Origin of the sequence: Burkholderia sp. 9775_39, from assembly GCF_015712225.1 — a bacterium.
In the GTDB taxonomy this organism is placed as follows: domain Bacteria; phylum Pseudomonadota; class Gammaproteobacteria; order Burkholderiales; family Burkholderiaceae; genus Burkholderia; species Burkholderia cenocepacia.
The window spans coordinates 1-112,766 of record NZ_JACCQC010000010.1 but is presented as its reverse complement, the minus strand read 5'-3'; the positions used below and the strand labels follow the sequence as shown (position 1 = coordinate 112,766).

Sequence of the window (112,766 nt, the reverse complement as noted above, 5' to 3'; positions counted from 1 at the left end):
CGCGACGTCACGCTGCTGATCAACAACGCCGGCATCGCGCGGCTCGGCAGCCTGACGGACGACGGCGCGCCCGACGCGCTGCGCGATCACTTCGAAACCAACGTGTTCGGGATGCTCGCGATGTCGCGGGCGTTTGCGGGAACCCTGGCGGCCCACGGCGGCGGCGCGATCCTCAATATCCTGTCGGTCGCGAGCTGGGTGAACCGGCCGATCCTGTCGGGCTACGGCGTATCGAAATCGGCCGCATGGGCGTTGACCAACGGGCTGCGCCACTCGCTGCGCGAGCAGCGCACACAGGTCGTCGGGCTGCACGCCGGTTTCATCGATACCGACCTGACGGCCGGCCTCGACGTGCCGAAGGCCACGCCGGCCGACGTCGTGCGCCAGGCGTACGACGCCATCGAGGCGGGAGCGGAGGAAGTGTCGACCGACGAGTTCACGCGGCAGGTGAAGGCCACGTTGTCGTCGGGCGTCTATCTGGAAGAGCCGGCGCCGCGTTGACGGCGCCGGTCATGCGCATCCGCCGCCTGCGCGGTGAGCGCGGCGGCGGCGGTCGACGCGTCAGACCGTCGTGTCGATGATGCCCGGGATCTTCACGTCCGGGTTCACGTCCGCGTCGTAGTCGACGCCGGCGATCTCGAAGCCGAACAGGCGCAGGAACTCGGTCTTGTAGCCCGCGAAGTCCGTCATCTCGTACAGGTTCTCGTTCGTGACCTTGTCCCACATCGCGACGACCTGGTTCTGCACTTGCGGATCGAGTTCCTTGTAGTCCGCGCGCAGGCGGCCTTCTTCGTCGACGTGCGGCGTCGCGCCGTACAGGCTGTCCTTCAGGAGCCCGTACACCTGCTCGATGCAGCCTTCGTGCGTGCCCTTTTCCTTCATCACCTTGAACAGCAGCGACAGGTACAGCGGCATCATCGGGATCGCCGAGCTGGCCTGCGTGACGACGGCCTTCAGCACCGACACGCGCGCATCGCCGCCGTGCGCGGCCAGCTTGTCGCGGATCGACAGCACCTTCTTGTCGAGATCCTTCTTCGCTTCGCCGATCGAGCCGTTCCAGTAGATGTCGTGCGTGATCTGCTCGCCGAGGTACGTGAACGCGGTGGTCTTCGCGCCGTCGGCCAGCACGCCGGCGTCGGCCAGCGCGTCGATCCACATCTGCCAGTCCTCGCCGCCCATCACCGCGACGGTGCCGTCGATCTCTTCCTGCGTCGCCGGTTCGAGCGAGACTTCGCGGATCACTTCCTTGTCGGTGTCGAGGCCGCGGAACGTGACGGCCTTGCCGACCGGCTTGAGCGTCGAGCTGATGGTTTCGCCCGTCTTCGGATGCGTGCGGCGCGGCGCCGCGAGGCTGTAGACGACCAGATCGACCTTGCCGAGATCCTGCTTGATGGTGTCGATCGTGACCTGCTTGACCTTGTCGGAGAACGCGTCGCCGTTGATGCTGCGCGCATACAGCCCCTTTTCCGTGGCGAATTTCTCGAACGCGGCGCTGTTGTACCAGCCGGCCGTGCCCGGCTTCGTCTCGCTGCCGGCACGCTCGAAGAACACGCCGAGCGTGTCCGCGCCCGAGCCGAATGCGGCCGAGATCCGGGCGGCGAGGCCGTAGCCGGTCGACGCGCCGATCACGAGCACCTTTTTCGGGCCATTGGCGATCGGGCCGTGCGAAGTCACGTAGTCGATCTGTTCCTTGACGTTGGCTTCGCAGCCGACGGGATGAGTCGTCACGCAGATGAAGCCACGCACGCGCGGTTTGATGATCATGGAAACCTCTGTCTATCTATCGGAAAGGCGGGGACGGCCTGAAATCGGAAAAATCCCGCGCATTGTAAAGGAAGCGGCTGATCGCGGGCGGGCGCGGCCGGAAGGTGCCGGACCGCCCGGATATTTCTCTCTTGACAGAAATAACTGAAAAAACTAAATTCCCCACCATGGAACTCACACCGATTGCCGAACGATTCATTCTCCACTGGGGCGAAATGGGCTCGCGGTGGGGCGTCAACCGCACCGTCTCGCAGATTCACGCGCTGCTCTACCTGGCCGGAAGGCCGGTGGCCGCCGACGAGATCGCCGAGACGCTCAACGTCGCGCGCTCCAACGTCAGCACGAGCCTGAAGGAGCTGCAGGCGTGGCGGCTCGCGAAGGTCGTGCACGTGCTGGGCGATCGCCGCGACCACTTCGAGACGTCGACCGACATCTGGGAACTGTTCAAGCTGATCGTCGAAGGGCGGCGGCAGCGCGAGATCGAGCCGACGCTCACGGTGCTGCGCGATTGCCTGACGAATCCGGAGATCGCGAACGAGAGCCGCGAGACCGAACAGCGCATTCGCGACACGCTGCAGTTCGTCGAGACGCTCACGACCTGGTCGGACGAGATGTTGCGGCTCAAGCCCGATACGCTGATGAAGGCGCTGGGCATCGGCGCGAAGATCAGCCAGACGGTCAGGCGCAAGCCGTCGAAGTAAGCGGTAACGGGAGAGCGGGCACGCAGCCCGCTTTTTTCGGGGTTGTTATTTCTGTCTGTACAGAAATAACTGTAAATAAAGGATGGATATGAACGCAGCCTTGCCGTCGACCTGTCAGCCCGAGCGCACCGGCGCACCGGGCATGACCGTGCTCGTCTGCGGCGCGAACGGCTTCGTCGGGCGGGCTCTGTGCGCGCAGCTCGAAGCCGGCGGGCATCGCGTGCTGCGCGGCGTGCGTCACGCCGCCGGCCCGTACGACGTCGCGATCGACTTCGCGCGGGACGTCGATCCGCAAGCGTGGCTCGCGCGGCTGAACGGCGTCGACGTGGTGATCAACGCGGTCGGCATGCTGGCCGATCGACGCGGCGCGACGCTCGACGCCGTGCATCGCGCCGCGCCGTGCGCGCTCTTTACCGCGTGTTGCCGTGCGGGCGTGCGGCGCGTGATCCAGATTTCGGCGCTCGGCGTCGAGCGCGGCGATACGCGGTACTTCGCGAGCAAGCACGCGGCCGACCGTTTCCTGCAGACGCTGCCGATCGACTTCCGCATCGTGCGCCCCGCGCTCGTCTACGGGGCGGCCGGTGCGTCCGCGCGGTTTTTCCGGATACTCGCGAGCCTGCCCGTGCACGGGTTGCCGGCGGGCGGCCATCAGCGGTTGCGCCCCGTGCATGTCGACGATCTTGCCGAAGTCGTCGCGCGGCTCGTCGCGCTGGCGGGCGATTCGCCGGCGACGGGCAGCCGCGTGATCGACGTGGTCGGCGGTGACGAAGTCGAATACCGCGAGATGCTGGCCGGCTACCGTGCCGCGCTCGGATTTCCGCCGGCGGCGTGCGTGACGCTGCCCGGCGCGCTGGTCGGCGCGGCGGCCGCACTGTTCGGCGCGTGGCCGGGGGCGATGCTGACGCGCGACACGTGGACGATGCTGCGCGCCGGCAACACCGGCGATCCGGCGGCCACCGCGGCGGTGCTGGGCCGGCCGCCGCGCGGCATCGGCAGTTTCATCGGCGCGGATGCCGCCACGCTGCGCCGCGACGCGCTCGCGATGTGGCGACGCCCGTTGCTGCTCGGCGCGCTCGCGATCGTGTGGATCTGGACGGCGATCGCCAGCGCATTCATCCATCCACTGCACGCGAGCCTCGCGCTGCTGGCGCCCGCGCACGTCACGGGGCTGCCCGCGCTGATCGCGCTCTACGCGGCCAGCACGCTGGACTTCGCGTTCGGCATCGCGACCGTCGTCGCGCCGTCGCGGCGCCTGTGGGTCGCGCAAGCGGCGCTGATCGTCGCGTATTCGGCGGTCATCGCGGTCACGATGCCCGGCCTGCTGGCCGAACCGTTCGGCCCCGTGCTGAAGAACGTGCCGATTCTCGCGATCCTGTTGATCCTGTTTTCAGAAGAAGAACACGCATGAATACCTATCTCGTCGTCAAGGCGCTTCACATCCTGTCGTCGGTGCTGCTGGTCGGTACGGGCTTCGGCACCGCGTTCTACCTGTTCTTCGCGAACCGCACGCGATCGGTGCCCGCGATCGCGGCCGTGTCGCGGCTCGTGGTGCGCGCGGACTGGTGGTTCACGACGCCGGCCGTGATCTTCCAGCCGGCGTCCGGGCTGTGGCTCGCGCACACGGCCGGCTGGCCGTGGCATGCGCCGTGGCTGCTCGCGTCGATCGTGCTGTACGCGGTCGCCGGGGCGTGCTGGCTGCCGGTCGTGTGGCTGCAGCTCGAACTCGCATCGATGGCGAAGCTCGCGCACGCGAACGGCGACGCCGCGTTGCCGGAGCGCTACTGGCGCTACGCGAAGCGCTGGGAACGGCTCGGTTATCCGGCCTTTTTCGCGATGCTGACCGTCTACTTCCTGATGGTGGTCAAGCCGATGTAAGTCCGTGGCCGTCGCGCGGTGTGGCGGCGTATGCGGGAAAGCAGGCCATCGATCGATTCATGATGCTGGCGATAACGAGAAGGAGTGCAAAGCATGGGTTCGAGTGAATTGGTTCTGTACTTCGACGGACGATGTCCGCTATGTGTCGCTGAAATCCGGCGTCTCGGCGCTCGCGACACGCGACACCGGCTGGCGTTCGTCGATATCGCCGGGCCGGGTTTCGATCCGGCGCCGCTCGGCGTCGACCTGCCCGCGTTGAATCGCGAACTGCATGCGCGCCTGCCCGACGGACGCATGCTGACCGGCATCGACAGCATCGTCGCGGCGTATGCGCTGGTCGGGCGCCGCGGGCGAGTCTGGCTGCTTCGCATGCCGGCGATGCGTGCCGGGTTCGCGTTGCTGTATCGCCGCCTGGCGCGCAATCGGCATGCCGTGTCGCACTGGCTCGGATATCGCTCGCAAGCCTGCAGCGAAGGCGGCGCGTGCAGCATCGGCCGGGATTCCGATAGTGCAGCAGCGAATCGCCCGCCGCGCGATACCCCGCGCCGTATCGTCGTGAGCTGGATGTACGCAGCGGCGCTCGTTCACCTGCTCGTCGGCGTGGTGATGCCGTGGATTGCCGGCGCATCGTGGCTCGACGCGTATCACCGGGAGATCGAGCGGCATTTCTGGACGGGAACCGCACCCGAGGCCGCGCGTGTCCAGCAGGTGTGGTGGTTGTCGCTGATCGCCGCGACGGTGCAATGCGCGGCGGTCTGGATGCTCGCGCTCGTCCATCTCGGCAACCGCTTGCGGAAGCGGGAAGCGTGGGGCTGGTTGCTGGCCGGCCTGTTGATCTGGGCGCCGCAGGACATGCTGTTGTCGTGGCAGGCGCAGGTGTGGGGTCACGTGGCGATCGACGTTGCCGCGCTCGTCGCGATGGTGCCGCCGCTGGCCTGGCTGTGGAGGAGGGATACCGCATGAACACGTTGCCGGCTTTCGACTGGGCGCTCAACCTGCTGATCGTGCAGGGCGCGATGGGCGCATTCGATACGCTTTATCACCACGAACTCACGCAGGACCTGCCGCACCGCCCGCGTGCGCGGCTCGAGCTGGCGATTCATGCGGTGCGGTCCGTGCTGTACGGGCTCGTGTTCGCATCGATCGCGAACGTCGCGTTTCACGGCGCGTGGGTCGCGGCCGTCGCGGCGGTCGTGCTCGTCGAAGTGGGGCTGACGTTGTGGGATTTCGTCGTCGAGGACCGGAGCCGCAAGCTGCCGGCGACCGAGCGCGTGCTGCACACGCTGCTGGCCGTCAACGGCGGCGCGTTGTTCGGGATGGTCGCGATGCAGCTGTCCGCGTGGGCGCACGAGCCGACCGCGCTGCAGCCGATCGATCCCGGCTGGCGCGGCTGGCTGCTCAGCCTGTTTGCCGTCGGCGTGACGGTGTCGGGCGTGCGCGACGGGATCGTCGCGTGCCGCGTCGCGCCGCGCGCGCCGGCCGCCAACCCGTTCGCCGGGCAGCGGCCCGGCAACGTGCTGGTCACCGGCGGGACCGGCTTCATCGGCGAAACGCTGGTGAACCAGTTGCTCGACGCAGGCCATACGGTCACGTTGCTGGCGCGCGATCCGCTGCGCGCCGCCTACCTGTTTCAGGGGCGCGTGCGCAGCGTGACGTCCGTCGAACAGTTGCAGCCGCACGCGCGCTTCGACACGGTGATCAATCTCGCCGGCGCGCCGGTGCTGGGTGCACGCTGGAGCAAGCGCCGGCAGGCGCTGCTGCTCGCCAGCCGCGTCGGCGTCACGCAGGCGCTGATGCGCTGGGTCGAAACCGCCGAGGCCAAGCCGCGCACGTGGATCCAGGCGTCCGCGATCGGCTACTACGGCGTGCGGCCGGGCGACGAACGGCTCGACGAGCGTAGCGGCGCCGGCACCGGCTTCATGTCGGCGCTGTGCCGGCAGTGGGAGGCGGCCGCCGCGCCGCTCGCACGCCACGGCGTGCGTGCGGTGGTGCTGCGACTGGGCGTCGTGTTCGGTCCGGGCGGCGCGTTGCGCCCGATGCTGCTGCCGCATTACTTCGGGCTGGGCGGCCGATTCGGCGACGGCGCGCAAGTGCTGAGCTGGATTCACCGCGACGACGTGCTGCGGATCGTGGCGCGCGCGATGTCGCAGGCGGGCATGCACGGCGTCTACAACGCGGTCGCACCGGTGCCGCTGACCCAGCGCGCGTTCGTGCAGGTCGTGTCGAAGGTGCTGCGCCGCCGCGCGTGGCTGCACGTGCCGGCCGCGCCGCTGCGTGCCGCGATGGGCGAGATGGCCGAGCTGCTGCTGGACGGGCAGCGCGTAGTGCCCGCACGGCTGCATCAGGACGGATTCATGTTCCGCTTCCCGACGGCCGAGCATGCGCTGCGCGACCTGACGAATCGGCCGCACACCGATTTCGCGCACGCGGCCTGCCGTTTTCCGCGAGGTCGTGTATAAATTCGGCGTGAATGCGTTCGGCGCGTGTCGCGCGCCCCGAATGCTCCGCACCCGACCTCACAAGGAGACTGCATGCTGCGCATCCTCGGCAAGATTCCGTCCATCAACGTCCGCAAGGTGCTGTGGCTGTGCACCGAACTGAACCTGCCGTTCGAACAGGAAGACTGGGGCGCGGGCTTTCGCACGACCCACGATCCGGCCTATCTCGCGCTGAATCCGAACGCGCTCGTGCCCGTCATCAAGGATGACGACTTCGTGCTCTGGGAATCGAACACGATCATCCGCTACCTCGCGAACCGCTACGGCGGCGATGCGCTGTATCCGGCCGAGCCGCAGGCGCGTGCGCGGGTCGACCAGTGGATCGACTGGCAGGGCGCGGATCTGAACCGCTCGTGGGTCGGCGCTTTCCTCGGCCTCGTGCGCAAATCGCCCGATCACCAGGATCCGGACGGCATCGCGCAGTCGATCGCGGGCTGGACGAAGCACATGCACGTGCTGAATGCGCAACTCGACAAGACCGGCGCGTACGTGGCCGGCAACACCTTCACGCTCGCGGATATCCCGATCGGCCTGTCGGTGAACCGCTGGTTCGGCACGCCGTTCGAGCATCCCGAATTGCCGGCGGTGTCGCGCTATATCGAACGTCTCGCGACGCGCGAAGGTTTCAAGCAATACGGCGGCAGCGCGAATCCGTAATGCTGTGCCCGTAGCGCGTGATGCGGCGGCGCCGTCGCGGGCGGCGCTTCATCGCATCCGGCGGGCACCGGCCCGTCGTCACGCACCGGGCGCCGGCACCGCGTCGAGCACGCGCGCGAGAAACGCCTCGTGATTCCACGCGGCTTCCGGCCGCGACAGCCCGAGCCGCACGACCACCAACTGACGGCTCGGCACCACGCTCACGAACTGGCCTTCGTGGCCGACCGCATGAAACGCGTCGGCCGGCATCGCGCGTGCGTGCGGATCGCGATCGTTGAACGGCTCCGGCACCTTGACCCACAGCTGCGCGCCGAATTCCTGCCGCGACGATTGCGGCGTCGCGCGCGTCAGGTAGCGCACCCACCCTTCCGGCAGCAGCCGCTGCCCGTTCCACACGCCGTCCTGCAGCAGCAGCTGGCCGAAGCGCGCCCAGTCGCGTGCGCTCGCATACATGTACGACGCGCTGACGAGCGTGCCGGACGCGTCGGGCTCGAACACCGCGCTGCGCATCCCGAGCGGCGCGAACAGCGCGCGGCGCGGCAACGCGAGGTAGTCGCCGGCGTTGCCGCCCAGCGCCTCGCGCATCACGCGCGCGACGATCGCGCTCGTGCCGCTCGAGTACGACCATTGCGTGCCGGGCGTCGCGACCAGCGGCTTCGCCGACGCGAACCGCGCGGTATCGGGCTGCGTGAACAGCATCACCGCGACGTCGGACAGCGGGTCGTCGTAGTCCTCGTTGAATTGCAGGCCGCTCGTCATCCGCAGCAGCTCGTCGAGCGTGATGGCCGCGCGCGGATCGCCGCTGCCGCGCCATTCGGGCAGCAGCGCCGACGCGTCCGGCGACAGCTTGTGCTGCGCGACCAGCGTGCCGACCAGCGCGGCCGTGACGGTCTTCGTCATCGACCAGCCGGGCAGCGGCGTGTCGGCCGTGAAGCCGGGCGCATAGCGTTCGGCGATCACCTGGCCGCGCCACATCACGACGACCGCGCGCGTGCGGCGCGGCCGCGCCGGATCGGGTTCGTCGAACGCGCGGTCGATGGCGGTCTGCAACAGGTGTGCGTCGATGCCGGCGGGCGGTGTGGCCGGTGCGGGCGGATCGGGTTGCGCGGGCGCTGGATCGGGGAGGGGCGGCAACCCGGCGGGCAAGGTGGCCGCCGCCGCGCCGGTCGGGGACCCGACCGCGAGCGTGCAGCCGAGCCCGGGCCGGAAGTCGGCTTCGCGTTCGGCGAAGCCGGCGAAGGTCGCCACCGCGCGATGACGGTCGGGATCGAGCGACGGGCGCACCAGTTTCAGCAGCGGATGGACGCCGGCCATGATGTCGACGTCGATCACGGGCGCGGCCGGGCGGCCCGACACGAACACGCCGGAACACAGCGCCTTCGCCGCATAGCCGGTCGCGATCGGCGCGAGCCGGTACAGCATGTAGGCCGCGTAGCCGATCGCGGCAACGAGCGCGAGCGCGACACCGCGCAGCATCAGTTTCTTGAGGGGGATCGTCATGCGCGAACGTCCTCGGTGGCGTGCCGGCCGGCAACGATCCGGCAGTGTCGCAGGTTCGGGCGACGCGTTGCAATCGCCGCCGCGTGACGCGCGATGACGGCCGCATGCGTGCGCGCTGCCGCATGCCGACGGGGCGGCCGGCGGCGCGCGTCGGGGCGAGTTGATATCGGGCCGGCCATCGGCCGATAATCGTCCGGCATTGCTCTCCCAGTCCCATTGTCCAACCGAGATCGGAAAACGCCATGTCCTACGACAACAACAACCCGTTCGCCAAAATCCTGCGCGGCGAACTGCCGTGCGTGAAGGTCGCCGAAGACGACGCGACGCTTGCGATCATGGACCTGATGCCGCAGGCCGACGGCCACGTGCTCGTGATCCCGAAGGAGCCGGCCGCGCAGATCTTCGAGCTGTCCGGCGACGCGGCCGCGGCCGGCATCCGCATGACGCAGCGCGTCGCGGCGGCGGTGCGCGCGGCGCTCGAGCCGGACGGCGTGTTCATCGGCCAGTTCAACGGCGCGGCAGCCGGGCAGACGGTCCCGCATGTCCATTTCCACGTGATTCCGCGCTGGGAGGGCGCCGAGCTGCGGATGCATGCGCGCGACGTCGCCGACGCGGCGACGCTCGAAGCGCTCGCGCAGCGCATCCGGGCCCGCTTCGTGTAACAGCGTGATCGCCCTCGGCGCGGCGGCCGCCCACTGGCGGGCCGCTGCGCCGACCGGGCCTGTTTCAGCGGTCACACGAGGTAACACGTGTAACCGCCCGGGAAACTCGGCCGGCCAGGCGCGGCGCTAGACTCCGCGCATTGTTTCATCGAGCGACAGGAAGGGCGGATCGCCTCTTCGTGCCGGCCGCCGCGTGGTGCGGCGGCGCGGCCTTCGCGAGGTGCCATGCGTCTTTCGCGCCGGGAATCGAGCCATGTCCAGACTTCTCATCACGCTTGCCCTGATCGGCGGCCTGTCCGGCTGCTACGTCGCGCCGCCGTACGGCTACGCGCCCGCGCCGGCCTACTACGGTTACGGCTATGCGCCCGCGTATTACGCGCCGCCGGTGAGCGTCGGCATCGGCGGCAACTTCCGCATCCGCTGATCCGGCTTCGGGCCCCGGCTCGGGGCCCCGGTCGCACCGGCCCGGTCGGCTGCCGTTAGCCGGACGATGCGCGCGAATTCGCGCGCCGCATGAAGGGGGCGCACGGCGCCCGGGGTGCGCGGTTCCTATACTTCACAGGAAAGCGCATCCTCGCGAGGCCGTCATGACAGTTACCCCCAAGGTCGTCGTCCTGTCGGGCGTCGCCACGCTCGTCTATCTCGGGCTCGCCGTGCTCGGCAGCGGCGGGTTCGCTGCGTTCTTCTCGCATCCTCAGTCAACCGTTGTGGCGATCGCGACACTCGCGATGGCCGTCGCCGCCCTGTTCACCGAAGGCAACCTGAGCAGCGGCGAACGCGAGAACCGCGACAACCGCTGGGTGCTCGCGGCGTTCGCGGTGAGCGGCTTCCTGTTCGCATACCTGCCGGCGCTGACCGACCGCCTCGACATCTGGACCTTCGGTGGCGACACGGTGCGCTGGATCGGCGTCGGGCTGTACCTCGTGGGCGGCGTGCTGCGCATATGGCCCGTATTCGTGCTCGGCAAGCGCTTCAGTGGGCTCGTCGCGATCCAGCCGGGCCATACGCTCGTGACCGGCGGCATCTACAGCCGCATCCGCAATCCGAGCTATCTCGGCCTGGTCGTCAATTCGCTCGGCTGGGCACTGGTGTTCCGCTCGAGCGTCGGCGTGCTGCTGGTCGTGCTGACGCTCGTGCCGCTCGTCGCGCGAATCCGTTCGGAGGAGGCACTGCTGCGTTCGCAATTCGGCGCCGAATACGACGCGTATTGCGCGCGGACGTGGCGGTTGCTGCCCGGCGTGTACTGACCCCGTCATCTTTTCCCCGACCGTCGTCCGGATGCCCGTTACCGGCGTGTGCAGATGTGTTGCCACGTGTGTCTCGAACGTGCGATCGCGTGCATGACCGGCGTGCCGCAACGTGGGGTCGGACCGATGCGGGAGCCAATGCCGGCAAGGGTTTCAGCCGGATTCGACGGCCCCGTTGAATGTCTGTGATTCGTAAACAACTTGTTACCACAATGTCCGCGGCAAGGATGCGGGACCGGTGCTATTCTTCGCCGCAAGCTCATTGAAATGAATTGGTCCGCGGTTCGGCACAATGCCTGGCCCGACGTCGATCGATTCAGATCGTCGTACCGAGCGGACCTCGATAACCAGAATTGCGAACAAGGAAGAATACGGGAATGTGGAAGAAAATCGCCCCCGCTCTCGTCGTCGCCGCGTTGACCGGCGCGACTGCACTGCCGGCAATGGCCGGTGACTTGAACAACGCGCTCGGCGGCGCGCTCGGCGGGGTTGCCGGCGCAGCGGTCGGCGGCGCGGTCGGCGGCAGCACCGGTTCCGTCATCGGCGGCGCGATCGGCGGCGGCGCCGGCGGTGCGGTGACGTCGAACCGTCGCGAGCGCACCGGCGCGATCATCGGCGGCGCCCTCGGCGGCGGCGCGGGTACCGCGGCGGGCAACGCGATGGGCGGCCGCACGGGCGGCCTGCTGGGCGCGGCGGTCGGCGGCGGCGCCGGCGCGGCGCTCGGCGGCAACATGTCGCGCAGCTCGTACGATCGCGATCACGGCGATCGCGGCTACCGTCACCGCAAGCACCGTCACCACCGCGACTGGGACTGATCGCCGCTGGCGCGGCACGGTGCGCGATCCGCGCACCGGCGCGCCGACGGCGTCGGGACTTCGACGCGAACCTCAGCCCGGCAGCCTGCCGGGCCGCTTCGCCGGCCAGACCGGCGATGCGCCTCCGGCTTCAATCAGCCACTGCCATGGGCCCGATCGACGGGCCGGCCATCCTCCTCCCGCCGTTTCCCCATTTCGTTTGTCGACGACATCGCGTCCCGCGCATGAATGTGCCCGGACGGGATGGGCCGAATGTCCTCTGCTTTCCGTTCGCCGCGTCGGCTCGTTCCAGCCTGACGTGAGCGTATCCCGCGACCCTGCTGCAGCGATCCGCTGTCGCGCGCTTGTCGATCGCCCTCGATCCGCTTAACGGGACGTGTTGAATTGCGCATGGGTACGCCGTATTGCCGGGTACGGACGCATCGCGCGCACCGCGCAACCGTCAGGATTTCCCTGATGGTCGGCATGCCCCGCAACGCCTCCCGACCGCGCGTCGCGGGCGGCGGCGGGTAGTGGGAAATCGAATGAATGTCATCGCAACATTTAATTGGTCGATCGAGATCGACTTCGCTATCGTCGGCGATGCTCGCGTACGGAGTCGAACCGTGCCGCTGTCCGCGCCTCGCCGCATGATCGCGAGCGCCGCGGCCCGGCCGCCGGCCCGCCGCGTCCGATGAACCGGACGGACCCGACGCGAAGCCTGGCCGACCGACCGAAGGCGCATGCGCCTTCAAGCCACCCCGGCAACGATGTCCCGCCCCGCATGCGTGCCCCACGCGCATGCGGACCGCCCGATGCCGTTTGCGCCCGGGGCCGGACCAACCCATTGCCTGGATGCAATATGTCTAAGACAACGTATTACGCGCCGCATGGCGGCCACCCGCCGCAGACGGACCTGCTGACCGATCGCGCGATGTTCACCGAGGCGTACGCGGTGATCCCGAAGGGTGTGATGCGCGACATCGTCACGAGCTGGCTGCCGTTCTGGACCCACACGCGCCTGTGGGTGATCGCGCGCCCGCTGTCGGGTTTCGCGGAAACCTTCTCGCAGTACATCGTCGAAGTGAATCCGGGCGGCGGCAGCGACAAGCCCGAGCAGGACAAGAACGCCGAAGCCGTGCTGTTCGTCGTCGAAGGCGAAGCCGAGCTGACGCTGCAGGGCCAGAAGCACACGCTGAAGCCGGGCGGCTATGCGTTCATCCCGCCGGGCGCGGACTGGACGCTGCACAACGTCAGCGATGCCGCGGTGCGTTTCCACTGGGTGCGCAAGCACTATCAGGCGGTCGACGGCATTCCGTTGCCGGAAGCGTTCGTGACCAACGAGCAGGACGTCGAGCCGATCCCGATGCCGGGCACCAACGGCGCATGGGTGACGACGCGCTTCGTCGACATGAGCGACATGCGTCACGACATGCACGTGAACATCGTGACGTTCGAGCCGGGCGGCGTGATTCCGTTCGCTGAAACGCATGTGATGGAGCATGGCCTGTACGTGCTGGAAGGCAAGGCTGTTTATCGGCTGAATCAGGACTGGGTCGAGGTGGAAGCCGGCGACTTCATGTGGCTGCGCGCGTTCTGCCCGCAGGCTTGCTATTCGGGTGGGCCTGGCCGGTTCCGTTATCTGCTGTACAAGGATGTGAACCGTCACATGAACCTGACGCTGAACCCGGCGCGCTGAAGCGTCGCGCAAGTCGATATGAAAACCCGCTGGTGTGAGCCGGCGGGTTTTTTTTCGGGTGCGTCGTGGGTTTTCCTGGATGTCCGGTGTCGACCGACGCGCGTGAAAAGCTAGCGGCTCCGCGCAAACTTGAGTTCGATAATGGCTTCGGCCGAGGCCAAAAGAGCATTGACCTGTTCAGTTGCGCCTGGATCGAGGCCGGGATGCTCGCCGTCGAGGTACTCGATCATCTCTTGAGGCGGCCAAGGCCCAAGTGAGGCCATGTAATCTGCTATCTCATCCTGAATCTGTCGCCACGATTCGTACCGTCGTCGCGACACGAGAATTCGATCGCTTCGCGTATAGATCACATGGAGGTCCACGAGCATTCCCGGCAATGAGTTTGATTCTTCATTCTCTCATTTGATCGCCTGGGCTTCCGTGTTCAACGCCTGCGTCTATCGGTGCGGTCCCGTCCGTGACATGCATCGAACGATGCGCGTGCGCGCGAAGTCGCCGGCGGGTATTGGCCCAAAAAGGACGGTCGACCCATACGAAAGCGGACGTTCACCACCACTCAACCAGCGGCATCTGGTCGAAGCGCTAACCTATGCGAGTACCTCTACGACGGAATCAGGCGGCACGAAGATTTTTCCGAGAAGATGAGATAATTTGTAGGTAAGCACAACACTCATCGCAAAACAACGGCATGAACATGAGTCATTCGCATCAGCGTGGCATGGTCCGAGACTACGTCGTACCGGTAATCACGGTAGTCCGTGAGCCGAACGGTTTTCGCAGCACCGGATTTCTGGGGACAGCGTTTAACATCGGCTCTCGCGGTGTGCTGCTGACTGCGCGACACGTCATCGAGGGTCACCAAGACGAGACGCTCGCGGTGTTGTACGTCGATACTAATAACGAGTGGGCGGCCCATGTCGTCCAGGAAAGAGAGCTTTGCGATAACGTTGACGTTGCTGTTTTGAAGATCGAAGGTCAATGGTCTAGCATCCTCGAGTGCGATGGTGAGTGGCAAGGCGCCTCTCTGCACTATGACTGCTGGGGATATCCGGAGGATGCGCAGTTCGATCCCGGCGCAATTTACCGGCCGGATCTCGTCTACACGACAGGATATATTCGGCGTAACTATTCACATGCAATACCGGGCGTCCGGGGCACTCAATTCTTTGAGATAAGCGAAATCGCTGGTGCTGGTTGCTCGGGGGCCCCGCTAATCCACAAAACTAAGCGCCTCCGCGGTGCGGAACAGGCCTGGGCCTTGGTCGGAATTTATTCTGTTGAGCGTCGCACAGAAGTGCATGTTGATGGAATGCCCGTAGTTCGGGAAGTGCCGTATGCCATTCGCGAAGAGGCGTTTCGACATTGGGCTCCGGCGGTACTCGGGCGCACGATCATCGAAGAGTCTCGAACCTAACCGGAAGCAAAGCCACTTCGCCCCGCTCCTTCATTCGACGAACTGCATAAGACCAAGCGTTAGCGGCACGCTGGACCAGCCTACAATAGATGGCCCGACCGTTTACCGAACATCGACCCGACGAGCAAGAACGGCGGGTGTGGCGCTGATTTGAACGTGAGCGTGCCGATATCGAGGGGATTTAAATCGCGATCATAGCCTCGCCGCCATCGTGGGGCGTCACTGTACCGCCAAATGGCTGCTATGCGCACACCGCGTCGAATGTCCGCTTCTGGCCGATAGCAGACCTCGGAAACTCGATATCGGCGCTCACGTCAAAATACTTCGAACGAACACCAGTCGGGCACAAACTGCTCGAAGACAAAAAAGTCGTCGATGTATGTCAGCCCAAGCCGCTCCAATGACTTCGTGCACTCATCGGCCGCATCGCTTCCAAAGAACGGGCCAAGCGATATGAGGCTATCGGATTCGTCAAAAGATTCCCGAAAATTGAATTCGACCATGACCGTGGATAGCTCGACATTCTTGGCTGCTAGCGCAGCCCGCCGGACAACGATTCCGAAATCTCTCGAAACTTTCATTGATATTGACCAAAGGCAAGCGGGTACTGAAGATTGTCGGCGATCTAGCCCTTATGGTCGAGTGCCTAAAACAGGCCGAATACCGGCGGTCTTCGCAGCGTTCCCCAGAAACCCGCGACGGACCTGTTTTCATCGGCGATGCGTATCGCTACAGCCCGAGCGCACCCGCCGCAAGCATCGCAACCTCCAGCCGTGTATCGGGCGACAACTCGTCTTCCATCAACCACACGGCCGACAGTCCCGACCACGCGAGAATCCACTGCAGCAGCCGGCGCCGGTCGAGTTGTGCGGCATCGGCCACGACCGCGACGCGCCGCCCGAAACGCACGGGATCGACCGCGATGTCGCGTGCGGGATTGCAGAACAGATTCGCGTAGTCGAACGTGCGCTCGCCGCGCAGCCCTTTCGGGTCGATCGCGCGCCAGCCGCGATCGCCGAAATGCAGGATGTTGTCGTGATGGATGTCGCCGTGCAACACGACTTCGTCGACGGACGGCTCGGCGAGCAACTGGCGAGCGATCGCCGCGGAGCGGCGCAGCACATCGTTGTCGGCATCGTTCGACAGCAGCGCGTAAAACCAGTCATGCAGCGGCACCACCGGAGGCACCTGCGGCGCACGATGCGCGTGCAGCCGCGTGACGACGTCGCAAGCGATGCGCATCGTGTCGTCGTCGTGGCCGGCTGCCGACAATGCGGCGAGCGACGGCGCCGGCTGCGCGCGTTCGAGCAGGATCGCGTCGCCGTCGTGCCGCCACACCTGCGCGGCGCCTTGCCCGTTCCACCAGGCCATCAGCGCATTGCCGCGGCGTTCCTCGTCGCACGTCGCGACTTTCAGCATCGCGGGCCGCGCGTGCCAGACGACCGGCAACAGGCCGCCGCTCGCGGTCAGGATCGGGCCACCGTCGGGAACGAGGCCCCACAGGTCGAGGTATCGGTCGAACATCACGCGATGGTACAGGCGAACCGGCTCATGCGCCTCGCCTGCCCGGCCGCGACGACATGCCGCAGACCCACATACGCGCCGCGAGCGGGCCCCGGTGCGCTTTCCTAAATAAAATTTAGCCAGCCAAACTTTGGCTAAAGAATGTTCCGGTTTCGCGCCATCCCTTCGACAATGCGCGCCTTTCGTGACCGATCGGCGCCGCTCGCGCGCCGGCCGTCGCGGCACTGAAGAAGGAGCCCCGACATGACCGACCCCACCGCCAACCCATCGCCGCCGCCCGCGCCGCCATCCGCACCGCCGCGCCGCCGCCGCGTCTGGCGCACGCTCGCGGGCGCGCTGCTCGGCCTGACGCTCGCATGCGCGGGCATCGGCGCATGGACGATCGATCGCATCTGGACGCAGTTGCCGTCCGTCGAACACCTGGCCGTCTATCGTCCCGCGCTGCCGCTGCGGATCTTTTCGCGCGACGGCGACCTGCTGGCCGAATATGGCGTCGAGCGGCGCGAGTTCGTGCCGCTCGAACGCATTCCGCCGCTGATGCGGCACGCGCTGCTCGCGGCGGAGGACGCGAAGTTCTACGAGCACGGCCCGGTCGATGTCGGCGGTCTTGCGCGCGCGACGTTCGCGAACGTCGTGACGGGCCAGCCGGGCCAGGGCGGCAGCACGATCACGATGCAGGTCGCGCGCAACTTCTACCTGACGCGCGACAAGGTGCTGAGCCGCAAGCTCGCCGAGATCCTGATGGCGGCGAAGCTCGAACGCGAATACAGCAAGGACAAGCTGCTCGAGCTGTACATGAACGAGATCTATCTGGGCGAGCGCGCATACGGCTTCGCGGCCGCCGCGCACGTGTACTTCGGCAAGCCGCTCGATGCGCTGAGCGCGGGCGAGGCGGCCGTGCTCGCCGGGCTGCCCAAAGCGCCGTCCGCGTTCAACCCGGTCGTCAATCCCGCGCGCGCGACCGCGCGGCGCAACTACGTGCTCGGCCGGATGCACGCGCTCGGGCAACTCGACGATGCGACGTATCGCGCGGCCGTCGACGCGCCGATCGCGCTGGCGACCACGCCGCCGCCCGGCATCGTCGCGGCGCCGTACGTCGCCGAGCGCGCGCGCCGAATGATGGTCGAGCGGTTTCATGACGACGCGTACACGCTCGGCCTCGACGTGACGACGACGATCTCGATGCGCGACCAGCGCGCGGCCGAAGCCGCGCTCGAGCGCACGCTGAGCCGCCAGGCGCGCGCGAAGCGCGAGACGCGCAACGGGCTCGAAGGCGCGCTCGTGTCGCTCGATGCGGCCACCGGCGACATGCTCGCGCTGGTCGGCGGCGCGGATTTCAATCGCAACGTGTTCGACCATGCGCTGCAGGCGTATCGCCAGCCGGGATCGAGCTTCAAGCCGTTCGTCTATTCGGCGGCGCTGGAGAAGGGCTACTTCCCCGGCGTGCTCGTCGACGATACGCAGCGCACGCTCACGCACGCGGAAACCGGCGCGCGGCCGTGGCGTCCGCGCAATTTCGGCAATCGCTACGAAGGCTTCATCCCGGTGCGGCGCGGGCTCGTGCGTTCGAAGAACCTGGTCGCGGTCAGCCTGATGCAGGCCACCGACGCGCGCTACGTGCAGCAGCACGCGGTGCATTTCGGCTTCGACGCGCAGCGCAATCCGGCGTCGCTGCCGCTCGCGCTCGGCGCGGGCGCCGTGACGCCGCTCGAACTCGCGAGCGCCTACAGCGTGTTCGCGAATGGCGGGACGCGGATGGAGCCGCGCCTGATCCTGTCGGTGAAGCAGCGTCACGGCGGCGCGATGTACGAGGCGACCGTGCCGGCGGGCGAGCGGGTCGTATCGGCGCGCAATGCGTTCGTGATGGACAGCATGCTGCGCGACGTCGTGCGGGCCGGCACCGCGCGCGGCGCGCTCGCGCTGCGGCGTGACGACGCGGCCGGCAAGACGGGCACGTCGAACGGGTCGAAGGACGTATGGTTCGCCGGCTATTCGTCGGGCATCGTCGCGGTCGCGTGGCTCGGCTACGACACGCCGCGCCCAATGGGGCGCGCGACCGGCGCGACGCTCGCGCTGCCGGTCTGGCTCGACTACATGAAGACGGCCGTCGACGGGCGCACGCCGGTCGCGGCGATGCCGCCCCAGGACGTCGCGCTCGTCGACGGCGACTTCGTCTACGCGGAATACACGCGCGGCACGTGCACGGCCGACGTGCCGGCGTATATCCGCAGCCGCTTCGCGTGCGGCGGCGCGGCGGCCATCGATGCGCCCGACGCGCCGGCCGACAACGGCAAGCGCGACGAGCCGATGCCTGCCGCCGTCGATGCGGCCGAGCGCGAACGCGTGCTCGACCTGTTCCGGACCGACGACTGACGCGCGCCATGCATACGCTCTATCTGATTGCGATCGTCGCGGAAGCGATGTCGGGGGCGCTGATGGGCATGCGCCGCGGGATGGACCGCTTCGGCCTCGCGCTCGTCGGCGCGGTGACGGCGCTCGGCGGCGGCACCGTGCGCGACGTGCTGCTCGGCCACTATCCGCTCGGCTGGATCGCACATCCCGAATACCTGGTGATCACGCTCGTCGCGGCGACCGTCGCGTCGTGGGCGGCACGGCACGTCGCGCGGATGAAGACGTTGTTCGTCACCGTCGATGCGGTCGGCCTCGCGGCGTTCACGATCATCGGCTGCGACGTCGGTGCGTCGACCGGCACGGCGCCGATCATCGTCGTGCTGGCCGGCGCGATCACGGGCGTGTGCGGCGGGATGCTGCGCGATTTACTCTGCAACGAGATGCCGCTGATCCTGCGCGAGGAGCTGTACGCGAGCGTCGCGTTCGTCACGGGTTCGCTGTATGTCGGGATGCAGCATCTCGGCATCGACACGGGGTTCGCGACGCTCGTCGCGCTGGCGGCCGGCTTCTCGATACGGATGCTCGCCGTACGGCTCGGCTGGAAGATGCGGAGCTTCGGCGCGGCGGATGTCGAGCATTGAGCGCGCGCGCCCATGCTTTTCGCGCCGGCATTCAGTCCGGCTGCATCACCTGAAAGACGTTCCCTTCCGGATCGATGCCGTCGACCATCCGGTACGGGAAGCCGTCGTAGCGCTTCAGATCGCGCACGGTCACGCCGTCGCGGGCGAGCCGGTCGCGATACGCGTCGATATCGGCGTCGATCGTGAAGACGAGCTTCACGTTGCTGGTGGCCGCGTTGGCGTTCGTGCTTGCTGGTGCGGCCGCATGACGGAATGCCGGGCCGGCTCGATGCAGCGCGAGCTCGATCGCGCCCGCGCCGAGCACGGCCCATTCACCGTCGATTTCCTCGATGACGGGCAACGCGAAATGCCGTTGATAGAACGCTTTCAGCAACGCGACGTCGCGGACGTACAGGATGATGCGGGTCATCGGAAGCGGCACGGGGATTTCCTTGGCAGGGGCAATGCGAGAGATCGGGAGAGTGCGCCGCCGCCCAGGGCAACGCACCGCCTAGAGCGATGCAACGATCATGCGATACGTGCCCGCGCTACGCGGGCACCATCACCGGCGGCGTCCCGTCGCCGGTTTCCACCATCTTCACCGCGAAGCCGTAGCACTGCGCGATATGGGCAGGCGTCATCACGTCGCGCGGTGTGCCATGCGCGACGATCGTGCCGTCGGCGAGCATCGCGATCGCATCCGCATGCCGCGCGGCGAGGTTGGGATCGTGGACGATCGCGAGCACGCCGAGCTGCCATTCGCGCGCGACGGCGCGCACGGTATCGAGCAGGCGGTGCTGGTGCGCGAGATCGAGCGCGGCGGTCGGCTCGTCGAGCAGCAGGTAACGCGGGCCGGGTTCCGTCGTGTCGTGATCGGGCCACAGCTGCGCGAGGACGCGGGCGAACTGCACGCGTGCGAGTTCGCCGCCCGACAGCGTCGTGACGTCGCGGCCGACGAGCGCGTCGGCGCCCGCGCGTTCGAGCGCGCGCCATGCGATGTCGCGATCGCGGTGCGACGTCGCACCGCTGCGCCGCGCATGCGGATAGCGGCCGAGCAGCACGATTTCGTCGACGCTGAACGGGAACGCCGGCTGCGCGGCCTGCGGCAGCACCGCGCGCAGGCACGCGAGCCGCGGCGCGTCGATGCGTGCGAGCGGTTCGCCGTTCAGCGTGACGTCGCCCGTCACGCGCACGCCGTGCGGCGCGACGCTGCCGGTGAGTTCGCCGGCGAAGGTTTTCAGCAGCGTGCTCTTGCCCGCGCCGTTGCGGCCGAGCAGCGCGGTCACGCGGCCGGGTTCGATCGACAGCGACAGGTCGCGCAGGATCGTGCCGTGCCGGCGGGCGACGTCGAGGTGGTGGGCAGTCAGCATGGTCGTCGTGAAGAAGGAATTACCCGCCGAGCGCGCCGCGGTTCTTCCACAGCAACGCGAGGAAGAACGGCGCGCCGAGCAGCGCGGTCAGCACGCCGAGCGGAATGTCGGCGGGCGCGGCGACCGTGCGCGCGGCGAGATCGGCCGCGAGCGTCAGCAACGCGCCGAGCAATGCGGCGCCGGGCAGCACGATGCGCTGGTCGGGGCCGCACGCGAGGCGCACGCAATGCGGCGCGACGAGCCCGATGAAACCGATGATGCCCGCGCACGACACGAGCGCGCCGACCGCGAGCGCGACCGCGACGAGCACGCGCCGCTTCAGTCGCTGCACGGGCACGCCGAGATGCAGCGCTTCGGTTTCGCCGAGCTGCAGTGCGTTCAGCGCGTCGCGCTCGCGCACGAGCAGCACGCCGCCGAGCGCGACGCACGGCGCGACGGCCGCCAGCGTCGGCCATTGCGCGCCGCCGAGGCTGCCGAGGCTCCAGAAGGTCAGCGAGCGCAGCTGTGCGTCGTCGGCGACGAACGTGAGCAGCCCGATCGCCGCGCCGACCAGCGCATTGATCGCGATGCCGGCGAGCAGCAGCAGCGGCAGCGCGAGCCGGCCGCGCGACGCGGCCAGCCGGTAGACGAGCGCCGCGACCGCGAGCCCGCCCGCGAACGCGGCCACGGGCAGCGCGGCCGCGCTTGCGTGGGCGGCGAAGAGCGCGGGGCCGAGCACGATCAGCGTGGTCGCGCCGAGCGCGGCGCCGCTCGATACGCCGACGAGCCCGGGATCGGCGAGCGGATTGCGGAACAGCGCCTGCATCGCGGCGCCGGTCGCGCCGAAGCCGCCGCCGACCAGCAGCGCGAGCACGACGCGCGGCGCGCGGATGTCGAGCAGCACCGCGCGCGCCTGCTGCGCGGCCGGGTCGCCGCTCAGCGCGGCCCAGGCTTCCGCCAGCGGAATGCGGTACGCGCCGACGCACAGCGCGACGACGGACATCACGCCCACGAGAATGGCGAGCGCGGCCAGGACGAACGGCGCGAAGCGGCGCGACGTGCCGAGGCGCGCGGCGCCGGCGCGCGAGGCGGACGATGGCGCGTTGAAGGGCGAGGCGTGAGCGGGCATCGGGTCGATCCGGATTCAGGCGAGCGCATCCGACAGGCGTCGGTGCAGGGTCGTGACGGCGAGCGGCAGGCGCGGGCCGAAGCCGAGCAGGAACAGCGCGTCGAGCGACACGACGCGCCGCGCGCGGCCGGCCGGCGTCGCGCCGAAGCCCGGCGTCGCGAGCAGCGCGGCGTGGCCGCCGACGGCCGCCAGCCCTTCGTCGGAGATCAGCACGACGTCGGGCGCGGCCGCCGCGAGCGCCTCGGTCGTCAGCGGCTTGTAGTGATCGAAGCCCTGCATCGCGTTGCGCGCGCCCGCGTAGCGGATCATCGCGTCGGCGGCCGTGCGCTGGCCGGCGACGAGCGCCTGGGTGCCGGTATGGTTCAGCACGAACAGCACGCGCGGCGGCTGCGCGCCGCCGGGCACGCGTGCGGCGACCGCGTCGCGCGCGGCCTGCCAGTCGCGATCGAAACGCTGCAGCAGCGCGGCGCCGGCGTCGCGCACGTCGAGTGCCTGCGCGACGCCGGTGATCTTCGCGCGCACCGATTCGACGTCGTGGCGCTCGTCGAAGGTCGTCACCGTGACGCCGGCGCCTTTCACCTGCGCGATCGCCGTCGGCGGGCCGGCTTCCGCCGAGGCCAGCACGAGATCGGGCCGCAGCGACAGCAGCCCTTCGGCCGACAGCGCCCGCTGGTAGCCGACCTTCGGCAGGCGCTTCGCGGCGTCGGGATACGTGCACGTCGTGTCGGCGCCGACGAGCCGGTAACGCGGCGTCTCGGCGCCGCCGAGCGCGAATGCGGTTTCCGCGAGCGCGCCGCCGATCACGATCACGCGTGTCGGCGCGGCGGCCGCGCCCTGCGCGAACGCGCCGCCGGGCAGGGCGCCCGCGAGCGCGCCGGCCGCCGCGCCGGCCAGCAGCGACCGGCGGCGCGGATCGAACCGCCGCGCGCTCACCGCGCGGCTCCGCGTGCGGCCGCCGGCAGCGTCGCGACGAGCGCGCGCCAGTCGTCGCGCTCGACCTTGCCGGGCTTGCGCTCGCCGAACAGCAGCGCGACGTGGTCGCCCTGCCGGTCGAACAGTTCGAGCGACGTGACGATGCCGTCGCTCGTCGGCTTCTTCACGACCCACGCGGCGGCGATCAGGTCTTCGCGCACATGCAGGTTGAAGCCCGGATCGAGCACGTTGATCCACGCGCCGACCTCGCGCACGTTCGCGACGGGGCCCGTATGGATCTGGATCATCCCCGCGTTGCCGACGAACACCATGATCGGCTGGCCGCTTTTCGCGGCCTGTTCGAGCACGTGGCGCAACGCATGCGCGGTTTCGACCGGATATGCGTAGCGCGGATCGGCGAGGCGCAGCGCCTGCATGCGGCTCACGCCGAAGCGTTGCGTGATGCCGAAGAACTGGTGCGTGTCGGTCATCGCGTCCCACGCGGCGCGAAAACCCGCGACGTCGATCTCGGTGTCGGCGCGCTCGGGCGTTTTCGCTGCGGCGGGCGCGACCTCGAGGCCCGGCTCCTGCGACGGCGCGCGCCAGCGTTCGACGAACGCGTCGTATGCGGCGTGATCGCTGTGCGCGCGCAGGTAGACCTTGTGGATCGCATGACCTTGCGCGTCGAAGAACTGCAGGCTCTTCAGCGGGCCGTGCGCGGTCTCGTCGCGCACCGCGAACGCCGACACCCAGTGACGATAGAAGATGCGCAGGTCGATGTCGCCGAGCGCGAGCCCGACCGGGCCGTCGTGGCTCATCTGCGCGTACTCGCCGTCCTTTTCGTGGACGGCCGTGTCGTTGCGCGTCAGCGCCATCACGCGGCCGAGGCGCGGCATTTCCTCGAACATCGCCGGAAAGCGCGCGTCGAGCCGCACGACGTGCTCGCCGACGAACGCGGCGAGCGCCTCGCCTTCGCTGACGCCGAGCGCCTGCGCGACGTCGCGGTTGCGCAGCTGACGCTCGGTCTTGAGCTTGATGAACGCGTCGCGCAGCGCGGCGGCCGCGCGGGCCGGCGTGGCCGATTGACCGGGAAGGGCGGATTGCATCATGTCGGACTCCTTCGAGTAACGGTTGGGGTAGGCGCGCGGGCAACGCGCATCAGAAATCCACTTTCATGCTGACGGCGACCGTGCGGCCGGGCGACGAATACGCGTCGAGCACCTGCGAATCGGCCGCGATGCCGCGCACGTCCGACCAGTTCCAGTACTTGCGGTCGAACAGGTTGCGGATGCCGATCGTCGCGCTCACGTGCTTGTTGAAGCGGTAGCCGCCGCGCAGGTCGACGACGAACGACGACGGCGGCGTGAAGCACGCCTTGTTCGAACAGTCGGACTTGTCGACGTCCTTGTCGCGTTTGGCGGCCTGGAACAGCAGGTCGGTCTGCACGAACCAGCGTTCGGTCGGCTCGTACCGCACGCCGAACACGGCCGAGAACGGGTTCACGGTGTTCAGCGGCTGGCTGGCCGCGCCGTCGTTCTGCGTCGAGCCCTTCGTGAACGCCATCGCCGTCTTCAGCGTGATGCCGTTCGGCATCACCCATTCGGCGCGGCCTTCGAGGCCATGAATGCGTGCGTCGGCGAAGTTCACGTACTGGAACACGAACGGGTCGACCGGCCGGCCGCTGCCGGCGATCGTCGTGCGCGAGATGAAGTTGCGGTAGCGGCCGGTGAACGCGGCCGCGCTGTAGCGCACGATGCCGTAGCCGGTGCCGGCCTTGCCGCGCAGGCCGGCTTCGAACGTGTCGCTGGTTTCGGGCTTCAGGTTCGGATTGCCGATCGACGTGTAGCCGTACACCGGATTCGAGAAGCTGCTGTTCACCTGGTCGGGCGTCGGCGCGCGGAAGCCGTGCGCGTACTGCACGTACGGAATGACCGCGGGCGTGATCTCGTAGAGCACGGCAACGCGCGGCGACAGTTCGTTCGCGCTCGTCGACACGGCCTTGCCGGTGAACAGCGGATCGTTCTCGGTCGGGCTCAGCCGGTACGTGTCGAAGCGCAGGCCCGGCGTGACGAGCAGGCGGCCGTAGCCGATCTGGTCCTGCACGAACGCGCCGAACAACGTGTAGTCGGTGTCGGGGAACGCCTTGTTCGGGAACGCTTCGCCGACGCCCGGCACCGTGCCGTCGCGCAGGTTGGTCACGCGCGACAGGCTGCCGTCCAGGCCGACCAGCAGCTTGTGCGCGAGCGGGCCGGTCGCGAAGCCGCTCTCGGCGAACGCGGCGCCGCCGAACGTGCGTTCCTTGTACTGGTTGTCGCGCGAACGCGAGGGCAGCTTGCCGCGCGTCTCGAACGCATATTGATCCTGCTTCGCGTCCTGGTAGTAGAACTGCACGTGCGCGGTCTGGAACCAGCGGAGCGCGTCGTCGCGAAAGTCGTAGTCGACGCTGAAGCGGTTGCGTTCGAGCCGGTCGTGGGTCGTGAGGCCGAGCGTGGTCGGCGCATTGATCGCCGACAGCACGTCGGTGCTCACGCGCCGCTGCACCGTTTCGGCGGTGAACTTGATCGTGTCGCGCGTGGTCGGTGTCAGCACGAGCTTGCCGAGCAGCGATTCCGAATACACGTCCTGCGGGTTCGACGTCGTGCGCAGCGTGCTTGCCGTGTTGTTGCCGCCGCGCGTGTCGACCTCGTGGCCGCGCCGGCCGTCGGCGATGATCATCCCCTGGACGCGATCGTTGCCGCCCGCGGCCGACACGGTCGCGCCGATGCTGCGATCGGTCGAGTCGTAGCTCGGCCGGAACGAGAAGTAGTAAGGCTTGTTGTAGACCGACAGCAGGTCGCGCGGGTCCTTCGTGATGAAGTTCACCGCGCCGGTCAGGCCGTCGCTGCCGTAGAGCGCCGACGCCGGCCCGCGCAGGATCTCGATGCGCTTGAGCGTGTCGAGATCCGCGTAGTCGCCGCGGCCCGCTTCGAGCGGCCCGAACGAGAACGCGTTCGGCAGGCGGATGCCGTCTTCCATCAGCAGCACGCGATTGCCTTCGAGGCCGCGGATGTTGATGCTCGAATCGCCGTCGCGGCCGCCGCCGAGCGCGGCGCTGCCGGGACGGTACGCGGTGCGGCGCACCGTGATGCCCGGCTCGTAGCGCAGTGCGTCCTTGATGTTGGTGGCCTGCTGCTCTTCGAGATCCTCGTCGGTGATCACCGACACGGACGCTGCCGTGCGGCTCGCCGCGGTGGCGGTGCGGGTGGCCGTGACGGTGACGGGATCGAGCAGCGCCGCCTCGCCGCGCGTGGAGGCGGCCGCGGTGGTCAGGACGGCGGACGGCGGGGTGGCGCCTTGCGGCGACGAATCGGCGTGAGCCGGGGCGGCGGACAGGCCGAACGCGCCGAACAGCGCGGCACAGATCGGCCGCCGCGCCAGCGTATAGCAATGCACAGGTGGTCTCCCATTGACGATAACAAGCCCGAAGGCTGGCTGGGTGACGCGTTCACCTGGCTGGCTCGTTTGCGCGCGACAGGCGGCAAACGGCGATGTGAAAGGCAACTGACAACTTTAACAGTGTAAATGAGAATTATTATCAATACAAGGACGCCAGACGGCCCGTGCGAGTGAGCGCTCGCCTGCGCGGCTCGGGCGAGCCGGGGGAAGTCTCGAGAAACTCAGGCCAGCGCTTCGATGCGGATCAGCAGGTTGCGCGCATGCGCGATGAACGCGTCATGCGTGGCGCGATCGCCGTGGCTTTCGATACCGGCCTGTTCGGCGAACGCGATCTGGTCGGTGTAGAGCTCGACGAGCGCACGGCGTGCATCAGGGGGAAGCGCGCGGATCATCGACACGATCAGCAGTTCCTGCGCGCGAAGCATGCCGGACAGCGATTGAGCGTTCATGCTGGCCTCCTCGGACGATGCGGCGGCGAGCCGCTCTTTCCATACTAGGCGGTCGGCGCGTGCAGTGGCGGGGAGGGGGTGGCGGCGCGCGGCGGGCGCCGCGCGCTTCAACGCGAACGCCGCGCGAACCGACATTCGCGGCGTGCATTCTGCCCGCGCGAGCCGGCGCGGGCACGAAGGCGAACGGAATCAGCCGGCTGCGGTGGCGGACTGCGCGTCGCGCACGACCTGCGCGACGCGTTCGACGAACTCGGCGTCGACGCTCGACAGCGCTTCGCGCTTGCCGTCGGGCATCTCGACCATCAGCCGATACGTGATGTCCTGCGTGGTCCACGCGAGGTAGCCGACCACGGCGAGCATCACGCCGACCACGAGCGCGGCGCTCGATGCGGCGATGCCGCCTGCGACGGCGATGGCCGCGCCGATCAGCGAGATCAGCGACGGCACGAGACGGTTCTTCGGAATCTTGACGACGTCGACGTGGCGGATGTCACGCAGTGCGAATACCTGCCCGGCGGCCGACAGGCCGTTGCGCGTGACCATGACGCCACGTTCGTTGAATGCGTTTTCCATCGTGTGTTGCGTGGACGAAAACGCGCAGCGTAGCAGGTTTCGTTGCCGCGTCAAACGAGACCGACTGCCGCACGACGCGTGCGGCGCGGCCGAAAGACGGGAAGCGGGTGGCGCGCAGACGCGTTCAGAACTGCAGCCGGCCGTCGCCGTAAAGCCGGCCCGGCACGTGCGACGCGACAACCTCGGCGATCTCTTCGTCGGTCGATTCGGCCGGCACGATCTGGCGCCGCGCGGGGGCGTCGAGATGCATCGTCCATTCGACGAGGCGATACGGGCGGCCCCAGGGGCGCTGCATTTCGACCGAGACGCGGCAGCTCTGGACCGGCAGCGAGTGTTGGCACGTCAGAATCGCGTGCAGATGGCTGAAAACGGTATCTTCGATCATCATGGCCTCCGATCCTGTCTTGTGGGCAATCGATGGCGGCGCCGTCGGCGTTTAAAAAAAAAGCCGCCGATGCTCAGGCGGCCAACAGGGGGGGTGAGAGCATCCTCTCAGCCCAGAATTAAGCGAAACTTAAAAGCCCATAAAAAAGCGCCCCGCGTGGAGCGGGGCGCTTCTTGCCGTCGTGATCCGCAGGTTGAGCGGACAGTTAAGCGGATGCTTTAGAACTTGTGACGGATACCGATACGTGCGGCGATCTGGTTCTTCGAACCCGTGCCCGACGTGTTGAAGTAGCTCGTGCTCGAACCGATCTGCGCTTGCACGCCGCGGCCCGAAGCCTGCTGGTACACGACCAGGCCGTACACGTCCGTACGCTTGCTGAGGGCGTAGTCGGCGATACCGTTGACCTGGTTCCAGTGCCACGAGTTGCCGTTTTGCGTCGCGTTCGTGTACGTGTAGCCGAGGCCGCCCGACAGTGCCGGCGTGAATGCGTACTTCGCGCCCGCTTCGTATGCGTTGTAGAACGTGCCGCCCGAGCCCGACACCGTCGAGAACTGCGTACGCGTCCACAGCAGCCATGCCGTTGCCGGGCCCCAGACGTAGCGGCCACCCACGCCGTACGTGCGCAGGTCGCGGACGTTGCCGGTGCTCAGGTTCGCGATCGACGTCGAGAAGGCCGGCGTCGACTGGCTCGGGAAACGGATGTCCGTGTACGCCGCGCCGACCGAGATCGGGCCGTTCGCGTAGTTCAGGCCGAAGCTGTATGCGCGCGACGAACCGCCGGTGTTGTTGGTGCCCGTGCCCTGGGCGCCTGCGAAGTCGGTCGAGTTCGAGAAGCCGTACAACGCGCCGAACGTGAAGCCCGAATAGTTTGCGCTCTGGAACTTCACGGCGTTGTTGATGCGGCTCGACGTGAGCTGGTCGATGTCGTTCACGTGGTACGCATAGTTACCCGCGACGGTGTTGCCGCCCGTCGAGTAGTTCGAACCGAGGATGTCGGTCGAGAACGAGTATTGGCGACCGAACGTGACCGTGCCGTATTGCGACTGGCTCAGGCCGACGTAAGCCTGACGACCGAAGATCGCGCCGCCCTGGCCGATCGAGCCGTTGCCGCTGTTGAAGCCGTTTTCGAGCACGAAGATCGCCTTCAGGCCGCCACCGAGGTCTTCGGTGCCGCGCAGGCCCCAACGGCTGCCCTGGGCCACGCCGTCGTCGTACTTGAACAGCTTGCCCGTGCCGCCGTTGGCGGTCTTGCTGTGGTTCACGTAGCTGATACCGGCATCGATGACGCCGTACAGGGTCACGCTGCTTTGTGCGTGTGCCGTGCCGGCCGTTGCTGCCAGGGCGGCGATGGTCAACAGTTTCTTGTTCAAAGGATTCTCCGAGCGAATAAATGGCGTGTCCAGTTGCGGTTCCGGCGCTCTCTGCGGGCGCTTTCACGGACCGGCGCAACTTTATCGGCGGGCCACGTAATGAATATGACAGCGACTGTCATATGAAGAATGTGTGGTGCCGATGCGACATTAGGGCCTGCTTGCATAGGGAACGTGCATGCGTTGCCACGAGAACGGCCGCTCGCGAGGCGCGCGAAGCCGCGAATACTCGCGTATTCGCAAGGAGCGCAACGCGGCGAGCGGCCGTTCTCGTGGCAACCCCAAACTAAAAATTCAATCCACGGGAATGCACGTTCCCTATGCAAGCAGGCCCTAAATTCTGCCCGGGATGTACATCCGGGGTTATACCGAATTTGTCTGTCGTTCGACCTCGATCAGGAATATGCACATGAAATAAGCTTGGTTGGTGGCGCTCGGGCCCCGTGCCACGATCCGTGCTCCAACAAACGACACGGGACAAGAGGACACCCCATGCGACATTCGATCCTGACCGGCCTCGGCGTACTCGCCGCCGCGCTGGCATTCGCCGCGCCCGCCGCGCACGCCGACCCGCAAACGCTGAAGATCGGCACGATGAGCGGCCCCGACGCGCAGATCTGGACCGAAGTGACGAAGGTCGCCGCGCGCGAAGGCCTCGCGATCAAGGTCATCGAATTCAACGACTACGTGCAGCCGAACGCGGCGCTCGATTCCGGCGATCTCGATGCGAACGGCTTCCAGCACCAGCCGTTCCTCGACAGCCAGATCAAGCAGCGCGGCTACAAGATCGTCAACGTCGGGCTCACCTATACCGCGCCGATGGGTTTCTATTCGAAGAAGCTCAAGTCGCTGAAGGATTTGCCGGTCGGCGCGAAGGTCGGGATCCAGAACGATCCGTCGAACGGCAACCGCGCGCTGTTGCTGCTGCAGAAATACGGGGTGATCAAGCTGAAGCCGGGCGTCGGCACGAATGGCGTGAACGCGACGCCGCTCGACGTCGCCGAGAACCCGAAGAAGATCAAGATCGTCGAACTCGACGCCGCGCAATTGCCGCGCGCATTGCCCGACGTCGACGCCGCGTCGATCAACACCGACTACGCGGTCAAGGCCGGGCTCACGCCGGTGAAGGATGCGATCGCGATCGAGGATCTGCGCGGGCCGTACGCGAACCTGATCGCGGTGCGCGCGCAGGACAAGGACAAGCCGTGGGTGAAGAAGCTCGTCGCGGCCTATGAATCGGACGACGTGCGCAAGTTCATCGACCAGAAGTTCGGCGGCGCGATCGTGCCGGCGTTCTGAGCGGTCTTCGCGCGTAGCGGCCGGCGACACGGTATCGGCGGCGCGACGCGCGCTTCGGAAAGCAAATCGCCCGCGCAAGCGGGCGATTTCGTTTGACGCAGGCGAGGGCCGGCGAGGCGCGCCGCGGCCCGGCGCGCGGGCCGGGCGTCCAGGCTCAGGCCGACAGCAGCGAACCGGTGCGGATCGCGGTCGCGCCGGCGATGCGCGCGACTTCCATGCCGGCCGTCGCGAAACGGACGATCTGGCGCGCGTACAGCACGCCCGACACGCTGCTCTTCAGCGTGACGACGCGATCGGTCAGCGGATCGACGATGTCGGCCACGGCCTGGCCGGCCTCGATCATCACGCCGACCGGCGTATGGAACACGATCACGCCCGACACGGGCGCGACGAGCGGATCGGTGCCCGCGAGCGGCGTGGCCGGATGCGCGAGCGGCGGCAGCGGCGCCGGCGTGCCTTCGACGACACCGCGCTCGGTCAGGTATTCGATGATCGCCTGGGCATCCTTTTCGGCGAACTCGTACGACACGTCGCGCTCGCTGCGCAGTTCCACCGTGACGGAAATCGCGCCGTTCGGGATCGGGAAGCGGTCGCCGAAGCGGCTGCGCAGATCCGACCAGCAGAAGCTGTGGATTTCGTCGAATGGATTGCCGACCGAATTCAGCGCGAGCAGCGACGCCTGCGCATCGAGGTAGCGCGCCAGCGGTTCGACGTCTTCCCAGAGGTCGGGGTTCGTGTAGAGGTGCATCACCGCATCGCTGTCGCAGTGCAGGTCGAGCACGATGTCGGCGTCGAACGACAGCTTCTGCAGCGCGAGGCGCTGCGAGTCGAGTTCGGTGCGCGGTTTCTGTTCGTCGAGCGCTTCGCGCATCGCGGTGCGTACGACCGCGAGATTGCGCTGCGCGTCGTTCGTGAGGCGGTCTTCGACGCGCGGCAGCACGAGCGCCGCGAGATCGTAGAAGTTACGGTTGAAGTTCTGCATCGAGCCGAGCTCGAAGCGGCCGAGATGATCGCCGAACACGTGTTGCGACAGGCCGATCGGGTTGGGCACGGGCACGATGACGACTTCGCCGCGCAGCTTGCCGGCCGTCTCGAGCGCGGCGATCTTGCGGCGCAGCAGCGTGGCGACCAGCATGCCGGGCAACTCGTCCGCGTGCAGCGACGACTGGATGTAGACCTTCTTGCCGCCGCGCGGGCCGTAGTGGAAGCTGGTGATCTGGCGTTCGGTGCCGACGGCGGGGGAAATCAGCGGATGGGTCTGCGTTTGCATGATGGGGGGAGTGCGGCGCAGCCGCGAATGATCCGTGTGCGTGGAAGAACGATTGTACGTTGCCTTCCTCGCCGCCATCAAACCGGCGCCAGAACAAGCGGTTTTCCGTTGAGAATCATCAGCTTGGCGCGGAAAAAATAACGGCGCCCGCGTCGTGCGTAAAAAAAAACGGGCTCCGTGCGGAGCCCGTTCCCGTCGCGCCGAATCGCGCGTTCGTCGGCCGTATTACTTGCCGTAGACGTCGAAATCGAAGTACTTCTTCGCGATCTTGTCGTACGTGCCGTCCTTGCGCATCGCGGCGATCGCGCCGTCGATCTTCGCCTTCAGGTCGGTGTCTTCCTTGCGCAGGCCGATACCGGCGCCGTTGCCGAGCGTCTTCGGATCGTCGAGATCCTTGCCGGCGAAGTCGAAGTTCGCGCCGCGCGGGGTCTTCAGGAAGCCGATCTCGGCTTGCACCGCGTCCTGCAGCGCGCCGTCCAGACGGCCGGAGATCAGGTCGGCGTAGACCTGGTCCTGGTTCTGGTAAGGCACGACGTTCACGCCCTTCGAGGCCCAGTACGTCTTCGCGTAGGTTTCCTGGATCGTGCCCTGCTCGACGCCGACCGACTTGCCCTTCAGCGATTCGGCCGTCGGCATCAGGCCCGTGCCCTTCTTCGTGACGAGGCGCGTCGGCGTGTTGAACAGCTTCGCGGAGAACGCGATCTGTTCCTGACGCGCCGGCGTCATCGACATCGACGACAGCACGCCGTCGAACTTGCGGGCCTTCAGCGCCGGGATCATCCCGTCGAAGTCGTTTTCGATCCACACGCACTTCGCGTTCATGCGGCGGCAGATTTCATTGCCGAGATCGACGTCGAAGCCGACCACCTTGCCGTCGGCGCCTTTCGATTCGAAAGGCGGGTAGCTTGCGTCGACGCCGAACCGCACGGTCGACCAGTCCTTCGCGTACGCGCTGCCGGCCGATACGGCGAGCAGGGCGACGGTCACAGCCGCAAGAATCTTTTTCACTCGGTGACTCCTCGTTTTGTTCGATGGGTGCGCGGTTGTGCCGCGCCGTAAGCCTTCGGCCCGCCGCGGCTTCGCGTCGGACAGTCCGTTTCGCCCGCCCGATGGGGGCGCGCGACGTGCGCAAGATTATCAAGACAAAATACCGGCGGGGCGCCTAGGACAAGCCCCGATATCGGGCCCGGCGGCGGCGCGCCGGGTGCGCCGCCGTTTCATCCACAGGAACGATTCAGCCGAGCGTTTCGTTGACCGCGCGCTGCAGGCAGGTGACGAAGTGCGACACGGCGGGCGTGGGCAGCAGGTCGCGCCGCGCGATGATCGACAGGTCGAAGCGCGGCATGCTTTCGTCCAGTTCGGCCGTGCGGATGCCGAGCGGCGCGACCATCGCGGCGAGCGGGCGCGTGAAGCAGCCGATCACGTCCGAGCGCGCGACGAGCCCGAGCGTCACCGCGAACGACATCGGCGAGCGCAGCAGACGTTTCGGCAGCGGCAGCCCGTGCGCCTCGAACATCCCGACCATCACGCTGTGCGGAAACTGCTCGGCGCCGACGGTGACGATCCATTCGGCGTCGAGCAGTTCCTCTAACCGGCGCGCGTGCGCGAGCGGGTGGCCGTCGCGCATCACGATCGTGAATTCGGTCGACAGCAGCGGCAATTGCGTGAAATCGCGGTCGAGCGCGGGCACATGGTGCATCGCAGCGATGTCGAGCGTGCCGTTGCGCAACTGCGCGAGCGCGTCGGGCACCGTCACTTCCTCCAGATGCAGGCTGACGTTCGGCATCGACTGGCGGAACGCCGTCACCGCGTGCGGCAGCGCGGTCAGCGCGATCGACGGCATCGTGCCGACCGCGACGCGGCCCGACATCTCGCCTTTCACCTGCTCGACAGCCTCGACCGTGCGGCGGACGTCGCCGAGCAACTGCTCGGCGCGCGGCAGCAGCGCCTCGCCGCAGGCGGTCAGCTCGACGCCGCGCACGCTGCGCGCGAGCAGCTCCGCGTTGAGCGCCGTTTCGAGTTCGCGGATCGTATGCGTGATCGCCGGCTGCGTGACGCCGAGCTCGCGCGCGGCGGCGCGCAGGCTCTTCAGGTGCGCGGCGGAGACGAACGCCTGGAGCTGCGCGATGTTCAGGGGATTGCGGATGCGGGTCATCGGTCGGGTCCGGTTGGCGCGAAAGGGGGCGGCGGGTTCATGCTTCAGGCGGCGATCCGGACGACGTCACGCATCGGCGCGCGCGCGGAACGCCTGCCGATAGCGCTGTGGCGACGTGCCGACGATGCGCGCGAAGCGCTCGCGAAACGCGGTGACCGAACCGAACCCGGCTTCCGTCGCCACATGTTCGATCGACAGCTCGGTCACCTCCAGCAACTGCTGCGCATGCCGCACGCGCGCGGTCTGCAGCCATTGGCCGGGCGACGTGCCGGTCTGCTCCTGGAAGCGCCGCGTCAGCGTGCGCACGCTCGTCGACGCCTTGCGCGCGATCGCGTCGAGCGTCAGCGGCTGGCGCAGGTTCGCGTGCAGCCAGTCCAGCAGGTCGTGCAGCCCGTCGCCGCCGGCCGGCCATTCGGGCGCGATGAACTGCGCCTGCCCGCCTTCGCGCACGCGCGGCGCCACCGCGCTGCGGGCGGCATCGACGGCGACCGCCGCGCCATAGTCGGCCTGGATCATGTGCAGGCACAGATCGAGGCCGGCCGCCGCGCCGGCCGACGTCAGGATCCGCCCGTTGTCGACGAACAGCACGTTCGGATCGACGTCGACGTTCGGATAGCGGCGCGCGAGTTCGGCGGCCGCGAGCCAGTGCGTCGTCGCGCGCAGGCCGTCGAGCAGCCCGGCTTCCGCGAGCACGAACGCGCCGCTGCAGATCGACGCGATCCGGCAGCCGCGCGCGGCCGCTGCGCGCAGCGCGTCGAGCACGCGGCGCGACGTCGGCGCGAGCGGCACGGAGGTGCCGGGAACCATGATCGTGTCGGCGTCGGCCAGCGCATCGAGGCGAAACGGCGGGCGCAGCTCGAACAGGTCGCCGCCGACGCGCGGCTGGTCGCTGCACACGCGGACACGGTACGCCTGCGCGACGTTGGGCGCCCGCACGCGCGCGAACGTGTCGCACGCGACACCCAGATCGAACGGGACGACATCGGGCAAAGCAAGCACGGCGACCGTGTGCATGGCATTCGTGGCCGTGGCCAGAATCCGTTGAAAGATGTCATTCTAGCCAATGGCTCGAACCCGCACTACACGCGACAATCGCCGCGGACCACCTGGAGCCCTGCCGATGACACAAGACGATCGCAACGCGTTGCGGAACCTGCAATACCTGTCGCTGCTGGAGGCGACCACCCTCGTCGCGCTGGTGTGCGTGGCCGTGCCGCTCAAGCATCTGGCCGGTTATCCGGTCGCGGTATCGATCATGGGCCCGGTTCACGGCATCGCGTTCGCGGTGTACGTGTGGGCGGTGGTCGGCACCGCGTCGAGCGGGCTGTGGCGCAAGGGCGAGGTCGCGCGGCTCGTGCTGTCGGCCGTCGTGCCGTTTGCGGGGCTGGCGAGCGCCGGCTGGATCGCGCGCAGGCGGCACGCGCGATGATCTACCTGGTGCTGAAGGCCGTGCATCTGGCCGCCGTCGTCACGTTCGTCGGCGGGCTGCTGTTGTCGTCGGTCGCGGTCCGGATCGCGAACCTCGCCGTGCATCGCGCGGTGCGGCGCTGGGATCGCACGGTGACGGCGCCCGCGCTCGCGATCGTGTGGATCGCCGGCATCGCGCTCGCGCTGAGCGGTCACTGGTTCGGCACCGCGTGGCTGTCGGTGAAGCTCGCGGTCGTCGTCGCGCTGTCGGTGCTGCACGGAATCCTGGCCGGCACGCTGCGGCGCATGGCGCGCGACGATCTCGTCGTCGTGCCGGCGCCGTGGCTCGGGCAGACGGCGGGCGTGGCGCTCGTCGCGATGGCGCTCGTCGTCGGGCTGGCCGTGATCAAGCCGTTCTGACGCGGCGAATCAGGCCAGCGCGAGCTCGACCGCCGCCAGCGTACGACGCCGGATCCAGCCGCTTCCCAGCCGGATCGCGAGCCAGTACGGCGCGAACAGGCAGCGCGTGCGTGCGCTCGGGCAATGGACGAAGGTTTCGGTGCGCAGGATGTGCGCGCCCGAGGCGAGCCCGACCACCTCGAACCGGAGTACCAGCTTGGCGTCGCGCGGGTCGTCGTGCCGGACGAAGGCGTCGGCATCGGCGATGGTGCGCACGTCGGGCGCCGGGCGCCAGAAGCGCCCGATCAAGCCGAGCGACAGCGACGTGTCGTCGCGATGAAGCGGCGTGAAGGCGTCGAAGCCGAAGCGCGCGCGGCCGGGGCCGGCCGGTACGTTGCGCAGCGCGCCGGCGATGGCCGCCGGGAATTCGCGCACCGTCAGCAGCGTGTCGATGACGGGATCGGCGCGCATGTCGAGCGACGCGACGACGTCGATGATGCGCGCGGGCGGCGCGCCGATCGGCTGCGATTCGTGCACTTCGTGGAAGCCGAACGACGGAATGAACGGCGGCTTGCGCGCCGAGGCCCGGGTGCTCGATTCGGAGACGATGCCGAGGGTGTTCATCGCGACTCCTGAAGGCAAAACGCGATCGTAGCACCGGGCGCGAACGGGCGTCGCGCCGTTTTCACGGAGCGCGTCACGCTGCGCCGCACGGACAAAAAAAGCCTGGAAACTCGCGTTCCCAGGCCTGGAGACCATCAACGACGATGGTGGAGGAGACGATGTCGTCCCGATGCGCGCCGCCCTTCTGCAGGCGACGTCGCGCATGTCCCGGGCTCAGATGGCCCAGCCGCCGAGATAGAACGTGACGAGCACGGCCGCGATGAGCACGGTGCCGACGTTGAGCTTGCGGAATTCGCCGCTGGCGAGGCGGCCGATCACGAGCGTCGAGAAGCCGAGCATGATGCCCGTCACGATGTTCGCGGTCAGCACGATGAACACCGCGCACACGAGGCCCGACATCGCGTCGACCATGTCGTCCATGTGCAGCTTGCTCACGCTGCCGAGCATCAGCAGGCCGACGTACATCAGCGCCGGTGCGGTGGCGTACGACGGCACGAGGCCCGCGAGCGGCGAGAAGAACATCACGACGAGGAACAGCAGGCCGACCACGGCCGCCGCGAGGCCCGTCTTCGCGCCGGCGGCCACGCCGACGCTCGACTCGATGTAGGCCGCCGCCGGCGCGCCGCCGAGGAAACCGGAGAAGATCGAGCTGATTGAATCGGCGGTCAGCGCACGGCCGCCGTTGATGATGCGGCCGTTCTCGTCGAGCTGGCCGGCTTGGCCCGCGACCGCGCGGATCGTGCCGGTCGCGTCGAACACGGCGGTCATCACCAGCGCGAGCACGCTCGGCAGCACGGCCATCGACAGCGCGCCCTTGATGTCCATCGCGCCGATCAGCGATGCGTGGCCCGGCGCGCTCAGCGACGGCAGCGCGAAGATGCCGCGGTATTTCACGCCCGGATCGAAGATCAGGCCGAACACCGAGATCGCGATCACGACGAGCAGGATGCCGCCCGGCACGCGACGTTTTTCGAGGCCGAAGATCGCGGCGAGGCCGATGACCGACATGATGACCGGGAACGCGGTGATCTGGCCGAGCGAGACCGGCAGGCCGGCGCCCGGGTTCTTGATCACGAGGCCGACGTCGTTCGACGCGATCAGCAGCAGGAACAGGCCGATGCCGATCCCGGTGCCGTGCGCGACGCCCGCGGGCAGATTGCGCAGGATCCACGAACGCACGCCGGTGATCGAGATGCCGGTGAACACGAGGCCCATCAGGAACACGGCGCCGAGCGCGACCGTCGGAGGCAGCCCCTTGCCGAGCACGAGGCCGAACGCGGTGAACGCGGTCAGCGAGATCGCGCAGCCGATCGCGATCGGCAGCTTCGCCCACAGGCCCATCAGCAGCGAGCCGAATGCGGTGGTGAGACACACCGCGACGAACACGGCGCTCGTGTCGAAGCCGGCCTTGCCGAACATGCCGGGCACGACGAACACGGAATAGACCATCGCGAGGAAGGTGGTCACGCCGGCAATGATCTCGCGGCGCTGCGTGCTGCCGCGCGACGCAATGCCGAAGTAGCGGTCGATGACTCCCTTGGTGCCAAAGTCAGTTTCTTCCGCGCCGACGCCGACCGTCGGCTGCACCGGGGTATCACTCATGAGCTTGCTCCTTTATCAGCATGCTGAAACGGCCCGTAGCGAACCGTCGTCAGGGTGTCTCGTATCTAGTTGGGATTGTTCGGCAACGTCGTGGGGACGCATGACGCGTGATGCGTGTCGTTACGTGCGAATCGAGACGATCGCGAGGGTGTCGCGTCGGACGACGCGTGGTGTGGGCGACCCCGTCACGTGTGCTTTGCCGTAGCGAAGGTTAGGCGAGCCGCCCATCACGTCCCATCGGGCGAAGAGCATGCAGCGCATGTCGCAGCGCTTATATCGGCGTGCAACGGGGCTCCGTCGTGTCGACCCGCGTGTATACGCCTAGTTCGAATCCGTTAAGGCGACTATTTGAATGCAGGGTCGACGGGTGGGGCGCCTGCGGGCGAGGCATTGGATTTTACGAACTGCTTTCAGGATGAACCGGGAAGCCGGTGCGAACCGGGGCGGGTGACGGGGTTCATCGCCGTGCGCAACCTGCATCCGGACGATGCAGCCGGCGCGCGTGCGCGGTTTCCGTGTCGGCACGGGCCTCAAGCGTGCGCGAGATGCGCGAGATACGCACAGAACATGTCGGCCATCGCGGCCGAATAGGCATCGATTTCCGCCGGCGTGCGCGCCGTTTCGGAGAACGCCTTGCCGCCCGTGGTGAGCGTCGTCAGGATCAGCTCGCACGCGAGCGCATGCGTCGCGTCAGGCACGTCGGGCAGCGCTTCGCGCATGAACGCGCTGAACGCGCGGTTGCCCTCGACCTTCACTTCCCGCGCCTCGGGAGCGTCGCGATAGAGCGGGGCGGCATCGTCGAGGGCGATGCGCATCGGCGCCTCGTCGCATTCCGAACGGATGAACGCGTGGACGGCGGTGCGCAGCCGCTCCGGGGGCGTCTTTCGCGTGTCTTGCAGTATCCCGCACAGCATGTCGTACGTCTGCCGCCACTCGTCGTGCTGGAGCCGGAACAGCACGGACGCCTTGTTCGGGAAGTACTGGTACAGCGAGCCGACGCTCACGCCGGCCCGCTCGGCCACGCGCGCCATCGTGAAGCGCTGCGCACCTTCACTCGCCAAAACCTGAATAGCCGCCTGCAGGACGTCCTCGACGAGACGGGTCGAGCGCGCCTGCCGAGGCTGCTTGCGCGTGGCGATCGGGGCGTTTCGGCGGTCGGTCATGAGCGGTTTGCCAATGCGAATAGTAAAACCTGAATAGTTCGTCATATTCTAGTCGGGTGCAACGACGCACTCAACCGCTACCGGAGATATCGCATGACCACCCTGATGCTCGACCCGCTGGCTTCGCTGCTGGCGCGCCTGTTCGACGAAGCCGACGCGTCGTCGCCCGCGACGAGCCCGGCCTTCGCCAACGTGTCGCGCGACGAGCAAGCGCGGCTGATGCGCAGCAAGACGGACTACGCCGATCTGTATGCGCGCCTGAAGGACTACCCGCTTCCCGTGTCGCGCGAGACGGGCATGCTGCTGTACATGCTCGCGCGCAGCGGCGGCGCGACGGCAATCGTCGAATTCGGTACGTCGTTCGGCATTTCGACGCTGCATCTCGCGGCCGCGCTGCGCGACAACGGCGGCGGGCGGCTGATTACGAGCGAGTTTGAACCGTCGAAGGTCGTGCGCGCACAGGCGAACCTGACGGCGGCAGGATTGGCTGATCTCGTGGAGATTCGCGAAGGCGATGCGCTGCGTACGCTGGCTTACGATCTGCCGGATGCGGTCGATCTGCTGCTGCTCGACGGAGCGAAGGCGCTGTATCCGGAGATTCTCGCGCTGGTCGAGCCGCGGCTCAGGGCGGGAGCGTTCGTCGTGGCCGACAACGCGGAATACAGCCCCGACTACCTTGCTTACGTGCGCGCACCGGAAAACGGCTATCTGTCGGTGCCGTTCGGCGGCGACGTCGAATTGTCGATGCGGACACGCTGACCAGATGGAACGAGGGTGTCGGCGATTTCACGCTTCCCCGCATCGAATATAGGATCGCTGATTGAATTGGGACATGGCGAAAGGCGACGGGATGATGCCCGTCGCTTGCGACGCCGTGCGCGTCACTTCAGGAACACGTAGCGCGCGAAGTACGGGAAGCGGCCGACCGCATGCTCGGTCGTGCACGTCGCGGCCGGCGGCGTGCCGCCCGCCGTGTCGAGCCGCTGCACGAAGCGCACGCCGGCGAGCGTGCCGGTTGCGGCCGGCACCGCCGCGAGCAGCAGTTGCGGAACGCTGGCCGCGCTTGCGCTCGGCATTTCCGCGAGCTTCTTGCCGGTAATGCGGCTGCCGTCGAGCGCTTCCCACGACGGCCCCGCGCCGTGCCGCACGACGAGCGCGCCGCTTTCATCGAACAGCATCGCCTCCGGGCGCTTGAAGGCCCACGCGAGCCGGTGGTCGGCATCGTATTCGCACGCATAGATCTGCACGCCGGTCGCGGTGGTCGTCAGCACCGGCGTGGCCGGTGCCGGCGGCGCGAGGCCGGCGGCCTCGTCGGCGTGTGCGGGCGCGGTGAAAGCCGACAGGGAAAGACTGGCCACAAGGGCCAGCAGCATGTCGCGTGTCAGGGAGCGGCTTGGCATGAGGGGGCGTCCTTTCAAGTCGGGTGACGGTCGTACGGCGTCGATCCCGTCAACGTTAGACGCCCATCGCACAGGCTGCAATACGGAAATGACAATCGCGGCGATAGTCGCCGCGATTGCCGCAGGGCGCACGCGATCAGCGGATCGCGACCGGATTGATGTTGACCTGCGTGGAGCCGACGTACAGCGGCTGGCCGAGCACGAACAGGAATTCCCACGCCTTGTCGCGCACCAGCGCGCGGCTGTCGATCAGTTCCAGGTTGTAGATGCCGCGCTTCGCGAGCATGTACTGGTTGATCGGGAATTCGTCCCGCGTGTGCGGATTCGGATAGACCTCCGACGCCCACGTGTCGCCGCCGAACGCGACGATCCCCTGGTCGGCCAGCCATTTCGCGGCTTCCATGCCGATGCCGGGCTCGACCTCGAGGAACTGCTTGTCGTCCTTGCCGACCAGCTCCAGCCAGCCGGTGTTGAACAGCACGACGTCGCCCTTGCGCAGCGTCAGCCCCTGCTTCTTCAGCACGGCCTGGATGTCGGCGACCGTGAATTCGGTGCCGCCCGGCACGATCGGCTTGCCGTAGTAGGCGGTCATGTCGAGCACGACGCCGCGCGTGACGATCGGCGGCACCTTCTCGACGCCGAGCTTCTTCACGCCGTCGACGGTCACGAAATCGGCCGCGCGGTTGCCGTTGTAGTACACGTTGTCGATGCCGATGTGGCCGATGCCGTTGAGCTGCGTGCCGACGCCGGTCCATGCGTTGACGAGTTCGTCGTTGAACGTGAACTTGTTCGGACCGAGGCTCTTGCCGGCCTGCTGGCCGACCTGCACGTTGTACAGCCGGAAGCTGCGGTGACGGAACGCCGGCAGGTTCTTGTCCACCGGCACGGCCAACGGATAGGCCTTGCCGACCTTCACGAGGCCGACCGCCTGCTTGACGACGTCGGGCGTCAGCAGGTTGGCCGCGCCGATTTCGTCGTTCGCGCCATAGACGGACGGATACCAGTCGGCCGCCGGAGCGGACGGGGCGGCGTGGGCCGCTTGCGCGGCCGCGAACGGCAGGATCGCGGCGAGCGCGAGCCGGGCGAGCGTTGTTTTCATTTCAGATTCCTGTAGCGTGTTACGCCGCGGCTTGCGCGAGCGTCGGATAGTCGGTCAGGCCTCGGGCGCCCCCGCCGAACAGCGTGTTGCGATCGTGCGGCGCGAGCGCGGCGCCGGTGCGCAGCCGCTCGGGCAGGTCGGGGTTCGCGACGAACGGGCGGCCGAAGGCGACGAGGTCGGCCCAGCCGGCGGCGATCGCTTCGCGGGCGCGCTCGGCGGTGTATGCGCCGGCATAGATCAGCACGCCCGGGTACGCCGCGCGCAGTTGCTGCTTGAACGCGACCGGCATCAGCGGCGCGTCGTCCCAGTCGGCTTCCGCGATGTGCAGGTAGCCGACGCCGAGTTCGCCGAGCAGCTTCGCGGCGGCGAGATAGGTGGTTTCCGGATCGTCGTCGACGCAGCCGTTCAGCGTGGTCAGCGGCGCGAGGCGGATGCCGACGCGCGACGCGTCGCCGGTGCCGTCGATCAGCGCCTGCGTGACTTCGCGCAGGAACCGCAGCCGGTTTTCCAGCGAGCCGCCGTACGCATCGGTACGCGTGTTCGCGTTCGAGTCGATGAACTGGTTCACGAGGTAGCCGTTCGCGCCGTGCAGCTCGACGCCGTCGAAGCCCGCTTCGATCGCATGGCGGGCGGCGGCGCGGTACTGGCCGACGATCTCGCGGATCTCGTCGATCGACAGTGCGCGCGGCTCGGACGCCTGCACGAAGCCCGGCGTGCTGCCGTCTTCACCGGCGACGAACACGTTCACGCCCTTCGCCTGGAGCGACGACGACGATACCGGTTGCTGGCCGCCGAGCAGGCTCGTGTGACTGAGCCGGCCGACGTGCCACAGCTGCGCGAAGATGCGGCCGTGCGCGGCATGCACGGCGTCCGTCACCTTGCGCCAGCCGGCGACCTGCGACGGCGTGTGAATGCCGGGCGTCCACGCGTAGCCCTTGCCGAGCGGCGCGATGTAGGTGCCTTCGCTGACGATCAGGCCCGCACTCGCGCGCTGCGCGTAGTACGCGGCCATCAGTTCGTTGGCTTCGTCGCCGGGCTGGCTGGCGCGCGAGCGCGTCATCGGCGGCATCACGATGCGGTTCGGCAGCGTCAGCGCGCCGAATTGCAGCGGTTGGAACAGCGGGTCCTGGGTCATGATGGTGTCCTGTCGGTGCCGCGGCCTGCGGGCCGCGGACGGGTCATATCGGATGAAGGCGCGGCGCGCTCAGTCCCACTTCGGCGCGAGGCCGGCCGGGTCGACTTCGCGGCCGTTGCGTTCGAGCGCGGCGATCTGCGCCATGTCTTCGTCGGTCAGGCGCAGCGTCTGCGCGAGCAGGTTGCTGGCGAGGTTCTCGCGCTTGGTCGACGACGGAATCACCGAGTAGCCGAGTTGCAGCGCCCACGCGAGCGCGACTTGCGCCGGCGTTGCGTCGTGACGCTGCGCGATCGCGCCGATCACCGGGTCGCCGAGCACCTTGCCGTACGCGAGCGTCATGTACGACGTCACGTGAATGCCTTCGGCGTTCAGGAACTCGACCAGCTTGCGGTTCTGCAGGTACGGGCTCAGTTCGATCTGGTTCGTCGCGATCGCATCCTTGCCGACGGCCGCGATCGCTTCCTTCGTCAGTGCGATGTTGAAGTTCGAGATGCCGATCTGGCGCGTGAGACCCTTCGCCTTCGCGTCCGCCAGCGCGGTCATGAACGCGTCGATCGACACGCCGTTGCCCGGGGCCGGCCAGTGGATCAGCGTCAGGTCGACGACGTCGGTGCGCAGCTTGCGCAGGCTGTCCTCGAGGCTGGCCGCCAGTTTCTCCGGCGCGTAGTTGTCGACCCAGATCTTCGTCGTGAGGAACAGGTCTTCGCGGTGTACGCCCGATGCGGCGATTGCTTCGCCGACTTCGGCTTCGTTGCCGTAGATCTGCGCGGTGTCGATCGCGCGGTAGCCGACGTCGAGGCCGTTGCGGACCGAGTCGATGACGACCTGGCCTTGCAGGCGGAAGGTACCGAGGCCGAATGCGGGAATCTTGCTCATCATGTGCTCCTGAAAGAGTTGGAACGATTGCGGTATGGAAGTCATTCTGGCGCTTGAGACTGATGAAATAAACGCCTTTAGAGGTCAAAAATATTTGATTTGAAATCAAATATTGATCGGCCATTCGCCTATCTGAAGGTGCTCGCCGGTCTTATGCGGCGAGCGTCCGTGGATTCGTTTTCGGATGGAACGCAGGCAGCACGTCCGATGCGATCTCGGCCATCGTCTCGTCGAGCGGCCGCTGGTTGCGGCGAAAATGCAGGCCGATGTGCTGCACGCCCGCATCGCGCATCGCCGCGAGTTCCTCCGTCAGCGCGATGCGCCCCGCGCGCGCGCCGAAGCGGTGCCGCTGCAGCGGTTCGTGCGGATCTTCCGCGAGGTCGAGATGGATGAAGCTCACGTACGGCTTGTCGCCCGCCACCGCACGCCAGTTCGCGGCGCGTTGCAGGTGGTCGGCCGGCGTGCCCGGATACGCGAGGCAGCCGTCCATGTGCTCGCCGATCCACGCGGGCGTCTGCTGGGCGAGGCCCGCGACGAGCAGCGGCACCGGCGAACGGGCCGCGGGCAGCATTTCCAGGCCGGGCGGCAGATGCCCGCGCGCGCCGTCGCGCAGCAGCGCGATCTGGTCGCGGAAGTTCGCGCCGCGCGACGCGAAGTCGCGGCCGAACAGCGGATATTCGACCGGCCGGTCGCCGCTCGCGACGCCGAGCAGCAGGCGCCCGCCGCTCAGCTCCTGGATCGTCGCGGCCGATTTCAGCGTCAGCAGCGGTTCGCGCAGCGGCAGCACGACGGCCGCGGTGCCGAGCAGGATGTCGTGCGTGATGCCGGCGAGGTAGCCGAGATACGAGAACGTTTCGAACACCTGTGCGGCGTCGCCGAACGACGGGTCGTACACCGGCACGTCGCGCACCCAGAGCGCGCGGAAGCCGAGCGTGTCGGCCAGTTGCGCGAGCTCCGCGTGGATGCCGAGGTCGGGCACGCCGGCGTGGCGGCCGTCATGCCGGCGTTTGGCGTTGCCGGACGGGGTCCAGTCGTTGTCGAGCGGCAGTTCGATGCCGATGCTGAAGCCGCCGGCGGCGAGCTTGTCGAGGGAGGTGGACATGATCGGGTTGCTCCGTTCAGACCGCGCGCAGGCTGCCGTCGAGGCGGTAGAAGTCGAGCGACGCCGCGGTGAAGAACGAGCGCGACGTGCCGGCGGCGAAGTCGTCGATATGCACGACGGTCGCGCGATCGGCTTCCTGCCACGAGATCGCGTAGGTCTCGCCGGCGATGCGTTGCCACGTGTATTCGACTTCGCCCTTCGCGCCCGCGTACGGGCCTTCGGTGATCGCGTAGCGCATGTGGCGGCCGTCCTCGTCGTACGCGTTGAGCGCGGTGAGGCCGTCGTAACGGACTTCGAAGGTCTTGCCGGCGAACGGCGGACGTTGGGTCGATGCGTTCATGCTGGGTAGCTCCTGCAAAAAAGTGACGTTCAATGGGCGAGTTCGACGGGTTCGGCCGTGCGTTCCGGCAGCCCGTGGCGGCGGTCGAGACGGCCGCTCAGCGCGGTGAGCGCAAAGGCGCCGAGCGTGACGACGGCGGCGATCCACGGCGTGTGGCCGAGGCCGACGTTCGCGACGATCAGGCCGCCGAGCGACGAGCCGCCGGCCACGCCGAGGTTGAAGGCGGCGATGTTGAAGCCCGATGCGACGTCGGTGGCGTCCGGCGCGAAGTGGCGCGCCTGCTTGACGACGTACACCTGCAGCCCCGGCACGTTGCCGAACGCCACGGCGCCCCACGCGAGCATCGTCAGCACCGCGAGCCATTTCACGTGGATCGTGAAGGTCAGCGCGAGCAGCACGATCGCGAGCAGCAGGAAGATCCGCTTGAGCGCCTTCACGGGGCCGACGGCGTCCGCGAGCTTGCCGCCCCACACGTTGCCGACCGCGACCGAGACGCCGTAGCCGACGAGCACGAGGCTGACCTGCGACGGCGTGAAGCCGGCGATTTGTTCGAGCAGCGGCGCCATATAGGTGAACGCGATCAGCGAGCCGCCGTAACCGACGGCCGTCATCGCATAGACGAGCAGCAGGCGCGGCTGGGCCAGCACGCGCAGCTGACGGGCGAGCGGCGCCGGCGGCGTCTGCGGCAACCCGCGCGGCACGAAGGCGACCGCACCGAGGAACGCGACCAGCCCGAACAGCGCGACGATCAGGAACGTCGCGCGCCAGCCGAAGTGCTGGCCGATGAAGGTGCCGAGCGGAATGCCGGCGACGAACGCGACGGTCATCCCGCTGAACATCGTCGCGATCGCGCTGGCGGCCTTGTCCTTCGGCACGAGCGTGGTCGCGATGATCGAGCCGACCGAGAAGAACACGCCGTGCGCGAGGCCGGTGAGGATGCGCGCGACGATCAGCGATTCGTAGCCGGGCGCCTGCCACGCGACGAGGTTGCCGACGGTGAAGAGCGCCATCAGCCCGGCGAGCAGCGCCTTGCGCGGCACGCGGCCGGTGAGCGCGGTGAGGAGCGGCGCGCCGATCGCGACGCTCAGCGCATACAGGCTGACGAGCAGGCCGGCGGACGGCAGGCTGACGCCGAGATCGGCGCCGATCGTCGGGATCAGCCCGACGATCACGAATTCGGTGGTGCCGATGGCAAAGGCGCTGATGGTCAGCGCGAGCAACGCGAGTGGCATGACGGGATCCGGGTTTCAGTAGGAATGGATCGCAGTGTGCCGGCTTTACTTTTGCTGAAAAACTGGTCTATAAACCAAATTGTTTTGATTTCAAGTCAACAATGAAAACCACCCTCGACGAACTCCAGGCCTTTACCGCCGTGGTCGACACCGGTTCGATCACGGCGGCCGCCCAGCAACTCGACCTCACCGTGTCGGCGACGAGCCGCACGCTCGCGCGGCTCGAGGAAAAGCTGAAGACCACGCTGCTGCGCCGGACCACGCGCCGGCTCGAACTGACCGAAGAGGGGCGCGCATTCCTGCAGGACGCGCGCGCGATCATCGAATCGGTCGAGAGTGCGGAAGAGCAGATGCTCGCGCGGCGCGAGATGCCGTCCGGACGCCTGCGCGTCGACGCCGCGACGCCGTTCATGCTGCACGTGATCGTGCCGCTCGTGCGCGGCTACCGCGAACGCTTCCCGAAGGTCGAACTGGAACTGAACAGCAACGAGGGCATCACCGACCTGCTGGAGCGGCGCACCGACGTCGCGATCCGGATCGGCCGGTTGAAGGATTCGACGCTGCACAGCCGGCGGATCGGCAACAGCCGGGTACGCATGCTCGCGAGCCCCGCGTACCTCGAAGCGCATGGCCAGCCGCGCAAGGTCGAGGATCTCGCGAAGCACACGCTGCTCGGCTTCACGCAGCCCGAATCGTTGAACGTATGGCCGATCCTCGGCGCGGACGGCGAAGCGTGCCGCATCGAGCCGGACGTGTATTCGTCGAGCGGCGAAACGCTGCGGCAGCTTGCGCTGGAGGGCACGGGCGTCGTCTGCCTGTCCGATTTCGTGACCGCGCGGGATCGCGAGGCGGGGCGGCTCGCGCAGGTACTCGCGCGCCAGACGCTCGACGTCCAGCAGCCGATTCACGCGGTGTACTACCGCAATACCGCGATTTCGTCGCGGATCGCGTCGTTCGTCGACTACCTGATCGAGGTGCTGGGCGGCGGCAGCGGCGGCGATGCGCCGGCGCGGCGCAAGGCCGCGTGGATGGTGCCGCAGTAGCGATACAGGGCAGGTGGGGCTGCCCGTCGGGAACGGGCGTGCCGCGCGGCGGCACGCCGTCGCGTGCGATTACGCCTCTTCGGCCCACGACATCCCGTCGCGCGCGAGCAGCGCCGACGAAGCCGCGGGCCCGAACGTGCCGGCCGTGTACAGGCGCGGCCGGTCGCCGAGCTGCTTCCAGCCGTCGAGGATCGGCTCGACCCACGACCACGCGGCTTCGAGTTCGTCGCGGCGCATGAAGTGCGTGAGGCGGCCGCGGATCACGTCGATCAGCAGCCGCTCGTACGCTTCCGCGCGCCGTTCCGGAATCGCCTGCTGCAGGTCGAGGTTCAGGCTCACCGGCACCATGTTCATCCCGCTGCCCGGCTCCTTCGCGAGCATCTGCAACTGGATCGACTCTTCCGGCTGGAGCCGGATCACGAGGCGGTTGCCGTAATTGCGCGGACCGGTCGGGATGATCGAGAACGGCATGTCCGCGAACTCGATCACGATTTCCGACTGGCGGCGCTGCAGCCGCTTGCCGGTGCGCAGGAAGAACGGCACGTTCGCCCAGCGCCAGTTGTTGATGTGCGCGCGCAGCGCGACGAAGGTTTCCGCGCGGCTGTCCGCCGGCACGTTGTCCTCCTCGAGATAGCCCTTGACCGGCTGGCCGTCGACCGCGCCGGCCGTGTACTGGCCGCGCACCGTGTCGCGCGCGACGTCCGACAGCGACATCGGCCGCAGCGAGCGCAGCACCTTCAGCTTCTCGTCGCGCACCGCATCCGGGTCGAGCGACACGGGCGGCTCCATCGCGACGATGCACAGCAGTTGCAGCAGGTGGTTCTGCACCATGTCGCGCAGCGCGCCGGTATGGTCGTAGAAGCCCGCGCGGCTGCCGACGCCGACCGTCTCCGCCACCGTGATCTGCACGCTGCGGATGTTCGGCGCCTGCCACAGCGGCCCGAAGATCGGGTTGCCGAAGCGCAGCACCATCAGGTTCTGCACGGTTTCCTTGCCGAGATAGTGGTCGATCCGATAGATCTGCGATTCCTCGAAGTGCTTGCCGACCGCGTCGTTGATCGCCTTCGCGGACGCGAGATCGTGGCCCAGCGGCTTTTCGAGGACGACGCGCGAGTGCGCGTCGACGAGGTGCGCGGCCGACAGGTTGTCGCAGATCGTCGTGAACAGCTCCGGCGACGTCGACAGGTAGAACACGCGGACCGCCTCGCTCCGCGCCGCTTCGGCGAGCCGCTGGTAGTCGTCCGGCGCGTTCACGTCGATCAGCACGTACTTGAACAGGTCGAGGAAGCGGCTCCACGCGTCGGCGTCGAACGCCTTCTCGTCGATGAACGGGCGCGACTGCTCGTCCATGAACTTGCGATAACCGTCGATGCCCCAGTCGCGTCGACCGACGGCGATGATGCGCGTCTCGGGCGGAAGATTGCAGTGCAGGTGCGCCATGTACAGCGCGGGCAACAGCTTGCGGGCGGCCAGGTCGCCGCCGCCGCCGAAGATGATCATGTCGACGGGCCGGTCGGCCGCGGTCTGGGAAGGCTGATTCGTCATGGGAGGTTCGCGGTTTGAAACGGTGAACGTGAAACGAACGTCGAGGGCATCGGGCGCCGGATGGCCGGCGCCGGTACGGCAAAACGCTAATAGTGCACCGTTTTGATGGATTGCGTATGCGTTCCCCCCAGATGTAACAAGGCTTGCATTCCTGTCGGCCGCTTGATTATGATTGAGCGCTCACTCATTAAAGGAATCGAACGTGGCCCGACCGCGCAGTCCCGACAAGCACGAAGCCATCCTCGCCGCGGCCGCGCGCGCGCTCGCCGAGGACGGCGCGAGCGCGACGACCGCGCGCATCGCGAAGCTCGCCGGCGTCGCGGAAGGCACGGTGTTCACCTATTTCGAGACCAAGGATGCGTTACTGAACGCGCTGTACCTGAGCCTGAAGGCCGACCTGCGCGACGCGATGATGACCGGTTTTCCGGAACACGCGCCGGCCGAGCAGGCCGTGCGGCATGCGTGGAACGGCTATGTGTCGTGGGGTGTCGCGAATCCGGACGGCCGGCGCGCGCTGCGGCAGTTGGGCGTGAGCGGCCGCATCGACGACGCGCATCGGGCGGCCGGCTCGGAAGGCTTCGGCGGGATCGGTGCACTGCTGCGCGAGCAGGTCGCCGCGTCGGGCGCGCTGCACCGCGACGAAGCGCATGCGTTCTGCGCGGCGTTGTTTACGTCGATCGCGGAAACCGCGATGGAGTCGATCGCGCGCGATCCGGCGCGGGCCGATGCGTACCGGGAAGCCGGGTTTCGCGCATTGTGGGCCGTGTTGCACGCGGTGTGAGTCGAGGTTCGTCGTCGTGGCGGCGCATGGCGCGACGACGGGTAGCGCGTTTCAAGCCGGGCGATGCAAGTCATGGATGATCGACACATCGCCCACATTAATGAGTGAGTAATCATTCATTTTCATCGTTTCATCACGCTCAAGGAGCAAAAAATGTCGAAAGTCTGGTTGGTAACGGGGGCCGCACGCGGCCTCGGGCGAGCGATCTCGGAAGCGGTGCTGGCGGCGGGCGACCGGCTGGTGGCCGGCGCGCGCGATCCGGCGCGACTGGCCGATCTGGCCGAACGGTATGGCGACCGGCTGCTGCCGGTCGAACTCGACGTCACCGACGAAGCGGCGGCCGCGCGGGCCGTCGCGGCGGCACGCGCGGCGTTCGGCCGCATCGACGTGCTGGTGAACAACGCGGGCTACGGCCACACCGCGCCGTTCGAGCAGATGAGCGCCAACGCTTTCCGCGACCAGATCGAAACGAACCTGTTCGGCGTGATCAACCTCACGCGCGCGGTGCTGCCGATGATGCGCGCGCAGCGTGCGGGGCACATCTTCCAGGTGTCGTCGGTCGGCGGGCGCACGTCGACGCCCGGATTGTCCGCGTATCAGGCCGCCAAGTGGGCGGTCGGCGGGTTCAGCGACGTGCTCGCGAAGGAAGTCGCGCCGTTCGGCGTGCGGGTGTGCACGCTCGAACCGGGCGGGATGCGTACCGAATGGGCCGCACGGGCGAAGCGCGGCCTCGACGATCTGCTGCCCGACTATCAGCCGTCGGTCGGCAAGATTCTCGACCTGCTCGGCGCGTATGGCGGCCATGAAATCGGCGACCCCGCACGCATCGCGGCGCTGATCGTCGACCTGTCGCGCCGCGACGACGTGCCGCTGCGCCTGCTGCTCGGCGGCGATGCGCTGTTCGTCTGCGAGCAGGCGGAGCGACAGCGTGCGGAAGAGGCGGCGCGGTGGCGGGACGCCACGTTGTCGACGCAGTTTCCGGACGCGAAGCTGCCGGACGGGCTCGATGCGTTGAAGGCGATCGAGTAACGGCGGTCGGCAGCCCGGCGCGTGGCGTTCAGCGCGCGCCGTGCTGCCGCTGCGCGGCTTTCTCCCATGCCGCGCCGGCGGCGTCGATCGCTTCGAGGATCGGCGACGGGTTCCACGTGCCGGGTTTCCACACCGCGACGATCGAATGGACGAGGCTGCCGTGCCCGACCTCCGTGTCGATGCGCGTGACGGACGGCCAGCGCCCGGCGTCGAAATGCGTCGGCAGGAAGCCCCAGCCATGGCCGTGCTGGAGCAGGTGACGCACGGTTTCGAGTTCGTTCGCGTACACGAGCCGGTCCGAGACCTGCAGCAGTTGCGCGAACTGCGTGCCCAGCGAGCGGTGCATCACGACCTGCGGCTTCGCGGCGAGCGCGGGGACCGTGACCGGCAGCCCGTTGGCCGGAAACAGGTCGGCCGACGCGTAAAAGCCGATCTCGATCGCGCCGACCGCCCGCCATTCGAGCTCGGCCGCGACGAACCGGTTGCGCGCGAGACTGATCGCGACCTGCGCGGCGCCGGACACGAGCGCCGCCTCGGCTTCGTCGCGCGACGCGCTCCAGGTACTGACGTCGATGCCCGACGCGGCGAGATCGTCGATCAGCGCATGCAGCAGCGTGCGCGGCACGAACGGATCGTAGGCGATGCGGATCGCGTCGGCGATGCCGGACGGCACGCCTTTCGCCGCGGCGCCGAACGCCTGCGCCTGCCGCAGCAGCAGGCGCGCCTGGCGTTGCAGGCGCTCGCCCTCCGACGTCAGCGACAGCGACCGGCCACTGCGCGCGAACAGCGCAAAGCCCAGTTCGATTTCGAAGAATTCCAGCAGCTCGCTGACGGTCGAGCGGTCCTTGCCGAGATGCGCGGCGGCCTTCGTGATGCTGCCGTGTTCGGCAATGCACGCGAACGCCTCGATCTGCGCGAGCGAGTAAGTCAGTGCGCCCATGATGTCCCTTCCGGCGGATGCGGGGGATTTTCCCACATGTGCCGTTTTGCCTCGTCGACGCGCGCACTCGATACTGGTTTTGAGGGCGCGATGCGGGAGCCGCCGTGGGCGTGATCGACGCGCGTATGCCGCGCGTCGGACGCCGGTGACGATGGCGCCGCCCTCTGAAACGTTCGGGCCGTGCGGCGGAAACTTTCTTGCGCAGGCGCGACCGGACATCGTCGACAAGGACACCCATGAAACCGAGGTTCGATCGTTCATTCGGCATCGCGCTCGCGGCGGCGGTCGTCGCGGGCAGCGCGGCGACGGCGTCGTTCGCGCAAGTCGCGTCGTCTGCCGCGGCGCCGGCCGCCGCGACGTGCGGCAGCGTCGCGCTCGCCACGTGCCCCGCGCCGTTCGACGCGACGCTGCCCGACCCGAAGCGGATGCTGACGTGGAGCCAGCCGGATCGCGTGATCGGCTTTCGCAACGACTATCGCAACTATCCGGGCGACGTGTTCCACCATCGCGCGGCCACGCCGTTGGTCGATGCCGCCCGCATGCTGACCGACGTGTCGTACGAAGTGCACGGCAAGCGCTACACGCTGAAGGACTACCTGAAGCATCAGGACGTGGCCGCCCTGCTGGTGCTGAAGGACGGCAAGATCGCATACAAGTATCTGGGCGACGGCAACACCGATACGACGTTGTGGACGTCGCGCTCGGTCGGCAAGTCGGTTGTGTCGACGCTCGTCGGTGTCGCGTTGCGGGAAGGGAAGATCAAGTCGCTCGACGATCGCGTGACCGATTACGAGCCGGACCTGAAGGGCACCGCGTGGGACGGCGTGACGCTGAAGCAGTTGATCCAGCACACGTCCGGCGTCGCGTGGAACGAGAGCTACACGAATCCGGACTCCGATTTCGCGAAGCTCACGCAATGCGAGGCGCGGCCCGGCACGTACGCGTGCGTGCGCACGCTGGTCAAGGGGCTCGGTCGCGCGCATCCGCCCGGGCAGACCTGGTCGTACAGTTCCGGCGGTGCGTGGCTGCTCGGCGACGTGCTCGAGCGCGCGACCGGCATGTCGCTCGCCGCTTATCTCGAAAAGACGATCTGGAAGCCGTACGGGATGGCGAGCGACGGTGTGTGGCACGCGTATCGCGCAGGGCGGCACGACGTCGGCGCGCACGGCTTCAATGCGACGCTGGAAGACTGGGGACGCTTCGGCGAATTCGTGCTGGGTGGCGGCAAGCTGCCCGACGGCACGCGGATTTTGCCGGACGGCTGGCTCGACCAGGCGTCGGACTGGACGCAGGCGCGGCAGTCGGTGTCGGCCGGGCATCCCGACGGCATCTACGGCTACCAGTGGTGGAACAACGCGGTGCCGGTCGATGCGAAGGGCACGGACCCGACGCCCGCGGCGTCGTTGCGCGGTTCGCTGTGGGCGCTCGGCATCTTCGGTCAGGTCATCATGGTCAATCGCGCCGAGCATCTCGTGATCGTGCAATGGTCGACGTGGCCGAAGGCGGAGCCGTCGTTCGATACGCTGCCGCTCGAAGCGTCGGTGTTCTACAGCGCGATCGCGCGGGAACTGCGGGATTGAACGCGCGTGTCGCGGCCATCCGGTCGCGGCGCATTTCCTGCCGCAACGCACGGAAGGCCGGACGCGTGTACGCCGGCTTTCCGTAGCGACGAGGTGGCGCTCGCCGCGCTCGAGGCCGTCAGCGGCCCAGCGCGTAAAACTCCGCGTTGGGCCGCATGTTCGTCACGTTCGCGAGGCGGTTGGACATCCCGAAGAAGGCCGAGATCGCCGCGATGTCCCAGATGTCGTCTTCGGTGAAGCCGTGCGTCTTCAGCGCGTCGAAGTCTGGTTCGCCCACTTGATGCGCGGCCTGCGACACCTTCATCGCGAAGTCCAGCATCGCCTTCTGGCGCGCGGTGAGGTCGGCCTTGCGGTAGTTGGTGGCGACCTGGTCGGCGATCAGCGGGTCCTTCGCGCGAATGCGCAGGATCGCGCCGTGCGCGATCACGCAGTACTGACACTGGTTCGCGGCGCTGGTGGCCACGACGATCATCTCGCGTTCGGCCTTGCTGAGGTTGCCCGGCTTGTCCATCAGCGCGTCGTGGTACGCCATGAACGCGCGAAACTCGTCCGGGCGGTGCGCGAGGGTGAGGAACACGTTCGGGACGAAGCCCGATTTTTCCTGGACGGCCGCGATGCGTGCGCGAATGTCGTCGGGCAGGTCTTCGAGCGCCGGCACGGGAAAGCGGCTGACGGGGGCGTTGTCTGGAGCAGTCATGAGGTCTCCTGGATAAAGTGGCACGAAGGGCGATCAGGCATTGACGTCGACGACGATGCGGCCGCGCACCTTGCCGTCGATCAGTTCCGCCGCCAGCGGAATGGCGTCGCTCAGGCCGACCTGATGGCCGATGGCGCCCAGCTTCTCGACGTCGAGATCGGACGCGAGCCGGCGCCAGGCTTCCAGCCGCTCGGCGCGCGGACACATCACGCTGTCGATCCCGACGAGCGTGACGCCGCGCAGGATGAACGGCGCGACGGTCGCGGGGAAGTCCATGCCGGCGGCGAGGCCGCAGGCCGTCACCACGCCGCGGTAGCGCGTGGTCGCGCACACGTTGGCGAGGACGTGGCTGCCGGCCACGTCGACGGCGCCGGCCCAGCGTTCCTTGCCGAGCGGCTTGCCGGGTACGCTGAATGACGCGCGATCCAGGATCTCGGCCGCGCCGAGTTGCCGCAGATAGTCGGCATCGGCCGGGCGGCCCGTCACGGCGACGACCCGGTATCCGAGTCGCGCCAGGAGGGCCGTCGCGACGCTGCCCACGCCGCCGGCCGCGCCGGTCACGACGATCTCGCCGTCGTCCGGCCGCACGCCGTGCCGTTCCAGCGCCATCACGCACAGCATCGCGGTGTAGCCGGCCGTGCCGATGGCCATCGCCTGTTGCGGCGAAAACGCGGACGGCAGCGGCACCAGCCAGTCGCCGTCGACCCGCGCCTTCTGCGCGAGGCCGCCCCAGTGCGTTTCGCCGACGCCCCAGCCGTTGAGCACGACCCGGTCGCCCGGACGGTGATCCGGGTGCGTGCTCGCTTCGACTTCGCCGACCAGGTCGATGCCCGGCACCATCGGGAACTTGCGCACGACCGGGCTCTTGCCGGTGATCGCCAGCCCATCCTTGTAGTTCAGCGTCGAATAGCCCACGCGGATCGTCACGTTGCCGGCCGGCAACTGCGCGTCGTCCAGCGTGTGCAGCCTCACGTGCTGGCCGGTCTCGTCCTTGTCGATCACGATGCCCTGGAACATCCGTCCTCCTTTCTAGACCGATCGTCTAGTTAATGGTAAAAAAATTCAGCGGCGAGGCAATCCATTGAAGAAAAACTGCGCGAACAGCGCGAGCGGCTGGTCGCTGCGTTCGAGCTTCGCGCGCAGCACGGCGCCTTCCCAGCCGATCCAGAAGAATGCGGCCAGCTCGGCGGGGTCGGCGGCATCCGCCAGTTCGCCCGCCTGCTGCGCGGCGGCCAGGCATTCGGCGAGGCGGTGTTGCCAATCTTCGAACGTGGCGCGCAGACGGGCGCGGAAGCTTTCCGGCAGCGTGCCCATTTCCTGGCCGAGGTTGCCGATCAGGCAGCCGCGGTGGTACGCATGGCGGGCCATGCCGTCGCGGGCGTCGTCGACGAACGCGCGCACGCGCGCCAGCGGCGAGCGTTCCAGCTGGCTGAAATGGCGGTCGAGCTTGCGGGCGAAGAACTCGGCGTAGCGGTCGATCAGTTCGAGGCCGAACGCTTCCTTGCTGTCGAAGTAGTGATAGAACGAGCCTTTCGGCACGCCGGCGCGCCCGAGGATCTCGTCGAGCCCGGTGGCCGAAAAGCCCTTTTCGGTGAGGATCTCGAGCCCGGTGCGCAGCAGCATGTCGCGCGTGGCGACGAGGTCGTCGTGCTGCTTGGGTGGCCGGCCGCGGCGGCGCGGCGGAGCGGTGCGCGTGTCCATGGCCGAATAATAGACCGTTCGTCTCAAAAATCAAGCGGAGGGCGAGCCGGCGTCCGGGCGGATCCGCGGACGCCGTAGCGGCGACGGGGTCAGCCCGTGTACCCGAGCTCGGCGCTGATCAGCGTGGCCTCGTGGCGCAGCGCCGTCGCGACCGGCCCGTCGATCGACGCGTCGAAGCCGCCCGTGGCGCCCAGCGCGGTGAGTGCGCCGCACATATGCCCGTTTGCGTCGAATAGCGCTGCCGACACCGCGCTGATGCCCTTCAGGTTCGTGTCGCGGACGCTGGCGAGGCCGGCCGCGCGGATCTCGCGCTGCAATTTGCCGACCGGATCGCGTCGGTCGAGCTGGGCGCGCAATTCGGCCGGCGCCGATGCAAGCTCTTCTTCCGCGAGTTTCCGCACGCGAGGTTCGTCGAGCAGCGCGAGGAACAACCGGCCCGTCGCCGACCACAGCAACGACATGACGGAGCCCGCGCGCACGTTGACCGTCACCGGCAGGCCGGGCTCCTCGAACCGCATGATCGTCGGCCCGCGGTTGCCCATGATCGCGACGAAGCACGTCACTTCGAGGCGCTCGCGCAGGCGCACCAGCGACGGCTCGGCGAGTCGTATCGGGTCGGCCATCCGCATCGCGGCGAGCCCGATCGAGATGCATTGCGGTCCGAGCACGTACTGCTGCGTGCCGCGATCCTGCGTGACGAACGACGCTTCCATCAGGCTCGCCAGATATCTGTGCACTTTCGCGGGATTCTCGTCGAGCCGTGCCGCGAGCGCGGTCAGCGTCGCGCGGCCGCCCGATGCCGCCAGTTCCTTCAGCACGAGAAGGCCGGTCGACGCGGATTGAACGCGTTGCCTGCGGTCCCGCTCGGCGGGTGCGGTCTGTTTCGTTCCGGTGATTTTTTTCATACGGCGGATTCTAGCCCGACGGCCGCCGACGGCGGACCGCCAAGGTTTACCCCAGTCCTGCGATTACGCAATGCGTATTAGATTTACGCTAAATCATCGCACCGGAGTCAATCATGTCCGCCATCGAGCATCACGCGTCGTCGAAATGTCCGTTTCATCCTGCGCCGGCAGCGGCGACCGCGCCGAACGGGTGCCCGGTCAGCGCGGCCGCGGCCGCGTTCGATCCGTTCGACGACGGCTATCAGCAGGATCCGCCCGAATACGTCCGTTGGGCGCGCGAGCGGGAGCCGGTGTTTTACAGCCCGAAGCTCGGGTACTGGATCGTCACGCGCTACGACGACATCAAGGCCATCTTTCGCGACAACCTCACGTTCAGTCCGTCGATCGCGCTGGAGAAGATCACCCCGACCGGCGCCGAGGCGAACGCGGTGCTCGCGTCGTACGGCTTCGCGCTGAACCGCACGCTCGTCAACGAGGACGAGCCCGCGCACATGCCGCGTCGCCGTGCGCTGCTGGACCCGTTCACGCCCGAAGCGCTGAAGCATCACGAACCGATGGTGCGCCGGCTCGCGCGCGAATACGTGGACCGCTTCATCGACGACGGCCGCGCGGATCTGGTCGACCAGATGTTGTGGGAGGTGCCGCTGACCGTCGCGCTGCACTTTCTCGGCGTGCCGGAAGAGGACATGGACACGCTGCGCGAATACTCGATCGCCCATACGATCAACACGTGGGGCCGTCCGAAACCGGAGGAGCAGGTCGCGGTCGCGCATGCGGTCGGCAAGTTCTGGCAGTTCGCGGGCAAGGTGCTCGACAAGATGCGCGAGGATCCGTCCGGGCCGGGCTGGATGCAGTACGGGATCCGCAAGCAGAAGGCGCTGCCCGACGTGATCACCGATTCGTATCTGCACTCGATGATGATGGCGGGGATCGTCGCCGCGCACGAGACGACCGCGAACGCGACGGCCAATGCGATGAAGCTGCTGCTGCAGCATCCCGATGCGTGGCGCGACATCTGCGACGACCCGTCGCTGATCCCGAACGCGGTCGAGGAGTGCCTGCGCCACAACGGCTCGGTCGCCGCGTGGCGACGGCTCGCGACGAAGGACGTCACGATCGGTGGCGTCGCGGTGCCCGCCGGCTCGAAGCTGTTGATCGTCACGTCGTCCGCGAATCATGACGAAGCGCGCTTCGCGGATGCGGACCTGTTCGACATTCGCCGGGAGAATGCGAGCGATCAGCTCACGTTCGGCTACGGGTCGCATCAGTGCATGGGCAAGAATCTCGCGCGCATGGAGATGCAGATCTTCCTCGAGGAGTTCACGCGCCGTCTGCCGCACATGAAGCTGGCGGAACAGCGCTTCACGTATGTGCCGAACACGTCGTTCCGCGGCCCCGAGCACCTGTATGTCGAATGGGATCCGGCGGCGAATCCCGAGCGCCGCGACCCGTCGGCGCTGCGCGCGCGCACGGCGGTGCGCATCGGCGAGCCGTCGTCGCACGCGGTGAGTCGCGTGGTGAAGGTACAGCGCGTGTCGAGGTGCGCGGATCGCGTCGCGCAGGTCCGCCTCGTGTCTGGCGACGGCCGCATGCTGCCGCGCTGGACGCCCGGCGCGCATATCGACGTGATCTGTGGCGATACCGGCATCACGCGCCAGTATTCGCTGTGCGGCGACCCGGCCGAGCGCGACGCGTACGAGATCGCGGTGCTGCACGAAGCGCAGGGCCGCGGCGGATCGGCATGGGTGCATGCGAATCTGCGCGCCGGCGACGTGCTGAAGATCCGCGGGCCGCGCAATCACTTCCGTTTCGCGACCGACGCCGGCAAGGCGATCTTCGTCGCGGGCGGCATCGGCATTACGCCGATCAGCGCGATGGCGCGCGAAGCGAAGGCGCGCGGCATCGACTACGAGATCCACTATAGCGGCTCGCGACGCGCGTCGATGGCGCTGCTCGACACGCTCGCCGCGCTGCATGGGGAGCGTCTGCACGTGTACGTGTCGGAAGAAGGCTCGCGTAACGACTTTCGCGCGCTGTTCGCGCAGCCGGCCGACGACACGCACATCTACGCTTGCGGCCCCGCGCGGATGCTCGATGCGCTCGAAGCGAGCTGCGCGCACTGGTCGCGCGATGCGCTGCGTGTCGAGCATTTCGTGTCGACGCGTGCGGCCCTCGACCCATCGAAGGAGCGCCCGTTCGAAGTCGAACTGAAGGATTCCGGCATCACGCTGACGGTCGCGGCGAACCAGACGGTGCTCGACGCATTGCAGCACGCGAACATCGACGTGCAGAGCGACTGCCGCGAAGGGCTGTGCGGATCCTGCGAAGTGCGGGTGCTGGCCGGCCGCGTCGATCATCGCGACAGCGTGCTGACGCGCGCCGAACGCGACGCGCACGATCGCATGATGACCTGCTGTTCGCGCGCGTGCGGCGGCGAGCGGCTCGTGCTCGAACTCTGAATCCACGGGCGTCGCCGCGGCGTCGCTCGCCCCACGCAAACCACAAAAAAACCGGAGACATGCGCGATGAAGAAGCGTGCCAACCTGATGTTCGCCTGTACCGTCGGCACCACGCTGGAGTGGTACGACTTTTTCGCGTTCGCCGCGTGTGCGGTGCTCGTGTTCGACAAGCAGTTCTTCGTCGTCGGCAATCCGCTCGCCGCCACGCTGCTCGCGCTCGCGACGTTCGCCGTCGGCTTCGTCGCGCGGCCGCTCGGCGGCATCGTGTTCGGGATGATCGGCGACCGCATCGGCCGCCGCAAGACGCTCGTCGTCAGTCTGCTGATGATGGGCATCAGCACGTTCTGCGTCGGCTTGCTGCCGACCTATGCGTCGATCGGCATCGCGGCGCCGCTGCTGCTCGTGCTGCTGCGCATCGTGCAGGGCATCGCGGTCGGCGGCGAAGCGACCGGCGCGATCCTGATGATCGCCGAGTCGATGCCCGGCGCGCAGCGCGGCTTCTGGACCAGCTTCACGATGTTCGCCGGGCCGCTCGCGAACGTGCTGACCGCGTTCGTGATCGGGATGGTGCAGCGATTCTACGGCGATGCCGCATTCGTCGACTGGGCGTGGCGGATTCCGTTCTTCATTTCCGCGCTGCTCGTGATCGTCGGCTTCTGGACGCGCCGGCGCGTCGAGGAATCGGCGGCGTTCGCCGAGCTGTCGGCCGCGCACCAGACGGTCGAGCGCGCGTCGCTGCGCGACACCTGCGCGAGCAACGGGCGGCAAATGGCGCGTGCGTTCTTCGTGAAAGCCGCGGAGAACACGTTCCTGTATCTGTTTTCGACGTTCGCGCTCGGACTCGCGACCGGCTATCTGCACTTCAGCAGACCGCAGGCACTGTCCGCGCTGATGTGGGCGTCGGCGATCGAGGTCGTCGTCATCCTGATTGCCGCGCACGTGTCGGACCGGATCGGACGGCGCCCGGTGCTGATCGCCGGCCTGCTCGGCGCGGCGATCGCCGGTTGTTCGCTGTTCACGCTGTCGCCAGGCAGCGACTACGTTCATCTGCAACTGGCGTTGATCGCGTGCCTGACGTGCCACGGGATCATTCTCGGACCGATGGCCGCGTACATGGCCGAACTGTTTCCGACGCGCGTGCGCTTCACCGCGCTGTCGACCAGCTATCAGCTTGCATCGGTGCTCGGCGGATCGATCGCGCCGATCGTCGGCACGCTGCTGGTCAGCTATACGGGTTCGGCGATCTTTGTCGCCGGCTACGCGATCCTGATGGCGCTGCCGGCGTTCGTCGCGGTGATCGCGTCGCGCGAATCGCGCGGCGAGGACTTCCAGTCACGTTCGATGTCCACCGGCCATGCGGTTGTGCTGACGAACGACCGGCCGCGCTCGACGCATGCGTAAGGAACGCCGCCCGCGTCATGCGGGCGTTCGTACTAACCCTGTTTAAAAACGCTTATCACGGTGAAAAATTCCGCGTAGGAAGCCGCGTCGTTCGGCGTGCGCGTGTGCACGCTCGAGCCGGGCTGGATGCGTACCGAATGGGTCGCGCAGGCGGCGCGCGGCGCTGATCGTCGACCCGTCGCGCCGCGACGACGTGCCGCTGCGCCTGCTGCTCAGCCGTTGCGGAAGCGGCGATCAGATGCCGTAGACGTTCTCGCAGAGCGCGACACTCGCGCCCAGCTTCCGCGATAGATCGGCGGCCGCATCCAGCTGCGGTCGATCCAGTTCACCCGACTCGTGCGCGACGCTGAGGCGCGACGCAGGACCGGACAGCGTCAGCGCCGCCATGAACTTGTCGCCGGCGCCGAAGACCGGCACCGCGAACGCTGCGGTGTGCACATCGCGTGCACCCGCGGTGAAGAGGGGCAGTGCGGGCGGCTTGTCATAGATCGGTTCGCCGAGCCCCCAGAAACGGATCACCTGGCTGATGGCCGTGTCGTCGAGCGGCAGCATCGTGCCCGCGAGCCGCGTTTCACGCAGGCCTTCGGACGGCTCGACCCGAAACAGGCAAAGCCGCTGCCCGTTGTCGTGCACGTAGTACGATGCGCTTTCCTTCGTCAGCGCGGCCAGCGCATGCAGCGCCGGTTCGACCACCGTGGACAGATGGAAGGACTGCTCGTACAGCTTGCCGAGGTACAGCACGCGGTGCCCAAGCGAATAGTTGCCGGACTGCGCGCGCACGACATAGCCCATTCGCTCCAGCGAGTTCATCAGCCGATAGACCGTCGTCTTGTGCATGCCGGAGGCTTGCGACAGTGTCGCGAGCGACTGCGATTCGGCGCCCGGCTTGAAGCAGTCCAGCAGCGAAAGCGCCTTTTCCACGGCAACCACGCCGTCATTTCCCATTCCTTCTCTCCCGTCGACACACAACGGAGATTGTACAGAGTAAAACGCTGGTTTACCGCGTAAAAGGGTAAACGCCAGTGCCCTGGTATGGGTTGTCTCGTTATAGTGATTTCACTATGTACACCAGTGTTGTACACAGTACAACGCACAACCCGAGGTCGAGTCATGAGCAAGCCATCCGTCAGTACTTCTCCGATCAATCGCGACATCGAACGCATCTCGCCGGAACTCGTTCAGGCGGCCGCGCGTTACCAGGCCGCGATCCTCGCCGACGTCGCGGGCCGCCGCGGCACGGTGCATGGCCGCGTGCGGCCGCTGTCGCCGAAGATGAAGGTCGCCGGCCCCGCAGTCACGGTCGAAGTCCGTCCGGGCGACAACCTGGCGATCCATGCGGCGCTCGCCGTCGCGAAGCCGGGCGACGTCGTCGTGGTCGACGGCAAGGGCGACATCTCGTGCGCGCTGCTTGGCGAAATCATGGCGGCGCAGGCGAAGGCGAGCGGCATCGCCGGCATCGTCATCGACGGCGCGGTGCGCGACGCGCACGAACTGGCCAACGGCGACTACCCGATCTTCTCGGCCGGTCTCAATCCGTGCGGCCCGACCAAAAGCATCGCGGGGCGCGTGAATGCGCCGATCTCGCTGGGCGGCGCGACGGTCAATCCGGGCGACCTGGTGGTCGGCGACGCCGACGGCGTCGTCGTCATTGCGCGCGCCGACGTCGCGCGCATCGTCGATCTCGCGCAGAAAAAGCTCGACTTCGAAACCGCGCGTATCGCAGCGATCCACAAGGGCGATCTTCGTCCGGGCTGGATCGAGAAGGAACTGCGCGCGGCCGGCATGCTGGCCGAAGGCGAGGCGCTGTGATGCAGACCGCTTCGCATCAGCCCGTGGTCCTCGTGACCGCCGCCGACCTGGCGCCGCAAGCGCTCGAGATGCTTGCGCAGTTCGACGTCGTGTTCGCCGGCAAGCAACCGACCGAGGACGACATCGTAGCGCTCTGCATCGAGCACAAGCCGGTCGCGATCATCGTCCGGTACGGCAAGATCAACGCCCGCATCATGGACGCCGCCGAGCACCTGCAGGTGATTTCGAAGCACGGCAGCGGCATCGACGTGATCGATCAGGACGCGGCTGCCGCACGCGGTATCGCGGTGCGCGCCGCGGTCGGCGCGAATGCGGCCGCCGTCGCCGAGCACGCATGGGCGCTGCTGCTCGCGTGTGCGAAGTCCGTTCCGCAGCTCGATATCCGCATGCGCGAGGGCCATTGGGACAAGGCGACGCACAAGTCCGTCGAACTCGACGGGCGCACGCTCGGCCTCGTCGGACTCGGCGCGATCGGCCGGCGCGTGGCCGCGATCGGTGCGGCGTTCGGCATGAAGGTACTCGCGTTCGATCCGTTCGCGAAGGAAGCGCCGGCCGGCGTGAAGCGCGTGCCGCTCGACACGCTGTACGCGGAGTCGGACGTCGTGTCGCTGCATTGTCCGTTGACGGCCGACAACCGCCGGATGCTCAACCGCGACACGTTCGCGCGTTTCAAGCGCGGCGCGATTCTCGTCAATACCGCACGCGGTGGCTTGATCGACGAAGCCGCGCTTGCCGACGCGCTGGCGAACGGCCAATTGCGCGCGGCCGGCCTCGACAGCTTCGATGTCGAGCCGATGATGGTGCCGCACCCGTTCCAGCAGATCCCCAACGTGATTCTGTCTCCGCATGTCGGCGGCGTGAGCGATGCCGCGTACGTGAACATGGGCAAGGGCGCGGCCGCCAACGTTCTCGCGGTGCTCGACGAACGCGCATAGCGCGGCTTGAACCCTGGACATCGAGGTACGCATGTTTTATCTGACGAGTCCCGACGTGCGCGAAGCCGACGTGTTCACGCGCATGCCGGAGAAGTTTCGCAAGCCGGACGTCCGCACGGAATGGGCGCGCGCGAATCGCGGCGGCATGGTCACGGACTCCTTTCTCGAAGGGCCGGTCTGGGACCCGGACGGCTATCTGTTCGTCACCGACATTCCGCACGGGCGCATTTTCCGCATTTCGCCGTCGGGCGACTGGGATCTCGTCGTCGAATACGACGGCGAGCCCAACGGGATGAAGCGCTTCGACGCATCGCACCTGATCATCACCGACTACCGGAACGGTCTGATGCTGCTCGATATCGAGCGCGGTGAAGTGCGTCCGTATCTCGAGCGCCGCAACACCGAACGCTTCAAGGGCGTGAACGACCTGACGTTCGACTCGGCCGGCAACCTCTATTTCACCGACCAGGGGCAGACCGGGCTGCACGATCCGACGGGCCGCGTGTATCGGCTCTCGCCCGACGGCAAGCTCGACATGCTGCTCGGCACCTGCCCGAGCCCGAACGGGCTCGTCCTGTCGCGCGACGAGAAGGTGCTGTTCGTCGCGATGACGCGCGGCAATGCCGTGTGGCGCATGCCGCTGCAGGCCGACGGGTCGGTCAGCAAGGTCAGCCAGTTCTTCACGTCGTACGGACCGAGCGGGCCCGACGGCCTCACCATCGATCTCGAAGGCCGCCTGTTCGTCGCGAATCCGGGGCTTGGCCGCGTGTGGGTGCTCAACCACTGCGCGGAGCCCGTCGAGATCCTGACCGGACCGAAAGGGGCGTCGCTCACGAGCGTGTGCTTCGGCGGCCCGGACATGAAGACGCTCTTCATCACCGAATCGACGTCCGGTTCCGTCCTGAAAGTGGACATGCGCATTGCCGGCCCGCTGCCGAAACAGGCAGCGAAACGGGCAGTGAAGCAGGACTGAGACCCACGAGCCGGGAAGCCGCGCGTCGGCTTCCCGCCCGCATGCCGAAAGATCGCGCCGCCAGCCGCGCGACGAAGGAGACAAGCATGACCATTTCGCACGCGCTGCGTGCCGGCGACGACGCACCGCGCGCCGACGCACCGTCCTCGGCCCAGCTTGCCGGCGACGATTACGCGGCCAGCGAGCGCACGCTCGCCAGGGCGTTCCGGCGCATCCTGCCGTTCATCTTCGTCTGCTATGTGATCAGCTATCTCGACAGGACCAACGTCGGTTTCGCGGCGCTCACGATGAACAAGGATCTCGGTCTGACGGCCGAGCAGTTCGGTGTCGGTGCAGGCCTGTTCTTCATCGGCTATTTCCTGTTCGAGATTCCGAGCAACCTGATCATGCAGAAGGTCGGGGCGCGCGTATGGATCGCGAGAATCATGATCACGTGGGGCCTGTTCTCGATGGCGACGGCGTTCGTCGTCGGACCGAAGAGCTTTGCGGCCGCGCGTTTTCTGCTCGGGCTCGCCGAGGCGGGATTCACGCCCGGCATCTACCTGTATTTCACGCACTGGTTTCCCGGCAAGTGGCGTGCGAAGGTGACGGCCGCCTTCCTCGTCGGCATTCCCGTCGCGAACATGATCGGCTCGCCGATTTCGGGCGCGCTACTCGAACTCGGCGGCCTGCATGGGCTGCGCAGCTGGCAATGGCTGCTGCTGATCGAAGGCGTCCCTGCGGTGATGCTCGGCATCGCGTGCCTGTTCGTGCTGGCCGACCGTCCCGAGAAAGCCGCGTGGCTCAATGACGAAGAGAAGGCGTCGCTCGCGAAGCGCCTCGCGTTCGAGCAGCGCGACATCGGCGCGAAGCACGGCAGCACACTGCGCGACGCGATGACGAACTGGCGTGTGTTCGTGCTCGCGTTCGTCAACTTCTGCGGGATCGTCGGCTCGCTCGGCGTCGGCTTGTGGATGCCGCAGATCATCAAGCAGTTCGGCGTCGAACACGCGGTGGTCGGCTGGCTGACGGCCATTCCGTATGCGATCGGCGCCGGCGTGATGCTCTGGTGCGCGCGTCTCGCCAACCGCGCGGCCAACCGGATTCCGTATGTCGCCGGTGCGCTGGCCGTCGCGGCCGTGGCGCTGTGCGCGAGCGCCTTCATTCATGCGCCGGTTTTCAAGCTGATCGCACTGTGCGTCACGGTGAGCGGAATCCTCGCGTTCCAGGCGACTTACTGGGCCATCCCGTCGGGATTCCTCACCGGCCGGGCCGCCGCGGGCGGACTCGCGTTGATCGTGTCGGTCGGCAATCTCGGCGGCTTCGTCGGGCCGTCAATGATCGGTGCGCTCAAGCAATTCTCCGGTGGCTTCACCGCGCCGCTCATCGCCGTGTCGGGTGTGCTGCTGCTCGGCGCGTTGACCATCGCATGGCTCGGCGATCCGGGCTCGGGCGCCGGCGAAGCGCCTGCCGTCCGCGAGGCGTGAATTTGCTTTCGCCAGAACACCCACCCACAAAAAACAGTTTGGAGACTTCATGTCGTCGAATCAGGCCAGCCAGCATTCCCGCCCGAAACCCCGCTTCGTGCTCGGCGCCGTCACCGTCGCGAGCGCGGCCTCGTGGTGCGCTGCCGCGCATGCGCAAAGCAGCGTCACGCTGTACGGCATTGCCGACGTCGGTATCGAGCACATCAACAATACGAATACCGGCGGCGCGCAGACGCGCGAAGCGTCCGGCAATCTGTCCGGTTCGCGCTGGGGACTGAAGGGCGTCGAGGATCTCGGCGGCGGCATGAAGGCCATTTTCCAGCTGGAAAACGGCTTCAACATCAATGACAGCACGACCGCGCAGTCGACGAAAGGCCTCGGTTCGAACGCCGCCACGACGTCGCGGATTTTCGGCCGGCAGGCGTGGGTCGGGCTGGCGTACCGGGGCCAGCAACTGACGTTCGGCCGCCAGAACGCGCTCTTTTACGAACAGGCCGTGGCCTTCGACCCGATGGGCGCGTCGTCGCGATACTCGGTGCTGTCGGTCGACTACGCGGCGGCCGCGCGCATCGATAACTCGGTGAAGTACACCGGCGTGTTCGGTCCGCTGACGGCGCAGGCCATGTATAGCACCCGCTACGACACCGGGTACGGCGCCGAGGTGCCGGGCGCGCAACTCACCGGCCGCTTCTTCAGCGGGGCGCTGACTTTCTCGCAAGGGCCGCTCGCCGCGAGCGTGTCGTACGAGCAGCGCAACAGCAACACCGTCGCGACCAACACGGGCACCGAGCGGCGCGCCACGGCCGCCGCGTCGTATGTGATCGGACCGGTGAAGGGATTCGCCGGTTATCGCTATCTTCGTGCGTCGAATGCGTTCCTGCCGGCGAACCCGATCCGTGTCGCGAACGGCGCCGATGCCAGCGCGGCGAACCTGTACTGGGCCGGCGCGCAATACGCGGTGTCGCCGGCGTTCGTGGTCACGGCGACGGCCTATTACCAGGACGTGCATTCGACGAGTGCCGACCCGTGGCTCGCCGTGCTGTGTGCGGATTATCTGCTGTCGAAGCGCACCGATATCTATGCGACGGCGGGTTTCGCGCGCAACAAGGGCGGCTCCGCGCTCGGCGTGAACGGCTATGGCACGGTCGCGCCCGATCACAACCAGACGGGCGTGGTGATCGGCATGCGCCAGAAGTTCTGAGGCGAGTGCGATGCAGACCGTTCACGCGCCCCATCTGCCGGTCAGGCCCGAGTGGCTCGCATTGCGCGACGAGCCGGTGCTCGAACCCGAACTCGCCATCGTCGATGCCCACCATCACCTGTGGGACCGCCAGACCGGGCGCTATCTCGCGGACGAGTTCGGCGCGGACGTGCGCGGCGGGCATCGGGTCGTGTCGACGGTCTACGTGCAGTGCCGCTCGATGTTGCGCGCAAGCGGGCCGGAGGCGTTCAAGCCGGTGGGCGAAGTGGCATTCGCGAGCGGCATCGCCGCGATGTTCGATAGCGGCGCATACGGCCCCACGCGCTGTTGCGAGGCCATCGTCGGCGGCGCCGATCTGTCGCTCGGCGCGGAACTCGATGCGGTGCTCGACACGATGCTGCAGGTGTCCGGCGGGCGATTGCGCGGCATCCGCAATCCGCTCGCGTGGCATGCGAGCCCCGACGTGCGGTCGAGCCCGGTGACGCCGCCGCGCGACCGGATGTCGGAGCCGGCTTTCAGGCAGGGCGTGACGACGCTCGGCCGCTACGGGCTGTCGCTCGACGCGTGGGTCTATCACACGCAGCTCGATGACCTGTACGAACTCGCGCGCGCGTCCGAGGACGTCATCGTCGTCATCGACCATTTTGGCGGCCCCGTCGGCGTGGGGCCGCATGCCGGCCGGCGTGCCGAAGTGCATGCGCAGTGGAAACGGCAACTCGCGCGTCTCGCCGCGTTGCCGAACACGCGCATGAAGCTCGGCGGCGCGGGCATGACCGTGTTCGGTTTCGACTTCGCCGCGCGCGCGCTGCCGCCGTCGTCGCAGGACCTGGCGGCCGCGTGGCAGCCGTATTTCGATACCTGCGTCGAGCTTTTCGGCGTCGATCGCTGCATGTTCGAAAGCAACTTCCCCGTCGACAAGGGGATGTTCGGCTATCGCGTGCTGTGGAACGCCTTCAAACGACTCGCGTCCGCGATGTCGGTCGACGAAAAGGCCGCGCTGTTCAGCCGGACGGCCGCCTCGACGTATCGCGTCGCGATTCCCGGAGACAACCCATGAAGACGACTGCAACCGTGGCGACGCAGGACATCGATGCCGCCGCCGCGGAAAAAGGGCTCACGCGCGTGACCGGTATCGAGTGGCGTGCGCTGTCGCTCGCGGGGCTCGGCTGGACGTTCGAGAGCTACGACTCATTCCTGCTGTCGCTGCTGCTGCCGACGCTCGCGCTGCAGTTCGGGCTGAACAAGGCGCAGCTCGGCATGTTCACGAGCGTCACGGCGGCCGGACAGATCATCGGCGGCATTCTGTTCGGCTTCGTGTCGGACCGGATCGGGCGCGTGCGCACCGCGCTGCTCTGCGTCGGCATCTACTCGCTGTTTTCCGGCCTGATCGCATTTGCGCCCGATGCGCACGCGTTCGCCACGTTGCGCTTTTTCGGCGCGCTCGGCATGGGCGGGACCTGGACCGCGGGCGCGGCGCTCATCGCGGAGACCTGGCATCCGGGCCGGCGCGGCAAGGGCGGTGCGCTGATGCAGATGGGCTTGCCGATCGGCGCGATTCTCGCGATCGCGATCTCGGGCATCGTCGGCGCCACGCATGGCGGATTGGGCGGCGACGGCTGGCGTCTGCTGTTCCTGATCGGTGCGTCGCCGTTCTTCATCCTGTTCCGGGTCGCGCGCAAGACGCCGGAATCACCGATCTGGCTCGAACGCCGGCACGCGAAGTCGCAGGCTCGCAAGCCCGACACGGCCGGTCACGAGAAGCTGAACGTGCGCGGCCTGCTCACTGCCTTCTGCTTCATCTTCTTCCTGCAGTACCTCTACTGGGGCGTATTCACGTGGACGCCGACGTTCCTGATCACGGTGAAGCACCTCGACTTCGTGCATAGCCTGAAGTTCGTGCTGGCGTTGCAGTTCGGCGCGATCACCGGGTTCCTGCTGTTCTCGGCATGGGTCGACCGGCTCGGCCGGCGGCCGATGTTCCTGGGCTACCTGCTGATCGGCGCGCTGGCCGTCGGCGTGTATATCGTGTCGGCGAATCCGTTGCTGCTGATGACCGCGATCTTTCTGACCGGCTTCAGCGTGAACGGCATCTTCGCGGGTGCCGGCCCGTTCCTCGCGGAGATCATCGGCAACACGGCATCGCGCGGCTTCTTCATGGGTCTCGCATACAACGGCGGCCGGCTCGGCGGCTTCATCGCGCCGTTGATCATCGGTGCGCTGGCGTCGACGTCGGGCGGCTTCGTGCTCGGACTCGCGACGACGATCGTCGCGTTCGTCGCCGCGGCCGCGGTCGTGCTGTTCGCGCCCGAAACGCGCGGAAAGGCGCTGTCATGAACGTGGCGACGCAAGCGGGATGGGTGAACAGGCTGTTTCCCGCGCTGACGGAGGCATCGCTGCGGCGCTACCTGAGCGGGCAGGTCGCGTCGGTGCTCGGCAGCTGGACGCAGAACGTCACGCTGAATCTGCTGATCTATCACCTGTCCGGCTCGGCGGCGATCCTCGCGCTGCTCAACTTCCTGCTGTACGGGCCGCAGTTGATCGTCGCACCGGTGGCGGGCTCCCGCATCGGCTCGGCCAACGCGCGCCGCGTGACGCTCTGCGTGCTGACGACGTCGCTGCTGCTGACGGGCAGCCTCTTCACGTTGTCGCTGCTTGGCCTGCTCGGCGTGAAGCTGATCCTCGCGCATGCGCTGGCGATCGGCGTGTCGAGCGCGGTGGAAACGCCGGCGCGGCAGGTGCTGCTGCTGACGAGCTTGCAGGATCCGACGCACACGTCCAACGCGGTCGCGATGAACACGATGGTCTACAACGTCGGGCGTATGGTCGGCCCGACCATCGCCGGATTCGTCTATCCGACGCTCGGCCCGCGGACGTCGTTCGCGATCTATGCGCTCGCGCTGTGCTTCATGGCGGCGTGCGTGCGGTCGATCCGGACCGCGACGGTGGACGGCCCGTCGCGCACGGAAAGCGGCCTGCGCGATGCGGTCGGCTACGTGCTGTCCGATGCGTTCTCGGCCCGCTATCTGCCGATTCTCGCGTGCATCGGCCTGTTCGCCGGCAGCTACCAGACGCTCGTGCCGCTGCTCGCGGACCAGGGCTTTCACGACGCGGCGCGCTTTACCGGCGTGTTCTTCGCGTGCGCCGGCGCCGGCTCGTTGAGCGCGGCGGTGCTGCTGTCGTCGGCGTTCGGGCCGCGCGCGTCGCGCCGGTTCATCGCCTATGCACCGTGGACGGCAGTCGGCGCGCTGGCCGTACTGGCCGCGACGACCGATGCGGCGGGATCGATTCCCGCGTTCTATGCGCTCGGCTTCAGCCTCACGTTCGCGGCCACGTCGACGAACGCGACGATTCAGCGGCAGTGTCCGGAACACGTGCGCGGCGGGCTCGTCGGGATGTACGGCATGGCCTACAACGGCACGATGCCGTTCGGCTACCTGCTCGTCGGCAGCGCATCGGAGGCGCTCGGCGTGCGACACACCTTCGCCGCCATGGCCGCCGTGCTGGCGTGCGGCGTGGTGGCGGTCATCGCGTGGCAACGGTTCACAGGAACGCGCTCAGGCGCACAATAAACGGAGACAACATGCAAGCCGGTTTCATGGAAGCGTCCGCGATCGAGCGCCGGACCATACGAAAGGTCGTCTGGCGACTCATTCCCTTCTTGATGATCTGCTACCTGCTTGCCTTCATCGACCGGGGCAACGTGGGGATGGCGTCGCTGCAGATGAACCACGACCTCGGGATGTCGGCGCAGGTCTTCGGTTTCGGCAGCAGCCTGTTCTTCATTTCATACTTCTTTTTCGAAGTGCCGAGCAATCTCGCGCTGCAGAAATACGGCGCGCGAATCTGGATCGCGCGGATCATGATCACGTGGGGCATCGTGTCGGCGGCGACCGCGCTCGTGCACAACGCGACGACGTTCTACGTGCTGCGTTTCCTGCTGGGCGCGGCCGAAGCCGGCTTCTTCCCGGGCGTACTGCTGTATTTGTCGTACTGGATTCCCGCGCAGTACCGCGCGCGGATCGTCGCGACGTTCATGGTCGCGATTCCGGCCGCGAGCTTCATCGGCTCGCCGATCTCCGCGCTGCTGTTGCAGATGGACGGTGTCTGGGGCCTGCGTGGCTGGCACTGGCTGTTCATCCTCGAAGGCATTCCCACGGTGCTGCTCGGCATCGCGTGCCTGTTCATGCTGACGAACAAGCCGGAGAACGCGAGGTGGCTCGACGACGACGAGCGCGCGTGGCTCTCGAACGCGCTGGCCGCCGGCCACAAGACGCGCAAGAAGGTGCCGTCGTTGCCGCTTTCGCAACTGTTCCGCAACCGCTATGTGCTGTGCCTCGCGCTCGTCGACACGTGTGCTTCCGCGGCAGGCAGCACGCTGTCCGTGTGGCAGCCGCAGTTGCTGAAGTCGTTCGGCTTGACCGTCATGGAAACCGGCCTGCTGAACTCGGTGCCGTACGCGGTGGCCTCGATCCTGATGGTCTACTGGGGCCGGCGCTCGGACCGCCTCGGCGAACGCCGCTGGCACACGGTCGTGCCGATGCTGCTGATCGGCGTGGGCCTGTTCGCGACGTCGCTGAGCGGATCGCTGCTGCCCACGATCTGCATGCTCTGCGCGGTGCTGGTCGGCGCGTATTCGTTCAAGGGCCCGTTCTGGGCGCTCGCGACCGACATGCTGTCCAACAGCACCGTGGCGGCCGGGCTCGCGACGGTCAATGCCATCGCGAACCTGCTCGGCGGCGGGCTGATGGTGAACGTATACGGGTGGGTGAAGGCGGCGACGGGCAGCTACGCGCTCGCGTTGATGCCGCTCGCGATCCTCACGCTCGTGAGCGTCGCGACGCTGCTGCTGCTCACGCGCAATCATGCGGCCGGCAAGCTGGTCGGCAAGACGGGGACCATCTGATCATGGCGCGCATCGCGAGACGTGAATTCCTCCGGATCGCCGGCGCCGCGCTGGCTTCGGCTGCATTGCCGAGGCTGGCCGCGGCCGACGAAACGTGGTCGAGCGGCACCGAACGGCCGGCGTTCCGGTTGCCCGACGGGGCGATCGACTGTCACATGCACGTCTACGACGACCGGTTTCCGGTCGCGCCGGGCACGACGCTGCGCCCGCCGAATGCGACCGTCGCGCAATACCGAAGCGTGCTGGCGCGTATCGGCGTGAAGCGCAACGTGGTCGTGACGCCGTCGACGTACGGGACGGACAATCGCTGCACGCTGGCGGCGATCGCGCAGTTCGGCGCCGACGCGCGTGGCGTGGCGGTGGTCGACGGCACCGTGAGCGACGACGAACTTCGGATGCTCGATCGCGGCGGCATCCGTGCGATCCGCTTCAACCTCAGCTATCCGGGTGCGACGACACTCGACATGCTGGCGCCGCTCGCCGCGCGCATCGCGAACCTCGGATGGCACATCGAGCTGGTGGTGCAGGGTGCGCGGCTGCCTGAGCTGGAGCCGCATCTTGCGGCGTTGCCTTGCCCGCTCGTCATCGACCATATCGCGCATGTGCCGCAGCCCGGCGGACTGTCGTCGGCCGCGTTTCGTACCGCGCAACGCCTCGTGGAAAAGGGCCATACGTGGATCACGTTGTCGGGGCCGTACGTCGACAGCAAGACGGGCGCGCCCGCCTACGACGACGTCGCGCCGGTCGCGAAGGCGCTGATCGACATGGCGCCGGAACGCATGCTGTGGGGCACCGACTGGCCGCACCCGACGCAGAAGACGGACAAGCCGGACGACGCAAGCTTGCTGGACGTGATCGCCGGCTGGATCGGGCGGCCGGACTGGCAGCAGCGGATATTCGTCACGAACCCGGCGAAGTTGTACGGATTTGCATAGCGCGGGGAGGAGGTCGGAAGCTTGAAGCCGGTGACGAAACGATGTCGTCCGCAATCGGGGGATATGTTTGAAGGCGGATGGAGCCAGCGGCTGCTCGGCGGCGGCTACCGCCGACCGCGTCGCGCGGTATCCGGCCAGACGCGCGCGTCGACGGCGCCGCAGGCATCTGCGCCCACAAGCGGCCTGCGGCTCAGAGAATCGACCGGTAGGTGCCGCCCTCGACGCGCACCGCGGCGCCATTGGATGGCGCGCCCAAAGGACTGGCAAGCAGCGCCACCATCGCGGCAATCTCGTCGGCCTCGATCATGCGGGCGATCAGCGAGCTTGGACGATACGTGCCGAAGAAGTGCGATTCGATTTCCGCATCGGTCATATCGGGCCGAGGCGCGGTTTGCCGAAGATACGCGACGATGCCTTCGGATCGCGTGGCGGACGGCAGTACGCTGTTGACGGTCACGCCGGTTCCCTTCGTCAGTTCGGCCATACCGCGCGAGACCGCGAGTTGGGCCGATTTGCTGACACCGTAGTGCACCATGTCCGGCGGCGTGAACGCACCGACTTCGCTGGACATGAAGATCACACGCCCCCAGTTCTTCGCAAGCATGCGAGGAAAGTAATGCCGTGACAGCCTGACACCCGACATCACGTTGACGTCGATCATTCGCAACCAGTCGTCATCGGTGATTTCCGCGAACGGCTTCGCTTCGTAGTAGCCGAGATTGTTCACGAGAATATCCGTGTCCGGCTGTGCACCGATCAGTGCCGCGACGCCTCGCTCACCGCTTACGTCGGCGACGATTCCGCGTACGCTGCCGCGCGGCGCGGCAGCAGAGAGCTCGGCGACGGCTGCGTCGAGCTTGTCTCGTTGCCGCCCTGTGATCGTGACCGCGACGCCTTCCGATGCCAATGTTCGCGCGATCGCCATCCCGATGCCGGCGGTGGCGCCGGTGACGATCGCGGTTTTTCCTTCAAGTTGCAGATCCACGGTTTACTTCTCCTTTACTTTACTCATCGAGGAACCAGCACGGCCGGTCCGTTGCACGGCATTACTTGAGCCGCTTCAGCATTTCGCCGGCGACGTCCAGCGCCGACGCCGGATTCTGTCCGGTGATCAATTCGCGATCGGTCACCATGTGCGCGGTAAACGGCACCTCGTTGCTGCTATAAACGCCACCCGCGCGTTGCAATGCGATCTGCGGATAGAACTTCATCGCGCCGCCGCCGAGCAGCCCTTTGGCTTGCTCTTCTTCCGCGTTGCTGATCACCGTCATCCGGTAACCGGCGTAGATCCATTTCATGTCGCCGTCGCCCGCGTTTCCCGCCGCGAGCTTTCGCGTGAAGCCCGGCGCATCGGGCAGGGCCGACAGCAGCGCAATCGGGCCGTGGCAAACGAGCGCCGTGGTCTTGCCGCGCGCGTGAAAGTCGGCCAGCAATCTGCCGACGGCGGCACTGGTCAACAGGTCCTGCATCGGCGCATGGCCGCCGGGAACATAGACGGCATCGAAGTGCGCGTAACCGATCTGCTCCACCCGCGACAGGCTGATCACCGGGGAGTGCGCGCGCGACGTGATTTGCAGCCGGTCGAGCAACGCGCGGTAGTCGCGCATCGCGTTTTCGTCGCCGTTGAAGTACATCTTGTCGGCCGACGTGACGTCCAGCGTCGGCGCCTTGCCCTCCGGCGTCGCGAAGGTCACCTGGTGGCCGGCATCGAGCAGCGCCTTGACGGGCTGCATCAGCTCGTTCAGGTAGAAGCCCGTCGCGAAGACCTTGCCGTCCTTCAGGTCGAGGTGGTCGGAATCCGACAACACCACAAGCACGTTGGCAGCGTGGGCGCCGTATGCGGCAATGCCGAGGATTGCCGCAACGGCGAGCTTGCGCATCGAATACATCGCTTTCTCCATCGGGAAGTTTCAGGCTTGTCGTGAACGGGTGAGCAACAGATGACGCATCGCGGCGCCCACGCCGGAAGCCGACTGCGGGTTCTGGCCGGTCACGAGCCGTCCGTCGACGACGACCTTCGCGGTCCAGTTCGGTGCGGGATCGTGAAGTGCGCCACGCTGCTTCAACGTACTCGCGAGCAGGAAGGGGACCACGCGATCGAGCTGGACCGCCCGTTCTTCTTCGTCCGTGAATGCGCTCAGATTCTTGCCGGCGACGAGATAGGTACCGTCGCCGAGCTTCACGTCGACCAGTGCGGCCGGGCCGTGACATACGGCACCGACCACGCCACCCGCTTCATAGATCGTGCGCGTCACCTTCTCCACGTCGGCGTTGCGGGGAAAATCCCACATTGCGCCATGACCGCCGGCAAAGAAGACCGCCGCATATTTCGACGCGTCGACGTCGCCGAGCCGCTGCGTGTGGCGTAGTGCGTCGCGGAATGCGGCATCGCTCCAATACCGGGCGTTGATTTCGTCATCGAGATCGAGCCCGTCGACGGGCGGTTCGCCGCCCTGAATCGATGCGAATTCGACGGGAATGCCGGCCGCGTCGAGTTCGGCCAGCGGATGCGTCACTTCGCCGAGATAGAAACCGGTCGGCTCCCCGGTCGAGCCTTTCCTTGCGTGGCTCGTGAGTACGAATAGAACCGACAGATCCTGCCGGTCGCGATGTTCGCCATTCATGCTGTGCTCCTGGATTTCAATGGGTGACTCGACGATGCAGTCACGACGCACGCACTTTATTTGGCTCGTTCGCGGAGATAAACTGGCGGAAAAGTAAAGCTTTTGTTCTTTGGAGGACAAGATGGCGCGCAAATTCGACCATCTCGGTGACGTGGAAGCATTCGTGACGGTGGTCGAAAAAGGCTCGATGACTGCCGGCGCGGTGGCATTGGGCAGCACGCCTTCCGTGTTGAGCCGGGCCATCACACGCCTGGAAGCCCGGTTGGGCACGCAGTTGCTGCGTCGCTCCACGCGGCGGTTGAGCCTGACGGAGCACGGCCGGCTCTATCTGGAACAATCGCGCGCGGCGTTCCTGCTGATCGATGATGCCGAGCGGGCCATTCAGGGGCACGGCGGTACCTTGACCGGCCATGTCCGGCTGAGCGTACCCACGACGTACGGGCACTATCGTCTGCCGCCGCTGCTTCGGCGGTTCACGCGGGAGCACCCGCACGTTCGCGTGGAGTTGAACATCGCGAACCGGAACGTGGATCTCGTGGCCGAGGGTTTCGACCTGGCGATCCGTCTGGGCGAATTGCCGGACAGCGGCCTGGTCGCGCGCAAGCTCGAGGATGCGGCACTGTGCCTGGTCGCGTCGCCCGAGTACGTCGCGCACGCCGGCACGCCCGGAAGCGTGGGCGATCTGGAGCACCATCTTTGTTTGCCGTTCATGCTGCCCAGCAGCGGCCGTATCGCGCCCTGGGTATTCCGCGACGGCGATCAGGACATCGATTGGCTGCCGGCTTCGAACGTCGCGGTGTCCGACGATGTGCTCGGTGTCGTGTCGATGGCGCAGAGCGGCGCCGGTATATGCCAGACCTACGACTTCATCGTTCAGGATCGGATCCAGGCCGGACATCTCGTCGAAGTGCTGCCCCATCTGCGCGGTCGCACACGGCCGTTTTCGGTCGTCTATGCGCCGCATCGCCGTCTGTCGGCCGCGTCCCGCAACTTGATCGACATGTTGGTCACGTCGGCATCCGAGGCTTGAAGTGCCGGCAATGCCGACGCGAGATTCGACGTGGCGTGACGGGTGCTGCATCGGATGCCTGTATTCGCATCTCATCGAAAGCGACACGAGCCGGACCGAAGCCCCGTATTAACCCTGATTAAAAACACTTATCACGGTGAAAAATTCCGCATCTTATTGAACCGATATCGGCTCGCTATAGTGGCTCGCTTTCCCGCACGCATCCGCGGCGTGCGCAGACAAACGACAGGAGCCCCTTGATGACCACCGATACCCGCTTCACCGAAGTCGAGGATCTGCTGCCCGCCGCCGGCGGGCTGCGCGAGATCCGTCACCACATCCATCGCCATCCCGAACTCGCGTACGAAGAGCACGACACGGCCGCGCTCGTCGCGGACAAGCTCGAGCAATGGGGCTGGCAGGTGACGCGCGGGGTCGGCAAGACGGGTGTCGTCGGCACGCTGAGGGTGGGCGACGGCGCGCGCAGCATCGGCATTCGTGCGGACATGGACGCGCTGCCGATCGTCGAGGCGACCGGCCTGCCGTATGCGAGCGGCACGCACGGCAAGATGCACGCATGCGGCCACGACGGCCACACGACGATGCTGCTCGGCGCCGCGCAGCATCTCGCGAAGACGCGCCACTTCTCGGGCACCGTGCACCTGTATTTCCAGCCGGCGGAAGAGCACGGCGTCGACAGCGGCGCGAAGAAGATGATCGACGACGGCCTGTTCGAGCGCTTCCCGTGCGACGCCGTGTTCGGCATGCACAACCATCCGGGCGCGGCGCCCGGCGTGTTCCTCACGCGGCGCGGCCCGTTCATGTCGGCGGGCGACAAGGCGGTCATCACGATCGAAGGCGTCGGCGGACACGCGGCGCGGCCGCACCTGACGGTCGATCCGGTCGTCGTCGCGGCGAGTATCGTGATGGCGCTGCAGACGATCGTCGCGCGCAACGTCGACCCGTCGCAGCCGGCGGTCGTCACGGTCGGCTCGATGCACGCGGGCACCGCGAACAACGTGATTCCGAACGGCGCGCGCCTCGAGCTCAGCGTGCGTTCGTTCAGCCCCGACGTGCGCGCGCTGCTCAAGCGCCGCATCACCGAGCTGGCCGAAACGCAGGCCGCGAGCTACGGTGCGACTGCCAACGTCGAGTACATCGAAGGCTATCCGGTCGTCGTCAATACGGATGCCGAAACGGATTTCGCCGCGCAGGTCGCGCGCGAACTCGTCGGCGATGCGCACGTGGTCGAGCAGGCCGACCTGCTGATGGGCAGCGAGGATTTCGCGTTCATGCTGCAGCAGCGACCGGGCTCGTTCGTGCGGCTCGGCAACGGCGAAGGCGAGGACGGCTGCATGGTGCACAACCCGAAATACGACTTCAACGATCGCAACCTGCCGATCGGCGCGGCGTTCTGGACGCGCCTCGTCGAGCGTTACCTCGGACAGTGATCGCGGCGGCGGCGCGCGGCCGGCGCTTCCGGCCGCATTGACAGGAGAGGATAGCGATGCAGAAGGACCATCTCGCGCTGCACCCCGCGTCGACGGGCGCCGCCGAAGCTGGTGCGCCCGGCGCGCCTGCCGTCACGCGGCGCGGCGCGATCGCCGCGGCCGTGATCGGCAACTGGCTGGAATTCTTCGATTTCACCGTGTACGGCTTCTTCGCGGTGCTGATCGGCAAGCTGTTCTTCCCGTCGAGCGACCCGACCACGTCGCTGCTGCTGTCGGTCGCGACGTTCGCCGCCGGCTTCTTCACGCGGCCGCTCGGCAGCGTCGTGCTCGGCGTCTACGCGGACCGCAAGGGACGCAAGGCCGCGCTGAACCTGACGATCATGCTGATGGCGCTCGGCACCGGCCTGATCGCGATCGCGCCGACCTATGCGCAGGTCGGCGTGGCCGCGCCGCTGCTCGTCGTGTTCGCGCGCTTGCTGCAGGGTTTCTCACAGGGCGGCGAATTCGGCGCGGCGACGTCGACGCTGCTCGAACAGGGCGGCACGTCGCGCCGCGGGTTCCGCGCGAGCTGGCAGCTCGCGACGCAGGGCGGCGCCGCGCTGATGGGCTCGGGCTTCGCAGCGCTGCTGTCGAACACGATGACGAAGGATGCGCTGGAAGGTTGGGGCTGGCGGCTGCCGTTTCTCGTCGGCGTGCTGATCGCGCCGGTCGGGATGTTTTTGCGCCGCCGGCTCGCGGACGATGCGCCCGGCGACCGCCATCACGGCATCGAGCGCGGCGTGCTGCACGAACTGTTCTCGAAGCACACGCGCACGGTGTTGCTGCTGATGCTCACGGTGATGGGCGGCACGGTGTCGACCTACATCCTGACCTTCTACATGCCGACCTACGCGATCCATACGCTCGGCCTGCCGATGAAGCTGTCGATGTTCGTCGGCGTCGCGTCGGGCTGCGTGATGCTGGTCACGTGCCCGCTGTTCGGCTGGCTGTCGGACCGGCTCGGCAGCCGCCGCCTGCCGATCTTCGTCGGCCGCGGCGTGCTGGTCGCGCTGCTGTTCCCGGCGTTCTGGCTGATGAACCATCATCCGACGCTGTCGGTGATCCTGCCGCTGACCGCGCTGATGCTGCTGTTCTATTCGCTCGGCTCCGCATCGGAAATGGCGCTGATGTGCGAGTCGCTGCCGCGCCACGTGCGCGCGACGGGAATCTCGATCGCGTATGCGCTCGCGGTGACGATCTTCGGCGGCACCGCGCAGCTGATCGCGACCTGGCTCGTGAAGACGACCGGCAGCAAGCTCGCGCCGGCCGGCTACGTGGCCGCGTGCGTGGTGCTGTCGCTGGTCGCGGTCGCGATGCTGCGCGAGACGGCGCGGGAATCGCTGGACTGACGGGTGACGCGGCCTGAGGTGACCGAGCACGCTGCTCGGAAACGACTGGATGATCCCGGCGAAACCGCGGGCTTGCCTACTGCTGGCCAAGCCATTCGCTTTGGCTGCTGCTCATCTCTGCGCTGTACGCAAATGCGGCGTTCACGCAGCAAGGTACGGAGGTCGCGTCCGAAATGAGCCGCTACGATAGTAGGCCGGCCGTCCGAGAGCGGCCATCAAAGACAGTAGAAAATACCTGTGCGCCTTCTTCATGGTCTGATGTTGGCTGCGCCACTTGTCTGTTTTGCCAAGGCGCTTGCGCGCGCGAATTGGCTGACCAAGATGGCGATTTCGAGCCTGGAGAATGCAGGCATCACCGATGTGACGAAGCCGGATGAATCCAAGGCGAAGGCAGTATTGTTGGCGTCGGAAAAGACTGGCAAGGATCTGTATCGCCAGATCTACGACATCACGTTCGTCGATAAGTCGGGCGCGAAGTTTCAGATCATCACGAGCAGCGAAGCGTCTTCCACGATCTCATTTCCCTCAGATGCTGGTCGGCCGGCTACAGTCGATCGAGTGCGAGTGCGAACACGGCCAGCGATCTCAATAGCGTCAGATTGCAGGCTGCCGTTGGTAGCGGCAGCAATTGGCCTACTTTATCGTGTCTGCAAGCCATGACCTGTCCGAGCGAGCCTGTCGTATTTCCGCGGCTAACCCACTATCGAGCGGGAAATGAGAGGTCAATTATAAGGGCCAACATTGTCGAGAATGATTCCAAGGCACGTCATTTTTGCTATATACCGATGACCATCAGAGCGATACGGAACCTTCCATTGGTGGAGATCGGGGATGTATTCGAAATTCTCGTCAAAAACGATTTGAGGTGAGCCGTTTTGTTTTGCATATTTTTCAATAAACCCCGTTATTTCGCGGCGGCTCATTTTGGGGCATGTGCCATCTCCACCATCCCAATTTCTAACGTAAGATAAAATCGCAAATAAAACTACTGCGGTGGCGAGTAATGCGCCACTGGCGGCTGCCGTGTATTTGAGTATTTTTTTTGTCAAAATTGCCTCCGCAATTAAAAATTCAGTTTATCGATGTGAGGAAAGCTTTTCGGCTTCCCTCATGCCGGTTCAGGGGGCAGTAAGATTGACTCATGGTCTGCGCCCGAAACCACCGGGCCGTGCCGTATGGACCGCCGCTGGCGTTCCATCTGGATTTGTTGCTTTGATGCTCGCTCTGGTTCCATGGACGTTGAGCGGCTGCGATCCAGTAAAATAGATCATGAAATCTTTGTGATCAGTAAATTCTCCAATTTTGCGGACGAACGTAGTCAAGGCCTCTTGTATCGACGGGCGAGAGCGCGAAGCATCAAAGTCGAATTTATCTGGATTGAGTGTGTATTCGCCTCTGAAATAGAAGCTATCATCACTTCCTAAAAATAACTCGCCCTGGATGTGGCCGCTCACTCGTCCAAGTGCCGATCCGACAATCAATTCTTGGTCGCTCAACAAATTGGTGCTGAACTGGGCATCGATCCGATAGGTTCCAGGCCCCATCGCGTCATTGACGATGATGTCTCTTATTGGAGATATTTGCTGAACGCCGATCCCAAGCTTCAAGGATTTTAGATCAACCGACTTGGGGTCTCCATTTCCTCTGATCCAGTTGTAGTAAGCTGAAAGGGTGAAAAATGGAGTGGCGTAGAATTTAAAACTTTCAATGGGGGGAGCCGGAAGGTGGCTGAAATAATAGTCGCTGAACAACCCAAATGCTGTCGTGAGACCACTAAACGTCGTATCGGAGAGGCCATACTGGGTCGCACCAGTGATGTCTTGCCAGCCCATGTCTGCAATCCACGATGTAAAAAGGGCATAAGTTGAGATTTGTGCTTGCACAACTTGTTTGCTTGCAAGTTCCATCCCATACCCAAATTCAGAAAGCACGTCTCGGGAACGTCCGGCGGCAGCAGCTTCGAGGATTTTTTTCCCATTGACTAATCTAAATTTTCCAATTTGGAATATACCGCCACGAATGTTATCCCCATTTATTGCCCAATGATAACCTCCGGCGGGGCCATTGGGCGTGGCTATGGGGAGTGCAAGTCCGGTCGGCGCCGTAACGCTGATTGGTGGCAAAAGGTCGTCTGCTGGACCGTGCCCCTGTGCGATTGATCGAATAGGATTGCTTACTAAAAAAGCAGTAGAGGCACCAAGAAAGTGTCGTCTTTTCATCTAACGATCCCCGTAGTGTTTGGTTTTCTACGAAAAAGTCACGCCAATTTTAGAGTCGACAAAGTCAATACGCTCACCGGGCTTGCAGGAGGCATGACGCGCATGGCCGAGATTGTTGGCACTCGGTTATCTTGCAATTTGACTTCACCAACATTACTAGTATCTAACTAATTCCTGTGATGTTGCAAGCAGAGTGAGATAGAGGTGTCCAATCGAACTCGTACGATGTCGTCAACAAAAACTCCCGTGACGTCGTCGGCACTGCGCCGAGCAACTCGGTCCGTCGACAAGCTTGCTCGCGATCAGATACCTGACCTTACCGTTGGCTACCAAACACCATAGACGGCACGCAGCGCGCGCGGCGACGCGGCCCGATGCGCTTACCGCCCGCGCACGACCCTCAGATACGACGCGAGCATCGTCGCGAGTTCCTGCGCGGCCGGCGTCAGCGGCACGGCCGCGCGCTGCAGCAGGCACACGTCCTGCGCGTCGGCCCGTTCGCGCACCGATATCTTCGCGAGCGCGCCGGCGAACGGTCCGTGCCGCGTGATCGCTTCGGTTTCGAGCGCGAGCGAATCGGTCTGCGTGACAATCTGCAGCGTCTCGAACATCCCCTCGACGGTCGCGAGAATCTTCGGCGGCGGCTGGCCGTGCGCGTCGAAGTACGCAAGCAGCCGGTTGACGACCGGGTCGGCGCTCAGGTTCGGCGAGCGCGTGGACACCCATCCATAGGCGGTCAGCTCGGCGAGCGATTGCGCATGCATCGCCGGGTGCCCGTTGCGGCACACGACCACCGGCGCCGACGTGCGCAGCGGCGTGACCGCGAGATCGGTCGTGTCGGTCTGCTTCGCGACTAGCGCGATCGCGAAATCGACCGCGCTTTCGCGCAGCCAGCCGATCATCATCCGCGACGTGCCGGTGCGCAGGTGCACGTCCACCTTGTCGAAGCGCGCGCGGAACGCGGTCAGCACCGGCGCGAACGCGTCGATCAGCGGCTCGGTCACGAGGCCGAGCGTGACCGTGCCTTCGTAGGCGCCGCTCAACTGACGGATTTCCCGCTCGACCTGCTCGCATTCGCCGAGGATCGCACCGGACCGCGCGAGCAGCCGCTGGCCGACGGCCGTTGGCACGATCCCGCGGTTGGTACGCGTGAACAGCGTCGCGCCGAGCGTCGCCTCGAGGCCCTGCAGTTGCTGCGTGACGCCGCTTTGCGCGAGATCGAGCGCGCGGGCGGCCGCGCGCAGGCTGCCGTGCTCGACGACGGCCTGGAAGATGCGGAGCTGGGACAGCGTGAACGCCATGGGAAGCAGCGAGGCCGGTGATCGGAAATACCGATCATGATAAGTCAGCCGATGGTTCCGGCGGCGGCCGCGGGCTTCTACGATCGCAGGCAGTCCGGCTCATGCCGTTCGTTCCTTTTTCCTGCCTATCGTCGACCATGAAACGTTTCCTCGTCCCGCTCGTTTCCCTGTGCATTGGCCTGGCCGCCACGTCCGCGTCCGCGCTCGACGCGCCCGTGGTGCGGCTCGGCATCGACCCGACGTATCCGCCGATGGACGCGAAGGCGCCCGACGGCAGCCTGAAGGGCTTCGACGTCGATCTCGGCAACGAAATCTGCCGCCGCGCGCAGTTGCGCTGCCAGTGGGTCGAGCTCGAATTCTCCGGGATGATCCCCGCGTTGCAGGCGCGCAAGATCGACGCGATCCTGTCGTCGATGGCGATCACCGCGAAGCGCGAGAAGCAGATCCTGTTCTCGTCGAAGCTGTTCCGCTTCAAGTCGCGGCTCGTTGCGCGGCCCGGCAGCGGGCTCGACGGCACGGCGGCGTCGCTGGCCGGCAAGCGCGTCGGCGTGCAGTCCGGCACGCAATTCGAATCGTGGGCGCTCGCGCACTGGGCGCCGGCCGGCGTCGGCGTGGTGCCGTACAAGAGCCAGGACGACGTGTTCGCCGATCTCGTCAACGGCCGCCTCGACGCGGCGCTGCTCGGCACCGTGGAAGCCGATTACGGGTTCCTGCGCCAGCCGCGCGGCAAGGGTTTCGCATTCGTCGGCGCGCCGCTCGACATGGGCGATCGCGGCGTCGGCATCGGCATGCGGCAGTCGGATACCGCGCTGAAGGCGTCGATCGACGGCGCGATCGCGTCGATGCTGAAGGACGGCACGTACGACCGGATCGCGAAGCAGTATTTCGATTTCAATCCGTACGGCGACTGAGCGCCGTGCCGGCCCGTTGCCCCGATTCCCTGCTTTCATCCATTCGAGACCCTCGATGCAGATTCGCACCACGCCGCTCCTGTCGCCGTCGATCGGCACGCAACGCACGCTGACGAGCTTTCATTTCGGGCCGGCCGACAGCGGCCGCAAGATCTACCTGCAGGCCGCGCTGCACGCGGACGAGACACCCGCGATGCTGGCGGCGGTCGTGCTCAAGCAGCGCCTCGCGCAGCTCGACGCCGAAGGGCGGCTCGCGGCCGAAATCGTGCTCGTGCCGGTGTCGAACCCGGTCGGCCTCAATCATCATCTGCTCGGGCAGTTCATCGGCCGGTTCGATCTCGCGAGCGGCCGCAACTTCAATCGCGGCTTCCTGCCGCTCGCGGAGATCGCCGCGCGTGCGCGCGACCGGCTCGGCGACGACGGCGCACGCAATCGCGCGATCGTGCGCGAATGCGTCGGCGCGGCGCTCGATGAAATCGCGCCGCGCACCGAGTTCGATGCGCTGCAACTGGCGCTGCTGAAGCTGTCGCACGACGCCGACGTCGTGATCGACCTGCATTGCTCGCTCGAAGCGGTGATGCACGTCTACACGAGCGATACCGCGTGGCCCGAGGTCGAGCCGCTCGCGCGGTATCTCGGCGCCGAGGTGTCGCTGCTCGCCGAGGATTCGGGCGGCCATGCGTTCGACGATGCACATCATCTGCTGTGGTCACGGTTGCGCGCGTATTTGCCGGACGGCACGCCGATGGCGGCCGGCACCGTGGCCGTGACGGTCGAGTGCCGCGGCCAGCGCGACGTGACGTACGAATACGCGCAACGCGACGCCGGCGCGCTCGTCGACTATCTCGTGTGGTGCGGCGCGGTGCACGGCGAACGCGCGCCGCTGCCGCCGCTGGCCGCGCCGGCCACGCCGCTCGCGGGCAGCGAGCAGTTTTATGCGCCGGTGAGCGGGATCCTCGTGCACCGCGCGGCGATCGGCGCGACGATCCGTGCGGGCGATCCGCTGTTCGACATCGTCGATCCGCTGACGGATGCGGTCACGACGATCTCGAGCGCGGCCGATGGCGTGTTCTACATGCGCCGCGCGATCCGCTTCGTGACGGCCGGCGCGCCGCTCGGCCGCGTGACGGGCACGGTGCCGGTGCGAAAGGGGATGCTGCTGGGCGCGTGAACGAGGCGGCGGCCTGCCGACGCGATGCAATTTCGTTCTCGTCAGATTGACCGTGTTCGAGCGCGTTACTAAATTGTGCGACGCGGAGTGCGCTCCGTGTTCCGTGAGAAGAACGTTGCAGAGATCAGAGTTTGAGCGGGCGGCCTGTGCCGCCCGTCTTTTTTTGTTCGGTGACTTGTCGTGTCACGGATACGACGATCGGGCAGGGTGCTCAGCCACGTCGCGCCACCAGCTCCGATACCGTCTGCGCGGCCTGCTGCAGCGGCCCGAGAAACTCCTTCACCATCTGCTTCGCGGTATGCCGCTGCGCGTTGCCGCTGATGTTCATCGCGGCGATGACCTGCCCGCGCCGGTTGCGGATCGGCGCGGACAGCGACATCAGCCCCACTTCGAGTTCCTGGTCGACCACGGCCCAGCCCTGCTGGCGCACCTGCGCGATCGCCGCCTTCAGTTCGCCGATGTCGGTGATCGTGCGCGGCGTGTGCGCGCGGATGGCGCTCTGCGCGAGCGTGTCGTCGAGCGTCGCATCGTCGAGCGCGGACAGCAGCACGCGGCCCATCGACGTGCAGTATGCAGGCAGCCGGCTGCCGATCGACAGGTTGATCGTCATGATCTTGCGGGTCGGCACGCGCAGTACGTAGACGATCTCGGTGCGGTCGAGCACCGCGGCCGAGCAGCTTTCGTGGATCTGCGCGGACAGTTGCTCCATCACCGGATCGGCGAGATTCCAGAACGGCATCGACGTGAGATACGCGAAGCCGAGCTCGAGGATCTTCGGCGTGAGCCGGAACAGCCGGCCGTCGGCCTCGACGTAGCCGAGCGTCTGCAGCGTGAGCAGGATCCGGCGCGCGCCCGCGCGCGTGAGGCCGGTGGCCGATGCGACCTCGGTGAGCGTCTGTTCCGGGCGTGCCGCGTCGAACGCGCGGATCACCGCGAGGCCGCGCGCGAACGACTGCACATAGGAGTCGCCGGGTTTCGTCTGAATATCGTCGGTTGTCATGAGCGCCTGGAATGTCGTGCAGCCGAGAAGATAGCGCATGGGGCCCGACACGCCAACCGCCTGGCCGACCGTGCCCTTGACAGGTCGTCCCCGCACTCCCTATGATGCGTTGAACGTTCGATACACGATCTTATGTTCGTATGTAGAACATTTAGGCGCATCCCGGCGGGCAATGCAAGGGGCGCGCCCTGTTCATTTCCCAGCCTTTCACGGGACCGGAGACACTGATGACCGAAGCTTTTCTGTGTGATGCGATCCGTACGCCGATCGGGCGTTACGGTGGTGCACTGTCCGGCGTGCGCGCCGACGATCTGGGCGCGGTGCCGCTCAAGGCGCTCGTCGAGCGCAACCGCGACGTCGACTGGACGGCGATCGACGACGTGATCTACGGCTGCGCGAACCAGGCCGGCGAGGACAACCGTAACGTGGCACGCATGTCGGCGCTGCTGGCGGGCTTGCCGGAGGGCGTGCCGGGTTCGACGATCAACCGCCTGTGCGGTTCCGGGATGGACGCGGTCGGCGTGGCCGCGCGCGCGATCAAGTCGGGCGAAGCCGCGCTGATGGTCGCGGGCGGCGTCGAGAGCATGACGCGCGCGCCGTTCGTGATGGGCAAGGCCGCGAGCGCGTTCGCGCGCCAGGCCGACGTCTACGACACGACGATCGGCTGGCGCTTCGTCAATCCGTTGATGAAACAGCTGCACGGCGTCGATTCGATGCCGGAAACCGCCGAGAACGTCGCGGTCGACTACAACGTCAGCCGCGCGGATCAGGACCTGTTCGCGCTGCGCAGCCAGCAGAAGGCCGCGCGGGCGCAGCAGGACGGCACGCTGGCCGAAGAAATCGTGTCGGTCACGATTGCTCAGAAGAAGGGCGATCCGGTGATCGTGTCGCGCGACGAGCATCCGCGCGAGACGTCGCTCGAAGCGCTCGCGAAGCTGAAGGGCGTCGTGCGCCCGGACGGCTCGGTGACGGCCGGCAACGCGTCGGGCGTCAATGACGGCGCCGCCGCGCTGCTGCTGGCGAACGAGGCAACCGCGAAGCGCTTCGGCCTGACGCCGCGCGCCCGCGTGCTGGGGATCGCGACGGCCGGCGTCGCGCCGCGCGTGATGGGCATCGGCCCGGCGCCGGCTACGCAGAAGCTGCTCGCGCGGCTCGGGATGACGATCGACCAGTTCGACGTGATCGAGCTGAACGAAGCGTTCGCGTCGCAAGGTCTCGCGGTGCTGCGCATGCTCGGCGTCGCCGATGACGATCCGCGCGTGAATCCGAACGGCGGCGCGATCGCGCTCGGTCACCCGCTCGGCGCATCGGGCGCGCGCCTCGTGACGACCGCGATGTACCAGTTGCATCGCACGAACGGTCGCTTCGCGTTGTGCACGATGTGCATCGGCGTCGGCCAGGGCATCGCGATCGCGATCGAACGCGTCTGAGCGGCGTAATGCGGTGATGCGGGCGGTGACGCGGCCGGATCCGCGCCGCTTGACCGCTGCGCCGTTTCCGCCACGATGGGCGGCACGAGGTGTCTCGTGCCGCCCATCGTCGTTAACCGGCCTGCGACGCTTGCCTGAGCCGCGCGTCGAGGGCGTCGATCTCGGTGTCCGCGAACACCTCGATGCCATGCGCGCGCAGCAGCGCCGCCGTGACGCCGGCGCCCGCGTGGCGCCGGCTCTCGAAACTCCCGTCGTAAATGAACGTGCTGCCGCACGACGGGCTGCCGTCGGCGAGGATCGCGAAGCGGCAATCGTGCGCCTGCGCGAGGACCAGCGCGGTTTGCGCGCCGGCAACGAACGGGGTCGTCACGTCGGTGCCGTTCACGTCGACGATACGTGCGTGACCCGACAGCACCTGCTGCCCCGATGCGCCGCCGGCGATCTCGGCAGGCGGGCGCGGCACGCCGAGGCCGCCCGCGAGTTCGGGGCAGACGGCCACGAGCCGCCCTTCGCGTTGCCAGCGTTCGAGCGCTTCGTGCGCGGCGGTCTTCGCCGCGCCGTTGTAACGCACCGGATGGCCGACCACGCACATGCTGACGAGGATCTTCGGCGGGGCGGGCGGTGGCGGCTCGTGGTTCAATGTCGCGCTCCGTGACGGTCGATGGCGGTTGTGGCAGAGCGAAAAATTCTACGCGTCATCCGCGTGCCGGGCCGTCAGGCCGTCGGCCCTTCGAGGTGAATGTCCTCGGGCTCGAGCGCGTAAAGCTCGGGATCGGGCGCCATGCTGACCGTGAAGCCGAGCCGCAGGTAGAAGTCGATCGTGTGCCGCGACGGCGTGGCCGACACATACAGGCGCTCGGCGCCCATTGCACGTGCCTGCACCTGCGCCGCGCGATAGAGCTGTACGCCGAGCCCGCAGCCGCGCCAGTCGTGGCTCACATGCAGGAATTTCAGCTGCAGCATGTCGCGCCGCGGGCCGAGCGGCCGGCTGTCGACGACGACGGCCGCGACGAGCCGCGTGCCGTCGAACCGGCCGAGAAACCAGCCGCCGCGGTCGTGGCAGTCGAGCAGGATCGGCGTGTAGTGATCGGCTTCGCCGTCGGGCCAGCCGGCCACGTCGTAGAACTCGGGCACGAGATGCAGCGCGCCGTCGCGCAGCACGTACAGGTGCTCGATGATTTCGCGGCGGTCGATGGTCCACACGAGCGGCACGTCGTCGCGGGCCAGCAGGCGGGCCGACAGCGCGTCGCGTTCGGCGGCGGTGCGGCGCGTCATGCGGCCGCCCGCTGCGCGGCGATTGCGTACATCAACGGCAGGCGCGGCATGCCTTCGGGCGGCACCATCCGGCGGCCCTCCAGCTCGCGCATGCCGTCGAAGCCCTTCCAGCCGTTCGCGTACGGATATTCGTTCAGGCGCTCGATCGTGAGCCCGGCCGAGATCAGCGCATTCACCACGTCGCCGATGCCCCACATGAACTCGTAGCTCGGATGCGGGTTCGCGAAATCGACGATGCCCGGGTGGTCGTGCTGCGCGCCGAGCCCCGTGCCGGACGCCGCGACGTAATCGCCGACGCCCGCGGGTTCCTCGGTCGCGTCGCTCTTGAAGTAGTCGTAGCGCGGTTGCCACTGTTCGTCGAAATACAGTGAGAACGGATGGAACTCGATCATCGCGAAGCGGCCACCCGGTGCGAGCAGCGAGGCGATCCCGCGCGCCCATGCGCTCAGGTCGGACAGCCAGCAGATCGCGCCGTACGACGTGAACACGCGATCGAAGCGCTCGCCGCGCGCGGCGGCTTCGGGCATCCAGTCGAGTACGTCGGCGCGCTCGAACCGCGCGTGCAGGCCCGCGTCGGCCGACAGTCGCCGCGCGAAGTCGATCGCCTCGTCGGAGATGTCGACGCCGGTTGCATCCGCGCCGTCGCGCACGAGGCTCAGCGTGTCCTGCCCCGCGTTGCATTGCAGGTGCAAGAGCCGCAGACCGGTGAGATCGCCGAGCAGTTCGCGTTCTTCTGGAAACAGCGTCGAGCCGCCATTGCGGAAAAATGCAGCCTGATCGCCTTTATGGCTGTTATGCGCGACCGTCGCCGTATTCCAGGACAGTCGATTCAGTTCATGCAATGCCTTTTTCATGGAATTCGAATTCAGGTGGAATGGAGCAGGATAAGTCAAATCGTTTCGCCGCGCGCAACGGATGCTGGCATTGGCGCATCGGGCCGCGCGTTGTGACAAGTTGATAAACGCGTGTCGGGATTATCGCCGGATTATTTGATCGAAATCATGGTAATGGCCGAATTGCCTGTTTTGTGCGCAACGGAATTAAGGTTTTCCGATGAATTGCCGACAGTAAGGACGAGAGTGTCGTAAAGCGATCAACCGTTTTTCGGCTACTGAGCGCGACTTCAGCGCGGCGCGGACGACAGATCCGCCTTTCGGAGCCTTGCATGCGCAACAACCAGCCCGTTACCCAACAGGAATTCGATTTTCCCGACGACGTCACGCTGATGTCGACCACCAATGCCGACAGCATCATCACCTACGCAAACACGACGTTCGCGCAGGTGAGCGGGTTCTCGAACGAAGAGCTCGTCGGCCAGCCGCACAACGTGGTGCGTCACCCGGACATGCCGAAGGAGGCGTTCGCCGACATGTGGGCGACGCTCAGGCGCGGTGAGCCCTGGACCGCGCTCGTGAAGAACCGCCGCAAGAACGGCGATCACTACTGGGTGCGCGCGAACGCGATTCCGGTGATGCGCAACGGCGCGCCGCAAGGCTACATGTCGGTGCGCACGAAGGCGCCGCACGACGAGACCCAGGCCGCGGACGCGCTGTATCGCGCGTTTCGCGAAGGCAAGGCCGGCCGGCGCCGGTTCCACAAGGGGCTCGTCATCCGTACCGGGCTGCTGCGGCTCGCATCGCTGTCGCAGACGATGTCGGTGCGCGCACGCGTGCATTCGGCGCTGTGCGTGCTGGCGCCGGCCGTCGTCGGCGCGGGCTGGGCCTGCGGGCTGGCCGGCGGCGGGCTCGCGGCGTTTGCCGGCGTGACGGTCGGCGTGGCGGCGGCCGCCGGCTGGTGGCTCGACGCGCAGATCGTGCAACCGCTGAAACGGCTGCACGAGCAGGCGCTGAACGTCGCGACCGGCGAGAGCCGGCGCGGCGTGCGGATGAATCGCGTCGACGAGATCGGCATGACATTGCGCACGATCAACCAGCTCGGGCTGATGTTCCGCTGGCTCGTCGACGACGTCAGCGAGCAGGTGCACAACGTGCAGCGCGCGAGCAACGAGATCGCGCAGGGCAACAACGATCTGAGCGCGCGCACCGAGCAGGCCGCGTCGAGCGTGCAGGAAACGGCCGCGTCGATGGCCGAGATGACGGCCACCGTGTCGAGCAATGCGGAGACGGCGCTGCAGGCGAATCAGCTGTCCGTGTCCGCGAGCGAGGCGGCCGAGCGCGGCGGGCAGGCGGTCAGCGAGGTCGTCGCGACGATGAGCGAGATCACCGACAGCTCGCGCAGGATTGCCGACATCATCGGCGTGATCGACGGCATCGCGTTCCAGACCAACATCCTCGCGCTGAACGCGGCGGTCGAGGCGGCGCGTGCGGGCGAACAGGGTCGTGGTTTCGCGGTGGTCGCCGGCGAGGTGCGCGCGCTCGCGCAGCGCAGCGCGAACGCCGCGAAGGAAATCAAGACGCTGATCGGCGCGAGTGTCGAGCGGGTCGAGTCGGGTGTGCGGCGCGTGGACGAGGCGGGCCGGACGATGGAGGACATCGTCACGCAGGTGAAGCGCGTGTCGGATCTGATTGCGGAGATCAGCTCGTCGACGGCCGAGCAAAGTACGGGTGTCGCGCAGGTCGACCAGGCGGTCGTGCACCTGGACAACATCACGCAGCAGAACGCGGCGCTCGTCGAACAGAGCACGGCGGCGTCGGAGAGCCTGAAGCAGCAGGCGACGCGGCTCGTGGATGCGGTGAACGTATTCAGATGATGCCGAAAGGGGGCGCGACGTGCGGGTTCGATCGATGAATGCCGGATGTCGCGCCCAGCGCTTATCCAGGGTTGAGGATTGGGTCGAACGGCGAAAAATGAGAAATATTCTTATTTCCAATTGACTGTTCGTGTATTCATTCACGCCGAAATCACGACGGACAATAATCAGACGAATGGCCGGAAAACCTTTGTCGGACAAGGCGTTGCGTTTTATCCGTGAACAAATTATTCGGTAAAAACAAGTTGATTCATATTTAATGCATATTTACCCGAATACGGCATAATGTTTTCGTCGAATGTGCCGAAAGTGCAGGAGCCCGACTCACACGCATGCGAATCGATCGCCATGCGCGGAGTCTCGAATCAATCGACGAGCGGACGCAAGATCCGCCACCCGGAGCTCCACACCATGCGCAACAACCAGCCCGTCACGCAACGCGAATTCGAATTTGCCGACGATGCGACGCTGATGTCGACGACCGATGCCGACAGCTACATCACGTACGCGAACGCGGCGTTCATCCAGGTCAGCGGCTTTTCTCCCGAGGAAATCGAAGGCCAGCCGCACAACGTGGTGCGTCACCCGGATATGCCGAAGGAGGCGTTCGCCGACATGTGGGCGACGCTCAAGGGCGGCGAGCCGTGGACCGCGCTCGTGAAGAATCGCCGCAAGAACGGCGATCACTACTGGGTGCGCGCGAACGCGATTCCGGTGATGCGCAACGGGCAGCCGAAGGGCTACATGTCGGTGCGCACGAAGGCGACGCGCGACGAGATCGCGGCCGCCGAGGCGCTGTATCGCGATTTCCGCGAAGGCAAGGCCGGCAGCCGCCGGTTCCACAAGGGATTGATCGTGCGCACGGGCGCGATGCGCGTCGCGTCGCTGTTCCAGATGATGTCGGTGCGCGCCCGGCTGGTGTCGACGCTATGCGTGCTCGCGCCGGCGGTCATCGGCGCCGGCTGGGCGGGCGGGTTGACCGGCGGCGGGCTCGCGGCGTTCGCCGGCGCGGCGATCGGCGTGACGGCGGCGGCCGGGCTGTGGCTCGACGCGCAGATCGTGCGGCCGCTTCGACAGTTGCGCGACGAGGCGTTGCGCGTGGCGACCGGCGAGAGCCGCAGCGGCGTGCGGATGAACCGGGTCGACGAGATCGGCATGACGCTGCGCACGATCAACCAGCTCGGGCTGATGTTCCGCTGGCTCGTCGACGACGTCAGCGAACAGGTGCTGAACGTGCAACGCGCGAGCAACGAGATCGCGCAAGGCAACAACGACCTGAGCGCACGCACCGAGCAGGCGTCGACCAGCGTGCAGCAGACGGCCGCGTCGATGGCCGAGATGACGGCGACCGTGTCGAGCAATGCGGAGACGGCGTTGCAGGCGAATCAGTTGTCCGTGTCCGCGAGCGAGGCGGCCGGGCGCGGCGGGCAGGCGGTGAACGAAGTCGTCGCGACGATGAACGACATCACCGACAGCTCGCGCAAGATCGCGGACATCATCGGCGTGATCGACGGCATCGCGTTCCAGACCAACATCCTCGCGTTGAATGCGGCGGTCGAGGCGGCGCGCGCGGGCGATCAGGGGCGCGGTTTCGCGGTGGTCGCCGGCGAGGTGCGGGCGCTCGCGCAGCGCAGCGCGAACGCGGCGAAGGAGATCAAGACGCTGATTGGCGCGAGTGTCGAGCGGGTCGAGTCGGGTGCGCGGATCGTCGATGGCGCGGGCAAGACGATGGAGGACATCGTCACGCAGGTGAAGCGCGTGTCGGATCTGATTGCGGAGATCAGCTCGTCGACGGCCGAGCAGAGCACGGGTGTCGCGCAGGTCGACCAGGCGGTCGTGCACCTGGACAACATCACGCAGCAGAACGCGGCGCTCGTCGAACAGAGCACGGCGGCGTCGGAAAGCCTGAAGCAGCAGGCGACGCGGCTGGTCGAGGCGGTGAACGTATTCCGCTGATCGCGGGGAAGGGAGGGTGACGCGGGCGCGACGGAGAGGCGCCGGCCCGCGTCGGGCCGCCCGGTTCCGGCCGGGCGGCGAGGGCCTGTCGCCGGGAAGCGACCGGCCCCGAACCGTCAGACGGCCAGGCAGAGGTACTTGATCACGACGTAGTCGTCGATGCCGTAGTGCGAGCCTTCGCGGCCGAGGCCCGACTGCTTGACGCCGCCGAACGGCGCGACTTCGTTCGAGATCAGGCCCGTGTTCACGCCGACCATCCCGTATTCGAGCGCTTCGGCCACCTTCCACACGCGACCGATGTCGCGGCTGTAGAAGTACGCGGCGAGGCCGAACTCGGTGTCGTTCGCGAGGCGGATCACTTCGTCGTCGCTGCCGAACTTGAACAGCGGCGCGAGCGGCCCGAACGTTTCTTCCTTCGCGACCTTCATCGCCGGCGTGACGCCCGTCAGCACGGTCGGCTCGAAGAAGCCGTGGCCGAGCGCATGGCGCTTGCCGCCCGTCACGACGGTCGCGCCCTTCGCGAGCGCGTCCTCGATGTGCGCCTCGACCTTCAGCACGGCCGCTTCGTTGATCAGCGGGCCCTGCGTGACGCCCGGCTCCGTGCCGCGGCCGACCTTCAGCTGGCCGACGGCCGCCGCGAGCTTCTGCGCGAACTGGTCGTATACGGCTTCGTGCACGTAGAAGCGGTTCGTGCACACGCACGTCTGGCCGCTGTTGCGGTACTTCGACGCGATCGCGCCCTGCACGGCCGCATCGAGATCGGCGTCGTCGAACACGATGAACGGCGCGTTGCCGCCGAGCTCCAGCGACACCTTCTTGACCGTCGCCGCGCATTGCGCCATCAGCAGGCGGCCGACCGGCGTCGAGCCCGTGAACGACAGCTTGCGCACGATCGGGTTCGACGTCAGCTCGCCGCCGATCGCCTTCGGGTCGCCCGTGACGACGCTGAACACGCCGGCCGGCACGCCCGCGCGCTCGGCGAGCACCGCCATCGCGAGCGCGGAGAACGGCGTGGCCTCGGCCGGCTTCACGACGATCGGGCAGCCGGCCGCGAGCGCCGGGCCGACCTTGCGCGTGATCATCGCCGCCGGGAAGTTCCACGGCGTGATCGCCGCGCATACGCCGATCGCTTCCTTCGTCACGACGATGCGCTTGTCGCTCGCCGGCGTCGGGATCGTGTCGCCGTACACGCGCTTGCCTTCCTCGGCGAACCATTCGAGGAACGACGCCGCGTAGCCGATCTCGCCCTTCGCTTCGGCCAGCGACTTGCCTTGCTCGGTCGTCAGGATCAGCGCGAGGTCGTCGGCGTTTTCCATCATCAGGTCGTGCCACTTGCGCAGGATGACCGCACGCTCCTTCGCGGTCTTCTTGCGCCATGCCGGCCAGGCGGCGTTCGCGGCGTCGATCGCGTGACGTGTCTCGGCCGCGCCCATCGCCGGCACGGTGCCGAGCAGGCCGCCGGTGGCCGGGTTGCGGACGTCGAACGTCTCGCCGTTCGTCGCGCCTTGCCATTCGCCGTTGACGTACGCCTGCTGGCGGAACAGCGACGGATCTTTCAGTGCCAGGGTTTCCTGAACAGTGCTCATATGAATCACCTGCTTCGAAAAGGACGGATGAAAACGGCCGCCGCCGTCTTCACGACGGCGGCGGCGCATTCAGTTGCAGCGGACGGGAACTCAGGCCGGCACGCCGACCGTTTCCTTCAGCACTTCCTCGAGGATCACGAGCGCTTCGTCGAACACGGCTTGCGGGATCGTCAGCGGGAACAGGAAGCGCACGACGTTCGAGTACACGCCGCACACGAGCAGCAGCAGGCCGCGCTCGAGCGCACGCGCCTGCACGCGCTTCGTGAATTCGGCATCCGGCTCGCCCGAACCCGGCTTCAGGAATTCGACCGCGATCATCGCGCCCGGGCCGCGCACGTCGGCGATCTGCGGCACGTCGGCCTGCAGCGCGTTCAGCTTCGCCTTCAGCACGTCGCCGAGTTGCGTCGCGCGCTCGCACAGCTTCTCTTCGTCGATGATCTCGAGCACCGCGTGCGCCGACGCGACCGCCAGCGGGTTGCCCGCGTAGGTGCCGCCGAGGCCGCCGGGGGCGGCCGCGTCCATCACGTCCGCACGGCCGACGACGCCCGACAGCGGCATGCCGCCCGCGAGGCTCTTCGCCATCGTGATCAGGTCGGCCAGCACGTCGTAGTGCTGCATCGCGAACAGCTTGCCGGTACGTGCGAAGCCCGTCTGCACTTCGTCGGCGATCAGCAGGATGCCGTGTTCGTTACAGATCTTGCGCAGCGCGCGCACGAATTCGGCCGGCGCCGGGTTGAAGCCGCCTTCGCCCTGGACCGGTTCGAAGATGATCGCGGCGACGCGCTTCGGATCGATGTCGGCCTTGAACAGCATCTCGATCGCCTTGATCGAGTCGGCCGTCGTCACGCCGTGCAGTGCGTTCGGGTACGGCGCGTGGAACACGTCGCCCGGGAACGGGCCGAAGTTCAGCTTGTACGGGGCGACCTTGCCGGTCAGCGCCATGCCCATCATCGTGCGGCCGTGGAAGCCGCCCGAGAATGCGATCACGCCCGGACGGCCGGTCGCCGCACGTGCGATCTTGATCGCGTTCTCGACGGCTTCGGCGCCGGTCGTGAAGAACGCGGTCTTCTTCGGGAAGTCGCCCGGCGCGCGTTCGTTGATCTTTTCCGCCAGCTCGACGTACGACGCGTACGGGACGATCTGGTAAGCGGTGTGCGTGAAGCTGTTCAGTTGATCCGCGATCGCCTTGACGATCTTCGGGTGGCGGTGGCCCGTGTTCAGCACCGCGATGCCGGCGGCGAAATCGATGAAGCGGCGGCCTTCGACATCCCACAGCTCCGCGTTCTCGGCGCGGGCGGCGTAGAAATCGCACATCACGCCGACGCCGCGCGGGGTGGCGGCGTTCTTGCGGGCCTGCAGGTCGGCATTCTTCACGGTCATCTCCTTGATGTTCTGTCCGGTGGGTAGGAAATCGGGCGCCTTGGCAGCCCATGGAGGCGACTATAATCACATTTGGCTCTGGCAATCAGAGCCATTTCAATAAATATTCAGGAGCCAATCATGCGCGCGAGCGTGTTGTCGGACTGGCTGGCGCAGCGCCTCGTGCGCGGCGGCGAACAGCCGATCTACCGGCAGCTTCACCGGCTGCTGCAACAGGCGATCCTGTCGCGCGAACTGCCGGCCGGCACGCGTGTGCCGTCGTCGCGGCTGCTGGCCGCCGAGCTCGGGATCGCGCGCAACACGGTCACGCAGGTTTACGAACAGCTGGCGCTCGAAGGCTATGTGAACTCGGCGACGGGGCGCGGCACGTTCGTCGCCGACAGCGCGCCGGACGAGATCGTCGGCGCGCCGCCCGACGCGGGCGCCGGCCCGGCCGTCGTGACGCCGTCCGTACGGCGGCTGTCCGCGCGCGGCACGCGGCTCGTCGAAGGTGCCGGCGTGTCGAAGCGCCAGGGCGGCGCGTTCATGCCGGGCGTGCCCGATGTGTCGCGATTTCCGGCGCGTGTGTGGACGCGGCTGCACAACAAGTACTGGCGGCGCCTGCGCCCCGACCTGCTGACCTACGCGCCCGGCGGCGGGCTCGCGCTGCTGCGCGAGGCGCTGGCCGACTACCTGCGCACGTCGCGCTCGGTGCGCTGCACGCCCGAGCAGATCGTGATCACGACCGGCATCCACCAGTCGATCGACCTCGCGGTGCGGCTGCTGACCGACCCGGGCGACGCGATCTGGACCGAAGATCCGTGCTACTGGGGCGTGCGCAGCGTGCTGAACGTGTCGGGGCTGACCACGCGGCCGATTCCGGTCGACGACGAAGGCATCGCGCCGTCGGCCGCCGATCTCGCCGAACCGCCGAAGCTGATGCTCGTCACGCCGTCGCACCAGTATCCGCTCGGGATGGTGATGAGCCTCGCGCGGCGGCGGATGCTGCTCGAATACGCGCGCCAGCACGGCTGCTGGATCATCGAGGACGACTACGACAGCGAATTCCGCTACGGCAGCCGGCCGCTCGCGTCGCTGCAGGGGCTCGACACGGCCGGGCAGGTGATCTACGTCGGCAGTTTCGGCAAGACGCTGTTCCCGGGGCTGCGGGTCGGCTATCTGGTCGCGCCGGAGCCGCTCGCGGAAAGTTTCGCGACCGCGAGCGCCGAGCTGTACCGCGAAGGGCAGCTGCTGCAGCAGGCCGTGCTCGCCGAATTCATCGCGGAAGGGCACTTCGTGTCGCACATCCGCAAGATGCGCACGCTGTACGGACAACGCCGCGAGGTGCTGCTCGACGCGGTCGCGCGGCGCTACGGCGATACGCTGCACGCGCTCGGCAGCGACGCCGGGCTGCATCTCGTCACGCAATTGCCGGCCGGCGTCGACGATCGCGCGGTCGCGCAGGCCGCGCTCGAACGCAACATCGTGGTGCGGCCGCTGTCCGGGTACTACGCGGATCGCGAGCGTGCCGCATCGGGTTTGCTGCTCGGCTATGCGTGCGTGCCGGAAGACGAGATCGCGACCGCGTTCGCGACGCTTGCCGAGGCGATCGACGAGCGGGCGTTCGACAAGGTGGCGGCGGCGGTGTGAGGCGGACGGACAGCCGCGCCGCCGCCGGGCCGAATCGTGCTGCCCGCGGTGCGGGGAACAGGCGTGTGCCGCGACGCGCGAGACGTTCGCCGATTCGCGGATTCGCGTGGAGCCGGTTCGACGCGTCCGGCAGCGTCAGCGGCGGCCGCTGGCCCGCTGTTTAAAGCCGGATCAACGCCGCGCCCGCGACCACCAGCGCGCAGGCGGCGAGCCGCTGCGCACCGGGCCGCTCGCGCATCACGAACCAGCCGATCGCGACCGCGAAGATCGAGCTCGTTTCGCGCAGCGCCGACACGGTCGCGACCGGCAGGTGCCGATACGCGAGGATCACGATCCCGTATGCGGCGAGCGAGATCGTGCCGGCGATCGCGCCCTGCGTGAGCGCGGTGCGCGAGCCGAGCACCGCGCGCGGGCCGCCGCGCACCGCGCAGACGAGCACGAGCTGCGGCACGCTCCACAGCAGATACACCCACGCGATATAGCCGAGCGCGCTGCCGGACACGCGCGAGCCGATCCCGTCGCAGATCGAATACGCGGCGATGAACACGCCGGTGAGCAGCGCATACGGCACGCCTTCGCCGGAGAACCGCAAGCCGCGCCGCAGCGCGAGCGACATGATGCCGAACGACACGAGCGCGATGCCGGCGAAGCCGAACGGCGTCGGCCGTTCGTGCAGCATCGCGAGCGCGAGGACCGATACGAGCAGCGGCGAGATCCCGCGCGCGATCGGATAGATCTGCCCGAATTCGCCGTTGCGGTACGCGCGCGCCAGCGTGAAGCAGTACGCGACCTCGAGCACGGCGGACGCGACGACGTACGGCCACGCGGCGGGCGCCGGCGCGGGCAGCAGCACGGCGCCGGCGATGCCGAACGCGAGATACGGCAGCGACATCGTGCCGAGCTGGACCAGCCGATCTTCGCTGACGTGGAGGAACGCGTTCCAGATGGCGTGCAGCAGCGCGGAGCACAGCACGAGGCCGATGAAGAAGTGATCCATGAACGAACGGGCGGACGAAGGCGGGAGCGGGGCAGCGCCGTCAATTATGTGGGTATCGGGCGCGCTCGCGCGGAATTGTCGATAATAGAACGTTGTTATTCACCGGATGCCGACGATGACCGAAGCCACCCAAGCCCAGCCTGCCGTTCCGCGCCTCACGAGCCTGTCGCACGGGGGCGGCTGCGGCTGCAAGATCGCGCCGGGCGTGCTGTCCGAGCTGCTCAAGCGCGCGACGCCGCCCGCGCTGTTCCCGGATCTGCTGGTCGGCACCGAGACGTCCGACGACGCGGCCGTCTACCGGCTCAACGACGAGCAGGCGATCGTCGCGACCACCGATTTCTTCATGCCGATCGTCGACGATCCGTTCGACTTCGGCCGCATCGCGGCCACCAACGCGCTGTCCGACGTCTATGCGATGGGCGGCAAGCCGATCCTCGCGCTCGCGCTGGTCGGCATGCCGATCAACGTGCTGCCGCACGAGACGATCGCGGCCGTGCTGCGCGGCGGCGAATCGGTGTGCGCGGATGCCGGCATTCCGGTCGCGGGCGGTCATTCGATCGATTCGGTCGAGCCGATCTACGGGCTCGCGGCGATCGGCGTCGTGCATCCGTCGCGCGTGAAGCGCAACGCGGCCGCGCGCGCGGGCGACGTGCTCGTGCTCGGCAAGCCGCTCGGCGTCGGCGTGCTGTCGGCCGCGCTGAAGAAGAACCAGCTCGACGCCGACGGCTACGCGCAGATGGTCGCGACGACCACCAAGCTGAACCGGCCGGGCGCCGAGCTCGCCGCGCTGCCGGGCGTGCATGCGCTGACCGACGTCACCGGCTTCGGGCTGCTCGGCCATACGCTCGAACTGGCGCGCGGCGCGCAGCTCACCGCGCGCGTGCACTATGCGTCGCTGCCGTGGCTCGCGGGCGTCGAGACGTTCGTGGCCGACGGTGTGTTCACCGGCGCGTCGGGCCGCAACTGGGCCGCGTACGGCACCGACGTACGGCTCGCCGACGGGCTGCCGCCCGTCGCGCAGGCGCTGCTGACCGATCCGCAGACGTCGGGCGGGCTGCTCGTCGCGTGCGTGCCGGAGGCGGTCGACGACGTGCTCGCGTGCTTCCGTGCCGACGGCTTCGACCGCGCGGCCGTGATCGGCGAGATGGCGGACGGGCCCGCACGCGTCGACGTCGCCTGACGCCGGATTCATACCGCGTATCGTTTCGACGTCGCTGGAATCGATGCCTTCCATCGACGGTATTGATGCCATCGACGACCGATGAACGACTTCCTGTTCGGGCTGATGATCGCGCTGTCGGTCGGGCCCGTCGCGCTGATGATCGCGAACTACGGCATGCGCGCCGGCACGGCGACCGGCGTGCGCGCGGCGATCGGAGTGGCCGCTGCCGACGGCTGTTATGCGGTCGTCGCGTTCACCATCGGCGCGCTGCTCGCGGGCACGCTCGCGTCGCATCTGTCGCTGTTCCGCATGGTCGGTGCGTGCGTGCTGCTCGCGATGGGCGCGCGGATGCTGTGGCAGGCGCTGCGTGACCGGCGCCGCACGCTCGATGGCGACGTCCCGCCGCCGCCGGGCAATCGCCCGTTCATGTCGATGTTCTTCGTCACGCTCGCGAACCCGCTGACCATCCTGCTGTTCTACGGCTATGCGACCGCTGCCGCCGGCGCGCATCGGCACTGGCTGCTCGGCGCCGCGTGCGTGTTCGCGGGCAGTCTCGCCGGGCAGCTCGTGTTCGCGTTCGGCGGCAGCGCGATCGGGCGTTTCGTGAAATCGCCAGCGTGGCTCGCGGCGAGCCATGGGGTCGCCGCACTCGTCGTGCTCGGCTACGGCGTCGCGGGGCTGATGCGCGTGTAGCGCGGCGCGAAGCGGCCGACGTCGCGCACGGCGACGAACCCGATAGCATTCCTGATGTTTGCAAGGCCGCGACGAATGCGCGATTTTCCGTCGCGCAACACGCCTCCGTTCGCACGAAACACCGCCAGCCGTTTCGTAGTCGGGTTCCGCATCGCGTACGCCCGTTCTATACTCGTCGCGCAGTCTCCGAGAGCCGTTCTCACCCAACATCACCGAAACAAGGAACGCCGATGCTGACTCGCTCCATCCTTTCCGCCGCCGCATTCTCGCTTGCCGCCTGTGCGACCGCGCCGTCGATCGCGCAGGACAACCAGGGCAACGATGCAGGCAATGCAGCATTCGCCGAGACCGGCTCGCATGGCCGCCCGGTCAAGGTCATGATCATCACGATGTTCGGCCCGGAAGGCCAGGCATGGCTCGACCGGCTCGGCCCGTGGCGCGACATCACCGTGCCGGGCCTGTCGCCCGACTATCCGGCTGTCCACTGCAACAAGCAGGACGTGTGCGTGGTCACGACCGGGATGGGCTATGCGAACGCGTCGGCGACGATCATGGCGCTCACGTTCTCGCCACGCTTCGATCTGCGCCGCACCTATTTCCTGATCTCGGGCATCGCGGGCGTCGACCCCGCACAGGGCACGGTCGGATCGGCCGCGTGGTCGAAATACCTCGTCGATTTCAGCCTGCAGTGGGAGCTCGATGCGCGCGAGATTCCGGCCGGGTGGAACACCGGCTTTCTCGGCATCAACACGAAGAGCCCGAACGACAAGCCGCCGCTCGACTATCGCACCGAAGTGTTCCAGCTCAACCCGCAGCTGACCGACGCCGCGTACGCGCTGTCGCGCAACGTCGTGCTCGCCGATAGCGCCCAGGCGCAGGCTGCGCGCGCGAAGTTCACGTATGCGCCGGCGAACCGGCCGCCGACGGTGATCCAGTGCGATACGTCGTCGGGCAACACGTGGTTCTCGGGCACGCTGATCGGCGAGCGCGCGCGTCAGTGGACCAAGATCCTGACGGACGGCAAGGGCACCTACTGCATGACCGCGCAGGAGGACAACGCGACGTATGAAGCGCTCAAGCGCGCGGCGAGCGTGAAGCGGGTCGACCTGTCGCGTGTGGCCGTGCTGCGCACCGGGTCCGATTTCGATCGGCCGTACGCGGGGCAGACGAGCGCCGACAACCTGCTGAACTACGCGGACCAGGGCGGCTTCGCCCCGGCGACCGAAAACCTGTACCGCGCGGGCAATCCGCTGGTGCAGGACATCGTCACGCACTGGGGCGAATGGCGCGACGGCGTACCGCGTCGTTGACGGCCGGACGATGACTCAGCCGGCGGTCAACGCAGTCAATGCGATTGCGGGGCCGAACGGAACGGCGTCCAGACCGGCGTGGTGTCGTCCCAGTGATCGAGCGGCGAAGGAAGTTGATCGTTCATCATGTGCTCCTGCAACTAACTGACTCAGCGAGTCGTCGACAAAGTCGTTCGAAACGCCGCGCGCGGGGCAACCCGCCGCGCGGCGTCGCGCGTTTACCGGCCCCCGCCGGCGAGCTGGTTGCCTTCCGGCGTCGAGCGATACGGGCTTTGTGCGAGTTCGAGCCCTTGCGGATACGAAGTCGCCTTGCGCAGGTATGCGAGCGTGCCGTCCTTGCGGGCCTGCACGACTTCCGCGCTCACTTCGGCGCGCGTCCGCGGGCCGTTGTGTTGCGAGTACCACGACGTGTTGCCGTAGTCGCCGGCATGCGGGGTACCCGAATCGGCGAAGGCCGGTGCGGACACCGCAAGCGCGAGAGCAAGGGCCGAGAGAAGATGGCGGCGGTTCATGGCGTCACTCCTAGAGATGTCGGAGCTGGCGCTTGAGCGCTGACTCCGGTCCCGCAAGGCGGGATCTGTTCGATGCGCAACGAGGTGCGCGACAGGGTTTACTCTAGGTATCTGTTCCGGTGCGATAAATGCGGCAGACGCGAATTGAATTGTCGTGTCAGTGGAACAATCGTCATCCGCACCGCCGGCAGGGCTATGCGGAAATGGCCGGGAGCCCCGCGGCGCGGGCTTCGCCGGGATGCGCGGCGGCGACGCGCAACGACCCGCGACGACGCACGCGGCCGATTGCCGCGGGTCGCGCAAAGGTTTACTGCGGATTCGGGAAGGATCGGGGCACCGCGCTTGACAGACGTGCCGGGCGGCGCTCAGGCGGGATGACGCGCGGGCCGTCCGGCCCGCGCGTGGGGGTCAGGCGATTACGCGACCCACTCGTTGATGACCGGCGTATCGAGCACCGGCGCGCGTTCGGCTTCCTCGAACGTGCGCTTGCTGCACGTCGCGTCGAGGCTGCCCTTGCCGCTCAGCAGCGGGCAACGGTCGAACACTTCGGCCACCCAGTCGACGAACACGCGCACCTTCGGCGACAGATGGCGGCTGTGCGGATACACGACCGAAATCGGCATCGGCAGCGGCTTGACGCCGGGCAGCACTTCCTTGAGCCGGCCTTCGCGCAGGTGCGGCAGCACCATGAACAGCGGCGGCTGGATCAGCCCGAAGCCTTCGATTCCGCACGTCACGTACGCATCCGCGTCGTTTACCGACACGATGCCCTCCATCTTCATCTCGACTTCCTTGCCGTCGATCAGGAAGGTCCAGTCGATCGTGCGGCCCGTGCGGCTCGAGAAGTAGTTGACGGCCTTGTGCTGGTTCAGGTCGTCGATCGTCTGCGGCTCGCCGTGGCGCTCGAGATAATCGGGCGACGCGACGGTCACGCATTCGAACAGGCCGACGCGGCGTGCGACGAGCGACGAGTCCTGCAGCGCACCGACGCGGATCACGCAGTCGACGCCTTCCTGCAGCAGGTCGACCGGCCGATCGGACAGGCCGAGTTGCAGGTCGATGTCCGGGTAGCGCGTATGGAATTCGCACAGCGACGGAATCACGAGCAGCCGCCCGATCGAGCCCGGCATGTCGATACGCAACTTTCCGTGCGGCTTCCGGTTGTTGGCCTGGAAGCTTGCTTCGGTTTCCTCGACGTCAGCGAGGATCCGCACGCATCGTTCGTAGTACGCGGCGCCGTCCGGCGTGAGCGAGAGCCGGCGCGTGGTCCGGTGCATCAGCCGCACGCCGAGGAATGCTTCGAGATTCTGGATGATCGTCGTGACGGACGCTCGCGGCAAGCTGAGCGTTTCTGCTGCCTTGGTGAAGCTGCTTGTATCGACGACGCGAGTAAACACCTGCATGGCCTGAAGCCGGTCCATCACAACCTCCGCAATTTAATTTGCCGCCGGAACAAGAAGGCTGCGCTACCTCGTGGGTAAACGCAGCCTCGGATTGTTCGGGGGCGTTGAATTGTGTTGCCGGATTATAGGCATTTATCCCAATGTCTGCCGGACCCAGAATTCGTTCCATCTCGAAATGGATGCTGCATCGTCATGGACGCTTCTGAATTCAGCAAATTCCTGAAAGCCGCGCTGCCCGCGCAAGCCATAGCGGGCGCGGCGCTGACGGTTGCCGAAGTGGAAATTCCCGGCTACGCGCAGGACATCGTGCTGCGTCTCTACCGCCGCCCGGACAAGACCGGGTTGCCAGTAGTGCTTTATTTCCACGGCGGCGGCTTCGTCCGCGGTTCGCTCGAAGACGCGGATTTCGCCGCGCGTTTTTTAGCAGAACGCTTACCAGCTCTCGTAGTGTCGGTCGATTATTCGCTCGCGCCGGCCTTTCCTTTTCCGGCCGCGCCGGAGGATGCGTATCGCGCCGCCGTGTGGGCCGCGACGCGCGCCCGCGCGTTCGGCGGCAACCCGAAGAAGATCGGGGTCGCCGGGCACGACGCGGGCGGCCAGCTCGCGAACTGCCTCGCCTTCATCGCACGTGACCGCGGCGAAGTGTCGATCGCCGCGCAGGCGCTGTTCGGGCCGATGCTCGACCCGAGCATGACGCGCATCGGCGACGCCGAGCGCCTCGCGTCCGACATCACCGCGCGCGAATGCGCGGCCTGTTATCGCGCGTATCTGCCGCAGGCCGCGCAGCGCATGCACCCGTACGCGGCGCCGATCGAATCGGTGCGCCTCGCGGGGCTGCCGCCGACGCTCGTCGTCACCGCGCAGAACGACGTGCTGCACGTCGAAGCGGAGAACTATGCGGGCTGCCTGATCTCGTCGGGCGTGCTCACGCAGGTGATCCGCTACCCGGACATCACGCACGCCGCGCTCGCCACGCACGAAGCCGCATTCGAGGAAGCCGTGCGCTTCTTCCAGTGCCGCTTCCAGGCCCGCCAGCCGAACCGTCCCGAATAACCAGAACCAATCCACGCTTACTGGAGATCCACATGGCCATCCTACGCACCTCCCGTTCCCGAATCGCGACCGCGGCGATCGTCACGCTCGCCGTCGTCGGCCTCGGCACGTTCGGCGCGATGCGCGTGAGCGCGAACGCCCCCGAGAAAGCGCCGGCGCCGCTGCCCGAAGTCGACGTCGCGACCGTCGTGCCGCAGACCGTGACCGACTGGCAAAGCTATTCGGGCCGCCTCGAGGCGGTCGAGAAAGTCGACGTGCGCCCGCAGGTGTCGGGCACGATCGTCGCGGTGAACTTCAAGGACGGCGCGCTCGTGAAGAAGGGCGACGTGCTGTTCGTGATCGACCCGCGCCCGTACCAGGCGGAAGTCGATCGCGCCGCCGCGCAGCTCGCGGCCGCGCAGGCCCGCAACGGCTACGCGCAGAGCGACTGGCAGCGCGCGCAGCGGCTGATCGGCGACAACGCGATCGCGAAGCGCGACTACGACGAGAAGCAGAACGCGGCGCGCGAAGCGAATGCGAACCTGAAGGCCGCCGAAGCCGCGCTGGAAACGGCGCGCATCAATCTCGGCTATACGCGCATCACCGCGCCGGTGTCGGGCCGCGTGTCGCGCGCGGAAATCACGCTCGGCAACGTCGTGTCGGCCGGCGCGTCGGCCGCGCCGCTGACGACGCTGGTGTCGGTGTCGCCGATCTACGCGTCGTTCGACGCGGACGAGCAGACCTACCTGCAATACATCAACGGCGCGCGCAGCGGCCGCAAGGTGCCGGTCGAGCTCGGCCTCGCGAACGAAACCGGCTACTCGCGCAGCGGCGAGATCGATTCGGTCGACAACCGGCTCGACACGTCGTCCGGCACGATCCGCGTGCGCGCACGCTTCGACAACGCGGACGGCACCCTGGTCCCGGGCCTCTACGCACGCGTGAAGGTGGGTGGCAGCGCGCCGCACGAGGCGCTGCTCGTCGACGACGCGGCGATCAACACCGACCAGGACAAGAAGTTCGTGTTCGTCGTCGACCAGCAGGGCCGCGTGTCGTATCGCGAAGTGCAGCAAGGGATGCAGCACGGCAACCGGCGCGTGATCGTGAGCGGGCTGTCGGCCGGCGACCGCGTGGTCGTGAACGGCACGCAGCGCGTGCGTCCGGGCGAGCAGGTGAAGCCGCACATGGTCCCGATGACGGGCGGCGATGCGCCGTCCGCGCCGCTCGCGAGCACCGCGAAGCCGGCCGCACCGGCGAAGGCGGATTCGTAAGCGGCGCGCCGCTTCGCATCCGCGTTCAACCAGACAGAGCAACCCATGAACATTTCCAAATTCTTTATCGACCGGCCGATCTTTGCAGGAGTCCTATCGGTGATCATCCTGCTCGGCGGGGTGATCGCGATGTTCCTGCTGCCGATTTCGGAATATCCGGAAGTCGTGCCGCCTTCGGTGATCGTGAAGGCGCAGTACCCGGGCGCGAACCCGAAAGTGATCGCCGAGACGGTCGCGTCGCCACTTGAAGAGCAGATCAACGGCGTCGAGGACATGCTCTACATGCAGTCGCAGGCGAACAGCGACGGCAACATGACGATCACCGTCACGTTCAAGCTGGGCACCGATCCGGACAAGGCCACGCAGCTCGTGCAGAACCGCGTGAACCAGGCGCTGCCGCGCTTGCCGGAAGACGTGCAGCGGCTCGGCATCACCACGGTGAAGAGCTCGCCGACGCTGACGATGGTGGTCCACCTGATCTCGCCTGACAACCGCTACGACATGACCTACCTGCGCAACTACGCGCTGATCAACGTGAAGGATCGCCTGTCGCGGATCCAGGGCGTCGGCCAGGTGCAGCTGTGGGGTTCGGGCGACTACGCGATGCGCGTGTGGCTCGATCCGCAGAAGGTCGCGCAGCGCGGGCTGTCGGCCGAGGACGTCGTGCAGGCGATCCGCGAGCAGAACGTGCAGGTCGCGGCCGGCGTGATCGGCGCATCGCCGTCGCTGCCCGGCACGCCGCTGCAGCTGTCGGTGAACGCGCGCGGCCGTCTGCAGACGGAAGACGAATTCGGCGACATCGTCGTGAAGACGACGCCGGACGGCGGCGTCACGCACCTGCGCGACATCGCGCGGATCCAGCTCGACGCGTCCGAGTACGGGCTGCGCTCGCTGCTCGACAACAAGCCGGCCGTCGCGATGGCGATCAACCAGTCGCCGGGCGCGAACTCGCTGCAGATCTCGGACGAGGTGCGCAAGACGATGGCCGAGCTGAAGCAGGACATGCCGGCGGGCGTCGACTACAAGATCGTCTATGACCCGACGCAGTTCGTGCGCTCGTCGATCAAGGCCGTCGTGCACACGCTGCTCGAAGCGATCGCGCTGGTCGTGATCGTCGTGATCGTGTTCCTGCAGACCTGGCGCGCGTCGCTGATTCCGCTGATCGCGGTGCCGGTGTCGATCATCGGCACGTTCTCGCTGCTGCTCGCGTTCGGGTATTCGATCAACGCGTTGTCGCTGTTCGGGATGGTGCTCGCGATCGGGATCGTGGTCGACGATGCGATCGTCGTCGTCGAGAACGTCGAGCGCAACATCGAGAACGGGATGAACGCGCGGCAGGCGACCTACAAGGCGATGCAGGAAGTGAGCGGGCCGATCATCGCGATCGCGCTGACGCTGGTCGCCGTGTTCGTGCCGCTCGCGTTCATGTCGGGCCTGACCGGCCAGTTCTACAAGCAGTTCGCGATGACCATCGCGATCTCGACGGTGATCTCGGCGTTCAACTCGCTGACGCTGTCGCCGGCGCTGTCCGCGATCCTGCTGAAGGGGCACGGCGACAAGGAAGACTGGCTCACGCGTGTGATGAACCGCGTGCTCGGCGGCTTCTTCCGCGGCTTCAACAAGGTGTTCCATCGCGGGGCGGAGAACTACGGCCGCGGCGTGCGCGGCGTGCTGTCGCGCAAGACGCTGATGCTCGGCGTGTATCTCGTGCTGGTGGGCGCGACGGTGCTCGTGTCGAAGGTCGTGCCGGGCGGCTTCGTGCCCGCGCAGGACAAGGAATACCTGATCGCGTTCGCGCAGCTGCCGAACGGTGCGTCGCTCGACCGCACCGAGAAGGTGATCCGCGACATGGGTTCGATCGCGCTGAAGCAGCCGGGCGTCGAGAGCGCGGTCGCGTTCCCGGGGCTGTCGGTGAACGGCTTCACCAACAGCTCGAGCGCGGGCATCGTGTTCGTCACGCTCAAGCCGTTCGCGGAACGGCACGGCAAGGCGCTGTCGGCCGGCGCCATCGCGGGTGCGCTGAACCAGAAGTACGGCGCGATGAAGGATTCGTTCGTCGCGGTGTTCCCGCCGCCGCCGGTGCTCGGCCTCGGTACGCTCGGCGGGTTCAAGATGCAGATCGAGGATCGCGGCGCGGTCGGCTACGCGAAGCTGTCGGATGCGACCAACGACTTCATCAAGCGCGCGCAGCAGGCGCCTGAACTCGGCCCGCTGTTCACGAGCTACCAGATCAACGTGCCGCAGCTCAACGTCGATCTCGATCGCGTGAAGGCGAAGCAGCTCGGCGTGCCGGTGACCGACGTGTTCAACACGATGCAGGTGTATCTGGGTTCGCTGTACGTGAACGACTTCAACCGCTTCGGACGCGTGTACCAGGTGCGCGTGCAGGCCGATGCGCCGTTCCGCCAGCGCGCGGACGACATCCTGCAACTGAAGACGCGCAACGACAAGGGCGAGATGGTGCCGCTGTCGTCGCTGGTCACCGTGACGCCGACGTTCGGCCCGGAAATGGTCGTGCGCTACAACGGCTACACGGCGGCCGACATCAACGGCGGCCCGGCGCCCGGCTTCTCGTCGGGGCAGGCGCAGGCCGCGGTCGAACGCATCGCGCACGAGACGCTGCCGCGCGGCGTGCGCTTCGAGTGGACCGACCTCACGTACCAGCAGATCCTCGCGGGCGATTCGGCGATGTGGGTGTTCCCGATCAGCGTGCTGCTCGTGTTCCTCGTGCTCGCCGCGCTGTATGAAAGCCTGACGCTGCCGCTCGCGGTGATCCTGATCGTGCCGATGAGCATTCTGTCGGCGCTGACGGGCGTGTGGCTCACGCAGGGCGACAACAACATCTTCACGCAGATCGGCCTGATGGTGCTGGTGGGGCTGTCGGCGAAGAACGCGATCCTGATCGTCGAATTCGCGCGCGAGCTCGAACACGACGGCAGGACGCCGCTCGAGGCCGCGATCGAGGCGAGCCGGCTGCGGCTGCGCCCGATCCTGATGACGTCGATCGCTTTCATCATGGGCGTGGTGCCGCTCGTCACGTCGACCGGCGCGGGTTCGGAAATGCGTTATGCGATGGGGGTCGCGGTGTTCTTCGGGATGCTCGGCGTGACGCTGTTCGGGCTGATGCTGACGCCGGTGTTCTACGTCGTGCTGCGCACGCTCGCGGGCGGCAAGATTCACGTCGCCGGCAAGGACTCGGCGGGTTATGGCGTGTCGCCGTCGGGTGCGTCGGCTTCCGATGCTTGAGGATAGAAAGATGGACAACATGCACAACACGAACGGCCTGATGCGCTTCGCGAAGGTGGCGGCCGCGAGCACCCTGCTCGCGACGCTGCTCGCCGCGTGTGCGGTCGGCCCCGACTACCAGCGTCCCGACGCGGCGGCGCCCGCCGCGTTCAAGGAAGCGCCGACCCTCGCCGCCGGCGAGCAGGCCGGCACGTGGAAGACGGCCGAGCCGTCGGATGGCGAACACCGCGGCGAATGGTGGAAGGTGTTCGGCGACCCGGTGCTCGATTCGCTCGAGACGCAGGCGCTCGCCGCGAACCAGAACCTGAAGGCCGCGGCCGCGCGGGTCGAGGAAGCGCGGGCGGCGACGCGTTCGGCGCGCTCGCAATGGTTCCCGCAGGTCGGCGCCGGTTTCGGGCCGACGCGCGAGGGGCTGTCGTCGGCGTCGCAGTTCCAGCCGCAGGGCACCGGCCCGACCAACGCGACGCTGTGGCGCGCGCAGGGCACGGTGTCGTACGAAGCCGATCTGTTCGGCCGCGTCGGCCGCAACGTCGAGGCGTCGCGTGCCGACCAGGCGCAGAGCGAAGCGCTGTTCCGTTCGGTGCAGCTCGCGCTGCAGGCGGACGTCGCGCAGAACTACTTCGAGCTGCGTCAGCTCGATTCGGACCAGGACCTGTACCGCCGCACGGTCGAGTTGCGCGAGCAGGCACTGAAGCTCGTGCAGCGCCGCTTCAACGAAGGCGACATCAGCGAGCTCGACGTGTCGCGCGCGAAGAACGAACTGGCGAGCGCGCAGGCCGATGCGGTCGGCGTCGCGCGCCGGCGCGCGGCGTCCGAGCATGCGCTCGCCATCCTGCTCGGCAAGGCGCCCGCGGATTTCGCGTTCAAGGAAACGCCGATCGTGCCGGTCGCGGTGAAGATTCCGCCGGGCCTGCCGTCCGCGCTGCTCGAACGCCGCCCGGACGTGTCGGCGGCCGAACGCGCGATGGCGGCCGCGAACGCGCGGATCGGGCTCGCGAAGTCGGCGTACTTCCCGAAGCTCGATATCACCGGGTCGTTCGGCTATGAAGCGTCGACGCTCGGCAACCTGTTCCTGTGGTCGAGCCGTACGTTCCTGCTCGGGCCGTTCGCCGGCACCGCGCTGACGTTGCCGCTGTTCGACGGCGGACGGCGGGCGGCCGGCGTGCAGCAGGCGCGCGCGCAGTACGACGAGCAGGTCGCGAATTACCGGCAGCAGGTGCTCGTCGCGTTCCGCGAGGTCGAGGACAATCTCGCCGATCTGCGCCTGCTCGACGACCAGATCCGCGCGCAGGATGCGGCCGTCAATGCGTCGCGCCGGGCCGCGACGCTGTCGCGGACGCAGTACCAGGAAGGCGAGGTCGCGTATCTCGACGTGATCGACAGCGAGCGCTCGGTGCTGCAGTCGCAGTTGCAGGCGAACCAGTTGACCGGTGCGCAGGCGGTGTCGACCGTCAATCTGATCCGTGCGCTGGGCGGCGGGTGGGGGAATGCGCCGGCGCCGACGGCGGTCGGCGATGCGGCGTCCGTCAAGGCGGAAGTGGCGGCGCGGTGACGCGCGAACGGCGGGCGGTTCGTCGCTCGCCGGCCGGGAAGCGAAAAGCCCCGGCATGCAGGCGCAGGTCTGCATGCCGGGGTTTTGTATGGTTCATCGTAAATTGGCGGGGAGGAACGTCGGCGATCGGCCATTTTGATACGCTCGACGCCGCCGATCAAACCGTTGACAATCATCTTTCCCGGACACGCACCGATCGGCATGAGCGCAATCGAATTGTTGAGACCTACGCTTGCTTTGCTGCCGCGCTACGTTTCGGCGCTCGAGGCCGGATGGTCGCCTGACAACGTCCGTAAGGCGATCGCCGCGCGCGAACAATTGGATGCTATCGGCGTCGATGCCGTGCGATTCGTGAACGGACTGGACGATCCCGCTGCATCGGGCGGCCCGATTCCTTTACCCGATGGCGCGACCGTCGCGCGGCTCCCGAGCATTGTCCGCTGGATATGGGACGGTGATTTCTGCGGCGCGATCGGATTTCGTTGGCAGGTCGGAACCGCCGAGTTGCCGTCATACGTACTCGGACATATCGGCTTCTCGGTTGTGCCGTGGAAGAGGGGAAACGGCTACGCCACGCAGGCGCTCAATCTGATGCTGGGCGAAGCGAAGACAGCAGGTCTGCCCTATGTCGAACTAACGGTCGATCCGGAGAATATCGCCTCGCGGAAGGTGATTGCTGCGTGCAATGGTGTATTGATCGAGCACTTCAGAAAACCGGCCGCCTACGGATTCGCCGAGGCTCTTCGCTATCGCATTGAATTGAACGACTGAGCAGGGCGCGGTTCGGAAAGGCAGCGCTATCTGGAGGGAGTTTTCGACGGCATTTTCTATGCGCCGATCATTGCGATGAAGGACTTGCCGCGTGCAGTGAAGCGACATGGTTGTGCCGTCAATCTCGGGATGACCAACATGCATATGGCCGCAATCGTCGATAAATATATGACTGATAACCCAGATCGCTGGGGCGCGGTGACCAACAATGCGTACGCAGCCAATGGTTCAGGCATGTAGAAAAATCGGCACCCCTGCAGAATAGACGTTCACAGAGGGCCGTATAAGTCATTCAATTACGCGGATGTCATTTTCTATCGACGCGACGAATAATCAGTAATGGGATGGAGCGGACGTTATCAACATTGACCATTTTTGAGATTCGCTAGATCCGCTGTTCTGTACAATCGCCTGCGAGGGCAAAGTGAAATTACCACTTAGCAAGCGTGCGTAGGGATAAAGAATGGTATGCAGATGGATGTGCGTAATCTAATGCATTTCATTCGAGGCGGGTTGATTCAGCAAGACCGGCTTCTCAAGCTTGACACGTCATTGGGACACGACATGTTGCTCCCGCACCAGATGATCGGTGATGTGCGACTCGGGCGCGACTTTGAGTTTGTCGTCGATGTTGTTTCGACGACGTCGAGCGTCGAGCTCAAGAACCTTATTGCGCAACCTGCGACGCTGTGGATCCAGCAGGGTGGTGGTTCGTATGCGCCGCACAACGGCTACGTGCATACAGCGAGACGTCTCGGAGCAGACGGAGGGCTGACATTTCACCAGCTCACGATCTCCTCGTGGATGCACTTCCTGCGATTTCGTCGCGACCAGAAGATCTGGCAGGACAAACCGGTCGATGCGATCGTCACCGACGTTTTCAACGCTCATCCCCAAGCACGCGGCTTCTTCGAGTTTCATCTGTCCCGGACCCTGCCGTCACTCTCCTTCTGCCGCCAGGACGAAACTGATTGGAATTTCGTCCACCGGCTCCTTGAATCGGAAGGGCTCTACGGCTACTGGAAGCACGACAGCGATGGCAAAGCACATCGCCTCGTCATCACCGATCGCCTGACAGCACTCGACGAACCGCTGCCGCTCACTTTTTCACGCGCGGGCACGACGGTCGCATCGGACGCACTCACGGAGTGGAGCGGCACACGAACGTTGCAGAGTACGTCGCTGACCACTCGCACGTTCGACTACAAGAACCCTGCGAGCGCTTTCAACGCGAAGGGCACATCGTTGCCGACGATGCCAAATCAAGGCGCGCTACCGGAGCAAGCGGAGGTGTATCAGTACACCGGCGCGTACACCTTTATGGCCCAGGGCCGAGGTGACGCGCTTTCGAAAATCCGCCTCGAAGAATGGGAATCGCGGTCGAAGCGCTTTTTTGGTATCGGTGGATGGCGAGCAGCTGACGCTGGCAAACGTTTCACGTTGAACGGACATCCCGATCACG

At 67.0% G+C, this 112,766-nt stretch carries 105 protein-coding genes and 1 pseudogene (1 of these 106 running past the window's edge); 56 read left to right on the top strand and 50 right to left on the bottom strand.

What is annotated here, in order from left to right:
• Positions 1-501, top strand: the 3' portion of a protein-coding gene (locus H0X90_RS15875; protein ID WP_060265502.1) for an SDR family oxidoreductase. 204 nt of this gene lie to the left of the window's left edge; only the last 501 of its 705 coding nucleotides appear in the window; its start codon lies off the left edge, out of view; the stop codon is at positions 499-501.
• Between the two features lie 60 nt (positions 502-561).
• Here H0X90_RS15875 and fabV read toward each other — a convergent pair whose 3' ends face one another.
• Entirely contained in the window at positions 562-1,764 is a 1,203-nt protein-coding gene (fabV, locus tag H0X90_RS15870; protein WP_006483953.1) for an enoyl-ACP reductase FabV, read from the bottom strand.
• Positions 1,765-1,931: 167 nt separating this feature from the next.
• On the opposite strand from fabV, the gene H0X90_RS15865 reads away from it, so the two are divergent.
• From H0X90_RS15865 to H0X90_RS15840, 6 genes are all read left to right on the top strand, one after another.
• A complete protein-coding gene (locus H0X90_RS15865) occupies positions 1,932-2,465 on the top strand; it encodes a GbsR/MarR family transcriptional regulator (RefSeq protein ID WP_006480371.1) in 534 nt (177 codons plus the stop codon).
• An 88-nt stretch (positions 2,466-2,553) separates the two neighbouring features.
• On the top strand, positions 2,554-3,873 hold the full coding sequence (locus H0X90_RS15860) for an SDR family oxidoreductase (protein WP_077188707.1): 1,320 nt from the start codon (positions 2,554-2,556) through the stop codon (positions 3,871-3,873).
• On the top strand, positions 3,870-4,340 hold the full coding sequence (locus H0X90_RS15855) for a DUF2269 domain-containing protein (protein WP_006485758.1): 471 nt from the start codon (positions 3,870-3,872) through the stop codon (positions 4,338-4,340). Before H0X90_RS15860 ends, H0X90_RS15855 begins: the two co-directional genes overlap by 4 nt.
• Before the next feature lie 93 nt (positions 4,341-4,433).
• The gene (locus H0X90_RS15850; RefSeq protein ID WP_058902398.1) at positions 4,434-5,303 is read left to right on the top strand and encodes a thiol-disulfide oxidoreductase DCC family protein; all 870 of its coding nucleotides are present in this window, start codon (positions 4,434-4,436) and stop codon (positions 5,301-5,303) included.
• Positions 5,300-6,799: a TIGR01777 family oxidoreductase gene (locus tag H0X90_RS15845; RefSeq protein WP_077188706.1), complete on the top strand. Its 1,500-nt coding sequence runs from the start codon at positions 5,300-5,302 to the stop codon at positions 6,797-6,799. Before H0X90_RS15850 ends, H0X90_RS15845 begins: the two co-directional genes overlap by 4 nt.
• A 72-nt stretch (positions 6,800-6,871) precedes the next feature.
• Positions 6,872-7,495, top strand: a complete 624-nt coding sequence (locus H0X90_RS15840) for a glutathione S-transferase family protein (protein ID WP_006485757.1) — start codon at positions 6,872-6,874, stop codon at positions 7,493-7,495.
• Between the two features lie 78 nt (positions 7,496-7,573).
• On the opposite strand, the gene H0X90_RS15835 is transcribed toward H0X90_RS15840, so the two are convergent.
• A complete protein-coding gene (locus H0X90_RS15835) occupies positions 7,574-8,995 on the bottom strand; it encodes a serine hydrolase (RefSeq protein ID WP_077188705.1) in 1,422 nt (473 codons plus the stop codon).
• A gap of 242 nt (positions 8,996-9,237) precedes the next feature.
• Between H0X90_RS15835 and H0X90_RS15830 the strand changes: the two genes are divergently transcribed.
• From H0X90_RS15830 to H0X90_RS15805, 6 genes are all read left to right on the top strand, one after another.
• Complete coding sequence (locus H0X90_RS15830) at positions 9,238-9,657, top strand: HIT family protein (RefSeq protein WP_006485763.1); 420 nt, start codon at positions 9,238-9,240, stop codon at positions 9,655-9,657.
• A 253-nt stretch (positions 9,658-9,910) separates the two neighbouring features.
• Positions 9,911-10,081 carry a hypothetical protein gene (locus H0X90_RS15825; protein ID WP_006485756.1) on the top strand — a complete coding sequence of 57 codons (171 nt, stop codon included), beginning with the start codon at positions 9,911-9,913 and terminating at the stop codon, positions 10,079-10,081.
• Between the two features lie 163 nt (positions 10,082-10,244).
• Entirely contained in the window at positions 10,245-10,904 is a 660-nt protein-coding gene (locus tag H0X90_RS15820; protein WP_077188704.1) for an isoprenylcysteine carboxylmethyltransferase family protein, read from the top strand.
• Positions 10,905-11,281: 377 nt separating this feature from the next.
• Complete coding sequence (locus H0X90_RS15815) at positions 11,282-11,719, top strand: hypothetical protein (RefSeq protein WP_006496212.1); 438 nt, start codon at positions 11,282-11,284, stop codon at positions 11,717-11,719.
• An 841-nt stretch (positions 11,720-12,560) separates the two neighbouring features.
• A complete protein-coding gene (locus tag H0X90_RS15810; RefSeq protein ID WP_006487082.1) occupies positions 12,561-13,397 on the top strand; it encodes a bifunctional allantoicase/(S)-ureidoglycine aminohydrolase in 837 nt (278 codons plus the stop codon).
• 688 nt (positions 13,398-14,085) lie between these two features.
• Positions 14,086-14,811, top strand: coding sequence for a serine protease (locus H0X90_RS15805; protein ID WP_077188703.1), 726 nt, complete (start codon positions 14,086-14,088; stop codon positions 14,809-14,811).
• A gap of 314 nt (positions 14,812-15,125) precedes the next feature.
• Here the strand turns inward: H0X90_RS15805 and H0X90_RS15800 are convergent, their stop codons facing one another.
• Together H0X90_RS15800 and H0X90_RS15795 are read right to left on the bottom strand one after the other, a co-directional pair.
• A complete protein-coding gene (locus H0X90_RS15800; protein ID WP_077199992.1) occupies positions 15,126-15,392 on the bottom strand; it encodes a hypothetical protein in 267 nt (88 codons plus the stop codon).
• Between the two features lie 148 nt (positions 15,393-15,540).
• Entirely contained in the window at positions 15,541-16,335 is a 795-nt protein-coding gene (locus H0X90_RS15795) for an aminoglycoside phosphotransferase family protein (protein ID WP_077188702.1), read from the bottom strand.
• A gap of 243 nt (positions 16,336-16,578) precedes the next feature.
• Here H0X90_RS15795 and H0X90_RS15790 point away from each other — a divergent pair, with 243 nt between their 5' ends.
• On the top strand, positions 16,579-18,708 hold the full coding sequence (locus tag H0X90_RS15790) for a penicillin-binding protein 1A (RefSeq protein WP_006496214.1): 2,130 nt from the start codon (positions 16,579-16,581) through the stop codon (positions 18,706-18,708).
• 8 nt (positions 18,709-18,716) lie between these two features.
• Entirely contained in the window at positions 18,717-19,328 is a 612-nt protein-coding gene (locus tag H0X90_RS15785; protein ID WP_006496215.1) for a trimeric intracellular cation channel family protein, read from the top strand.
• A 31-nt stretch (positions 19,329-19,359) separates the two neighbouring features.
• On the opposite strand, the gene H0X90_RS15780 is transcribed toward H0X90_RS15785, so the two are convergent.
• The 10 genes from H0X90_RS15780 to H0X90_RS15735 all read right to left on the bottom strand — a co-directional run bounded on the left by H0X90_RS15780 (position 19,360) and on the right by H0X90_RS15735 (position 28,909).
• A complete protein-coding gene (locus H0X90_RS15780) occupies positions 19,360-19,749 on the bottom strand; it encodes a VOC family protein (RefSeq protein ID WP_006496216.1) in 390 nt (129 codons plus the stop codon).
• 106 nt (positions 19,750-19,855) lie between these two features.
• Complete coding sequence (locus H0X90_RS15775; protein ID WP_077188701.1) at positions 19,856-20,677, bottom strand: heme ABC transporter ATP-binding protein; 822 nt, start codon at positions 20,675-20,677, stop codon at positions 19,856-19,858.
• A gap of 19 nt (positions 20,678-20,696) precedes the next feature.
• A complete protein-coding gene (locus tag H0X90_RS15770) occupies positions 20,697-21,785 on the bottom strand; it encodes an iron ABC transporter permease (protein WP_034203205.1) in 1,089 nt (362 codons plus the stop codon).
• Positions 21,786-21,800: 15 nt separating this feature from the next.
• On the bottom strand, positions 21,801-22,718 hold the full coding sequence (locus H0X90_RS15765) for a hemin ABC transporter substrate-binding protein (protein WP_034203206.1): 918 nt from the start codon (positions 22,716-22,718) through the stop codon (positions 21,801-21,803).
• Positions 22,715-23,806, bottom strand: a complete 1,092-nt coding sequence (locus H0X90_RS15760) for a hemin-degrading factor (protein ID WP_006491808.1) — start codon at positions 23,804-23,806, stop codon at positions 22,715-22,717. Before H0X90_RS15760 ends, H0X90_RS15765 begins: the two co-directional genes overlap by 4 nt.
• Positions 23,807-23,855: 49 nt before the next feature.
• Positions 23,856-26,129: a TonB-dependent hemoglobin/transferrin/lactoferrin family receptor gene (locus tag H0X90_RS15755; RefSeq protein WP_048987703.1), complete on the bottom strand. Its 2,274-nt coding sequence runs from the start codon at positions 26,127-26,129 to the stop codon at positions 23,856-23,858.
• Between the two features lie 224 nt (positions 26,130-26,353).
• The gene (locus H0X90_RS15750) at positions 26,354-26,581 is read right to left on the bottom strand and encodes a hypothetical protein (protein WP_058903544.1); all 228 of its coding nucleotides are present in this window, start codon (positions 26,579-26,581) and stop codon (positions 26,354-26,356) included.
• A gap of 189 nt (positions 26,582-26,770) precedes the next feature.
• The gene (locus H0X90_RS15745; protein WP_012493589.1) at positions 26,771-27,154 is read right to left on the bottom strand and encodes a DUF6232 family protein; all 384 of its coding nucleotides are present in this window, start codon (positions 27,152-27,154) and stop codon (positions 26,771-26,773) included.
• Between the two features lie 124 nt (positions 27,155-27,278).
• A complete protein-coding gene (locus tag H0X90_RS15740) occupies positions 27,279-27,539 on the bottom strand; it encodes a DUF2866 domain-containing protein (protein ID WP_011548992.1) in 261 nt (86 codons plus the stop codon).
• 218 nt (positions 27,540-27,757) lie between these two features.
• A complete protein-coding gene (locus H0X90_RS15735; protein ID WP_006491809.1) occupies positions 27,758-28,909 on the bottom strand; it encodes a porin in 1,152 nt (383 codons plus the stop codon).
• A gap of 492 nt (positions 28,910-29,401) precedes the next feature.
• On the opposite strand from H0X90_RS15735, the gene H0X90_RS15730 reads away from it, so the two are divergent.
• On the top strand, positions 29,402-30,208 hold the full coding sequence (locus tag H0X90_RS15730; protein WP_006489221.1) for a MetQ/NlpA family ABC transporter substrate-binding protein: 807 nt from the start codon (positions 29,402-29,404) through the stop codon (positions 30,206-30,208).
• A gap of 154 nt (positions 30,209-30,362) precedes the next feature.
• Here H0X90_RS15730 and H0X90_RS15725 read toward each other — a convergent pair whose 3' ends face one another.
• The 4 genes from H0X90_RS15725 to H0X90_RS15710 all read right to left on the bottom strand — a co-directional run bounded on the left by H0X90_RS15725 (position 30,363) and on the right by H0X90_RS15710 (position 34,647).
• A complete protein-coding gene (locus H0X90_RS15725) occupies positions 30,363-31,478 on the bottom strand; it encodes a succinylglutamate desuccinylase/aspartoacylase family protein (RefSeq protein WP_077188700.1) in 1,116 nt (371 codons plus the stop codon).
• 225 nt (positions 31,479-31,703) lie between these two features.
• Positions 31,704-32,486, bottom strand: a complete 783-nt coding sequence (locus H0X90_RS15720; protein ID WP_006489206.1) for an ABC transporter substrate-binding protein — start codon at positions 32,484-32,486, stop codon at positions 31,704-31,706.
• 226 nt (positions 32,487-32,712) lie between these two features.
• Positions 32,713-33,633, bottom strand: a complete 921-nt coding sequence (locus tag H0X90_RS15715) for a LysR family transcriptional regulator (protein ID WP_006494179.1) — start codon at positions 33,631-33,633, stop codon at positions 32,713-32,715.
• Positions 33,634-33,699: 66 nt separating this feature from the next.
• A complete protein-coding gene (locus H0X90_RS15710) occupies positions 33,700-34,647 on the bottom strand; it encodes a GlxA family transcriptional regulator (protein ID WP_006491810.1) in 948 nt (315 codons plus the stop codon).
• Positions 34,648-34,753: 106 nt separating this feature from the next.
• On the opposite strand from H0X90_RS15710, the gene H0X90_RS15705 reads away from it, so the two are divergent.
• Positions 34,754-35,062 (top strand): DUF3817 domain-containing protein, encoded by a 309-nt coding sequence (locus tag H0X90_RS15705; protein ID WP_058902387.1) that lies wholly within the window; start codon positions 34,754-34,756, stop codon positions 35,060-35,062.
• On the top strand, positions 35,059-35,460 hold the full coding sequence (locus H0X90_RS15700; protein ID WP_077188699.1) for a CopD family protein: 402 nt from the start codon (positions 35,059-35,061) through the stop codon (positions 35,458-35,460). The genes H0X90_RS15705 and H0X90_RS15700 overlap by 4 nt, the downstream gene beginning before the upstream one ends.
• Positions 35,461-35,469: 9 nt before the next feature.
• Here the strand turns inward: H0X90_RS15700 and H0X90_RS15695 are convergent, their stop codons facing one another.
• From H0X90_RS15695 to H0X90_RS15685, 3 genes are all read right to left on the bottom strand, one after another.
• The gene (locus H0X90_RS15695) at positions 35,470-36,063 is read right to left on the bottom strand and encodes a hypothetical protein (RefSeq protein ID WP_060265476.1); all 594 of its coding nucleotides are present in this window, start codon (positions 36,061-36,063) and stop codon (positions 35,470-35,472) included.
• 213 nt (positions 36,064-36,276) lie between these two features.
• Positions 36,277-37,665: an NCS2 family permease gene (locus H0X90_RS15690; protein ID WP_006494183.1), complete on the bottom strand. Its 1,389-nt coding sequence runs from the start codon at positions 37,663-37,665 to the stop codon at positions 36,277-36,279.
• Between the two features lie 530 nt (positions 37,666-38,195).
• Positions 38,196-38,873, bottom strand: coding sequence for a TetR family transcriptional regulator (locus H0X90_RS15685; protein WP_077188698.1), 678 nt, complete (start codon positions 38,871-38,873; stop codon positions 38,196-38,198).
• A gap of 48 nt (positions 38,874-38,921) precedes the next feature.
• Here H0X90_RS15685 and H0X90_RS15680 point away from each other — a divergent pair, with 48 nt between their 5' ends.
• Entirely contained in the window at positions 38,922-39,587 is a 666-nt protein-coding gene (locus tag H0X90_RS15680; protein WP_006482616.1) for an O-methyltransferase, read from the top strand.
• Between the two features lie 122 nt (positions 39,588-39,709).
• Here the strand turns inward: H0X90_RS15680 and H0X90_RS15675 are convergent, their stop codons facing one another.
• From H0X90_RS15675 to H0X90_RS15645, 7 genes are all read right to left on the bottom strand, one after another.
• On the bottom strand, positions 39,710-40,228 hold the full coding sequence (locus H0X90_RS15675) for a DUF3455 domain-containing protein (protein ID WP_048987693.1): 519 nt from the start codon (positions 40,226-40,228) through the stop codon (positions 39,710-39,712).
• Positions 40,229-40,364: 136 nt separating this feature from the next.
• The gene (locus H0X90_RS15670; RefSeq protein WP_006482595.1) at positions 40,365-41,327 is read right to left on the bottom strand and encodes a cyclase family protein; all 963 of its coding nucleotides are present in this window, start codon (positions 41,325-41,327) and stop codon (positions 40,365-40,367) included.
• A 19-nt stretch (positions 41,328-41,346) separates the two neighbouring features.
• A complete protein-coding gene (locus H0X90_RS15665; protein ID WP_062910206.1) occupies positions 41,347-42,462 on the bottom strand; it encodes an alkene reductase in 1,116 nt (371 codons plus the stop codon).
• A 69-nt stretch (positions 42,463-42,531) separates the two neighbouring features.
• Positions 42,532-43,338, bottom strand: a complete 807-nt coding sequence (gene dkgB / locus H0X90_RS15660; protein WP_077188713.1) for a 2,5-didehydrogluconate reductase DkgB — start codon at positions 43,336-43,338, stop codon at positions 42,532-42,534.
• 151 nt (positions 43,339-43,489) lie between these two features.
• Complete coding sequence (locus tag H0X90_RS15655; protein WP_062885018.1) at positions 43,490-44,440, bottom strand: LLM class oxidoreductase; 951 nt, start codon at positions 44,438-44,440, stop codon at positions 43,490-43,492.
• 16 nt (positions 44,441-44,456) lie between these two features.
• Entirely contained in the window at positions 44,457-44,780 is a 324-nt protein-coding gene (locus H0X90_RS15650) for a hypothetical protein (protein WP_006482596.1), read from the bottom strand.
• A 29-nt stretch (positions 44,781-44,809) separates the two neighbouring features.
• Positions 44,810-46,012, bottom strand: coding sequence for an MFS transporter (locus H0X90_RS15645; RefSeq protein WP_006482611.1), 1,203 nt, complete (start codon positions 46,010-46,012; stop codon positions 44,810-44,812).
• Between the two features lie 101 nt (positions 46,013-46,113).
• Here H0X90_RS15645 and H0X90_RS15640 point away from each other — a divergent pair, with 101 nt between their 5' ends.
• Positions 46,114-47,055: a LysR family transcriptional regulator gene (locus H0X90_RS15640; protein WP_006482606.1), complete on the top strand. Its 942-nt coding sequence runs from the start codon at positions 46,114-46,116 to the stop codon at positions 47,053-47,055.
• A 69-nt stretch (positions 47,056-47,124) separates the two neighbouring features.
• On the opposite strand, the gene zwf is transcribed toward H0X90_RS15640, so the two are convergent.
• Complete coding sequence (zwf, locus tag H0X90_RS15635) at positions 47,125-48,600, bottom strand: glucose-6-phosphate dehydrogenase (RefSeq protein WP_006482600.1); 1,476 nt, start codon at positions 48,598-48,600, stop codon at positions 47,125-47,127.
• A 202-nt stretch (positions 48,601-48,802) separates the two neighbouring features.
• On the opposite strand from zwf, the gene H0X90_RS15630 reads away from it, so the two are divergent.
• Entirely contained in the window at positions 48,803-49,381 is a 579-nt protein-coding gene (locus tag H0X90_RS15630; RefSeq protein WP_006482593.1) for a TetR/AcrR family transcriptional regulator, read from the top strand.
• Between the two features lie 153 nt (positions 49,382-49,534).
• Complete coding sequence (locus H0X90_RS15625) at positions 49,535-50,410, top strand: SDR family NAD(P)-dependent oxidoreductase (protein WP_077188697.1); 876 nt, start codon at positions 49,535-49,537, stop codon at positions 50,408-50,410.
• Between the two features lie 28 nt (positions 50,411-50,438).
• Here H0X90_RS15625 and H0X90_RS15620 read toward each other — a convergent pair whose 3' ends face one another.
• Positions 50,439-51,350, bottom strand: coding sequence for a LysR family transcriptional regulator (locus H0X90_RS15620; protein ID WP_034203219.1), 912 nt, complete (start codon positions 51,348-51,350; stop codon positions 50,439-50,441).
• A 236-nt stretch (positions 51,351-51,586) separates the two neighbouring features.
• Between H0X90_RS15620 and H0X90_RS15615 the strand changes: the two genes are divergently transcribed.
• The gene (locus tag H0X90_RS15615; protein ID WP_077188696.1) at positions 51,587-52,930 is read left to right on the top strand and encodes a serine hydrolase; all 1,344 of its coding nucleotides are present in this window, start codon (positions 51,587-51,589) and stop codon (positions 52,928-52,930) included.
• 118 nt (positions 52,931-53,048) lie between these two features.
• Here H0X90_RS15615 and H0X90_RS15610 read toward each other — a convergent pair whose 3' ends face one another.
• The 4 genes from H0X90_RS15610 to H0X90_RS15595 form a co-directional block, all read right to left on the bottom strand.
• Positions 53,049-53,627: a peroxidase-related enzyme gene (locus tag H0X90_RS15610; RefSeq protein ID WP_006482604.1), complete on the bottom strand. Its 579-nt coding sequence runs from the start codon at positions 53,625-53,627 to the stop codon at positions 53,049-53,051.
• Positions 53,628-53,660: 33 nt separating this feature from the next.
• The gene (locus H0X90_RS15605) at positions 53,661-54,644 is read right to left on the bottom strand and encodes an MDR family oxidoreductase (RefSeq protein WP_006482573.1); all 984 of its coding nucleotides are present in this window, start codon (positions 54,642-54,644) and stop codon (positions 53,661-53,663) included.
• A gap of 45 nt (positions 54,645-54,689) precedes the next feature.
• Positions 54,690-55,328, bottom strand: a complete 639-nt coding sequence (locus H0X90_RS15600) for a TetR/AcrR family transcriptional regulator (RefSeq protein WP_034203221.1) — start codon at positions 55,326-55,328, stop codon at positions 54,690-54,692.
• An 89-nt stretch (positions 55,329-55,417) separates the two neighbouring features.
• The gene (locus tag H0X90_RS15595; protein WP_006482582.1) at positions 55,418-56,233 is read right to left on the bottom strand and encodes an IclR family transcriptional regulator; all 816 of its coding nucleotides are present in this window, start codon (positions 56,231-56,233) and stop codon (positions 55,418-55,420) included.
• Between the two features lie 113 nt (positions 56,234-56,346).
• Between H0X90_RS15595 and H0X90_RS15590 the strand changes: the two genes are divergently transcribed.
• The 3 genes and pseudogenes from H0X90_RS15590 to H0X90_RS36210 form a co-directional block, all read left to right on the top strand.
• Positions 56,347-58,692 carry a cytochrome P450/oxidoreductase gene (locus H0X90_RS15590; protein WP_077188695.1) on the top strand — a complete coding sequence of 782 codons (2,346 nt, stop codon included), beginning with the start codon at positions 56,347-56,349 and terminating at the stop codon, positions 58,690-58,692.
• Between the two features lie 66 nt (positions 58,693-58,758).
• On the top strand, positions 58,759-60,093 hold the full coding sequence (locus H0X90_RS15585; RefSeq protein WP_006482599.1) for an MFS transporter: 1,335 nt from the start codon (positions 58,759-58,761) through the stop codon (positions 60,091-60,093).
• Between the two features lie 72 nt (positions 60,094-60,165).
• Positions 60,166-60,307, top strand: a pseudogene (locus tag H0X90_RS36210) (short-chain dehydrogenase/reductase); the annotation flags it as partial.
• Positions 60,308-60,327: 20 nt separating this feature from the next.
• On the opposite strand, the gene H0X90_RS15580 reads toward H0X90_RS36210, so the two are convergent.
• Positions 60,328-61,038, bottom strand: coding sequence for an IclR family transcriptional regulator (locus H0X90_RS15580; protein ID WP_006482615.1), 711 nt, complete (start codon positions 61,036-61,038; stop codon positions 60,328-60,330).
• 165 nt (positions 61,039-61,203) lie between these two features.
• Between H0X90_RS15580 and H0X90_RS15575 the strand changes: the two genes are divergently transcribed.
• From H0X90_RS15575 to H0X90_RS15530, 10 genes are all read left to right on the top strand, one after another.
• Positions 61,204-61,902: an RraA family protein gene (locus tag H0X90_RS15575; protein WP_006482575.1), complete on the top strand. Its 699-nt coding sequence runs from the start codon at positions 61,204-61,206 to the stop codon at positions 61,900-61,902.
• A complete protein-coding gene (locus H0X90_RS15570) occupies positions 61,902-62,837 on the top strand; it encodes an NAD(P)-dependent oxidoreductase (protein ID WP_077188694.1) in 936 nt (311 codons plus the stop codon). The genes H0X90_RS15575 and H0X90_RS15570 overlap by 1 nt, the downstream gene beginning before the upstream one ends.
• A gap of 31 nt (positions 62,838-62,868) precedes the next feature.
• On the top strand, positions 62,869-63,810 hold the full coding sequence (locus H0X90_RS15565) for an SMP-30/gluconolactonase/LRE family protein (protein WP_077188693.1): 942 nt from the start codon (positions 62,869-62,871) through the stop codon (positions 63,808-63,810).
• An 86-nt stretch (positions 63,811-63,896) separates the two neighbouring features.
• Positions 63,897-65,276: an MFS transporter gene (locus H0X90_RS15560; RefSeq protein WP_077188692.1), complete on the top strand. Its 1,380-nt coding sequence runs from the start codon at positions 63,897-63,899 to the stop codon at positions 65,274-65,276.
• A gap of 49 nt (positions 65,277-65,325) precedes the next feature.
• Positions 65,326-66,477: a porin gene (locus tag H0X90_RS15555; RefSeq protein ID WP_077188691.1), complete on the top strand. Its 1,152-nt coding sequence runs from the start codon at positions 65,326-65,328 to the stop codon at positions 66,475-66,477.
• A 10-nt stretch (positions 66,478-66,487) separates the two neighbouring features.
• Positions 66,488-67,534, top strand: a complete 1,047-nt coding sequence (locus H0X90_RS15550; RefSeq protein WP_077188690.1) for an amidohydrolase — start codon at positions 66,488-66,490, stop codon at positions 67,532-67,534.
• Entirely contained in the window at positions 67,531-68,811 is a 1,281-nt protein-coding gene (locus tag H0X90_RS15545) for an MFS transporter (RefSeq protein ID WP_077188689.1), read from the top strand. The genes H0X90_RS15550 and H0X90_RS15545 overlap by 4 nt, the downstream gene beginning before the upstream one ends.
• Positions 68,808-70,046 (top strand): MFS transporter, encoded by a 1,239-nt coding sequence (locus H0X90_RS15540; protein WP_077188688.1) that lies wholly within the window; start codon positions 68,808-68,810, stop codon positions 70,044-70,046. The genes H0X90_RS15545 and H0X90_RS15540 overlap by 4 nt, the downstream gene beginning before the upstream one ends.
• An 11-nt stretch (positions 70,047-70,057) precedes the next feature.
• A complete protein-coding gene (locus tag H0X90_RS15535; RefSeq protein ID WP_006494208.1) occupies positions 70,058-71,380 on the top strand; it encodes an MFS transporter in 1,323 nt (440 codons plus the stop codon).
• 2 nt (positions 71,381-71,382) lie between these two features.
• The gene (locus tag H0X90_RS15530; RefSeq protein WP_006494209.1) at positions 71,383-72,315 is read left to right on the top strand and encodes an amidohydrolase; all 933 of its coding nucleotides are present in this window, start codon (positions 71,383-71,385) and stop codon (positions 72,313-72,315) included.
• Positions 72,316-72,505: 190 nt separating this feature from the next.
• On the opposite strand, the gene H0X90_RS15525 is transcribed toward H0X90_RS15530, so the two are convergent.
• The 3 genes from H0X90_RS15525 to H0X90_RS15515 form a co-directional block, all read right to left on the bottom strand.
• Positions 72,506-73,300 (bottom strand): SDR family NAD(P)-dependent oxidoreductase, encoded by a 795-nt coding sequence (locus tag H0X90_RS15525; RefSeq protein WP_077188687.1) that lies wholly within the window; start codon positions 73,298-73,300, stop codon positions 72,506-72,508.
• Positions 73,301-73,361: 61 nt separating this feature from the next.
• On the bottom strand, positions 73,362-74,216 hold the full coding sequence (locus tag H0X90_RS15520; RefSeq protein ID WP_226245369.1) for a type 1 glutamine amidotransferase domain-containing protein: 855 nt from the start codon (positions 74,214-74,216) through the stop codon (positions 73,362-73,364).
• Positions 74,217-74,225: 9 nt separating this feature from the next.
• Complete coding sequence (locus tag H0X90_RS15515) at positions 74,226-74,939, bottom strand: type 1 glutamine amidotransferase domain-containing protein (protein WP_077188686.1); 714 nt, start codon at positions 74,937-74,939, stop codon at positions 74,226-74,228.
• 121 nt (positions 74,940-75,060) lie between these two features.
• On the opposite strand from H0X90_RS15515, the gene H0X90_RS15510 reads away from it, so the two are divergent.
• The 4 genes from H0X90_RS15510 (at position 75,061) to H0X90_RS15495 (ending at position 79,447) form a co-directional block, all read left to right on the top strand.
• Positions 75,061-75,969 carry a LysR family transcriptional regulator gene (locus H0X90_RS15510; RefSeq protein WP_077188685.1) on the top strand — a complete coding sequence of 303 codons (909 nt, stop codon included), beginning with the start codon at positions 75,061-75,063 and terminating at the stop codon, positions 75,967-75,969.
• A gap of 239 nt (positions 75,970-76,208) precedes the next feature.
• Positions 76,209-77,399: a M20 aminoacylase family protein gene (locus H0X90_RS15505; RefSeq protein ID WP_077188684.1), complete on the top strand. Its 1,191-nt coding sequence runs from the start codon at positions 76,209-76,211 to the stop codon at positions 77,397-77,399.
• Positions 77,400-77,455: 56 nt separating this feature from the next.
• Entirely contained in the window at positions 77,456-78,787 is a 1,332-nt protein-coding gene (locus H0X90_RS15500) for an MFS transporter (protein WP_062885007.1), read from the top strand.
• Positions 78,788-79,024: 237 nt separating this feature from the next.
• On the top strand, positions 79,025-79,447 hold the full coding sequence (locus H0X90_RS15495) for a hypothetical protein (protein WP_175648932.1): 423 nt from the start codon (positions 79,025-79,027) through the stop codon (positions 79,445-79,447).
• 62 nt (positions 79,448-79,509) lie between these two features.
• Here H0X90_RS15495 and H0X90_RS35755 read toward each other — a convergent pair whose 3' ends face one another.
• The 3 genes from H0X90_RS35755 to H0X90_RS15480 form a co-directional block, all read right to left on the bottom strand.
• Positions 79,510-79,836 carry a hypothetical protein gene (locus H0X90_RS35755; RefSeq protein ID WP_227739684.1) on the bottom strand — a complete coding sequence of 109 codons (327 nt, stop codon included), beginning with the start codon at positions 79,834-79,836 and terminating at the stop codon, positions 79,510-79,512.
• A 90-nt stretch (positions 79,837-79,926) separates the two neighbouring features.
• A complete protein-coding gene (locus tag H0X90_RS15485) occupies positions 79,927-81,006 on the bottom strand; it encodes a lipid II-degrading bacteriocin (protein WP_125346519.1) in 1,080 nt (359 codons plus the stop codon).
• 380 nt (positions 81,007-81,386) lie between these two features.
• Positions 81,387-82,307 carry a LysR family transcriptional regulator gene (locus H0X90_RS15480; protein ID WP_077188683.1) on the bottom strand — a complete coding sequence of 307 codons (921 nt, stop codon included), beginning with the start codon at positions 82,305-82,307 and terminating at the stop codon, positions 81,387-81,389.
• 137 nt (positions 82,308-82,444) lie between these two features.
• On the opposite strand from H0X90_RS15480, the gene H0X90_RS15475 reads away from it, so the two are divergent.
• Positions 82,445-83,218 carry a transporter substrate-binding domain-containing protein gene (locus H0X90_RS15475; RefSeq protein ID WP_069352624.1) on the top strand — a complete coding sequence of 258 codons (774 nt, stop codon included), beginning with the start codon at positions 82,445-82,447 and terminating at the stop codon, positions 83,216-83,218.
• 55 nt (positions 83,219-83,273) lie between these two features.
• On the top strand, positions 83,274-84,389 hold the full coding sequence (locus tag H0X90_RS15470) for a succinylglutamate desuccinylase/aspartoacylase family protein (protein WP_077188682.1): 1,116 nt from the start codon (positions 83,274-83,276) through the stop codon (positions 84,387-84,389).
• Between the two features lie 211 nt (positions 84,390-84,600).
• Here the strand turns inward: H0X90_RS15470 and H0X90_RS15465 are convergent, their stop codons facing one another.
• Positions 84,601-85,428, bottom strand: coding sequence for an IclR family transcriptional regulator (locus H0X90_RS15465; RefSeq protein ID WP_012493585.1), 828 nt, complete (start codon positions 85,426-85,428; stop codon positions 84,601-84,603).
• 188 nt (positions 85,429-85,616) lie between these two features.
• Between H0X90_RS15465 and pcaF the strand changes: the two genes are divergently transcribed.
• Positions 85,617-86,819, top strand: a complete 1,203-nt coding sequence (pcaF, locus tag H0X90_RS15460; RefSeq protein ID WP_077188681.1) for a 3-oxoadipyl-CoA thiolase — start codon at positions 85,617-85,619, stop codon at positions 86,817-86,819.
• A gap of 112 nt (positions 86,820-86,931) precedes the next feature.
• Here the strand turns inward: pcaF and H0X90_RS15455 are convergent, their stop codons facing one another.
• The 3 genes from H0X90_RS15455 to H0X90_RS15445 form a co-directional block, all read right to left on the bottom strand.
• Positions 86,932-87,459: a DUF523 domain-containing protein gene (locus H0X90_RS15455; protein WP_077188680.1), complete on the bottom strand. Its 528-nt coding sequence runs from the start codon at positions 87,457-87,459 to the stop codon at positions 86,932-86,934.
• 74 nt (positions 87,460-87,533) lie between these two features.
• Positions 87,534-88,094: a GNAT family N-acetyltransferase gene (locus H0X90_RS15450; RefSeq protein ID WP_006482619.1), complete on the bottom strand. Its 561-nt coding sequence runs from the start codon at positions 88,092-88,094 to the stop codon at positions 87,534-87,536.
• Positions 88,091-88,948: a class I SAM-dependent methyltransferase gene (locus H0X90_RS15445; protein ID WP_077188679.1), complete on the bottom strand. Its 858-nt coding sequence runs from the start codon at positions 88,946-88,948 to the stop codon at positions 88,091-88,093. Before H0X90_RS15445 ends, H0X90_RS15450 begins: the two co-directional genes overlap by 4 nt.
• Positions 88,949-89,259: 311 nt before the next feature.
• Here H0X90_RS15445 and H0X90_RS15440 point away from each other — a divergent pair, with 311 nt between their 5' ends.
• On the top strand, positions 89,260-90,804 hold the full coding sequence (locus tag H0X90_RS15440; RefSeq protein WP_077188678.1) for a PAS domain-containing methyl-accepting chemotaxis protein: 1,545 nt from the start codon (positions 89,260-89,262) through the stop codon (positions 90,802-90,804).
• Between the two features lie 411 nt (positions 90,805-91,215).
• The gene (locus H0X90_RS15435) at positions 91,216-92,760 is read left to right on the top strand and encodes a PAS domain-containing methyl-accepting chemotaxis protein (protein ID WP_077188677.1); all 1,545 of its coding nucleotides are present in this window, start codon (positions 91,216-91,218) and stop codon (positions 92,758-92,760) included.
• 116 nt (positions 92,761-92,876) lie between these two features.
• Here the strand turns inward: H0X90_RS15435 and gabD are convergent, their stop codons facing one another.
• Both gabD and H0X90_RS15425 read right to left on the bottom strand, forming a co-directional pair.
• Complete coding sequence (gabD, locus tag H0X90_RS15430; RefSeq protein WP_012493582.1) at positions 92,877-94,346, bottom strand: NADP-dependent succinate-semialdehyde dehydrogenase; 1,470 nt, start codon at positions 94,344-94,346, stop codon at positions 92,877-92,879.
• 90 nt (positions 94,347-94,436) lie between these two features.
• Complete coding sequence (locus H0X90_RS15425) at positions 94,437-95,726, bottom strand: 4-aminobutyrate--2-oxoglutarate transaminase (RefSeq protein WP_060263351.1); 1,290 nt, start codon at positions 95,724-95,726, stop codon at positions 94,437-94,439.
• 120 nt (positions 95,727-95,846) lie between these two features.
• Here H0X90_RS15425 and H0X90_RS15420 point away from each other — a divergent pair, with 120 nt between their 5' ends.
• The gene (locus H0X90_RS15420; RefSeq protein ID WP_006494228.1) at positions 95,847-97,355 is read left to right on the top strand and encodes a PLP-dependent aminotransferase family protein; all 1,509 of its coding nucleotides are present in this window, start codon (positions 95,847-95,849) and stop codon (positions 97,353-97,355) included.
• A 160-nt stretch (positions 97,356-97,515) separates the two neighbouring features.
• Here the strand turns inward: H0X90_RS15420 and H0X90_RS15415 are convergent, their stop codons facing one another.
• Entirely contained in the window at positions 97,516-98,352 is an 837-nt protein-coding gene (locus tag H0X90_RS15415) for a DMT family transporter (RefSeq protein ID WP_006484481.1), read from the bottom strand.
• A gap of 115 nt (positions 98,353-98,467) precedes the next feature.
• Here H0X90_RS15415 and selD point away from each other — a divergent pair, with 115 nt between their 5' ends.
• The 3 genes from selD (at position 98,468) to H0X90_RS15400 (ending at position 101,517) form a co-directional block, all read left to right on the top strand.
• A complete protein-coding gene (gene selD / locus H0X90_RS15410) occupies positions 98,468-99,532 on the top strand; it encodes a selenide, water dikinase SelD (RefSeq protein ID WP_006494230.1) in 1,065 nt (354 codons plus the stop codon).
• Positions 99,533-99,613: 81 nt separating this feature from the next.
• The gene (locus H0X90_RS15405) at positions 99,614-100,207 is read left to right on the top strand and encodes a LysE family translocator (RefSeq protein ID WP_006484492.1); all 594 of its coding nucleotides are present in this window, start codon (positions 99,614-99,616) and stop codon (positions 100,205-100,207) included.
• A gap of 230 nt (positions 100,208-100,437) precedes the next feature.
• Positions 100,438-101,517 carry a purine nucleoside permease gene (locus H0X90_RS15400; protein ID WP_006494232.1) on the top strand — a complete coding sequence of 360 codons (1,080 nt, stop codon included), beginning with the start codon at positions 100,438-100,440 and terminating at the stop codon, positions 101,515-101,517.
• A gap of 218 nt (positions 101,518-101,735) precedes the next feature.
• On the opposite strand, the gene H0X90_RS15395 is transcribed toward H0X90_RS15400, so the two are convergent.
• Together H0X90_RS15395 and ceoR are read right to left on the bottom strand one after the other, a co-directional pair.
• Positions 101,736-102,029: a DUF4148 domain-containing protein gene (locus H0X90_RS15395; protein ID WP_006491979.1), complete on the bottom strand. Its 294-nt coding sequence runs from the start codon at positions 102,027-102,029 to the stop codon at positions 101,736-101,738.
• Positions 102,030-102,445: 416 nt separating this feature from the next.
• On the bottom strand, positions 102,446-103,450 hold the full coding sequence (ceoR, locus tag H0X90_RS15390) for a putative multidrug efflux transcriptional regulator CeoR (RefSeq protein WP_006484497.1): 1,005 nt from the start codon (positions 103,448-103,450) through the stop codon (positions 102,446-102,448).
• Between the two features lie 174 nt (positions 103,451-103,624).
• Between ceoR and H0X90_RS15385 the strand changes: the two genes are divergently transcribed.
• The 7 genes from H0X90_RS15385 to H0X90_RS15355 form a co-directional block, all read left to right on the top strand.
• The gene (locus tag H0X90_RS15385) at positions 103,625-104,485 is read left to right on the top strand and encodes an alpha/beta hydrolase (RefSeq protein WP_006484499.1); all 861 of its coding nucleotides are present in this window, start codon (positions 103,625-103,627) and stop codon (positions 104,483-104,485) included.
• A gap of 32 nt (positions 104,486-104,517) precedes the next feature.
• Positions 104,518-105,735, top strand: coding sequence for a multidrug efflux RND transporter periplasmic adaptor subunit CeoA (ceoA, locus tag H0X90_RS15380; protein ID WP_077188676.1), 1,218 nt, complete (start codon positions 104,518-104,520; stop codon positions 105,733-105,735).
• Positions 105,736-105,780: 45 nt separating this feature from the next.
• Positions 105,781-108,981 (top strand): multidrug efflux RND transporter permease subunit CeoB, encoded by a 3,201-nt coding sequence (ceoB, locus tag H0X90_RS15375; RefSeq protein WP_077188675.1) that lies wholly within the window; start codon positions 105,781-105,783, stop codon positions 108,979-108,981.
• 10 nt (positions 108,982-108,991) lie between these two features.
• Positions 108,992-110,533, top strand: coding sequence for a multidrug efflux transporter outer membrane subunit OpcM (opcM, locus tag H0X90_RS15370; protein WP_077188674.1), 1,542 nt, complete (start codon positions 108,992-108,994; stop codon positions 110,531-110,533).
• Between the two features lie 201 nt (positions 110,534-110,734).
• Positions 110,735-111,304, top strand: coding sequence for a GNAT family N-acetyltransferase (locus H0X90_RS15365; RefSeq protein WP_058902348.1), 570 nt, complete (start codon positions 110,735-110,737; stop codon positions 111,302-111,304).
• 75 nt (positions 111,305-111,379) lie between these two features.
• Entirely contained in the window at positions 111,380-111,544 is a 165-nt protein-coding gene (locus H0X90_RS15360; RefSeq protein ID WP_154641174.1) for a hypothetical protein, read from the top strand.
• A 234-nt stretch (positions 111,545-111,778) separates the two neighbouring features.
• On the top strand, positions 111,779-112,766 hold a 988-nt coding region (locus H0X90_RS15355), incomplete at its 3' end, for a phage late control D family protein (RefSeq protein ID WP_196438154.1).

What these genes read in the sequence shown, in the direction of transcription:
- fabV (WP_006483953.1), bottom strand. Translation starts at nt 1,764, where the DNA reads ATGATCATCAAACCGCGCGTGCGTGGCTTCATCTGCGTGACGACTCAT.
- H0X90_RS15865 (WP_006480371.1), top strand. Translation starts at nt 1,932, where the DNA reads ATGGAACTCACACCGATTGCCGAACGATTCATTCTCCACTGGGGCGAA.
- H0X90_RS15860 (WP_077188707.1), top strand. Translation starts at nt 2,554, where the DNA reads ATGAACGCAGCCTTGCCGTCGACCTGTCAGCCCGAGCGCACCGGCGCA.
- H0X90_RS15855 (WP_006485758.1), top strand. Translation starts at nt 3,870, where the DNA reads ATGAATACCTATCTCGTCGTCAAGGCGCTTCACATCCTGTCGTCGGTG.
- H0X90_RS15850 (WP_058902398.1), top strand. Translation starts at nt 4,434, where the DNA reads ATGGGTTCGAGTGAATTGGTTCTGTACTTCGACGGACGATGTCCGCTA.
- H0X90_RS15845 (WP_077188706.1), top strand. Translation starts at nt 5,300, where the DNA reads ATGAACACGTTGCCGGCTTTCGACTGGGCGCTCAACCTGCTGATCGTG.
- H0X90_RS15840 (WP_006485757.1), top strand. Translation starts at nt 6,872, where the DNA reads ATGCTGCGCATCCTCGGCAAGATTCCGTCCATCAACGTCCGCAAGGTG.
- H0X90_RS15835 (WP_077188705.1), bottom strand. Translation starts at nt 8,995, where the DNA reads ATGACGATCCCCCTCAAGAAACTGATGCTGCGCGGTGTCGCGCTCGCG.
- H0X90_RS15830 (WP_006485763.1), top strand. Translation starts at nt 9,238, where the DNA reads ATGTCCTACGACAACAACAACCCGTTCGCCAAAATCCTGCGCGGCGAA.
- H0X90_RS15825 (WP_006485756.1), top strand. Translation starts at nt 9,911, where the DNA reads ATGTCCAGACTTCTCATCACGCTTGCCCTGATCGGCGGCCTGTCCGGC.
- H0X90_RS15820 (WP_077188704.1), top strand. Translation starts at nt 10,245, where the DNA reads ATGACAGTTACCCCCAAGGTCGTCGTCCTGTCGGGCGTCGCCACGCTC.
- H0X90_RS15815 (WP_006496212.1), top strand. Translation starts at nt 11,282, where the DNA reads ATGTGGAAGAAAATCGCCCCCGCTCTCGTCGTCGCCGCGTTGACCGGC.
- H0X90_RS15810 (WP_006487082.1), top strand. Translation starts at nt 12,561, where the DNA reads ATGTCTAAGACAACGTATTACGCGCCGCATGGCGGCCACCCGCCGCAG.
- H0X90_RS15805 (WP_077188703.1), top strand. Translation starts at nt 14,086, where the DNA reads ATGAACATGAGTCATTCGCATCAGCGTGGCATGGTCCGAGACTACGTC.
- H0X90_RS15800 (WP_077199992.1), bottom strand. Translation starts at nt 15,392, where the DNA reads ATGAAAGTTTCGAGAGATTTCGGAATCGTTGTCCGGCGGGCTGCGCTA.
- H0X90_RS15795 (WP_077188702.1), bottom strand. Translation starts at nt 16,335, where the DNA reads ATGTTCGACCGATACCTCGACCTGTGGGGCCTCGTTCCCGACGGTGGC.
- H0X90_RS15790 (WP_006496214.1), top strand. Translation starts at nt 16,579, where the DNA reads ATGACCGACCCCACCGCCAACCCATCGCCGCCGCCCGCGCCGCCATCC.
- H0X90_RS15785 (WP_006496215.1), top strand. Translation starts at nt 18,717, where the DNA reads ATGCATACGCTCTATCTGATTGCGATCGTCGCGGAAGCGATGTCGGGG.
- H0X90_RS15775 (WP_077188701.1), bottom strand. Translation starts at nt 20,677, where the DNA reads ATGCTGACTGCCCACCACCTCGACGTCGCCCGCCGGCACGGCACGATC.
- H0X90_RS15770 (WP_034203205.1), bottom strand. Translation starts at nt 21,785, where the DNA reads ATGCCCGCTCACGCCTCGCCCTTCAACGCGCCATCGTCCGCCTCGCGC.
- H0X90_RS15760 (WP_006491808.1), bottom strand. Translation starts at nt 23,806, where the DNA reads ATGATGCAATCCGCCCTTCCCGGTCAATCGGCCACGCCGGCCCGCGCG.
- H0X90_RS15750 (WP_058903544.1), bottom strand. Translation starts at nt 26,581, where the DNA reads ATGAACGCTCAATCGCTGTCCGGCATGCTTCGCGCGCAGGAACTGCTG.
- H0X90_RS15745 (WP_012493589.1), bottom strand. Translation starts at nt 27,154, where the DNA reads ATGGAAAACGCATTCAACGAACGTGGCGTCATGGTCACGCGCAACGGC.
- H0X90_RS15740 (WP_011548992.1), bottom strand. Translation starts at nt 27,539, where the DNA reads ATGATCGAAGATACCGTTTTCAGCCATCTGCACGCGATTCTGACGTGC.
- H0X90_RS15730 (WP_006489221.1), top strand. Translation starts at nt 29,402, where the DNA reads ATGCGACATTCGATCCTGACCGGCCTCGGCGTACTCGCCGCCGCGCTG.
- H0X90_RS15725 (WP_077188700.1), bottom strand. Translation starts at nt 31,478, where the DNA reads ATGCAAACGCAGACCCATCCGCTGATTTCCCCCGCCGTCGGCACCGAA.
- H0X90_RS15715 (WP_006494179.1), bottom strand. Translation starts at nt 33,633, where the DNA reads ATGACCCGCATCCGCAATCCCCTGAACATCGCGCAGCTCCAGGCGTTC.
- H0X90_RS15710 (WP_006491810.1), bottom strand. Translation starts at nt 34,647, where the DNA reads ATGCACACGGTCGCCGTGCTTGCTTTGCCCGATGTCGTCCCGTTCGAT.
- H0X90_RS15705 (WP_058902387.1), top strand. Translation starts at nt 34,754, where the DNA reads ATGACACAAGACGATCGCAACGCGTTGCGGAACCTGCAATACCTGTCG.
- H0X90_RS15700 (WP_077188699.1), top strand. Translation starts at nt 35,059, where the DNA reads ATGATCTACCTGGTGCTGAAGGCCGTGCATCTGGCCGCCGTCGTCACG.
- H0X90_RS15695 (WP_060265476.1), bottom strand. Translation starts at nt 36,063, where the DNA reads ATGAACACCCTCGGCATCGTCTCCGAATCGAGCACCCGGGCCTCGGCG.
- H0X90_RS15690 (WP_006494183.1), bottom strand. Translation starts at nt 37,665, where the DNA reads ATGAGTGATACCCCGGTGCAGCCGACGGTCGGCGTCGGCGCGGAAGAA.
- H0X90_RS15685 (WP_077188698.1), bottom strand. Translation starts at nt 38,873, where the DNA reads ATGACGAACTATTCAGGTTTTACTATTCGCATTGGCAAACCGCTCATG.
- H0X90_RS15680 (WP_006482616.1), top strand. Translation starts at nt 38,922, where the DNA reads ATGACCACCCTGATGCTCGACCCGCTGGCTTCGCTGCTGGCGCGCCTG.
- H0X90_RS15675 (WP_048987693.1), bottom strand. Translation starts at nt 40,228, where the DNA reads ATGCCAAGCCGCTCCCTGACACGCGACATGCTGCTGGCCCTTGTGGCC.
- H0X90_RS15670 (WP_006482595.1), bottom strand. Translation starts at nt 41,327, where the DNA reads ATGAAAACAACGCTCGCCCGGCTCGCGCTCGCCGCGATCCTGCCGTTC.
- H0X90_RS15665 (WP_062910206.1), bottom strand. Translation starts at nt 42,462, where the DNA reads ATGACCCAGGACCCGCTGTTCCAACCGCTGCAATTCGGCGCGCTGACG.
- dkgB (WP_077188713.1), bottom strand. Translation starts at nt 43,338, where the DNA reads ATGAGCAAGATTCCCGCATTCGGCCTCGGTACCTTCCGCCTGCAAGGC.
- H0X90_RS15655 (WP_062885018.1), bottom strand. Translation starts at nt 44,440, where the DNA reads ATGTCCACCTCCCTCGACAAGCTCGCCGCCGGCGGCTTCAGCATCGGC.
- H0X90_RS15650 (WP_006482596.1), bottom strand. Translation starts at nt 44,780, where the DNA reads ATGAACGCATCGACCCAACGTCCGCCGTTCGCCGGCAAGACCTTCGAA.
- H0X90_RS15645 (WP_006482611.1), bottom strand. Translation starts at nt 46,012, where the DNA reads ATGCCACTCGCGTTGCTCGCGCTGACCATCAGCGCCTTTGCCATCGGC.
- H0X90_RS15640 (WP_006482606.1), top strand. Translation starts at nt 46,114, where the DNA reads ATGAAAACCACCCTCGACGAACTCCAGGCCTTTACCGCCGTGGTCGAC.
- zwf (WP_006482600.1), bottom strand. Translation starts at nt 48,600, where the DNA reads ATGACGAATCAGCCTTCCCAGACCGCGGCCGACCGGCCCGTCGACATG.
- H0X90_RS15625 (WP_077188697.1), top strand. Translation starts at nt 49,535, where the DNA reads ATGTCGAAAGTCTGGTTGGTAACGGGGGCCGCACGCGGCCTCGGGCGA.
- H0X90_RS15620 (WP_034203219.1), bottom strand. Translation starts at nt 51,350, where the DNA reads ATGGGCGCACTGACTTACTCGCTCGCGCAGATCGAGGCGTTCGCGTGC.
- H0X90_RS15615 (WP_077188696.1), top strand. Translation starts at nt 51,587, where the DNA reads ATGAAACCGAGGTTCGATCGTTCATTCGGCATCGCGCTCGCGGCGGCG.
- H0X90_RS15610 (WP_006482604.1), bottom strand. Translation starts at nt 53,627, where the DNA reads ATGACTGCTCCAGACAACGCCCCCGTCAGCCGCTTTCCCGTGCCGGCG.
- H0X90_RS15605 (WP_006482573.1), bottom strand. Translation starts at nt 54,644, where the DNA reads ATGTTCCAGGGCATCGTGATCGACAAGGACGAGACCGGCCAGCACGTG.
- H0X90_RS15600 (WP_034203221.1), bottom strand. Translation starts at nt 55,328, where the DNA reads ATGGACACGCGCACCGCTCCGCCGCGCCGCCGCGGCCGGCCACCCAAG.
- H0X90_RS15595 (WP_006482582.1), bottom strand. Translation starts at nt 56,233, where the DNA reads ATGAAAAAAATCACCGGAACGAAACAGACCGCACCCGCCGAGCGGGAC.
- H0X90_RS15590 (WP_077188695.1), top strand. Translation starts at nt 56,347, where the DNA reads ATGTCCGCCATCGAGCATCACGCGTCGTCGAAATGTCCGTTTCATCCT.
- H0X90_RS15585 (WP_006482599.1), top strand. Translation starts at nt 58,759, where the DNA reads ATGAAGAAGCGTGCCAACCTGATGTTCGCCTGTACCGTCGGCACCACG.
- H0X90_RS15580 (WP_006482615.1), bottom strand. Translation starts at nt 61,038, where the DNA reads ATGGGAAATGACGGCGTGGTTGCCGTGGAAAAGGCGCTTTCGCTGCTG.
- H0X90_RS15575 (WP_006482575.1), top strand. Translation starts at nt 61,204, where the DNA reads ATGAGCAAGCCATCCGTCAGTACTTCTCCGATCAATCGCGACATCGAA.
- H0X90_RS15570 (WP_077188694.1), top strand. Translation starts at nt 61,902, where the DNA reads ATGCAGACCGCTTCGCATCAGCCCGTGGTCCTCGTGACCGCCGCCGAC.
- H0X90_RS15565 (WP_077188693.1), top strand. Translation starts at nt 62,869, where the DNA reads ATGTTTTATCTGACGAGTCCCGACGTGCGCGAAGCCGACGTGTTCACG.
- H0X90_RS15560 (WP_077188692.1), top strand. Translation starts at nt 63,897, where the DNA reads ATGACCATTTCGCACGCGCTGCGTGCCGGCGACGACGCACCGCGCGCC.
- H0X90_RS15555 (WP_077188691.1), top strand. Translation starts at nt 65,326, where the DNA reads ATGTCGTCGAATCAGGCCAGCCAGCATTCCCGCCCGAAACCCCGCTTC.
- H0X90_RS15550 (WP_077188690.1), top strand. Translation starts at nt 66,488, where the DNA reads ATGCAGACCGTTCACGCGCCCCATCTGCCGGTCAGGCCCGAGTGGCTC.
- H0X90_RS15545 (WP_077188689.1), top strand. Translation starts at nt 67,531, where the DNA reads ATGAAGACGACTGCAACCGTGGCGACGCAGGACATCGATGCCGCCGCC.
- H0X90_RS15540 (WP_077188688.1), top strand. Translation starts at nt 68,808, where the DNA reads ATGAACGTGGCGACGCAAGCGGGATGGGTGAACAGGCTGTTTCCCGCG.
- H0X90_RS15535 (WP_006494208.1), top strand. Translation starts at nt 70,058, where the DNA reads ATGCAAGCCGGTTTCATGGAAGCGTCCGCGATCGAGCGCCGGACCATA.
- H0X90_RS15530 (WP_006494209.1), top strand. Translation starts at nt 71,383, where the DNA reads ATGGCGCGCATCGCGAGACGTGAATTCCTCCGGATCGCCGGCGCCGCG.
- H0X90_RS15520 (WP_226245369.1), bottom strand. Translation starts at nt 74,216, where the DNA reads ATGGAGAAAGCGATGTATTCGATGCGCAAGCTCGCCGTTGCGGCAATC.
- H0X90_RS15515 (WP_077188686.1), bottom strand. Translation starts at nt 74,939, where the DNA reads ATGAATGGCGAACATCGCGACCGGCAGGATCTGTCGGTTCTATTCGTA.
- H0X90_RS15510 (WP_077188685.1), top strand. Translation starts at nt 75,061, where the DNA reads ATGGCGCGCAAATTCGACCATCTCGGTGACGTGGAAGCATTCGTGACG.
- H0X90_RS15505 (WP_077188684.1), top strand. Translation starts at nt 76,209, where the DNA reads ATGACCACCGATACCCGCTTCACCGAAGTCGAGGATCTGCTGCCCGCC.
- H0X90_RS15500 (WP_062885007.1), top strand. Translation starts at nt 77,456, where the DNA reads ATGCAGAAGGACCATCTCGCGCTGCACCCCGCGTCGACGGGCGCCGCC.
- H0X90_RS15485 (WP_125346519.1), bottom strand. Translation starts at nt 81,006, where the DNA reads ATGAAAAGACGACACTTTCTTGGTGCCTCTACTGCTTTTTTAGTAAGC.
- H0X90_RS15480 (WP_077188683.1), bottom strand. Translation starts at nt 82,307, where the DNA reads ATGGCGTTCACGCTGTCCCAGCTCCGCATCTTCCAGGCCGTCGTCGAG.
- H0X90_RS15475 (WP_069352624.1), top strand. Translation starts at nt 82,445, where the DNA reads ATGAAACGTTTCCTCGTCCCGCTCGTTTCCCTGTGCATTGGCCTGGCC.
- H0X90_RS15470 (WP_077188682.1), top strand. Translation starts at nt 83,274, where the DNA reads ATGCAGATTCGCACCACGCCGCTCCTGTCGCCGTCGATCGGCACGCAA.
- H0X90_RS15465 (WP_012493585.1), bottom strand. Translation starts at nt 85,428, where the DNA reads ATGCGCTATCTTCTCGGCTGCACGACATTCCAGGCGCTCATGACAACC.
- pcaF (WP_077188681.1), top strand. Translation starts at nt 85,617, where the DNA reads ATGACCGAAGCTTTTCTGTGTGATGCGATCCGTACGCCGATCGGGCGT.
- H0X90_RS15450 (WP_006482619.1), bottom strand. Translation starts at nt 88,094, where the DNA reads ATGACGCGCCGCACCGCCGCCGAACGCGACGCGCTGTCGGCCCGCCTG.
- H0X90_RS15445 (WP_077188679.1), bottom strand. Translation starts at nt 88,948, where the DNA reads ATGAAAAAGGCATTGCATGAACTGAATCGACTGTCCTGGAATACGGCG.
- H0X90_RS15440 (WP_077188678.1), top strand. Translation starts at nt 89,260, where the DNA reads ATGCGCAACAACCAGCCCGTTACCCAACAGGAATTCGATTTTCCCGAC.
- H0X90_RS15435 (WP_077188677.1), top strand. Translation starts at nt 91,216, where the DNA reads ATGCGCAACAACCAGCCCGTCACGCAACGCGAATTCGAATTTGCCGAC.
- gabD (WP_012493582.1), bottom strand. Translation starts at nt 94,346, where the DNA reads ATGAGCACTGTTCAGGAAACCCTGGCACTGAAAGATCCGTCGCTGTTC.
- H0X90_RS15425 (WP_060263351.1), bottom strand. Translation starts at nt 95,726, where the DNA reads ATGACCGTGAAGAATGCCGACCTGCAGGCCCGCAAGAACGCCGCCACC.
- H0X90_RS15420 (WP_006494228.1), top strand. Translation starts at nt 95,847, where the DNA reads ATGCGCGCGAGCGTGTTGTCGGACTGGCTGGCGCAGCGCCTCGTGCGC.
- H0X90_RS15415 (WP_006484481.1), bottom strand. Translation starts at nt 98,352, where the DNA reads ATGGATCACTTCTTCATCGGCCTCGTGCTGTGCTCCGCGCTGCTGCAC.
- selD (WP_006494230.1), top strand. Translation starts at nt 98,468, where the DNA reads ATGACCGAAGCCACCCAAGCCCAGCCTGCCGTTCCGCGCCTCACGAGC.
- H0X90_RS15405 (WP_006484492.1), top strand. Translation starts at nt 99,614, where the DNA reads ATGAACGACTTCCTGTTCGGGCTGATGATCGCGCTGTCGGTCGGGCCC.
- H0X90_RS15400 (WP_006494232.1), top strand. Translation starts at nt 100,438, where the DNA reads ATGCTGACTCGCTCCATCCTTTCCGCCGCCGCATTCTCGCTTGCCGCC.
- H0X90_RS15395 (WP_006491979.1), bottom strand. Translation starts at nt 102,029, where the DNA reads ATGAACCGCCGCCATCTTCTCTCGGCCCTTGCTCTCGCGCTTGCGGTG.
- ceoR (WP_006484497.1), bottom strand. Translation starts at nt 103,450, where the DNA reads ATGGACCGGCTTCAGGCCATGCAGGTGTTTACTCGCGTCGTCGATACA.
- H0X90_RS15385 (WP_006484499.1), top strand. Translation starts at nt 103,625, where the DNA reads ATGGACGCTTCTGAATTCAGCAAATTCCTGAAAGCCGCGCTGCCCGCG.
- ceoA (WP_077188676.1), top strand. Translation starts at nt 104,518, where the DNA reads ATGGCCATCCTACGCACCTCCCGTTCCCGAATCGCGACCGCGGCGATC.
- ceoB (WP_077188675.1), top strand. Translation starts at nt 105,781, where the DNA reads ATGAACATTTCCAAATTCTTTATCGACCGGCCGATCTTTGCAGGAGTC.
- opcM (WP_077188674.1), top strand. Translation starts at nt 108,992, where the DNA reads ATGGACAACATGCACAACACGAACGGCCTGATGCGCTTCGCGAAGGTG.
- H0X90_RS15365 (WP_058902348.1), top strand. Translation starts at nt 110,735, where the DNA reads ATGAGCGCAATCGAATTGTTGAGACCTACGCTTGCTTTGCTGCCGCGC.
- H0X90_RS15360 (WP_154641174.1), top strand. Translation starts at nt 111,380, where the DNA reads ATGAAGGACTTGCCGCGTGCAGTGAAGCGACATGGTTGTGCCGTCAAT.